At 50.1% G+C, this 115,343-nt stretch carries 110 protein-coding genes, 2 tRNA genes, 1 other RNA gene, 1 pseudogene and 1 other annotated feature (2 of these 115 only partly in view); of the genes and pseudogenes, 56 read left to right on the forward strand and 58 right to left on the reverse strand.

Features of this window, described 5'->3' with window-relative positions:
* Positions 1 to 192 carry the 5' portion of a type V toxin-antitoxin system endoribonuclease antitoxin GhoS gene (ghoS, locus tag KXD89_RS09955; protein ID WP_000146159.1) on the reverse strand. The gene continues 99 nt to the left of window position 1, outside the view, so 192 of the gene's 291 nt are visible here — the first part of the coding sequence; it begins with the start codon at positions 190 to 192; the stop codon falls past the left edge of the window.
* Between the two features lie 100 nt (positions 193 to 292).
* A complete protein-coding gene (pfkB, locus tag KXD89_RS09960) occupies positions 293 to 1,222 on the reverse strand; it encodes a 6-phosphofructokinase II (RefSeq protein ID WP_000251727.1) in 930 nt (309 codons plus the stop codon).
* A 286-nt stretch (positions 1,223 to 1,508) separates the two neighbouring features.
* On the opposite strand from pfkB, the gene KXD89_RS09965 reads away from it, so the two are divergent.
* Positions 1,509 to 2,267 carry a YdiY family protein gene (locus KXD89_RS09965; protein WP_000771391.1) on the forward strand — a complete coding sequence of 253 codons (759 nt, stop codon included), beginning with the start codon at positions 1,509 to 1,511 and terminating at the stop codon, positions 2,265 to 2,267.
* 52 nt (positions 2,268 to 2,319) lie between these two features.
* Here the strand turns inward: KXD89_RS09965 and yniD are convergent, their stop codons facing one another.
* Positions 2,320 to 2,427: a small membrane protein YniD gene (gene yniD, locus KXD89_RS09970; RefSeq protein WP_001142445.1), complete on the reverse strand. Its 108-nt coding sequence runs from the start codon at positions 2,425 to 2,427 to the stop codon at positions 2,320 to 2,322.
* A 171-nt stretch (positions 2,428 to 2,598) separates the two neighbouring features.
* Positions 2,599 to 4,498 (reverse strand): annotated as a pseudogene (gene espL1, locus KXD89_RS09975) (type III secretion system effector EspL1).
* A 523-nt stretch (positions 4,499 to 5,021) separates the two neighbouring features.
* Here espL1 and thrS point away from each other — a divergent pair.
* From thrS to selO, 14 genes are all read left to right on the forward strand, one after another.
* Entirely contained in the window at positions 5,022 to 6,950 is a 1,929-nt protein-coding gene (thrS, locus tag KXD89_RS09980) for a threonine--tRNA ligase (RefSeq protein ID WP_001144202.1), read from the forward strand.
* A gap of 3 nt (positions 6,951 to 6,953) precedes the next feature.
* Positions 6,954 to 7,496: a translation initiation factor IF-3 gene (gene infC, locus KXD89_RS09985; RefSeq protein ID WP_001700733.1), complete on the forward strand. Its 543-nt coding sequence runs from the start codon at positions 6,954 to 6,956 to the stop codon at positions 7,494 to 7,496.
* Between the two features lie 96 nt (positions 7,497 to 7,592).
* Complete coding sequence (rpmI, locus tag KXD89_RS09990) at positions 7,593 to 7,790, forward strand: 50S ribosomal protein L35 (protein ID WP_001124225.1); 198 nt, start codon at positions 7,593 to 7,595, stop codon at positions 7,788 to 7,790.
* Positions 7,791 to 7,842: 52 nt separating this feature from the next.
* Entirely contained in the window at positions 7,843 to 8,199 is a 357-nt protein-coding gene (gene rplT, locus KXD89_RS09995; RefSeq protein ID WP_000124850.1) for a 50S ribosomal protein L20, read from the forward strand.
* A 116-nt stretch (positions 8,200 to 8,315) separates the two neighbouring features.
* Positions 8,316 to 8,440: a sequence feature (Phe leader region), on the forward strand.
* A complete protein-coding gene (gene pheM, locus KXD89_RS10000; protein WP_001386830.1) occupies positions 8,322 to 8,366 on the forward strand; it encodes a pheST operon leader peptide PheM in 45 nt (14 codons plus the stop codon). Its footprint overlaps the feature before it by 45 nt.
* Before the next feature lie 209 nt (positions 8,441 to 8,649).
* On the forward strand, positions 8,650 to 9,633 hold the full coding sequence (pheS, locus tag KXD89_RS10005; protein WP_000018596.1) for a phenylalanine--tRNA ligase subunit alpha: 984 nt from the start codon (positions 8,650 to 8,652) through the stop codon (positions 9,631 to 9,633).
* 14 nt (positions 9,634 to 9,647) lie between these two features.
* Positions 9,648 to 12,035 (forward strand): phenylalanine--tRNA ligase subunit beta, encoded by a 2,388-nt coding sequence (gene pheT / locus KXD89_RS10010; protein WP_000672380.1) that lies wholly within the window; start codon positions 9,648 to 9,650, stop codon positions 12,033 to 12,035.
* Between the two features lie 4 nt (positions 12,036 to 12,039).
* On the forward strand, positions 12,040 to 12,339 hold the full coding sequence (gene ihfA, locus KXD89_RS10015) for an integration host factor subunit alpha (protein ID WP_001229265.1): 300 nt from the start codon (positions 12,040 to 12,042) through the stop codon (positions 12,337 to 12,339).
* Between the two features lie 100 nt (positions 12,340 to 12,439).
* On the forward strand, positions 12,440 to 13,420 hold the full coding sequence (gene btuC, locus KXD89_RS10020) for a vitamin B12 ABC transporter permease BtuC (protein WP_000956528.1): 981 nt from the start codon (positions 12,440 to 12,442) through the stop codon (positions 13,418 to 13,420).
* 62 nt (positions 13,421 to 13,482) lie between these two features.
* Positions 13,483 to 14,034, forward strand: a complete 552-nt coding sequence (gene btuE, locus KXD89_RS10025) for a bifunctional thioredoxin/glutathione peroxidase (RefSeq protein WP_072647312.1) — start codon at positions 13,483 to 13,485, stop codon at positions 14,032 to 14,034.
* Positions 14,034 to 14,783, forward strand: coding sequence for a vitamin B12 ABC transporter ATP-binding protein BtuD (gene btuD / locus KXD89_RS10030; RefSeq protein ID WP_072647311.1), 750 nt, complete (start codon positions 14,034 to 14,036; stop codon positions 14,781 to 14,783). Before btuE ends, btuD begins: the two co-directional genes overlap by 1 nt.
* Before the next feature lie 77 nt (positions 14,784 to 14,860).
* Positions 14,861 to 15,325 (forward strand): C40 family peptidase, encoded by a 465-nt coding sequence (locus tag KXD89_RS10035; RefSeq protein WP_001209795.1) that lies wholly within the window; start codon positions 14,861 to 14,863, stop codon positions 15,323 to 15,325.
* A gap of 246 nt (positions 15,326 to 15,571) precedes the next feature.
* The gene (gene ydiV / locus KXD89_RS10040; protein ID WP_001300634.1) at positions 15,572 to 16,285 is read left to right on the forward strand and encodes an anti-FlhDC factor; all 714 of its coding nucleotides are present in this window, start codon (positions 15,572 to 15,574) and stop codon (positions 16,283 to 16,285) included.
* A gap of 62 nt (positions 16,286 to 16,347) precedes the next feature.
* Positions 16,348 to 17,784 carry a protein adenylyltransferase SelO gene (gene selO, locus KXD89_RS10045; protein ID WP_000175703.1) on the forward strand — a complete coding sequence of 479 codons (1,437 nt, stop codon included), beginning with the start codon at positions 16,348 to 16,350 and terminating at the stop codon, positions 17,782 to 17,784.
* A gap of 3 nt (positions 17,785 to 17,787) precedes the next feature.
* Here selO and hemP read toward each other — a convergent pair whose 3' ends face one another.
* The 3 genes from hemP to ppsR all read right to left on the reverse strand — a co-directional run bounded on the left by hemP (position 17,788) and on the right by ppsR (position 20,147).
* Positions 17,788 to 17,979: a hemin uptake protein HemP gene (hemP, locus tag KXD89_RS10050; protein ID WP_001270809.1), complete on the reverse strand. Its 192-nt coding sequence runs from the start codon at positions 17,977 to 17,979 to the stop codon at positions 17,788 to 17,790.
* Positions 17,980 to 18,110: 131 nt separating this feature from the next.
* On the reverse strand, positions 18,111 to 19,157 hold the full coding sequence (gene aroH, locus KXD89_RS10055) for a 3-deoxy-7-phosphoheptulonate synthase AroH (protein WP_001082229.1): 1,047 nt from the start codon (positions 19,155 to 19,157) through the stop codon (positions 18,111 to 18,113).
* Between the two features lie 156 nt (positions 19,158 to 19,313).
* Positions 19,314 to 20,147: a posphoenolpyruvate synthetase regulatory kinase/phosphorylase PpsR gene (ppsR, locus tag KXD89_RS10060; RefSeq protein ID WP_000368046.1), complete on the reverse strand. Its 834-nt coding sequence runs from the start codon at positions 20,145 to 20,147 to the stop codon at positions 19,314 to 19,316.
* A gap of 332 nt (positions 20,148 to 20,479) precedes the next feature.
* Between ppsR and ppsA the strand changes: the two genes are divergently transcribed.
* Entirely contained in the window at positions 20,480 to 22,858 is a 2,379-nt protein-coding gene (ppsA, locus tag KXD89_RS10065; protein ID WP_000069375.1) for a phosphoenolpyruvate synthase, read from the forward strand.
* Positions 22,859 to 22,914: 56 nt separating this feature from the next.
* Here the strand turns inward: ppsA and fadK are convergent, their stop codons facing one another.
* Genes fadK through KXD89_RS10090 form a run of 5 tightly spaced genes read right to left on the reverse strand, consistent with a single transcriptional unit; the run spans position 22,915 to position 27,975 of the window.
* Entirely contained in the window at positions 22,915 to 24,561 is a 1,647-nt protein-coding gene (gene fadK, locus KXD89_RS10070) for a medium-chain fatty-acid--CoA ligase (RefSeq protein ID WP_001336282.1), read from the reverse strand.
* Positions 24,562 to 24,617: 56 nt separating this feature from the next.
* Positions 24,618 to 24,911: a ferredoxin family protein gene (locus KXD89_RS10075; protein ID WP_000081081.1), complete on the reverse strand. Its 294-nt coding sequence runs from the start codon at positions 24,909 to 24,911 to the stop codon at positions 24,618 to 24,620.
* Entirely contained in the window at positions 24,908 to 26,197 is a 1,290-nt protein-coding gene (locus KXD89_RS10080; protein ID WP_001278525.1) for an FAD-dependent oxidoreductase, read from the reverse strand. The genes KXD89_RS10075 and KXD89_RS10080 overlap by 4 nt, the downstream gene beginning before the upstream one ends.
* 55 nt (positions 26,198 to 26,252) lie before the next feature.
* A complete protein-coding gene (locus tag KXD89_RS10085) occupies positions 26,253 to 27,191 on the reverse strand; it encodes an electron transfer flavoprotein subunit alpha (RefSeq protein WP_000080722.1) in 939 nt (312 codons plus the stop codon).
* Between the two features lie 19 nt (positions 27,192 to 27,210).
* Complete coding sequence (locus tag KXD89_RS10090; RefSeq protein ID WP_000692135.1) at positions 27,211 to 27,975, reverse strand: electron transfer flavoprotein; 765 nt, start codon at positions 27,973 to 27,975, stop codon at positions 27,211 to 27,213.
* 315 nt (positions 27,976 to 28,290) lie between these two features.
* On the opposite strand from KXD89_RS10090, the gene KXD89_RS10095 reads away from it, so the two are divergent.
* Positions 28,291 to 29,202: an AraC family transcriptional regulator gene (locus KXD89_RS10095; protein WP_000284799.1), complete on the forward strand. Its 912-nt coding sequence runs from the start codon at positions 28,291 to 28,293 to the stop codon at positions 29,200 to 29,202.
* Between the two features lie 42 nt (positions 29,203 to 29,244).
* Here KXD89_RS10095 and KXD89_RS10100 read toward each other — a convergent pair whose 3' ends face one another.
* The 9 genes from KXD89_RS10100 to ydiK all read right to left on the reverse strand — a co-directional run bounded on the left by KXD89_RS10100 (position 29,245) and on the right by ydiK (position 38,518).
* On the reverse strand, positions 29,245 to 30,396 hold the full coding sequence (locus tag KXD89_RS10100) for an acyl-CoA dehydrogenase (RefSeq protein ID WP_000347850.1): 1,152 nt from the start codon (positions 30,394 to 30,396) through the stop codon (positions 29,245 to 29,247).
* Between the two features lie 13 nt (positions 30,397 to 30,409).
* Positions 30,410 to 32,005, reverse strand: coding sequence for an acyl CoA:acetate/3-ketoacid CoA transferase (locus KXD89_RS10105; RefSeq protein ID WP_000805700.1), 1,596 nt, complete (start codon positions 32,003 to 32,005; stop codon positions 30,410 to 30,412).
* Positions 32,006 to 32,147: 142 nt separating this feature from the next.
* Complete coding sequence (gene aroD, locus KXD89_RS10110) at positions 32,148 to 32,906, reverse strand: type I 3-dehydroquinate dehydratase (protein WP_000860201.1); 759 nt, start codon at positions 32,904 to 32,906, stop codon at positions 32,148 to 32,150.
* 30 nt (positions 32,907 to 32,936) lie between these two features.
* Complete coding sequence (ydiB, locus tag KXD89_RS10115) at positions 32,937 to 33,803, reverse strand: quinate/shikimate dehydrogenase (RefSeq protein ID WP_000383469.1); 867 nt, start codon at positions 33,801 to 33,803, stop codon at positions 32,937 to 32,939.
* Positions 33,804 to 33,814: 11 nt separating this feature from the next.
* Entirely contained in the window at positions 33,815 to 35,080 is a 1,266-nt protein-coding gene (locus KXD89_RS10120; protein WP_000081197.1) for an MFS transporter, read from the reverse strand.
* Between the two features lie 226 nt (positions 35,081 to 35,306).
* Entirely contained in the window at positions 35,307 to 36,521 is a 1,215-nt protein-coding gene (locus tag KXD89_RS10125; RefSeq protein ID WP_000795537.1) for an MFS transporter, read from the reverse strand.
* A 99-nt stretch (positions 36,522 to 36,620) separates the two neighbouring features.
* Positions 36,621 to 36,977, reverse strand: coding sequence for a YdiL family protein (locus tag KXD89_RS10130; RefSeq protein ID WP_001310864.1), 357 nt, complete (start codon positions 36,975 to 36,977; stop codon positions 36,621 to 36,623).
* A gap of 135 nt (positions 36,978 to 37,112) precedes the next feature.
* An RNA gene (gene rprA / locus KXD89_RS10135) (antisense sRNA RprA) lies at positions 37,113 to 37,220 on the reverse strand.
* Positions 37,221 to 37,405: 185 nt separating this feature from the next.
* Positions 37,406 to 38,518 carry an AI-2E family transporter YdiK gene (gene ydiK, locus KXD89_RS10140; RefSeq protein ID WP_000248636.1) on the reverse strand — a complete coding sequence of 371 codons (1,113 nt, stop codon included), beginning with the start codon at positions 38,516 to 38,518 and terminating at the stop codon, positions 37,406 to 37,408.
* A gap of 388 nt (positions 38,519 to 38,906) precedes the next feature.
* Between ydiK and KXD89_RS10145 the strand changes: the two genes are divergently transcribed.
* The 10 genes from KXD89_RS10145 to ldtE all read left to right on the forward strand — a co-directional run bounded on the left by KXD89_RS10145 (position 38,907) and on the right by ldtE (position 49,871).
* Positions 38,907 to 41,963 (forward strand): FAD-binding and (Fe-S)-binding domain-containing protein, encoded by a 3,057-nt coding sequence (locus KXD89_RS10145; RefSeq protein ID WP_000613008.1) that lies wholly within the window; start codon positions 38,907 to 38,909, stop codon positions 41,961 to 41,963.
* On the forward strand, positions 41,960 to 42,370 hold the full coding sequence (gene menI, locus KXD89_RS10150; RefSeq protein ID WP_000637982.1) for a 1,4-dihydroxy-2-naphthoyl-CoA hydrolase: 411 nt from the start codon (positions 41,960 to 41,962) through the stop codon (positions 42,368 to 42,370). Before KXD89_RS10145 ends, menI begins: the two co-directional genes overlap by 4 nt.
* 99 nt (positions 42,371 to 42,469) lie before the next feature.
* Complete coding sequence (locus KXD89_RS10155; RefSeq protein ID WP_001296104.1) at positions 42,470 to 42,658, forward strand: YdiH family protein; 189 nt, start codon at positions 42,470 to 42,472, stop codon at positions 42,656 to 42,658.
* A gap of 547 nt (positions 42,659 to 43,205) precedes the next feature.
* A complete protein-coding gene (sufA, locus tag KXD89_RS10160) occupies positions 43,206 to 43,574 on the forward strand; it encodes a Fe-S cluster assembly scaffold SufA (protein WP_000367160.1) in 369 nt (122 codons plus the stop codon).
* An 8-nt stretch (positions 43,575 to 43,582) separates the two neighbouring features.
* A complete protein-coding gene (gene sufB / locus KXD89_RS10165; protein WP_000089364.1) occupies positions 43,583 to 45,070 on the forward strand; it encodes a Fe-S cluster assembly protein SufB in 1,488 nt (495 codons plus the stop codon).
* A gap of 9 nt (positions 45,071 to 45,079) precedes the next feature.
* Entirely contained in the window at positions 45,080 to 45,826 is a 747-nt protein-coding gene (gene sufC / locus KXD89_RS10170; protein WP_000948863.1) for a Fe-S cluster assembly ATPase SufC, read from the forward strand.
* On the forward strand, positions 45,801 to 47,072 hold the full coding sequence (gene sufD, locus KXD89_RS10175) for a Fe-S cluster assembly protein SufD (RefSeq protein ID WP_000907979.1): 1,272 nt from the start codon (positions 45,801 to 45,803) through the stop codon (positions 47,070 to 47,072). The genes sufC and sufD overlap by 26 nt, the downstream gene beginning before the upstream one ends.
* Complete coding sequence (gene sufS / locus KXD89_RS10180; RefSeq protein WP_219319343.1) at positions 47,069 to 48,289, forward strand: cysteine desulfurase SufS; 1,221 nt, start codon at positions 47,069 to 47,071, stop codon at positions 48,287 to 48,289. Before sufD ends, sufS begins: the two co-directional genes overlap by 4 nt.
* Before the next feature lie 12 nt (positions 48,290 to 48,301).
* Entirely contained in the window at positions 48,302 to 48,718 is a 417-nt protein-coding gene (gene sufE / locus KXD89_RS10185; protein ID WP_001196530.1) for a cysteine desulfuration protein SufE, read from the forward strand.
* 148 nt (positions 48,719 to 48,866) lie between these two features.
* Positions 48,867 to 49,871 (forward strand): L,D-transpeptidase LdtE, encoded by a 1,005-nt coding sequence (gene ldtE / locus KXD89_RS10190; RefSeq protein ID WP_000817105.1) that lies wholly within the window; start codon positions 48,867 to 48,869, stop codon positions 49,869 to 49,871.
* 63 nt (positions 49,872 to 49,934) lie between these two features.
* Here the strand turns inward: ldtE and lpp are convergent, their stop codons facing one another.
* The 3 genes from lpp to KXD89_RS22300 all read right to left on the reverse strand — a co-directional run bounded on the left by lpp (position 49,935) and on the right by KXD89_RS22300 (position 52,096).
* Positions 49,935 to 50,171 carry a murein lipoprotein Lpp gene (lpp, locus tag KXD89_RS10195; protein WP_000648420.1) on the reverse strand — a complete coding sequence of 79 codons (237 nt, stop codon included), beginning with the start codon at positions 50,169 to 50,171 and terminating at the stop codon, positions 49,935 to 49,937.
* Between the two features lie 310 nt (positions 50,172 to 50,481).
* On the reverse strand, positions 50,482 to 51,894 hold the full coding sequence (gene pykF, locus KXD89_RS10200) for a pyruvate kinase PykF (protein ID WP_001295403.1): 1,413 nt from the start codon (positions 51,892 to 51,894) through the stop codon (positions 50,482 to 50,484).
* A gap of 7 nt (positions 51,895 to 51,901) precedes the next feature.
* Positions 51,902 to 52,096, reverse strand: coding sequence for a protein YnhH (locus KXD89_RS22300; protein WP_240806354.1), 195 nt, complete (start codon positions 52,094 to 52,096; stop codon positions 51,902 to 51,904).
* A 354-nt stretch (positions 52,097 to 52,450) separates the two neighbouring features.
* On the opposite strand from KXD89_RS22300, the gene fumD reads away from it, so the two are divergent.
* The 7 genes from fumD (at position 52,451) to ydhT (ending at position 58,845) form a co-directional block, all read left to right on the forward strand.
* The gene (fumD, locus tag KXD89_RS10205) at positions 52,451 to 52,660 is read left to right on the forward strand and encodes a fumarate hydratase FumD (RefSeq protein ID WP_000528342.1); all 210 of its coding nucleotides are present in this window, start codon (positions 52,451 to 52,453) and stop codon (positions 52,658 to 52,660) included.
* Positions 52,661 to 53,114: 454 nt separating this feature from the next.
* Positions 53,115 to 53,741, forward strand: a complete 627-nt coding sequence (locus KXD89_RS10210; RefSeq protein WP_001070230.1) for a ferredoxin-like protein — start codon at positions 53,115 to 53,117, stop codon at positions 53,739 to 53,741.
* Positions 53,742 to 53,761: 20 nt separating this feature from the next.
* Positions 53,762 to 55,864, forward strand: a complete 2,103-nt coding sequence (locus KXD89_RS10215; RefSeq protein WP_001273527.1) for an aldehyde ferredoxin oxidoreductase — start codon at positions 53,762 to 53,764, stop codon at positions 55,862 to 55,864.
* A 12-nt stretch (positions 55,865 to 55,876) separates the two neighbouring features.
* A complete protein-coding gene (locus tag KXD89_RS10220) occupies positions 55,877 to 56,515 on the forward strand; it encodes a YdhW family putative oxidoreductase system protein (protein ID WP_001301419.1) in 639 nt (212 codons plus the stop codon).
* Between the two features lie 63 nt (positions 56,516 to 56,578).
* Positions 56,579 to 57,247: a 4Fe-4S dicluster domain-containing protein gene (locus tag KXD89_RS10225; RefSeq protein WP_001310861.1), complete on the forward strand. Its 669-nt coding sequence runs from the start codon at positions 56,579 to 56,581 to the stop codon at positions 57,245 to 57,247.
* Complete coding sequence (gene phsC, locus KXD89_RS10230; protein WP_001069979.1) at positions 57,244 to 58,029, forward strand: thiosulfate reductase cytochrome B subunit; 786 nt, start codon at positions 57,244 to 57,246, stop codon at positions 58,027 to 58,029. Before KXD89_RS10225 ends, phsC begins: the two co-directional genes overlap by 4 nt.
* A gap of 3 nt (positions 58,030 to 58,032) precedes the next feature.
* Positions 58,033 to 58,845 (forward strand): protein YdhT, encoded by an 813-nt coding sequence (gene ydhT / locus KXD89_RS10235; protein WP_000587525.1) that lies wholly within the window; start codon positions 58,033 to 58,035, stop codon positions 58,843 to 58,845.
* An 11-nt stretch (positions 58,846 to 58,856) separates the two neighbouring features.
* Here ydhT and KXD89_RS10240 read toward each other — a convergent pair whose 3' ends face one another.
* The 4 genes from KXD89_RS10240 to KXD89_RS10255 form a co-directional block, all read right to left on the reverse strand.
* Complete coding sequence (locus KXD89_RS10240) at positions 58,857 to 60,461, reverse strand: FAD-NAD(P)-binding protein (RefSeq protein ID WP_000716950.1); 1,605 nt, start codon at positions 60,459 to 60,461, stop codon at positions 58,857 to 58,859.
* A 125-nt stretch (positions 60,462 to 60,586) separates the two neighbouring features.
* Positions 60,587 to 60,892, reverse strand: a complete 306-nt coding sequence (locus KXD89_RS10245) for a monooxygenase (protein ID WP_000212657.1) — start codon at positions 60,890 to 60,892, stop codon at positions 60,587 to 60,589.
* Between the two features lie 107 nt (positions 60,893 to 60,999).
* Positions 61,000 to 61,076: transfer RNA gene (locus KXD89_RS10250), tRNA-Val, on the reverse strand.
* Between the two features lie 4 nt (positions 61,077 to 61,080).
* A tRNA-Val gene (locus KXD89_RS10255) sits at positions 61,081 to 61,157 on the reverse strand.
* 307 nt (positions 61,158 to 61,464) lie between these two features.
* Here KXD89_RS10255 and KXD89_RS10260 point away from each other — a divergent pair.
* On the forward strand, positions 61,465 to 62,721 hold the full coding sequence (locus KXD89_RS10260; RefSeq protein ID WP_000534271.1) for an AIDA repeat-containing protein: 1,257 nt from the start codon (positions 61,465 to 61,467) through the stop codon (positions 62,719 to 62,721).
* A gap of 40 nt (positions 62,722 to 62,761) precedes the next feature.
* On the opposite strand, the gene mdtK is transcribed toward KXD89_RS10260, so the two are convergent.
* Positions 62,762 to 64,135 (reverse strand): multidrug efflux MATE transporter MdtK, encoded by a 1,374-nt coding sequence (gene mdtK / locus KXD89_RS10265; RefSeq protein WP_001174940.1) that lies wholly within the window; start codon positions 64,133 to 64,135, stop codon positions 62,762 to 62,764.
* A gap of 214 nt (positions 64,136 to 64,349) precedes the next feature.
* Between mdtK and ribE the strand changes: the two genes are divergently transcribed.
* Positions 64,350 to 64,991 (forward strand): riboflavin synthase, encoded by a 642-nt coding sequence (gene ribE, locus KXD89_RS10270; RefSeq protein WP_000493947.1) that lies wholly within the window; start codon positions 64,350 to 64,352, stop codon positions 64,989 to 64,991.
* Between the two features lie 39 nt (positions 64,992 to 65,030).
* Here ribE and cfa read toward each other — a convergent pair whose 3' ends face one another.
* Both cfa and punC read right to left on the reverse strand, forming a co-directional pair.
* Entirely contained in the window at positions 65,031 to 66,179 is a 1,149-nt protein-coding gene (gene cfa / locus KXD89_RS10275; RefSeq protein ID WP_000098896.1) for a cyclopropane fatty acyl phospholipid synthase, read from the reverse strand.
* A 290-nt stretch (positions 66,180 to 66,469) separates the two neighbouring features.
* A complete protein-coding gene (punC, locus tag KXD89_RS10280; protein ID WP_001182347.1) occupies positions 66,470 to 67,681 on the reverse strand; it encodes a purine nucleoside transporter PunC in 1,212 nt (403 codons plus the stop codon).
* Between the two features lie 112 nt (positions 67,682 to 67,793).
* On the opposite strand from punC, the gene punR reads away from it, so the two are divergent.
* Positions 67,794 to 68,726, forward strand: coding sequence for a DNA-binding transcriptional activator PunR (gene punR / locus KXD89_RS10285; protein WP_000269501.1), 933 nt, complete (start codon positions 67,794 to 67,796; stop codon positions 68,724 to 68,726).
* Here punR and purR read toward each other — a convergent pair.
* Positions 68,723 to 69,748, reverse strand: a complete 1,026-nt coding sequence (gene purR / locus KXD89_RS10290; RefSeq protein WP_000190982.1) for an HTH-type transcriptional repressor PurR — start codon at positions 69,746 to 69,748, stop codon at positions 68,723 to 68,725. The genes punR and purR overlap by 4 nt on opposite strands.
* A 298-nt stretch (positions 69,749 to 70,046) precedes the next feature.
* On the opposite strand from purR, the gene cydH reads away from it, so the two are divergent.
* Complete coding sequence (gene cydH / locus KXD89_RS10295; protein ID WP_000102278.1) at positions 70,047 to 70,136, forward strand: cytochrome bd-I accessory subunit CydH; 90 nt, start codon at positions 70,047 to 70,049, stop codon at positions 70,134 to 70,136.
* Between the two features lie 165 nt (positions 70,137 to 70,301).
* A complete protein-coding gene (locus tag KXD89_RS10300; RefSeq protein WP_000701040.1) occupies positions 70,302 to 71,471 on the forward strand; it encodes an MFS transporter in 1,170 nt (389 codons plus the stop codon).
* A 161-nt stretch (positions 71,472 to 71,632) separates the two neighbouring features.
* Here KXD89_RS10300 and sodB read toward each other — a convergent pair whose 3' ends face one another.
* On the reverse strand, positions 71,633 to 72,214 hold the full coding sequence (gene sodB, locus KXD89_RS10305) for a superoxide dismutase [Fe] (protein WP_000007283.1): 582 nt from the start codon (positions 72,212 to 72,214) through the stop codon (positions 71,633 to 71,635).
* Between the two features lie 127 nt (positions 72,215 to 72,341).
* Positions 72,342 to 73,157: a peptidoglycan DD-endopeptidase MepH gene (gene mepH / locus KXD89_RS10310; protein WP_000101193.1), complete on the reverse strand. Its 816-nt coding sequence runs from the start codon at positions 73,155 to 73,157 to the stop codon at positions 72,342 to 72,344.
* Positions 73,158 to 73,490: 333 nt separating this feature from the next.
* Here mepH and grxD point away from each other — a divergent pair, with 333 nt between their 5' ends.
* Entirely contained in the window at positions 73,491 to 73,838 is a 348-nt protein-coding gene (gene grxD / locus KXD89_RS10315) for a monothiol glutaredoxin 4 (RefSeq protein WP_000108172.1), read from the forward strand.
* 50 nt (positions 73,839 to 73,888) lie between these two features.
* Here grxD and KXD89_RS10320 read toward each other — a convergent pair whose 3' ends face one another.
* From KXD89_RS10320 to nemR, 5 genes are all read right to left on the reverse strand, one after another.
* Positions 73,889 to 78,505, reverse strand: coding sequence for an ATP-dependent helicase (locus tag KXD89_RS10320; RefSeq protein WP_001310858.1), 4,617 nt, complete (start codon positions 78,503 to 78,505; stop codon positions 73,889 to 73,891).
* A 92-nt stretch (positions 78,506 to 78,597) separates the two neighbouring features.
* On the reverse strand, positions 78,598 to 79,245 hold the full coding sequence (rnt, locus tag KXD89_RS10325) for a ribonuclease T (RefSeq protein WP_001282283.1): 648 nt from the start codon (positions 79,243 to 79,245) through the stop codon (positions 78,598 to 78,600).
* 102 nt (positions 79,246 to 79,347) lie between these two features.
* Complete coding sequence (gene gloA / locus KXD89_RS10330; RefSeq protein WP_001237796.1) at positions 79,348 to 79,755, reverse strand: lactoylglutathione lyase; 408 nt, start codon at positions 79,753 to 79,755, stop codon at positions 79,348 to 79,350.
* Between the two features lie 80 nt (positions 79,756 to 79,835).
* Positions 79,836 to 80,933, reverse strand: coding sequence for an N-ethylmaleimide reductase (gene nemA, locus KXD89_RS10335; protein ID WP_000093589.1), 1,098 nt, complete (start codon positions 80,931 to 80,933; stop codon positions 79,836 to 79,838).
* A gap of 36 nt (positions 80,934 to 80,969) precedes the next feature.
* A complete protein-coding gene (gene nemR, locus KXD89_RS10340; protein ID WP_001032936.1) occupies positions 80,970 to 81,569 on the reverse strand; it encodes a DNA-binding transcriptional regulator NemR in 600 nt (199 codons plus the stop codon).
* Positions 81,570 to 81,671: 102 nt separating this feature from the next.
* On the opposite strand from nemR, the gene KXD89_RS10345 reads away from it, so the two are divergent.
* From KXD89_RS10345 to sodC, 3 genes are all read left to right on the forward strand, one after another.
* A complete protein-coding gene (locus KXD89_RS10345) occupies positions 81,672 to 81,911 on the forward strand; it encodes a DUF1289 domain-containing protein (protein WP_000840481.1) in 240 nt (79 codons plus the stop codon).
* Positions 81,912 to 81,959: 48 nt separating this feature from the next.
* Positions 81,960 to 82,856 carry an aldo/keto reductase family oxidoreductase gene (locus KXD89_RS10350; RefSeq protein WP_000250656.1) on the forward strand — a complete coding sequence of 299 codons (897 nt, stop codon included), beginning with the start codon at positions 81,960 to 81,962 and terminating at the stop codon, positions 82,854 to 82,856.
* A gap of 80 nt (positions 82,857 to 82,936) precedes the next feature.
* Positions 82,937 to 83,458 (forward strand): superoxide dismutase [Cu-Zn] SodC, encoded by a 522-nt coding sequence (gene sodC, locus KXD89_RS10355; protein ID WP_001296937.1) that lies wholly within the window; start codon positions 82,937 to 82,939, stop codon positions 83,456 to 83,458.
* Here the strand turns inward: sodC and KXD89_RS10360 are convergent, their stop codons facing one another.
* From KXD89_RS10360 to KXD89_RS10370, 3 genes are read right to left on the reverse strand one after another with little or no spacing between them, the layout of a single operon-like run.
* Positions 83,459 to 85,471, reverse strand: a complete 2,013-nt coding sequence (locus tag KXD89_RS10360; RefSeq protein ID WP_000994333.1) for an FUSC family protein — start codon at positions 85,469 to 85,471, stop codon at positions 83,459 to 83,461. It lies immediately after the preceding gene.
* On the reverse strand, positions 85,471 to 86,328 hold the full coding sequence (locus KXD89_RS10365; RefSeq protein WP_001300356.1) for an HlyD family secretion protein: 858 nt from the start codon (positions 86,326 to 86,328) through the stop codon (positions 85,471 to 85,473). The genes KXD89_RS10360 and KXD89_RS10365 overlap by 1 nt, the downstream gene beginning before the upstream one ends.
* Positions 86,329 to 86,330: 2 nt before the next feature.
* A complete protein-coding gene (locus KXD89_RS10370; RefSeq protein WP_000670998.1) occupies positions 86,331 to 86,567 on the reverse strand; it encodes a DUF1656 domain-containing protein in 237 nt (78 codons plus the stop codon).
* A 200-nt stretch (positions 86,568 to 86,767) separates the two neighbouring features.
* Between KXD89_RS10370 and slyA the strand changes: the two genes are divergently transcribed.
* Positions 86,768 to 87,202 (forward strand): transcriptional regulator SlyA, encoded by a 435-nt coding sequence (gene slyA / locus KXD89_RS10375; RefSeq protein WP_001296943.1) that lies wholly within the window; start codon positions 86,768 to 86,770, stop codon positions 87,200 to 87,202.
* Positions 87,203 to 87,248: 46 nt separating this feature from the next.
* Here the strand turns inward: slyA and slyB are convergent, their stop codons facing one another.
* Positions 87,249 to 87,716, reverse strand: a complete 468-nt coding sequence (gene slyB, locus KXD89_RS10380) for an outer membrane lipoprotein SlyB (RefSeq protein ID WP_000597196.1) — start codon at positions 87,714 to 87,716, stop codon at positions 87,249 to 87,251.
* Between the two features lie 273 nt (positions 87,717 to 87,989).
* Between slyB and anmK the strand changes: the two genes are divergently transcribed.
* From anmK to pdxY, 5 genes are all read left to right on the forward strand, one after another.
* Positions 87,990 to 89,099 (forward strand): anhydro-N-acetylmuramic acid kinase, encoded by a 1,110-nt coding sequence (anmK, locus tag KXD89_RS10385; RefSeq protein ID WP_000835039.1) that lies wholly within the window; start codon positions 87,990 to 87,992, stop codon positions 89,097 to 89,099.
* A gap of 97 nt (positions 89,100 to 89,196) precedes the next feature.
* Entirely contained in the window at positions 89,197 to 89,526 is a 330-nt protein-coding gene (mliC, locus tag KXD89_RS10390) for a C-type lysozyme inhibitor (RefSeq protein ID WP_000178044.1), read from the forward strand.
* 58 nt (positions 89,527 to 89,584) lie between these two features.
* On the forward strand, positions 89,585 to 90,241 hold the full coding sequence (pdxH, locus tag KXD89_RS10395) for a pyridoxamine 5'-phosphate oxidase (RefSeq protein WP_001282319.1): 657 nt from the start codon (positions 89,585 to 89,587) through the stop codon (positions 90,239 to 90,241).
* 128 nt (positions 90,242 to 90,369) lie between these two features.
* The gene (gene tyrS, locus KXD89_RS10400) at positions 90,370 to 91,644 is read left to right on the forward strand and encodes a tyrosine--tRNA ligase (RefSeq protein ID WP_001295400.1); all 1,275 of its coding nucleotides are present in this window, start codon (positions 90,370 to 90,372) and stop codon (positions 91,642 to 91,644) included.
* 58 nt (positions 91,645 to 91,702) lie between these two features.
* Complete coding sequence (gene pdxY / locus KXD89_RS10405; protein ID WP_001307229.1) at positions 91,703 to 92,566, forward strand: pyridoxal kinase; 864 nt, start codon at positions 91,703 to 91,705, stop codon at positions 92,564 to 92,566.
* Positions 92,567 to 92,609: 43 nt separating this feature from the next.
* Here the strand turns inward: pdxY and gstA are convergent, their stop codons facing one another.
* The 12 genes from gstA to blr all read right to left on the reverse strand — a co-directional run bounded on the left by gstA (position 92,610) and on the right by blr (position 103,041).
* Positions 92,610 to 93,215, reverse strand: coding sequence for a glutathione transferase GstA (gstA, locus tag KXD89_RS10410; RefSeq protein WP_000765749.1), 606 nt, complete (start codon positions 93,213 to 93,215; stop codon positions 92,610 to 92,612).
* Positions 93,216 to 93,320: 105 nt separating this feature from the next.
* Positions 93,321 to 94,823, reverse strand: a complete 1,503-nt coding sequence (gene dtpA, locus KXD89_RS10415; protein ID WP_000100932.1) for a dipeptide/tripeptide permease DtpA — start codon at positions 94,821 to 94,823, stop codon at positions 93,321 to 93,323.
* A gap of 610 nt (positions 94,824 to 95,433) precedes the next feature.
* Entirely contained in the window at positions 95,434 to 96,069 is a 636-nt protein-coding gene (gene nth, locus KXD89_RS10420; protein ID WP_001030339.1) for an endonuclease III, read from the reverse strand.
* The gene (rsxE, locus tag KXD89_RS10425; protein WP_001289652.1) at positions 96,069 to 96,764 is read right to left on the reverse strand and encodes an electron transport complex subunit RsxE; all 696 of its coding nucleotides are present in this window, start codon (positions 96,762 to 96,764) and stop codon (positions 96,069 to 96,071) included. The genes nth and rsxE overlap by 1 nt, the downstream gene beginning before the upstream one ends.
* 3 nt (positions 96,765 to 96,767) lie before the next feature.
* Positions 96,768 to 97,388 carry an electron transport complex subunit RsxG gene (rsxG, locus tag KXD89_RS10430; protein ID WP_000920784.1) on the reverse strand — a complete coding sequence of 207 codons (621 nt, stop codon included), beginning with the start codon at positions 97,386 to 97,388 and terminating at the stop codon, positions 96,768 to 96,770.
* Between the two features lie 3 nt (positions 97,389 to 97,391).
* On the reverse strand, positions 97,392 to 98,450 hold the full coding sequence (gene rsxD / locus KXD89_RS10435) for an electron transport complex subunit RsxD (RefSeq protein WP_000231927.1): 1,059 nt from the start codon (positions 98,448 to 98,450) through the stop codon (positions 97,392 to 97,394).
* Positions 98,451 to 100,673 (reverse strand): electron transport complex subunit RsxC, encoded by a 2,223-nt coding sequence (gene rsxC, locus KXD89_RS10440; RefSeq protein ID WP_000915778.1) that lies wholly within the window; start codon positions 100,671 to 100,673, stop codon positions 98,451 to 98,453. It abuts the gene before it with no gap.
* Positions 100,666 to 101,244 (reverse strand): electron transport complex subunit RsxB, encoded by a 579-nt coding sequence (rsxB, locus tag KXD89_RS10445; protein WP_000991805.1) that lies wholly within the window; start codon positions 101,242 to 101,244, stop codon positions 100,666 to 100,668. The genes rsxC and rsxB overlap by 8 nt, the downstream gene beginning before the upstream one ends.
* On the reverse strand, positions 101,244 to 101,825 hold the full coding sequence (gene rsxA / locus KXD89_RS10450) for an electron transport complex subunit RsxA (protein ID WP_000133193.1): 582 nt from the start codon (positions 101,823 to 101,825) through the stop codon (positions 101,244 to 101,246). The genes rsxB and rsxA overlap by 1 nt, the downstream gene beginning before the upstream one ends.
* Positions 101,826 to 101,901: 76 nt before the next feature.
* On the reverse strand, positions 101,902 to 102,342 hold the full coding sequence (locus tag KXD89_RS10455) for a DUF2569 domain-containing protein (protein ID WP_001310854.1): 441 nt from the start codon (positions 102,340 to 102,342) through the stop codon (positions 101,902 to 101,904).
* Between the two features lie 85 nt (positions 102,343 to 102,427).
* On the reverse strand, positions 102,428 to 102,643 hold the full coding sequence (ydgT, locus tag KXD89_RS10460) for a transcription modulator YdgT (RefSeq protein WP_000217950.1): 216 nt from the start codon (positions 102,641 to 102,643) through the stop codon (positions 102,428 to 102,430).
* Positions 102,644 to 102,915: 272 nt separating this feature from the next.
* Positions 102,916 to 103,041 (reverse strand): division septum protein Blr, encoded by a 126-nt coding sequence (blr, locus tag KXD89_RS10465; protein ID WP_001300888.1) that lies wholly within the window; start codon positions 103,039 to 103,041, stop codon positions 102,916 to 102,918.
* Between the two features lie 242 nt (positions 103,042 to 103,283).
* On the opposite strand from blr, the gene KXD89_RS10470 reads away from it, so the two are divergent.
* The gene (locus tag KXD89_RS10470) at positions 103,284 to 104,324 is read left to right on the forward strand and encodes an oxidoreductase (RefSeq protein ID WP_001282550.1); all 1,041 of its coding nucleotides are present in this window, start codon (positions 103,284 to 103,286) and stop codon (positions 104,322 to 104,324) included.
* Positions 104,325 to 104,357: 33 nt separating this feature from the next.
* Here the strand turns inward: KXD89_RS10470 and add are convergent, their stop codons facing one another.
* The 3 genes from add to malX all read right to left on the reverse strand — a co-directional run bounded on the left by add (position 104,358) and on the right by malX (position 108,237).
* On the reverse strand, positions 104,358 to 105,359 hold the full coding sequence (add, locus tag KXD89_RS10475) for an adenosine deaminase (RefSeq protein WP_000567490.1): 1,002 nt from the start codon (positions 105,357 to 105,359) through the stop codon (positions 104,358 to 104,360).
* A gap of 103 nt (positions 105,360 to 105,462) precedes the next feature.
* A complete protein-coding gene (gene malY, locus KXD89_RS10480) occupies positions 105,463 to 106,635 on the reverse strand; it encodes a bifunctional maltose regulon transcriptional repressor/cystathionine beta-lyase MalY (RefSeq protein WP_000459379.1) in 1,173 nt (390 codons plus the stop codon).
* 9 nt (positions 106,636 to 106,644) lie between these two features.
* A complete protein-coding gene (gene malX / locus KXD89_RS10485; protein ID WP_000125583.1) occupies positions 106,645 to 108,237 on the reverse strand; it encodes a PTS maltose transporter subunit IICB in 1,593 nt (530 codons plus the stop codon).
* 174 nt (positions 108,238 to 108,411) lie between these two features.
* Here malX and malI point away from each other — a divergent pair, with 174 nt between their 5' ends.
* The 6 genes from malI to uidC all read left to right on the forward strand — a co-directional run.
* Positions 108,412 to 109,440 (forward strand): mal regulon transcriptional regulator MalI, encoded by a 1,029-nt coding sequence (gene malI, locus KXD89_RS10490; protein WP_000179510.1) that lies wholly within the window; start codon positions 108,412 to 108,414, stop codon positions 109,438 to 109,440.
* Between the two features lie 111 nt (positions 109,441 to 109,551).
* Positions 109,552 to 110,319, forward strand: coding sequence for a 7-alpha-hydroxysteroid dehydrogenase (gene hdhA, locus KXD89_RS10495; RefSeq protein WP_000483353.1), 768 nt, complete (start codon positions 109,552 to 109,554; stop codon positions 110,317 to 110,319).
* A 220-nt stretch (positions 110,320 to 110,539) separates the two neighbouring features.
* Positions 110,540 to 111,130: a DNA-binding transcriptional regulator UidR gene (gene uidR / locus KXD89_RS10500; RefSeq protein WP_000969092.1), complete on the forward strand. Its 591-nt coding sequence runs from the start codon at positions 110,540 to 110,542 to the stop codon at positions 111,128 to 111,130.
* Positions 111,131 to 111,520: 390 nt separating this feature from the next.
* Positions 111,521 to 113,332: a beta-glucuronidase gene (gene uidA / locus KXD89_RS10505; protein ID WP_000945878.1), complete on the forward strand. Its 1,812-nt coding sequence runs from the start codon at positions 111,521 to 111,523 to the stop codon at positions 113,330 to 113,332.
* Positions 113,329 to 114,702 (forward strand): glucuronide transporter, encoded by a 1,374-nt coding sequence (uidB, locus tag KXD89_RS10510; RefSeq protein WP_001075849.1) that lies wholly within the window; start codon positions 113,329 to 113,331, stop codon positions 114,700 to 114,702. The genes uidA and uidB overlap by 4 nt, the downstream gene beginning before the upstream one ends.
* 38 nt (positions 114,703 to 114,740) lie before the next feature.
* Positions 114,741 to 115,343 carry the start of a glucuronide uptake porin UidC gene (gene uidC, locus KXD89_RS10515; RefSeq protein WP_001227023.1) on the forward strand. Its footprint extends 663 nt past the window's final position, so only the first 603 of its 1,266 coding nucleotides appear in the window; it begins with the start codon at positions 114,741 to 114,743; its stop codon lies beyond the right edge, outside the window.

The following is a 115,343-nucleotide window of genomic DNA, read 5'->3' on the forward strand; positions in this document are numbered from 1 at the left end:
TTCTTCTTCACTTTGGGTACTGATAAGTCCAAAAGTGTTAGTTCCCAGCTCATGGATATTTCCCTCATCATCCGTCATAGTGAGCAAAAAACCGTCGCGAGTCAGGTAATTATTCAACTCGTTAATTTCAGTCAATGTATCCTCATGCAACATGACGGTTATGACATAACGGACAAGATCGCCACTGGCCATAGTTCACCCCTTTGTTATCACATGACTTTTGAGCATAGTCGGAGAAACGCGTTGCCGACAGGTTGGTGATGATTCCCCCAATGCTGGGGGAATGTTTTTGTTAGCGGGAAAGGTAAGCGTAAATTTTTTGCGTATCGTCATGGGAGCACAGACGTGTTCCCTGATTGAGTGTGGCTGCACTCCCCGCAGCTACGCCAAAACGAACCATCTCTTCAAGAGAGGCATTTTCTGCCAGTTTCAGTGTCATCGCGCCGACCATGCTGTCACCAGCGCCAACGGTACTCTGGCTTTTCACCGGTGGTGGCACCACCTGAATACAGTTTTCACTATCAACACCCAGCGCTCCTTGTGGACCCAGGGAAACGACAACCCGTTTGGCCTTGCCGCTATTAACGATTTCCTGCGCGGCTTTGCGGACATCGTCCGGCTGGGTGAGTTCGCGATTCACCAGCGCACTGAGTTCTTTTTGGTTAGGCTTAACCAACTCGATGTTACCAATTGCCAGTGCTGCACTTAACGCTTCGCCAGAACTGTCGACGATGCAGCGGATCCCTTGTTTTTGCGCAGCGGAAATCAGTTGGGTTAATTTTTCCAGCTTCACACCTGGCGGCAGGCTTCCGCTTATGACCAGGATGGCCCCGGATTCAATTTCCAGAACTTGCTCTTCAAGCTGGCGAAACTCATCTTCATTTAATGCCGCGCCTGGCATAACAAAACGATACTGCTCACCGCTTGCTTCCACATGTACGTGTAAATTCTGCCGGGTCCAGTCTTTGGCTTCTACAGTAGCGACGGGGACATTTTCATCCGCCAACAGTGAAACCAGGTGTTCGCCGGTCGCGCCACCCGCCGGGAAGATCGCTGTGGCACTGCCTCCAAGATGGGCAATGGCGCGGGCGACGTTGATGCCGCCGCCCCCGGGTTCGAACACCGGTGCGGTACAGCGCAGTTTTCCTTCGGGATAAATTTGCGGGGTAATTGTTGCGCTATCGAGAGAGGGCGCAAGTGTCAACGTATAGATACGTACCATCATTTCCTCCTATAGGCTGATTTCAGTCTGGCACCGAATCAGCGGAAAGTGAAGAAATTAACAATATGATTTATTGGAGCTTTATTTAAAATTTTGCAGATAAATATATATAAATAAAAATCTGTTTTCGCCACATGCTTATTCAAAAAATGAAATAAGAATACATTGCTAAGTTATTCGCGCCTTTTTATAATTCGTTACCTTTCCAGGGACGCTAATCTTTGATCCTTAAGAAAGTTTCCGGGACCGCGATGGTCTCTTTTTTTGTTGTACGGACTCTTGATAAATGAAGCTTTTGAAGACAGTTCCTGCCATCGTTATGTTGGCGGGGGGCATGTTTGCGTCACTGAATGCAGCTGCCGATGATTCCGTTTTTACTGTCATGGATGATCCTGCCAGCGCTAAAAAACCTTTCGAAGGTAATCTGAACGCAGGATATCTTGCACAATCAGGCAATACGAAAAGCTCCTCACTTACGGCTGACACCACCATGACCTGGTATGGACACACCACTGCCTGGTCGCTGTGGGGGAACGCCAGTAATACTTCTTCTAATGATGAGCGTTCTTCAGAAAAATATGCGGCGGGCGGGCGTAGCCGTTTTAATTTAACTGATTATGACTATTTATTTGGTCAGGCAAGCTGGCTGACAGACCGTTATAACGGCTATCGAGAGCGCGATGTGTTGACCGCGGGTTATGGTCGTCAGTTTTTGAATGGCCCGGTACACAGTTTCCGCTTTGAATTCGGTCCAGGTGTGCGTTACGACAAATATACCGACAATGCCAGTGAAACCCAGCCGCTGGGCTATGCCTCCGGGGCTTATGCATGGCAGTTGACTGACAACGCTAAATTTACGCAGGGTGTTTCGGTCTTTGGCGCGGAAGACACAACGCTGAACTCCGAAAGCGCATTAAATGTTGCTATTAATGAACATTTTGGACTGAAGGTGGCTTACAACGTCACATGGAACTCTGAACCTCCAGAGTCTGCACCGGAACATACCGACCGTCGGACAACCTTATCGCTGGGCTACAGCATGTAAAATTATCTGCCGGACCGTGTTATGCGGTCTGGCTGTCTTCGTTTGTCACTGCTCAGCCCCAAATCATTGCTGCCCAACGTAGCAACAACATAGCGCCACAGATTGCCAGTAGCACCACCACCATCTTCCAGTGTTTTTTATCAAAGCGTTTAGTCGGCATACCAGTGTCCTGCATATCTCTTGTGCGTGATAACGGAGTGTAACAAAAGGGACAGGCATCAAGGGATTTTTTGTTATTACAGCCGTCGGGTGGCGTTGTGCACATGGTCACTGTTTCTGCGTTTTATGAAAAAAATAAAATTATGTATCGATATATATCGTAAATAGCTGGTTATAAATACGTCTTTATTTCATCAGCACTAAAACTCAGGCTTTGGCTGATTGCATTAATAGCAGCATAATATGTTTCTACAGTTTTATAATGCTTATGATGAATGGCTATATGAACAGCTGACATGTTGTCATGATTTTTAGCGGCCAATAGTGTAAATAACTGATGTTGACTAAAAGAATGTTTTTTTGCAAAAGCACCCAGCGTCGATATATAAGATAACACGACGTCTTCATTACCCTTGCTCATGGCGATGTATAATGCAGGGGTTCCCTGTGCTGTAGCTCCTTTTAATAAATCCATGATGTTAGCTTTGCTCAACTTGTATTTAAAGGCGATGCCATTAATTTTAGAGAGGAACCGTGTGACACACAAAGGGTGATTATTTTCCATTGCGGCGTATAATCCTGGCTCACCATCATGTATTTTCATGGCTAAAATACTCATCACCAGTTTTTTGTTTAAAAGCTCTTGTGCTATTGGAGTGGTTAATGCATTCAGAAAGATATCGATTATTTCATCGAATCCATACAACATGGAGATATAAAGTCCAGGTGTTTCGTTAGCACTTTTAGTTTGCAGTAATTTAACCAGATTATCTTCATGAATGATGTGATTATCTACCAGTGACTGAATTTCTTGCATAAATATTTTCACGTTGTCAGTATGTCCGTTCATCATAGCCAAAAATAAAGCAGGTGTACCAACGCTATTCTGCGCAGTTATTATTTCAATGATTTCTTTTTCAGGGAGTATGGGCAACTGTTTGAATAATGTAATAAGCTGTTGAGACTGGCCTGTAGCCATTATTAACAACATTGCCGATGGATGTATAGGGGCAAATGGCATTCGTGATGCAATACCCGCGAAAATAGCCCCTGGAACTCCCACAGGTAATAGGGGCAGAATAGCAATTGCACAGTTGCGAACATATCTATCAGCCCAGGTCTGAGCATCGGGACCTGAACTGATGAACTTATCAAGCGAAAGAAAGCCCCGTGCTGTCCTGTGGGTGTCTCTGACGGCAACGTTGGTATCGTTCGGGTCGTAAACGGACACAACATAATTTAATTGTCCATACACTGACTGCTTTATTCGTAGCCTTACTGACAAAGTATGATTGTCTATATATAAAATCGCGGACATATGACTGACATTGTTTGCCATCATTCGACAAAAGAAAATATCTAAAGCGAAGCCAAAATCCTTACTCGCGATAACGCGACTCCCTGCAGGAGGATGGCGAAGTAATGCTCTGAACTCCGCGTCCCGGACTAAGGGGACATGCTGCTGTATGGATTCAACGGAGGAGTAATGTTTAATCAGGTTGACTTTGCCTTTTCCATTTCTCAATGAATCAAGGGCGTATTGCAATGACAGATGGCGACAAAAAATAGCGTCAGAAGGAGATTGCAAAAAACATGCACTACCATTGAGATTTACTGTTGGGTGTATAGTTTTTTTCTCTATGGATTTTTTTAGACAGTTTCATACAATGGTTACGATCTTCAGCAGTTAACTGTTCCTGTTCAATATAATCCAGTATGCTTCGCAAATGGTTAGCTTTAATAGGCGTGGTTTCCAGTAATAAGGAAATGATTTCTTTTTTATAGTGTAATGTAATGAGTATATTTTCTGTATGGATGGGTGAAGTGGCAAAGTTAATGGTAAAAAGGGCAGTGGAATAACAATTTTGTGATATTTTTCGACAGTTTGCGGTAAATTCCTGAGTAACACAGTATGACAGCATCGAACTTAAGTCAGAGGTATCAAGTAGGGTGATGAGCTGGCGCGCAAATTGATTAATAGGCTCTGATGAAGGTGTTGGTATGTCGCTATCGATGTGCAATCTATGAGGAGACTTATAATGAGTTCTGATAATGATATCGTTTTGACTCATAATCTGTTCGCCTTATATATATCTGGAGGTTTTGAGGATGATGATTAATTATTATCGCCAGAACGAAATGTGCACGAAAAATTGTTATAAGAATTGTGTCACTTTTATCATTGTGATATGACCACTTCGTCATTAATCTCATGAGCGTTTAAAATACTACCGCCAAATCACGCAACGAACTTTGCTGGATTCAGTTTATGCTGCTGTAAATCCGCTCGCAGTAAACCTTTCAGACGCACCGTGATGTTATCAGTTGTTCTTTAAGCGTTTTGCTGGTGTACTCACTACAAACGAATTGCGAATCGAATCAATGTGAAACGGAAAGGTACAATCTCCCTTTTTTTAGTGTTAACATCGCTCAACCGGGTGGAAGGTGAGAGGTTAATGTCTTTCATTTGTGTACCTGATTGCGAACCAATTTAGCATTTGTTGGCTAGATGGTTTCGCAATGAACTGTTAATAAACAAATTTTTCTTTGTATGTGATCTTTCGTGTGGGTCACCACTGCAAATAAGGATATAAAATGCCTGTTATAACTCTTCCTGATGGCAGCCAACGCCATTACGATCACGCTGTAAGCCCCATGGATGTTGCGCTGGACATTGGTCCAGGTCTGGCGAAAGCCTGTATCGCAGGGCGCGTTAATGGCGAACTGGTTGATGCTTGCGATCTGATTGAAAACGACGCACAACTGTCGATCATTACCGCCAAAGACGAAGAAGGTCTGGAGATCATTCGTCACTCCTGTGCGCACCTGTTAGGGCACGCGATTAAACAACTTTGGCCGCATACCAAAATGGCAATCGGCCCGGTTATTGACAACGGTTTTTATTACGACGTTGATCTTGACCGCACGTTAACCCAGGAAGATGTCGAAGCACTCGAGAAGCGGATGCATGAGCTTGCTGAGAAAAACTACGACGTCATTAAGAAGAAAGTCAGCTGGCACGAAGCGCGTGAAACTTTCGCCAACCGTGGGGAGAGCTACAAAGTCTCCATTCTTGACGAAAACATCGCCCATGATGACAAGCCAGGTCTGTACTTCCATGAAGAATATGTCGATATGTGCCGCGGTCCGCACGTACCGAACATGCGTTTCTGCCATCATTTCAAACTAATGAAAACGGCAGGGGCTTACTGGCGTGGCGACAGCAACAACAAAATGTTGCAACGTATTTACGGTACGGCGTGGGCAGACAAAAAAGCACTTAACGCTTACCTGCAGCGCCTGGAAGAAGCCGCGAAACGCGACCACCGTAAAATCGGTAAACAGCTCGACCTGTACCATATGCAGGAAGAAGCGCCGGGTATGGTATTCTGGCACAACGACGGCTGGACCATCTTCCGTGAACTGGAAGTGTTTGTTCGTTCTAAACTGAAAGAGTACCAGTATCAGGAAGTTAAAGGTCCGTTCATGATGGACCGTGTCCTGTGGGAAAAAACCGGTCACTGGGACAACTACAAAGATGCAATGTTCACCACATCTTCTGAGAACCGTGAATACTGCATTAAGCCGATGAACTGCCCGGGTCACGTACAAATTTTCAACCAGGGGCTGAAGTCTTATCGCGATCTGCCGCTGCGTATGGCCGAGTTTGGTAGCTGCCACCGTAACGAGCCGTCAGGTTCGCTGCATGGCCTGATGCGCGTGCGTGGATTTACCCAGGATGACGCGCATATCTTCTGTACTGAAGAACAAATTCGCGATGAAGTTAACGGATGTATCCGTTTAGTCTATGATATGTACAGCACTTTTGGCTTCGAGAAGATCGTCGTCAAACTCTCCACTCGTCCTGAAAAACGTATTGGCAGCGACGAAATGTGGGATCGTGCTGAGGCGGACCTGGCGGTTGCGCTGGAAGAAAACAACATCCCGTTTGAATATCAACTGGGTGAAGGCGCTTTCTACGGTCCGAAAATTGAATTTACCCTGTATGACTGCCTCGATCGTGCATGGCAGTGCGGTACAGTACAGCTGGACTTCTCTTTGCCGTCTCGTCTGAGCGCTTCTTATGTAGGCGAAGACAATGAACGTAAAGTACCGGTAATGATTCACCGCGCAATTCTGGGGTCGATGGAACGTTTCATCGGTATCCTGACCGAAGAGTTCGCTGGTTTCTTCCCGACCTGGCTTGCGCCGGTTCAGGTTGTTATCATGAATATTACCGATTCACAGTCTGAATACGTTAACGAATTGACGCAAAAACTATCAAATGCGGGCATTCGTGTTAAAGCAGACTTGAGAAATGAGAAGATTGGCTTTAAAATCCGCGAGCACACTTTGCGTCGCGTCCCATATATGCTGGTCTGTGGTGATAAAGAGGTGGAATCAGGCAAAGTTGCCGTTCGCACCCGCCGTGGTAAAGACCTGGGAAGCATGGACGTAAATGAAGTGATCGAGAAGCTGCAACAAGAGATTCGCAGCCGCAGTCTTAAACAATTGGAGGAATAAGGTATTAAAGGCGGAAAACGAGTTCAAACGGCGCGCCCTAACCGTATCAATGGCGAAATTCGCGCCCAGGAAGTTCGCTTAACAGGTCTGGAAGGCGAGCAGCTTGGTATTGTGAGTCTGAGAGAAGCTCTGGAGAAAGCAGAAGAAGCCGGAGTAGACTTAGTCGAGATCAGCCCTAACGCCGAGCCGCCGGTTTGTCGTATAATGGATTACGGCAAATTCCTCTATGAAAAGAGCAAGTCTTCTAAGGAACAGAAGAAAAAGCAAAAAGTTATCCAGGTTAAGGAAATTAAATTCCGTCCTGGTACAGATGAAGGCGACTATCAGGTAAAACTCCGCAGCCTGATTCGCTTTCTCGAAGAGGGTGATAAAGCCAAAATCACGCTGCGTTTCCGCGGTCGTGAGATGGCGCACCAGCAAATCGGTATGGAAGTGCTTAATCGCGTGAAAGACGATTTGCAAGAACTGGCAGTGGTCGAATCCTTCCCAACGAAGATCGAAGGCCGCCAGATGATCATGGTGCTCGCTCCTAAGAAGAAACAGTAAGGCCTTCAAGTAGCACTGTCTGTGGAGCCTTCGGGCTTCACAGGCTTTGTTCGCCTTTGTTTCGTTTATTAACAATGCGAAGTGGAAGTTATTAAAATGCCAAAAATTAAGACCGTACGCGGTGCTGCTAAGCGCTTCAAAAAAACCGGTAAAGGTGGTTTTAAGCACAAGCACGCTAACCTGCGTCACATTCTGACCAAAAAAGCGACCAAACGTAAACGTCACCTGCGTCCGAAAGCCATGGTTTCCAAAGGCGATCTGGGCCTGGTAATCGCGTGCCTGCCGTACGCATAAGCCGTTAACGTTTTTAACTTTTTAATTAGAATATAGATACAGGAGAGCACATATGGCTCGCGTAAAACGTGGTGTTATTGCACGTGCACGTCACAAGAAAATTTTGAAACAAGCTAAAGGCTACTACGGTGCGCGTTCTCGCGTATACCGCGTTGCCTTCCAGGCTGTTATCAAAGCTGGTCAGTATGCTTACCGTGACCGTCGTCAACGTAAGCGTCAGTTCCGTCAACTGTGGATTGCGCGTATCAACGCAGCAGCACGTCAGAACGGTATTTCTTACAGCAAATTCATCAATGGCCTGAAAAAAGCCTCTGTTGAAATCGACCGTAAGATCCTGGCTGATATCGCAGTATTCGACAAAGTAGCGTTCACCGCTCTGGTTGAAAAAGCGAAAGCAGCTCTGGCATAAGCCAGTTGAAAGAGGGAGCTAGTCTCCCTCTTTTCGTTTCAACGCCATCAAAACATTGACTTTTATCGCCGTAGCCTTTTCAATAAAGGTCTTTTGAAGAGTACCAAAAGGTAACGCAAGCAATGAATGCTGCTATTTTCCGCTTCTTTTTTTACTTTAGCACCTGAATCCAGGAGGCTAGCGCGTGAGAAGAGAAACGGAAAACAGCGCCTGAAAGCCTCCCAGTGGAGGCTTTTTTTGTATGCGCGTTTTGAAAAATAAAAAGCCTGTCTCATCAGGTGTAATTGTCGCAGCCAGACTGGACACGGCCAGCGCGGAGAAACCGGAGCGTATTTAAGTACGTGAGAATTTCGAGCACAGCCCGGGACCAAAATGGCAAGTAAAATAGCCTGATGGGATAGGCTCTAAGTCCAACGAACCAGTGTCACCACTGACACAATGAGGAAAACCATGTCACATCTCGCAGAACTGGTTGCCAGTGCGAAGGCGGCCATTAGCCAGGCGTCAGATGTTGCCGCGTTAGATAATGTGCGCGTCGAATATTTGGGTAAAAAAGGGCACTTAACCCTTCAGATGACGACCCTGCGTGAGCTGCCGCCAGAAGAGCGTCCGGCAGCTGGTGCGGTTATCAACGAAGCGAAAGAGCAGGTTCAGCAGGCGCTGAATGCGCGTAAAGCGGAACTGGAAAGCGCTGCACTGAATGCGCGTCTGGCGGCGGAAACGATTGATGTCTCTCTGCCAGGTCGTCGCATTGAAAACGGCGGTCTGCATCCGGTTACCCGTACCATCGACCGTATCGAAAGTTTCTTCGGTGAGCTTGGCTTTACCGTGGCAACCGGGCCGGAAATCGAAGACGATTATCATAACTTCGATGCTCTGAACATTCCTGGTCACCACCCGGCGCGCGCTGACCACGACACTTTCTGGTTTGACACTACCCGCCTGCTGCGTACCCAGACCTCTGGCGTACAGATCCGCACCATGAAAGCCCAGCAGCCACCGATTCGTATCATCGCGCCTGGCCGTGTTTATCGTAACGACTACGACCAGACTCACACGCCGATGTTCCATCAGATGGAAGGTCTGATTGTTGATACCAACATCAGCTTTACCAACCTGAAAGGCACGCTGCACGACTTCCTGCGTAACTTCTTTGAGGAAGATTTGCAGATTCGCTTCCGTCCTTCCTACTTCCCGTTTACCGAACCTTCTGCAGAAGTGGACGTCATGGGTAAAAACGGTAAATGGCTGGAAGTGCTGGGCTGCGGGATGGTGCATCCGAACGTGTTGCGTAACGTTGGCATCGACCCGGAAGTTTACTCTGGTTTCGCCTTCGGGATGGGGATGGAGCGTCTGACTATGTTGCGTTACGGCGTCACCGACCTGCGTTCATTCTTCGAAAACGATCTGCGTTTCCTCAAACAGTTTAAATAAGGCAGGAATAGATTATGAAATTCAGTGAACTGTGGTTACGCGAATGGGTGAACCCGGCGATTGATAGCGATGCGCTGGCAAATCAAATCACTATGGCGGGCCTGGAAGTTGACGGTGTAGAACCGGTTGCCGGCAGCTTCCACGGCGTGGTCGTTGGTGAAGTGGTTGAGTGTGCGCAGCATCCGAACGCTGACAAACTGCGTGTGACAAAAGTGAATGTCGGCGGCGATCGCCTGCTGGACATCGTCTGCGGTGCGCCAAACTGCCGTCAGGGCCTGCGTGTAGCGGTAGCGACCATTGGTGCTGTTCTGCCGGGTGATTTCAAAATTAAAGCGGCGAAACTGCGTGGCGAACCGTCTGAAGGGATGCTGTGCTCCTTCTCTGAACTGGGCATTTCTGACGATCACAGCGGCATTATCGAACTGCCTGCGGATGCGCCGATTGGCACCGATATCCGTGAATACCTGAAACTTGATGACAACACCATCGAAATCAGCGTGACGCCAAACCGTGCCGACTGCTTAGGCATCATTGGTGTTGCGCGTGACGTTGCCGTGCTGAACCAGCTGCCGCTGGTTCAACCGGAAATCGTTCCGGTTGGTGCGACCATCGACGACACGCTGCCGATTACAGTCGAAGCGCCGGAAGCCTGCCCGCGTTATCTTGGCCGTGTGGTAAAAGGCATTAACGTTAAAGCGCCAACTCCGCTGTGGATGAAAGAAAAACTGCGTCGTTGCGGGATCCGTTCTATCGATGCAGTTGTTGACGTCACCAACTATGTGCTGCTCGAACTGGGCCAGCCGATGCACGCTTTCGATAAAGATCGCATTGAAGGCGGCATTGTGGTGCGGATGGCGAAAGAGGGCGAAACGCTGGTGCTGCTCGACGGTACTGAAGCGAAGCTGAATGCTGACACTCTGGTCATCGCCGACCACAACAAGGCGCTGGCGATGGGCGGCATCTTCGGTGGCGAACACTCTGGCGTGAATGACGAAACACAAAACGTGCTGCTGGAATGCGCGTTCTTTAGCCCGCTGTCTATCACCGGTCGTGCTCGTCGTCATGGCCTGCATACCGATGCGTCTCACCGTTATGAGCGTGGCGTTGATCCGGCACTGCAGCACAAAGCGATGGAACGTGCGACCCGTCTGCTGATCGACATCTGCGGTGGTGAGGCTGGCCCGGTAATTGATATCACCAACGAAGCAACGCTGCCGAAGCGTGCAACCATCACTCTACGTCGTAGCAAACTGGATCGCCTGATCGGCCATCATATTGCGGATGAGCAGGTAACTGACATTCTGCGTCGTCTCGGCTGCGAAGTGACCGAAGGCAAAGACGAATGGCAGGCAGTTGCGCCGAGCTGGCGTTTCGATATGGAGATTGAAGAAGATCTGGTTGAAGAAGTCGCGCGTGTTTACGGCTACAACAACATCCCGGATGAGCCGGTACAGGCAAGCCTGATTATGGGTACTCACCGTGAAGCTGACCTGTCGCTCAAGCGCGTGAAAACGCTGCTCAACGACAAAGGCTATCAGGAAGTGATCACCTACAGCTTCGTTGATCCGAAAGTGCAGCAGATGATCCATCCAGGCGTTGAAGCCTTACTGCTGCCAAGCCCGATCTCTGTTGAAATGTCAGCAATGCGTCTTTCTCTGTGGACTGGCCTGCTGGCAACCGTGGTGTACAACCAGAACCGTCAGCAGAACCGTGTGCGCATTTTCGAAAGCGGTCTGCGTTTCGTACCAGATACTCAGGCACCGTTGGGCATTCGTCAGGATCTGATGTTAGCCGGTGTGATTTGCGGTAACCGTTACGAAGAGCACTGGAACCTGGCAAAAGAGACCGTTGATTTCTATGATTTGAAAGGCGATCTTGAATCCGTTCTCGACCTGACCGGTAAACTGAATGAGGTTGAGTTCCGTGCAGAAGCGAATCCGGCACTGCATCCGGGGCAATCCGCAGCGATTTATCTGAAAGGTGAACGTATTGGTTTTGTTGGGGTTGTTCATCCTGAACTGGAACGTAAACTGGATCTTAACGGTCGCACTCTGGTGTTCGAACTGGAGTGGAACAAGCTCGCAGACCGCGTGGTGCCTCAGGCGCGCGAGATTTCTCGCTTCCCGGCGAACCGTCGTGACATCGCGGTGGTGGTCGCAGAAAACGTTCCCGCAGCGGATATTTTATCCGAATGTAAGAAAGTTGGCGTAAATCAGGTAGTTGGCGTAAACTTATTTGACGTGTACCGCGGTAAGGGTGTTGCGGAGGGGTATAAGAGCCTCGCCATAAGCCTGATCCTGCAAGATACCAGCCGTACACTCGAAGAAGAGGAGATTGCCGCTACCGTCGCCAAATGTGTAGAGGCATTAAAAGAGCGATTCCAGGCATCATTGAGGGATTGAACCTATGGCGCTTACAAAAGCTGAAATGTCAGAATATCTGTTTGATAAGCTTGGGCTTAGCAAGCGGGATGCCAAAGAACTGGTTGAACTGTTTTTCGAAGAGATCCGTCGCGCTCTGGAAAACGGCGAACAGGTGAAACTCTCTGGTTTTGGTAACTTCGATCTGCGTGATAAGAATCAACGCCCGGGACGTAACCCGAAAACGGGCGAGGATATTCCCATTACAGCACGGCGCGTGGTGACCTTCAGACCCGGGCAGAAGTTAAAAAGCCGGGTCGAAAACGCTTCGCCCAAAGACGAGTAATCTGATCTAACTAAAAAGGCCGCTCTGCGGCCTTTTTTCTTTTCACTGTCGAAGAGTCACCGTAAAATCAACGCCATGACACTTCAGCAGAACGGATACCATGCTGACACTTGCCCGCCAACAACAGCGACAAAATATTCGCTGGTTATTATGCCTGTCAGTTTTGATGCTGCTGGCGCTTCTCTTAAGCCTTTGCGCCGGTGAACAATGGATCTCGCCAGGTGACTGGTTTACTCCTCGTGGCGAACTGTTCGTCTGGCAAATTCGCCTGCCACGTACGCTGGCTGTATTGCTGGTTGGTGCGGCGCTGGCTATATCCGGCGCTGTAATGCAGGCGTTGTTTGAAAATCCTCTGGCAGAACCTGGACTACTTGGCGTCTCTAACGGCGCAGGCGTGGGGCTTATCGCCGCGGTATTGCTTGGGCAAGGGCAACTCCCCAACTGGGCGCTAGGGCTGTGTGCGATTGCTGGCGCGCTTATCATCACTTTAATACTCTTACGTTTCGCCCGTCGTCATCTTTCGACCAGTCGGTTATTGCTGGCTGGCGTTGCATTAGGGATTATCTGTAGCGCACTAATGACGTGGGCTATCTACTTTTCCACCTCAGTTGATTTGCGTCAGCTGATGTACTGGATGATGGGCGGTTTTGGCGGCGTAGACTGGCGGCAAAGCTGGCTGATGCTGGCATTGATCCCCGTGTTGTTGTGGATCTGTTGTCAGTCCAGGCCGATGAATATGTTAGCACTTGGCGAGATCTCGGCGCGGCAACTGGGTTTACCCCTGTGGTTCTGGCGCAATGTGCTGGTGGCAGCGACCGGCTGGATGGTTGGCGTCAGTGTGGCGCTGGCGGGTGCTATCGGCTTTATTGGTCTGGTGATCCCCCATATTCTCCGGTTGTGTGGTTTAACCGATCATCGCGTATTACTTCCCGGCTGCGCGCTGGCAGGGGCGAGCGCATTGCTGCTGGCCGATATTGTAGCGCGCCTGGCATTAGCTGCCGCAGAGCTGCCTATTGGCGTGGTCACCGCAACGTTAGGTGCGCCGGTGTTTATCTGGTTATTGTTAAAAGCAGGACGTTAGCCGCAAAAAGACGGTCTATGATTAAAAGCTAAGATTTTTACTGACCACACCCAGGAGAAACGATGCAAGATTCCATTCTGACGACCGTAGTGAAAGATATCGACGGTGAAGTGACCACGCTGGAGAAGTTCGCCGGTAATGTGCTGTTGATTGTCAATGTCGCCTCAAAGTGTGGCTTAACGCCGCAATATGAGCAGTTGGAGAATATTCAGAAAGCCTGGGTCGATCGAGGTTTTATGGTGCTGGGATTCCCGTGCAACCAGTTTCTGGAACAAGAACCGGGCAGCGATGAAGAGATTAAAACTTACTGTACCACCACATGGGGGGTGACGTTCCCGATGTTCAGTAAGATTGAAGTTAATGGCGAAGGACGCCATCCGCTGTATCAAAAATTGATTGCCGCAGCGCCGACCGCAGTCGCGCCGGAAGAGAGCGGATTCTATGCCCGTATGGTCAGCAAAGGCCGTGCACCGCTGTACCCGGATGATATTTTATGGAATTTTGAAAAATTCCTGGTTGGCAAGGACGGAAAAGTCATCCAGCGTTTTTCCCCGGATATGACGCCGGAAGATCCCATTGTGATGGAAAGCATTAAACTGGCGTTGGCAAAATAATGTCTATTGTGATGCAGTTACAAGATGTTGCGGAATCTACCCGCCTGGGGCCGCTTTCTGGCAAGGTTCGGGCTGGGGAGATCCTGCACCTGGTGGGGCCGAATGGCGCGGGTAAGAGTACCTTACTGGCGCGAATGGCCGGAATGACCAGCGGTAAGGGAAGCATTCAGTTCGCGGGGCAACCACTGGAAGCATGGTCCGCAACAAAACTCGCGCTGCATCGCGCCTATCTTTCACAACAGCAGACGCCGCCGTTTGCAACGCCGGTCTGGCACTACCTGACACTGCATCAGCACGATAAAACGCGTACCGAACTACTGAATGATGTCGCAGGGGCGCTGGCTCTTGATGACAAACTCGGACGTAGCACCAATCAACTTTCCGGCGGTGAATGGCAACGCGTACGTCTTGCTGCGGTGGTGTTGCAAATCACACCACAAGCCAATCCCGCAGGCCAATTGCTGCTTCTTGATGAGCCGATGAACAGTCTTGATGTTGCGCAACAAAGTGCGTTAGACAAAATTCTGAGCGCGCTGTGTCAGCAAGGACTGGCGATTGTGATGAGCAGTCACGATCTCAACCACACATTGCGTCATGCGCATCGGGCGTGGTTGCTAAAAGGTGGAAAAATGCTGGCCAGTGGACGCAGGGAAGAGGTGCTCACGCCGCCAAATCTGGCGCAGGCCTATGGGATGAATTTTCGCCGTCTGGATATCGAAGGTCACAGAATGCTGATTTCGACCATCTGATTTCATTAGTATCTTGAAAATCGGGTAATTACGACGCTAAATTAATGCAAGAATAAAAAACAGAGGAACCGTACGGAATGCGTTTCTGCCTTATTTTGATCACAGCACTGCTTCTGGCCGGGTGTAGCCACCATAAAGCACCGCCGCCAAATGCCAGACTTTCTGATTCGATTACCGTTATTGCCGGTTTGAACGACCAGCTACAAAGCTGGCATGGCACGCCGTATCGTTATGGTGGCATGACGCGGCGCGGTGTGGACTGTTCGGGATTTGTGGTTGTGACGATGCGCGATCGTTTCGATTTGCAGCTGCCCCGTGAAACCAAACAACAAGCCTCTATTGGCACGCAAATTGATAAAGACGAGTTGCTGCCAGGTGACCTGGTCTTTTTCAAAACGGGGTCCGGACAAAATGGTTTGCATGTAGGTATTTACGATACCAACAACCAATTTATCCACGCCTCTACCAGCAAGGGAGTGATGCGTTCCTCACTTGATAATGTCTATTGGCAGAAAAATTTCTGGCAGGCGAGACGAATCTAGTATGTCGAAAAATGGACGGCGATGATACATCGCCGTCCATTTACTCCTGAATACAGTAGTATTTTGCAGACAAAAATTCCGTAAATGGATTATTCGTTTATAATCAGGATAATCTAAAAAAAGGACCCCTGAAAAAGTGGTTAACATGGAACAAATGAAAGTTACTCCTTCTGTAATTGTTATGTCTTATGGCCTCATCCCTTTTAGCCGGATACTGAAAAACATCCTTCGAGAGGGACGGTTACCATGAAGATTTTTTTGGAGAATCTTTATCATTCTGATTGCTATTTCCTGCCGATAAGAGACAACCAGCAAGTCCTTGTCGGCGTTGAGTTAATTACCCATTTCTCCAGTGAAGATGGTACGGTTCGTATCCCGACGAGTCGGGTTATAGCGCAACTTACCGAGGAGCAACATTGGCAATTATTTTCAGAGCAGTTGGAATTACTAAAATCATGCCAACATTTTTTTATTCAACATAAACTCTTTGCCTGGCTTAATTTAACGCCACAAGTGGCTACATTATTATTAGAGAGGGATAATTACGCAGGCGAACTATTAAAATATCCGTTTATTGAACTGTTGATTAATGAGAATTACCCGCATCTCAATGAAGGAAAAGATAATCGCGGTCTTTTATCCTTATCGCAAGTGTATCCCCTTGTGTTAGGTAATTTGGGAGCAGGCAATAGCACAATGAAAGCGGTTTTTGATGGTCTTTTCACCCGCGTCATGCTGGATAAAAGTTTTATTCAGCAACAAATCACGCACCGCTCCTTCGAACCGTTTATTCGTGCGATCCAGGCGCAAATTTCCCCTTGTTGCAATTGCATCATTGCGGGAGGCATTGATACGGCAGAAATATTGGCACAGATTACCCCCTTCGATTTCCATGCTCTCCAGGGATGCCTGTGGCCTGCCGTTCCCATAAATCAGATAACGACGTTGGTTCAGCGATAACCCTTCTGTTTGCTGGTGTTTAAGACGAGAGTAACCGTCTACACTATCAAACAGGAGGATCTATGACCCTGTCTTTTGTTACCCGCTGGCGCGATGAATTGCCAGAAACCTATACAGCACTTTCCCCTACGCCTTTAAATAATGCCCGGCTGATTTGGCATAATACCGAACTGGCTAACACGCTGAGTATTCCATCGTCGCTGTTTAAAAATGGCGCAGGTGTCTGGGGCGGCGAAGCCCTACTGCCTGGTATGTCACCACTGGCGCAGGTTTACAGTGGTCATCAGTTCGGCGTCTGGGCGGGCCAACTGGGTGATGGGCGCGGCATTTTACTCGGCGAACAACTGCTTGCTGATGGCACTACAATGGACTGGCATCTGAAAGGTGCTGGCCTGACGCCTTATTCGCGAATGGGTGATGGACGGGCGGTTTTACGTTCGACGATACGAGAAAGTCTCGCCAGTGAGGCGATGCATTATCTGGGCATTCCGACGACCCGCGCGTTAAGTATCGTCACCAGCGATTCGCCAGTGTATCGGGAAACGGCGGAGCCAGGCGCGATGCTGATGCGTGTGGCACCAAGTCATCTGCGCTTTGGTCATTTCGAACATTTTTACTACCGCCGCGAGTCGGAAAAGGTTCGTCAGTTAGCTGACTTTGCTATTCGTCATTACTGGTCACATCTTGCAGATGATGAGGACAAATACCGTCTCTGGTTTAGCGATGTTGTCGCACGTACCGCGTCGTTAATTGCCCAATGGCAGACGGTCGGCTTTGCTCATGGGGTGATGAATACCGACAACATGTCGCTGCTGGGGCTGACGCTTGATTACGGGCCGTTTGGTTTTCTTGATGATTACGAACCCGGTTTTATTTGTAATCACTCGGATCATCAAGGGCGTTACAGCTTTGATAATCAACCTGCCGTCGCGTTGTGGAATTTACAGCGTCTGGCGCAGACATTGTCGCCATTTGTTGCCGTAGATGCCCTGAATGAGGCCCTGGACAGCTATCAGCAGGTTTTGTTGACGCATTATGGAGAACGGATGCGGCAGAAACTGGGCTTCATGACGGAGCAAAAAGAGGATAACGCGCTACTGAATGAATTATTCAGTCTGATGGCGCGAGAGCGCAGCGATTATACCCGCACATTCCGCATGCTGAGTCTGACCGAGCAGCACAGCGCGGCGTCACCGCTACGTGATGAGTTTATTGATCGTGCGGCATTTGATGACTGGTTTGCCCGTTATCGGGGGCGTTTGCAACAAGACGAGGTTAGCGATAGTGAGCGTCAGCAACTGATGCAAAGCGTTAACCCCGCTCTGGTATTGCGCAACTGGTTGGCGCAACGGGCGATTGAAGCGGCAGAAAAGGGTGATATGACGGAATTGCACCGCCTGCATGAGGCGTTGCGAAATCCTTTCAGCGACAGAGATGATGACTATGTCAGTCGTCCACCTGACTGGGGTAAACGGCTGGAAGTCAGCTGCTCGAGTTAAAGGCTACTTGGTCAACAGCAGCTTGCCAGCCTGAGTTTTACGGAGCAGATATTCTTGCCCGTCATGATCGATAATCAGTTTGCCATCCGGACCTAACAGTGTCTGGCTGGAAATTCGCCGAATAGGCTGCGGGGAAGCGGTCTTGTGATTGGCATCCGTTTCAGGCGTGAGTTTTCTGCTATCCGTATAACGCATAAAAATTAATAATAATTGATATAACAATGATTCTTATTATCAATATTATGGCTGACCAGAGCAAGCAGTAATTTGTTGAGAAGACAACAAGTTGCGCAGAAATGCCCATTCCGTCAGGAATGGGCACGCATTCAGAAGCGGGTATCTACCGCAGAGGCGAGTTTTTCGACCAGGCGTTCGGTATCCTCCCAGCCCAGACACGGGTCGGTAATGGATTGACCGTAAGTGAGCGGCTGACTGCCGACGATTTTTTGCGTTCCTTCGCGCAGGAAACTTTCCGCCATAATTCCAGCAATCGCCGTAGAGCCATTGCGGATTTGCTGACAAATATCCTCACAAACTTCTAACTGGCGACGGTGCTGCTTCTGGCAGTTACCGTGGCTGAAATCCACCACCAGATGTTCAGGTAAATCAAACTCGTGCAGCGTATCGCAGGCTGCGGCGATATCATCGGCATGATAATTCGGTTTTTTGCCGCCACGCATAATAATGTGGCCATACGGGTTGCCGCTGGTCTGATAGATGGTCATCTGACCATTTTTGTCTGGCGAGAGGAACATATGGCTGGCGCGGGCTGCGCGGATAGCATCCACAGCAATCCGCGTATTGCCATCGGTACCATTTTTAAAACCTACCGGACAGGAGAGTGCCGAAGCCATTTCGCGGTGGATCTGACTTTCGGTAGTACGTGCGCCAATCGCGCCCCAACTGATTAAATCAGCAATAAACTGACCGGTCACCATATCGAGGAACTCGGTCGCGGTTGGGACGCCCAGCTCATTTACCTGTAAAAGTAATTTGCGCGCCAGCTCCAGACCGTGATTTACCCGATAGCTGCCGTTTAAATCTGGATCGGAGATTAGTCCTTTCCAGCCGACAACAGTTCGTGGTTTTTCAAAATAGGTGCGCATTACGATTTCCAGCCGTGACTGGTACTGGTTGCGCAGCGACTGCAGACGGGTGGCGTACTCCATTGCAGCGGTGAGATCGTGGATCGAGCAGGGGCCAATAATGACCAACAGTCGCTTATCTTCACCATTCAGTATTTTTTCAATTCTGCGGCGGGAGTCGGTGACATGGGTGGCGACGCCAGGCGTTACGGGATACCGTAGCGCGAGTTCGGCGGGCGTTACCAGGCTCTCAATACGCGCAGTACGGAGTTCGTCAGTTCTGTTCATTACAAGTCTCAGAAATTTGTTGCTTCTACGGCAGGACTGCCGGGAAGTGATGCGCATCACGATAAACCAATCGCTGCTGATTTCAAGTGCGAGGTGTGTCACACCTCGCCGGGTGGTTAGCATGATAACAAAAAAATAAGCTAATGCACTAGTTCTCTAGTACATTCGGCGACTAAGGCCCATGATATCGAGGATCTTGGTGGCAATCTCTTCTACCGAATAATTGGTACTGTTAATCCACGGGATCTGATTTTTACGGTACAAGGCTTCCACTTCCGCGACTTCCATCCTGCACTGACGAAGCGAGGCATAGCGACTGTTCTCCCGACGTTCCTCGCGAATCGCCGCCAGACGTTCCGGGTCGATAGTCAGGCCGAACAATTTATGCTGAAGCGGTTTGAGCGACGCGGGTAGCACCAGATTATCCATATCGTCGGCAATAAAGGGGTAGTTTGCCGCGCGGATACCAAACTGCATTGCCAGATACAGACTGGTGGGGGTTTTACCACAGCGAGAAACACCGAGCAGGATCACCTGAGCCTGGTCCAGATTGCGCAACGAAATGCCGTCATCGTGGGCGAGGGTGTAATCAATCGCCGCAATGCGCGCATCATATTTATTGAGATTATTAGGGTTAAGGCCATGGGTACGATGAGCAATCGGCGTTGGATCCAGTTTCATCTCTTGTTGTAGCGGGGCAACCAGCGCCTGAACGATATCCTGGCAAAAGCCTTCACTTTGCAAGATGATGGCGCGAATCTCCGGCAACACGATGGAGTAGAAGACCAGCGGGCGCACGCCTGTCTGGTGATAAATTGCGTCAATCTGATCCTTCACTGCCCGTGCACGGCTCTCATTTTCGACAAACGGCAGCGTGATGCTGCTGATAGTGACGGGAAATTGTGACATTACTGCGTGTCCTAATACCTCCGCAGTTATTGCCGTACCATCAGAAATATAAAAAACGTGGCGATCAACAGCATTATCCATTTTGTTCTTCCCGTGATGCAGACATAATTCTATGAAAGCATAAATTAAAAACGCACAGAAGCGTAGAACGTTATGTCTGGTTTATAAAATGAACCTTCAATTTTATTTTTTATGAAAACAGCATTTCATTTTTATGGTTTCGTTTATACCGATGGTTTATGTGGAAATTGTCGAAGAGAGCAGATTTGCGCAACGCTGGGATCAGTCTTAAAAAGTAAAAAAATATATTTGCTTGAACGATTCACCGTTTTTTTCATCCGGTTAAATATGCAAAGATAAATGCGCAGAAATGTGTTTCTCAAACCGTTCATTTATCACAAAAGGATTGTTCGATGTCCAACAATGGCTCGTCACCGCTGGTGCTTTGGTATAACCAACTCGGCATGAATGATGTAGACAGGGTTGGGGGCAAAAATGCCTCCCTGGGTGAAATGATTACTAATCTTTCCGGAATGGGTGTTTCCGTTCCGAATGGTTTCGCCACAACCGCCGACGCGTTTAACCAGTTTCTGGACCAAAGCGGCGTAAACCAGCGCATTTATGAACTGCTGGATAAAACGGATATTGACGATGTTACTCAGCTTGCGAAAGCGGGCGCGCAAATCCGCCAGTGGATTATCGACACTCCCTTCCAGCCTGAGCTGGAAAACGCCATCCGCGAAGCCTATGCACAGCTTTCCGCCGATGACGAAAACGCCTCTTTTGCGGTGCGCTCCTCCGCCACCGCAGAAGATATGCCGGACGCTTCTTTTGCCGGTCAGCAGGAAACCTTCCTCAACGTTCAGGGTTTTGACGCCGTTCTCGTGGCAGTGAAACATGTATTTGCTTCTCTGTTTAACGATCGCGCCATCTCTTATCGTGTGCACCAGGGTTACGATCACCGTGGTGTGGCGCTCTCCGCCGGTGTTCAACGGATGGTGCGCTCTGACCTCGCATCATCTGGCGTGATGTTCTCCATTGATACCGAATCCGGCTTTGACCAGGTGGTGTTTATCACTTCCGCATGGGGCCTTGGTGAGATGGTCGTGCAGGGTGCGGTTAACCCGGATGAGTTTTACGTGCATAAACCGACACTGGCGGCGAATCGCCCGGCTATCGTGCGCCGCACCATGGGGTCGAAAAAAATCCGCATGGTTTACGCGCCGACCCAGGAGCACGGCAAGCAGGTTAAAATCGAAGACGTACCGCAGGAACAGCGTGACATCTTCTCGCTGACCAACGAAGAAGTGCAGGAACTGGCAAAACAGGCCGTACAAATTGAGAAACACTACGGTCGCCCGATGGATATTGAGTGGGCGAAAGATGGCCACACCGGTAAACTGTTCATTGTGCAGGCGCGTCCGGAAACCGTGCGCTCACGCGGTCAGGTCATGGAGCGTTATACGCTGCATTCACAGGGTAAGATTATCGCCGAAGGCCGTGCTATCGGTCATCGCATCGGTGCGGGTCCGGTGAAAGTCATCCATGACATCAGCGAAATGAACCGCATCGAACCTGGCGACGTGCTGGTTACTGACATGACCGACCCGGACTGGGAACCGATCATGAAGAAAGCATCTGCCATCGTCACCAACCGTGGCGGTCGTACCTGTCACGCGGCGATCATCGCTCGTGAACTGGGCATTCCGGCGGTAGTGGGCTGTGGAGATGCAACAGAACGGATGAAAGACGGTGAGAACGTCACTGTTTCTTGTGCCGAAGGTGATACCGGTTACGTCTATGCGGAGTTGCTGGAATTTAGCGTGAAAAGCTCCAGCGTAGAAACGATGCCGGATCTGCCGTTGAAAGTGATGATGAACGTCGGTAACCCGGACCGTGCTTTCGACTTCGCCTGCCTACCGAACGAAGGCGTGGGCCTTGCGCGTCTGGAATTTATCATCAACCGTATGATTGGCGTCCACCCACGCGCACTGCTTGAGTTTGACGATCAGGAACCGCAGTTGCAAAACGAAATCCGCGAGATGATGAAAGGTTTTGATTCTCCGCGTGAATTTTACGTTGGTCGTCTGACTGAAGGGATCGCGACGCTGGGTGCCGCGTTTTATCCGAAGCGCGTCATTGTCCGTCTCTCTGATTTTAAATCGAACGAATATGCCAACCTGGTCGGTGGTGAGCGTTACGAGCCAGATGAAGAGAACCCGATGCTCGGCTTCCGTGGCGCGGGCCGCTATGTTTCCGACAGCTTCCGCGACTGTTTCGCGCTGGAGTGTGAAGCAGTGAAACGTGTGCGCAACGACATGGGACTGACCAACGTTGAGATCATGATCCCGTTCGTGCGTACCGTAGATCAGGCGAAAGCGGTGGTTGAAGAACTGGCGCGTCAGGGGCTGAAACGTGGCGAGAACGGGCTGAAAATCATCATGATGTGTGAAATCCCGTCCAACGCCTTGCTGGCCGAGCAGTTCCTCGAATATTTCGACGGCTTCTCAATTGGCTCAAACGATATGACGCAGCTGGCGCTCGGTCTGGACCGTGACTCCGGCGTGGTGTCTGAATTGTTCGATGAGCGCAACGATGCGGTGAAAGCACTGCTGTCGATGGCTATCCGTGCCGCGAAGAAACAGGGCAAATATGTCGGGATTTGCGGTCAGGGTCCGTCCGACCACGAAGACTTTGCCGCATGGTTGATGGAAGAGGGGATCGATAGCCTGTCTCTGAACCCGGACACCGTGGTGCAAACCTGGTTAAGCCTGGCTGAACTGAAGAAATAAAATAAATCCCCGGCGGCGTTTAGTCGCCGGGGTTATGTGATCCCCGAAGATGAAACTTATTCAATCTCTTCACAGACATCCTGCGTTAAACGCCGCATAATATCTTTTCTTAACAAAAACTTTTGTATTTTACCTGAGGTAGTTCGCGGTAGTTTTTCGATTACCACGATATGTTCAGGATATTTATATTTTGCGACCCGTTTACGGCTAAAAAAAGCCACTACCTCTTCCAGCGATAATGAATGATGCGGCGCTTTCAGCACGACATAAGCGCATGATCGTTCACCTAAACGTTCATCGGACATTGCAACCACACAGGCATCGTGAATTTTAGGATGCTGCAATAAAATATCTTCCACTTCACGGCTGCTAATATTTTCGCCGCCGCGGACAATAATATCTTTTTTGCGTCCGGTAATTTTTATATAGCCAGCCTCATCCATACGGCAGAGATCGCCGCTGTAATACCAGCCTTCTTCATCCAGGGCACGGGCGGTTAATTCAGGTTCATCAAAATACCCCATAAACACATTGGGGCCACGCGAGGCTTCTTCACCTTCGCAACCTGGCGGTAAGGTCTTGCGTGCGTCATCGACCACTTTAATCTCTACACCTGCGGCAGCGTAACCATCGGTGTGCATAAAGCGCGACAAAGGATCATCGAGATTCACCACCGCATGCGGCGAACTTTCTGTGGAACCATAAACACTTAATAATTTAATGCCGCGCTGCTGGCATTCACGCGCCACTTTTTTGGGGATTGTGGTTCCGCCGCAAAGAAAGAAACGCAGCGCTGAAAGGTCCGCGGGTTGTTTCTCTAGTACATTCAAAAGATCATAGACAAACGGCGTTGCGCCGAGCATACAGGTGCAACGCTGCTGCTCAAGCAGCGCGAGACACGCATCAGGAGTGAAAATATCTAACAACACGCTGCGAGCGCCAATTAAGAATGGTGCCGTTACGCCATGCAGAAAGCCCGTTGCGTGACCAAGTGGCGCAGGCATCATAAAGACATCCTGCCAGGTCAGATTCAGTCGCGCGCAATAAGCCCGCTCACTGGCGAGAATATTGTTATGCGTTAGCATCACGCCCTTTGGCAGACCCTCGGTTCCGGAGGTAAACAGCACCGCAGCTAATTCATCGCCGTGGGTCGTTATCGCCGTGGTCAGTGAGGTATTGTCGGCGATAATCTGACTTAATGAGAGGGAAGAGGTGGCGGGAGCCAGTTTGTCCACGCCGACAATTTGTTGTAGTTGTGGAAGCTGATTTTGCAGCGGCAGGATTAAATCTACCGGACGCGTTTGTTTAAACAACGTCGGTGCAAAGAACATTTTTGCCTGACACTTATTGAGCACCCACACCAGTTCTGCTTCCCGCCAGGAAGGCAACAGCGGCACGGAAACTGCACCGATTTTCAGGCAGGCAAGATAGATAACGGTAAATTCACACCAGCCAGGCAGTTGAAATGCGATGCGATCGCCTGATTCAATACCCTTCGCTAACATCCAGTTTGCCAGACAGCTCGCGGCGTGATCGAGCGCGCTATAGGTGTACGATGCACCATGATTATCGACCACGGCAATTTTGTCTGGCATCGCACGAGCGGTCTGCTGCCAGTAATCGGCCAGCGAAGCATCGCCCCATAACCCTTGCTGACGATACGCCGCACGACGTTGTTCGTTAAACGTTAATGTCACTTTCATGTTGGACTCTCGAAACAGAACATCAGGCCCGAGATGCGGGCCTGTGGGATGCATGATTAGCCGTAGCGAAAATCAATACCGAAGGTGCCTGCGGGATATTGCCACTGTTCGAGAATAGTGTTACCGCACAGCACCCGACAGGTGCCGCACTCCAGACAACCGGCGGAATCAAAATGAATGTTTCCTGCGTCATCCTGCTTATAAAGTCCGGCAGGGCAGGCTTTCATTAATTTATGGAATTCATTGATATCGGGATTTTCCGCCAGAATGATATGCGGGTGGCCCTCATCAACATGGAATTTATTGACGCCTAATTTGATGTCGACGTTAACCGTAGCGTTCTGGCTCATAGCGCGGTTGCTCCCTTAATGCCATCTTTCAGCAAGTTGATCAGCCCAATTTTCTTCGCATGTCCCATGATCATTTTTCGTACCGGCTGGTTTGGTTTGCCGTCGATGGTGAACATCTCGTTCATGATGTCGGCTACCATTCGTGGGTATTGGCTAAACAGGCGCGGGTTTTCCATCAGCGCCGGGATCTTGCGAAAATGCTGCATATCACGCATGACGCAGCTTTGTTCCAGCTCACGTTTGTATTGCGCCAGACTGCTGGCGGAGAAATCCGCGCGTTCTTTGGCGGCGATCACCGTTGTGGCGGCAGCCTGAGCCGATGCAATGGCTAAATCCATGCCGCGGACCGTAAAACCCAAATTCAGGCAGAAGCCTGCGGCGTCACCAACGATCATCACGCCCTCGTTAACCAGTTGCGGCACCATTGCCAGACCGCCTTCCGGCACCATATGCGCGGAATATTCAAGCAGTTTGCCGCCGCTAATCAGCGGGCGAATGGCGGGGTGTTGTTTAAAATCTTCCAGCATTTGCGGCACGCTTTTTTGCGCATGGGCGATATCACCCAATCCACAAACCAGCCCCAAGGATATGGAATCCTTGTTGGTATAGAGAAATCCCCCGCCCATCAGGCCGTCAGAAGGGGAACCGGCAAACAGCCAGGCGGCACCTTCCTCGCCCGTAATATTAAAGCGATCGTTGATCTGTTCTGGTGTGAGGCCAATAACCTCTTTAACACCAACAGCGTAATGATGCGGATCGGAAGCGGGAACCATTCCCAGCGAGCGGCCAAGCATCGAGTTAACGCCATCAGCCAGAATCACCACATTCGCTTCGAGAATATCATCCCCAGCCTGCACGCCAGTGACCTTGTTTCCTTCACGAACCAGCGCGTCGACGCGAACGCCTGGGATAAACTGCGCGCCCGCCTGCTCGGCTTGTTCCATCAACCACGGGTCCAGACGATTACGCAATACGGTATAAGATGCGTGTTGCGGAACATCTGGCTGCTCGCGGTGAAAATCGAGGGTAACGGCGCTTTCTTCGGTTAAGAAGGAGATTTTCTCGCGTGTGACCTTGCGTTCTACCGGCGCTGATACTGCAAAGCCTGGAATGATTGCTTCAAGTGTGTGGGCATAAAGACGCCCGCCGGTCATGTTTTTACATCCGGCACTGTCGCCGCGTTCTATCACCAGGACATCCAGCCCGGCTCGTGCCATGACCAGTGCGGCAACGCTACCAGCAACGCCCGCACCGACCACAATGGCATCAAATTTGTCATCCGACATGCGTTATGCTCCCTTCCCGCTGCGTTTACAGCGGGAGATGTGGTTGAAAGGGGAATTAGCGGCTCAACTGGCTAATCAGGGCAGGGACGACTTTGTAGATATCGCCCACCAGACCGTAGTCGGCATAGTTGAAGATTGGCGCATTTTTATCTTTATTGATGGCGACAATCACTTTTGCGCCGTTGCCGCCAACCATATGCTGGATCTGCCCGGAGATCCCCAGCGTCAGGTAGAGATCGGATTTCAGCAACACGCCGGAGACACCGATATAACGTTCACGCTCCATCCAGTTCTCGCCTTCGGCAATTGGACGTGAACAGCCGACTTCAGCATTCAGCACCGCCGCCAGTTCGTGGACCATTTTTAGGTCATCCTGCGCCGCCAGTCCACGACCGACGCCAACCACACGTTTTGCTTTGCTCAGGTCCACGCTGCTTGCGGCTTTCGCACGGCGTTCGCGACAGAGAATTTCATGACGCGGAGCAACATAAGGTACCGTTTCTGTCGGGCACTGATGAGAGGTATCACTGGTGCACGGTTCCTGAACACCGGGTGCAAGGGTAATGATCGCCAGCGGGCTGTTGATCTTTTCCTGAGCGAACGCTAACCCGCCATACATCCGGTGTTCGGCGCAAATGTGACCATCGACAATATCCACCGCCGTGGCATCGTTCACCAGCGCCGCATTCAGTTGCACACTTAACCGTGCTGCCAGCGCTTTACCACGTTTCGTCGCGGCCAACAGCAACATAGCGGGGTGTTTATCTTTCAGCAGGGCAGCAATGCTTTCGGCGTAATTTTCAGTGCGTTGCAGCGCGTCGTTTTGCGCAAGAACATAAAGACATTTTGGACCATAAGGCATAACTGCCTGCGCCTGGTCGGTATTTTGTACAATGGCATACACCTGTTGGCCCCATTGCTGAGCGCCGCCAAACAGTTCAGCATAACGTTCAGGATTATCGCTAAAGACCCAGACGCTGTTTAATTGACTCATCGTTTCTTCTCCGTAGGCTTCAGTTCAGGGCTTTCTTCAGATGTTCCGCCAGCTCGGCAATGGCCTCCGGCGAATCGTTATCGATAATGATGTGCTTACGTTCTGTTTGCGGCGGTACGCGAATGCCGACCAGTTCAGCAAGTGGCGCGCTCTGGCTCCAGTCAATATCACTTGCCTGCCACTGATTTACCGGTTTTTTACCCGCGCCGAGAATGGCTTTCATCGAAGGAATGCGTGGCACGTTAATATCGGAGGTGACGCAGAGCACGGCTGGAACAGAGAGTTCAATAACTTCAACATCATCTTCAAGCGTGCGTTCAATCACCAGTGTATTGCCCTGACGCTGAATAGCACTCACTGCATTAATCACCGGAAGTTGCAGAATTTCTCCGACCAGCAAGCCAACCTGCTGGGCATAAAGGTCGCCGGAACCTTCACCAAAGATCAGTAAATCGAAGCCGATCTTTTCAATTGCTGCCGCCAGCGCTTTTGCGGTATCGAGAGGCAGTGCATGTTCAAGTTGCGCATCCTGCACCAAATACAGGCTGTGCGGCCCGCGGGATAGCACGTCTTTGCGCACTTTCGAGTTCTGCAACAATGAGCCGCCAACGGTCAGCGCGGCTATCTCATCGTCATCTGTTGCGAGCTGGCTTGCAGCTTCAATGGCATTGAGATCGAACTGGCTGATTTTGGCGTCGGCATTGTCGAAATTCAGGGTGTATTCTGGAGTGACAACAATGTCCTGTTCTTCAGGCACCAGCTTAAAGCAGGTTATTATTTTCATGATTTCTCCTGTGAGTCGCATACGGAACCATCTCCGATGGAAGGTAAAAATGGCCTGAAAATAGTGTGCGATAGCGGTGCGGGGTTTTCGACGGAGCAAGCTGTTTTCCTTGCCAACAATCTTGCAAAAAAAATGCGATCGCTAAAACAAAAGTGCAATTTGCGGCAATATAGTTATTCCATGACCGTACAATCTTGCATTCAGTGTAAATAATCTTGTTTAGCTCTCGCTAAACGCGGTTGTATAACCGCAATACACGCCGTATTTTATCCGGCATATATTGTTTTTGCTTGCTCATGGAATAGGGAGGTTGTCATGTATCAACGCTGTTTTGATAACGCCAGTGAAACGCTGTTTGTCGCCGGTAAAACGCCACGGCTTTCACGTTTTGCATTTAGCGATGATCCAAAATGGGAGTCCGGACATCACGTTCATGACAATGAAACCGAGTTGATTTACGTCAAGAAAGGGGTTGCAAGGTTTACCATCGATTCTTCGTTATATGTCGCACATGCGGATGACATTGTGGTGATAGAACGCGGCAGGCTGCATGCGGTGGCCTCTGACGTTAACGATCCGGCAACGACGTGTACCTGTGCGCTGTACGGCTTTCAGTTTCAGGGGGCTGAGGAAAATCAGCTACTGCAACCGCATTCTTGTCCGGTAATTGCCGCGGGGCAGGGAAAAGAAGTCATAAAAACCTTATTTAATGAGCTAAGTGTGATTTTGCCGCAAAGTAAAAATAGCCAAACATCTTCGTTATGGGATGCATTTGCCTATACGTTAGCCATTCTTTACTACGAAAATTTTAAAAATGCTTATCGTTCGGAGCAGGGGTATATTAAAAAAGATGTTCTGATAAAAGATATTCTTTTCTATCTGAATAATAATTATCGCGAAAAAATCACTTTAGAACAGTTATCGAAAAAATTTCGTGCCAGCGTCAGTTATATTTGCCATGAATTTACCAAAGAGTATCGTATTTCCCCTATTAACTATGTTATTCAACGGCGTATGACGGAAGCAAAATGGTCACTCACTAATACTGAATTATCACAGGCAGAGATCTCCTGGCGTGTGGGTTATGAAAATGTCGATCACTTTGCCAAACTGTTTTTGCGCCATGTCGGTTGTTCGCCCAGCGATTACCGTAGACAATTTAAAAACTGTTTTGCGGAACAAGAAATCCTATCTGAATTTCCTCAACCGGTAAGTCTTGTTGGATAAATCTGGCGGCGCAGTTTGTTAAGAAGCTGCGCCGCCTGCAGATTATTTGTTCTGATAGTCTTTCAGGATCTGCCGACCTGCTACGTAAATCATAATTTCGTCTGTACCGCCGCCGATACGTTCACAACGGACATCACGCCAGAAGCGGGAGACGCGCGCCTCATCGGTATAGCCCAGACCGCCCATGATTTGAATCGCATCATCAATGACTTCCATTGCGGTACGTGCACAGTACAGTTTTGCCAGCGCCGCGCTGGTGCGCAGTGACTGATGCTGATCGGCTTGCCATGCCACTTTCAGCACCATGTTGCGCATGTTGTCGATCTTAATCGCCATCAGCGCCAGTTTTTCCTGGATCATCTGGTTATGACCAATGGGCTTACCAAAAGCGATACGTTGGTTGGCATAGCGGGCGGCATCTTCAAAGGCGCATTCGGCAAAGCCGGTGCTGCGCGCGGCGTTGATCAGGCGCTCCATCTCAAAGTTGTACATCACATTGAGGAAACCCATTCCTTCTTCGCCCACCATGTCGCTCTCTTCAACCTCCACGTTGTCGAGATAGACTTCGCAGGTGCTGAGCATATGCCAGCCGATTTTATGCAGCGGGTTAATCTTAATGCCGGGCTTACTGGAGTCGACCCACCACAGGGTGAAGGCTTTTTTGGGATCTTTCGGTTGCGGATCGCGCGCCAGCACCAGCATATACGGGTACTCTTTCGCACCGGTAATAAAGGTTTTTTGTCCGTTGATGTAGACCTTGCCGTTTTTACGCGTGTAAGTGGTAGTGGCACTGTTGTTATCTGAGCCAGCACCTGGTTCCGTCAACGCCAGGGCATAGGCGGGATCACCCGTTTCCAGGGTGCTCTCTGCCGTTTTACGTAGCTGCTCTGCAGAACCGAAACGGCGCATACTGTGAATACATTGACCGTTGGTAATTAAAAATGCCGGAGCACCGCATTTTGACACTTCCATCAGCGCCAGCATTTGGGTGACGTAATCCGCAGGGATACCACCAAATTCTTCCGGCACGCCAAGCATGGAAATACCGTTATCCGCCAGCGCCCGCATAAACTCACGCGGATATGTCCCGTTTTGATCGCAGGTGCGGAAATACTCTTCCGGAAAGTTAGTCGTAATCAGTTCGCGAATACTGGCCAGCAGCAGTTCTTGTTCTTCAGTTAAAGAAAAATCCATCATTATACTCCTGTTAATGAGCCGCTTCAGGCAGGACAAAACCCATCGCCGCATCGATAAATAATCTTTCGTCCATCAGTTTGAGTTCTGGCGAAATCACTGGGGTGAAATCCATTTTGTCGAGAATATCTTTTTGTAAATCGACGCCAGGGGCGATTTCGATTAAATGCAGGCCGTCTTCTTTCAGCGTGAATACTGCGCGCTCAGTGATATAACGAACATCCAGCCCTCGCTCGAGAGCGATTTTTCCGCTGAAAGTAATTTCCGGTAGTTCCCGAATAAATTTCTTCACCCGTCCTTCCTGGACGATATTTAATTTGCCGTCGGTAATTTCTGTTTTTAAACTGCCCGCAGTTAATGTGCCGCAGAAAATGATTTTCTTCGAAGTGGCACTGATATCAATAAATCCACCGGTGCCCATGATTTTACCATTGAATTTATGCACGCCGACGTTACCGTGCTGGTCGACTTCAGCAAAACTCAAATAACAAACATCCAGACCGCCACCGTGATAAAAATCAAACTGGGACGTCATATCCAGAATGGCACGGGTATTCACGTTCGCGCCAAAGGCGATCCCCTGTGAAGTAATTCCGCCAATCGGACCTGTTTCTACCGTCAGAATAAAGTCATCAGCACAACCTTCTTCTCGGGCGACCAGGCCAATGCCGTCAGCAATACCGACGCCGACATTCCCCACCGCGCCTTTACGCATTTCGAATAATGCGCGCCGCGCAACTAATTTACGTTGGTTTAGGGGCAGGCTAAGTTTGGTACTGTCATCAAGGGTGAAGTCACCAGAAATAAAGCGGTTAACCGGTGCACCGCCATACAGTTGGGTTTGATCCGGATCGACCACCACAATATCCACCAGATAACCCGGAATACGGACAGATTTAGGATGCAGCGTGGCTTTCTTAACCATTTTCTGCACCTGCATCATCACAATACCGCCGTTATTGTGCACCGCCTGGGCAATAACCAATGCGTCGAGATACATCACCTCATCTTCAAAAGTGGCGTAGCCTTCACTGTCGCAGGTGGTAGCGCGAATGAAGGCAATATCTGGCGCAATCGCTTTGTAATAGAGATATTCTTTGTTATCAAACTCGACCAGTTTAATCAGGTCTTCTTTAGTGACTTCATTCAGTTTGCCGCCTTGCTGGCGTGGATCGACAAATGTCCCGATGCCAATATCACTAATAATACCAGGCTGGTGGGCTGCGGCGGCGCGTAAGGTTTGTGTAAGTACACCTTGTGGGTAGTTATAAGCAATAATTTTATTTTGTTCTGCGAGTTCAGAAATACGCGGCGATTGTCCCCAGTGACCACATAATGCCCATTTCACCAGACCTTCTTGCGCCAGAGGACTAATACCACGGTCGGCGCGATCGCCAAGCCCTGTTGGACTAATAATCGATAAATTACGTGGTGTTTGAGTCTGTTTATATTTATCAGCAAGAGCAGTAATTAACGTGGTGGCTTCCAGAATACCGCCGCCAGCGCCTAACACACAAAGTGTTGCTTCGTCGGGAATATAATTCACCGCTTCCTGTGCCGACAGGACCGGCACTCGTCCATTAATACGAGGTGGTTTTACAGGTTTCATTGTTAATTCCTGATTCAGATGTGATTTTCCCTACGCCAAATGGAGAATTAGCGCACAGAGACTCACGAAATATTTTTATTAAATACGATTGAATATATTTTTTAGTTCGGCGGGGAGGGTGTTCCCGCCGAAATATTATTGCTTATGCCTGGTGTAAAATAGTTAATACCGTGCGCAAATCATTTACCGAGATTTGCCCTGGCGCAGACGCTTTTTTTACCGCACCAAAAGTTGCCGCCGAGCCAAATACTTCACCAGCCAGACGAGAAATTACGCCAGTTTTTGCCATCGACATCGTGATAATTGGACGATCGGCATACTGCTCCTGCATCTCCAGGGTCGCGGCAAGCAACGTCAGCACATCGCTGGTACTTTGCGGCATCAGCGCAATCTTAGGAATATCGGCGTCGAAGGATTGCATTTTGCGCAGACGGGCAATGATTTCTTCGGCTTCCGGCGTTTTATGGAAGTCATGGTTGGACATGACTACTTTCACATCATGCGCGTGGGCGTAGGCGACGGTTTCTTTAACCTGATCATCACCGGTAAATAACTCCAGATCGATCATATCAACCAGGCCGCTGTCGATGGCTGCACGATTGAGTGCAATATAAGCCTCGGTGGAAATCGCCTGCTCGCCGCCTTCTTTGGCACTGCGGAAGGTAAACAGCAGCGGTTTTTCTGGCATGGTCTCACGGAGAATTTTTGCTGCCGCCATGACAGACTCCACATTGGAGAGGTCGGCATAGTGGTCCACACGCCATTCCAGAATATCAAAGTCCGCTTCACGATAGGCGAGAGCTTCGGATTTCACGCTGGCGATATCTTTCGCCATCAGCGAGACGATGATTTTAGGTGCGCCCGTACCAATGACGAGATCTTTTACAGTTACGGTTTTCATTTTTTACCCTTTCTGCACGCGGTCAGCCTGTCAGGCACCGAACCCCATGACCTGTTTAACATATTCCAGAGGGAAATCTTTGCCAGTCCATAATGTGAACTGTTCAGCCCCTTGCCACAACAACATGCCGTATCCATCAATCGTTTTGCAACCAGCTTGTTGCGCCTGCTGCAATAACTTCGTCATATGCGGGTTATACACGCATTCAGTGACCAGAAGTCCCGGATGTAACAGACTGATATCATTAACCAATGATTCATTCTCAAGGGGTTTCATACCCACTTTTGTGCCATTGGTTAAAATGTCGGCGGAAGCCAGGGCTTCAGCAAAGGCTTGCTGATCGGCGAGATCGGTGACCGTGACGACACAATCGGTGTTTTCATTAACCCGCTGCGCGAAGGCGAGGGCTTTATCGAAGAACTCATCCCGACGGTTAAAGAGTTTAATTTCTTTTAAACCTTCAATTGCCCCCTGCGCGCCAATTGCCGTTGAGGCACCACCGGCCCCTAACAGCACCATCGTTTTGCCTTTGATATCAAAACCGCTCTCTTTAATGGCGCGAATATGGCCCGTGCCGTCGGTGTTATAGCCACGCAGATAGCCATCATCATTAACGATGGTGTTGATGGCCCCCACCAGTTTGGCAGCTGGTGTTAATTCATCAACATATTCACACGCCAGTTGTTTGTTCGGCATCGATACACCAGTTCCGCGCATTTTGAGGGCTTTTAATCCTTCAATTGCTCCAGGAAAGCTATCGTTATCCACTTCGAAGGCCATATAGGTAAATGGCAATCCCGCTTTTTCTAAGGCTTTATTCTGCATTTCGGGCGATAAACTGTGGCGGATAGGATAGGCCATCAACCCAATCAATTCGTATTTTGCGGTAACATCCATAATTAACTCCTTTAACCTCTATGCTTAATTGTGTTTAACCGGGTGCAAAATTTACGCTCGCCAAACCGCACATCATTTTCAGGAATAATGAAAACGCGGTAATAGCGGATAAAAACAATAATTGCGGTAATCAGGGCCAGCAGCGCGAAAGTAAAATCGAGAACAATGATATATTGCAGGCCGATGTTCGACAGATAACCGGTAATCAGTGGAATAACAAAGTTAGCCAGTCCACCCATCATCATATAAATACTGGTGACTTTGGCTTTGCTTTTGGGAAAAAACTCTGACATGACCGAAACGCCGAGCTGTAAAATGCCGCCAGCTGCTGAGAAACCGATAACAAAGGCTCCGGCATTGCACACCAGTGGAGAAGGGTACAGGTAGATAATGGCTGCTGTTATTGTTGCCAGTGCAGAGTTAAATACATTAGCCCAGATGGGCCGGACCATTTTTTTCAGTAGTGCGGCAAAAATAAAGACACAGACCAACGAGCCCATACTGTAATAAGAGATGGTTTTTAATGCCTCAGCTTCTGACATACCAGCAAAAGCCATCGCATATTTGGGCATCCACACCACAATCACATAAAAGGTCGAGAATGCGGCTACACCGAACAGTACCGATGAAACACCTTCCAGCCAGACTAACGGTTTGCTGTTCATTTGCGGTAATTCATTAGTTACGCTGGCGTCCACCAACTGGCTGGGGAATTTGCTTTTCAACAGCATCAGCGTGATCAGTACAAATAGAATACCCGGAATAATCAGCCCATAGCCGTACCAGATATTATTGAGCAACATATAGCTCACCAGCATTGGGTAGAACATTTGCCCAAATGACACCATCGCTTTAACCAGTATGACCGCCGAACCAGAGGCTTTCGGAAAGCATTCCATGAGCGCGGGGTAGCCACCCGTATCCAGCGCTGAGTTAGCGATACCTACGCACACTGCCAGACCGTAGGCGAGAGTTAAATTCGGGCAAGCGGGAATACCAAAGAAGAATAGCAGATACATTATTACTGCCATTAATATCACCGCCCGACGACCAAACTTATCGGAGATCACACCGAAGAATAAAATACTGATCAATCGCCCCAAACCGATACCGGAAATTAAGTAGGCAATGCCCGCGTTGTCAGTGGAAAACTTTTCCGCCAGAGATGACATATTTTGGGCAAGCGTAATAACACTAATGCCGTGCAGGAAGTAGCTGAAGTAAATACAAAGAACAGCCAGGATAAATGGCGTGCTGAAAGCCTTATTTTGAGACATTTTCACAGCTCCTTGCTGAAAGATAATTTCGTTACCGTACGTATTGTTCTCCGACGGTTTACATAATTACTATACTGAAGATGATTTTCCCTGGGTACATGGCATAAAGTTTATGTTTCCAGGAATATTGCATGTCATAGTTTGTTTTTGATCGCGATTTTCCTTAGTTAGCGCAGAAAGAGTTATTTATCCGTAAGATCTTGCATGACCTGAAAAGAATATTGCATTACCCACCCGGAGCGACATTTTCCTTTAGCGAGTGATGCCGCGTTTTTTTGCGGCTGCGTAAGCCGATAAACAGTGCCAGTAAAAAACCGATGGCAGCGATGGCGGTATCGAACCACATAATATCGGCAATACTTCTTTGGGACAGATGAGCCGTAATCAACGGAATAGTAAAGGTCGCAATACTGCCCGCACTGTAATAGATCCCTGTAGCTTTACCTTTAGCGTAAGGGAAACGTTCAGCCATTAACGTCAGGCCAATTTGCACAACACCTCCAGCAGAGGTAAAACCAATGACAAAAGCAAATATTATCACCACATAAAATGTGGGATGCAGGCAGACGGTAAACAGAGCAATAAATGAGATAAAGGTGTACAGCATCAGTAATGTTGTTGGGCGAACGGTATTACGAATGAGTGGAGCGGTAATAAATACACAAAGCAGCGAACCCACGGTGTAGATACTGAGTAGTTTGATCGACATAGTGTATGACATGCCTGCAACAAATTGTCCGTACTGTGCCAGCCACTGGCTAACCAGATAAAACGTTGCCATTGAGATATAGCCATATAAGGTATAACTGGCTAAATCGATAATTGAACAGCGATGTTCCGTAGAGCTGGTGGTTTTCTTTATGACAGGTAAGCGACGACCCGGATGGGGTGGGAACGTACAACGGTATAAAAACAGAGCGTTAATAAACATAATGCCTGCAGCAATCATAAAGGACCAACCGAACCACAGTTCAGCCCACACTAACAGGCTAATGATTAGCGGTAATAAAAATTGTCCGCTGGAAACAAATGCTTTAATTAAAATATTGGCTGTCCCAGGTGAGCGTGGAAAAGCTTCCATCAAACTGGGATAAGTGCCTGCATCGAGAAAACTGTTTGCCATTCCCGCCAGAAAGCCAAAAACATAAGCGATAATGATGTTATTGGTCTGCAGGATGCCAAAAAAGAAGGCCATATAGCAGCACATCCCGAGCATGATAAAAGGGCGGCGACCAAAGCGATCGGATAATAATCCTGCAAAAAGCAAGACACTTAATCGACCAATGCCCAGCGATGAGATAACTATCGAGACACCCGCGGCATTAGTCTGCCAAAGTGTCTCCAGCGAGGCCATATTCAGGCTCATCAAAAGGACGCCCATACCATGCACCAGGTAATTAAAATACAACCCAAGTGCGGTAGGGAAATAGGGATTTTTCATAGGTTCTACTTAGCAAAGGTGCTTTAAAAAGTGAAGCGATGTTGTGTCAGCATCCGTTCATTATTGTTGTAACAACGACAATTCCTTTCTGTGGAAAAATTAACAAAGCCGCTCCAGATCGTGTGCATATAATTCAGCAGCTACCGATTGATAGATCTTCCAGTCAATAAAATTGCCATCAGGGTAGACTCGTTGAAATGCGGTTAAGTCGGGGAAAAAACGCATGGTGTTGTTGCCGATGCGGTTATTTATTTTCTCTATGATGGCATGAAGATGTTTTTTTCTTTGCTGACGCATAGCCAACAGTTGCTCGACTACACGATCAGGAATGGCACACTTGCCATTTTCCCACTGACGCCAGCTTTCACTGTCACCGGTCTGGGCAATCCAGGTCGCGCATTCATCAATAGTCATGGCAAAAATATGGCGGAGTGCCTGGAGTTCATAAGCGTTCATCGTGTAATGGCTGCATGAAATAAACAATAAAATATAAATAACATTATCAGCCTGCTGACGGCTTGAAGAGAGTCACAGTATCTTGTGCAACATTATTGGAAAGAGTGAGGGGCGAGGTAGCGAAGCGGAAAAATGTTAAAAAAAAGCCCATCGTGGGAGATGGGCAAAGACTACACACAGCAATTCGTTGTTTCACTCAGGGGATTTCCATGCTTATAAATCAATATGTTGATTTATAACCGTGAGCTAATAGTAGGCATACGGACTTTTTGCGTCGATCAGATTCGTCTCATTAGTTTAAAAACTGTAAAGAATTTGCGACAGGTACTACCAGCTGAATGGCGGTAAGCAGGAAAATATGGGGAAGAGCAAGCAAATATCAATTAGCGGTGGTTAACAATCAGGCGGCAGAGCCGCCTGATGAGAAATTACTTATTCGGTTTCTCGATTTCGCCAAGTTCTTCGAGAATTTCTTCCGGTTGGTCCGTCGGCGGCGGGACTTCTTCCACCCACGCGGCAAACAGACGCCAGGAAACGGCTAACAGAACCGGACCAATAAACAGACCGATCATCCCGAAAGCAATCAAACCACCAATAACGCCAGAGAGAATCAGGATCAGCGGTAAATCGGCACCCATGCGAATTAACATTGGGCGGATGACGTTATCCAGCGTGCCAACCACACCGCTCCACACTAACAATACCGTTCCCCAGGTGGTATCGCCAGTCCAGTAGAGCCAGATAATCGCCGGAATCAGTACCGGCAACGGGCCAAGCTGGACAAGGCAGGAGAGGATCATTAACACCGTTAGCAACGTTGCATAAGGTACGCCGGATACGGCGAGGCCGATACCGCCAAGCACTGCCTGTACTAACGCCGTCACCACCACACCCAGCGCCACCGCGCGGATAGCCTGTGCCGCCAGCAGCACGGCGGCATCTCCGCGAACGCCTGCCAGACGGGTTGCAAAATGGCGAATGCCTTGTGCCACCTGTTCACCGCGCCAGTACAGCAGGGCACTGAAGAGAAGCATCAGCGCACAATGCACCATAAAGCGCCCGATATGCGCCGCCTGCCCAACGAACCAGGTGGTGGTGGTGCCAATATAAGGGCGGACTTTCGCCATGATCGCCGTCCCCCCCATATCCAGCAAGTTGTGCCAGCCTGCATACAGCTTCGCGCCAATCACCGGAATGGTATTAAGCCACGCCAGATCGGGTAACGTCATGTCACCGCTGGAAATGGCTTTAATTAGCGGGCCGCTGCCGTCGACGATACTGTTAACCAGCAAAGCAATAGGGATGATAAACACCATCACTAATAACAGCGTCATCACCAGAACGGCGAGAGAGCGGCGGCCAAACATGATCTTTTGCAAACGTAACAATACCGGCCAGGTGGCGATAACCACCGTACCGGCCCATGCAAAGCCGAGAATAAAGGGTTGAACAATCCACAGACATGCCACAATCATGATGGCTAAAAACAGCACCGAAAGCAGAATTTGTGCGACATCCCTGGGCTGACGAACATTTACCATAACTACTTTTCACCTTTTTTGTGCGTCAAATCGTCGACGCGACGTGAACACGCGAAACTCACCTGCATAATGATGAGCAATTTCAGCGGTTTTTAACAGGCCGATTCTGCCCTTAATTCTGATGGGCGTGTTAGAAAAAAATGTGGTACAACAACTCAGGCAACACGCAAACGATTTACTCGTCGTATTTCAAGTTGCATGTGCTGCGGCTACGTTCGTTCACCCCAGTCACTTACTATTGTAAGCTCCTGGAGTTCACTCGCTTGCCGCCTTCCTGCAACACGAAATCCATAGAGTAAACAAACATCACCTTTCAGTGCGCTATTGCAGCAGCCTGAAAGAATAGTGTATCGACCTACATCACAGACCGCAGGAAAGGGTCAATATAATGATTCCACAGATTTCCCAGGCACCCGGCGTCGTTCAACTGGTGCTTAATTTTTTGCAAGAGCTGGAGCAACAAGGTTTTACCGGCGATACGGCGACAAGTTATGCCGATCGTCTGACAATGTCGACCGACAACAGTATTTACCAACTTCTCCCCGATGCGGTGGTATTTCCGCGTTCAACCGCAGATGTGGCGCTGATCGCCCGTCTTGCCGCGCAGGAACGCTATTCATCGCTGATCTTTACCCCCCGCGGCGGCGGCACCGGCACTAACGGTCAGGCGCTCAACCAGGGGATTATTGTTGATATGTCCCGCCATATGAACCGCATCATCGAAATTAACCCTGAAGAGGGCTGGGTGCGCGTTGAGGCCGGGGTGATAAAAGATCAACTCAATCAGTACCTGAAACCGTTCGGCTACTTTTTTGCGCCGGAACTTTCGACCAGCAACCGGGCAACGCTCGGTGGGATGATCAATACCGATGCATCCGGTCAGGGATCGCTGGTCTATGGCAAAACGTCAGATCACGTACTTGGCGTACGCGCGGTGTTGTTGGGGGGCGATATTCTCGATACGCAACCTTTACCCGTCGAATTGGCGGAAACGCTGGGTAAATCCAATACCACAATCGGGCGAATTTATAACACGGTTTATCAACGTTGCCGTCAGCAACGCCAGTTAATTATCGACAACTTCCCCAAACTTAACCGCTTTCTTACCGGTTACGATCTGCGTCATGTCTTTAACGATGAGATGACCGAGTTCGACCTGACGCGCATTCTGACGGGTTCAGAAGGGACGCTGGCCTTTATTACCGAAGCGCGGCTGGATATTACACGCTTGCCTAAAGTGCGCCGTCTGGTGAACGTCAAATATGACTCTTTTGACTCTGCGCTGCGTAACGCGCCGTTTATGGTTGAGGCGCGGGCGCTTTCGGTAGAGACGGTGGACTCAAAAGTGCTGAATCTGGCGCGGGAAGATATTGTCTGGCATTCCGTCAGCGAGTTGATTACCGATGTGCCTGACCAAGAGATGCTCGGGCTGAACATTGTGGAATTTGCTGGTGATGATGAGGCGCTGATTGATGAGCGGGTAAATGCACTCTGTGCGCGGTTGGATGAGCTGATCGCCAGTCATCAAGCAGGTGTCATCGGCTGGCAGGTGTGCCGTGAGCTGGCGGGGGTTGAACGTATCTATGCAATGCGCAAAAAAGCCGTTGGTCTGCTTGGCAATGCCAAAGGTGCCGCTAAGCCAATTCCGTTTGCTGAGGATACCTGCGTACCGCCGGAACACCTGGCGGATTATATTGCTGAATTTCGCGCGCTGCTCGACAGCCACGGCTTAAGCTACGGTATGTTCGGTCACGTCGACGCAGGTGTCTTGCACGTCCGTCCAGCGCTGGATATGTGCGATCCTCAACAAGAGATTTTGATGAAGCAAATCTCTGATGACGTGGTGGCGCTGACTGCGAAATACGGTGGTTTGTTGTGGGGCGAGCACGGCAAAGGTTTTCGCGCTGAATACAGCCCGGCGTTTTTCGGTGAGGAACTTTTTGCAGAACTGCGCAAAGTGAAAGCGGCATTTGACCCGCATAACCGACTCAACCCAGGGAAGATTTGCCCGCCAGAAGGTCTCGATGCGCCGATGATGAAAGTGGACGCGGTGAAGCGCGGTACATTCGATCGGCAGATCCCCATTGCGGTACGCCAGCAGTGGCGCGGTGCGATGGAGTGTAACGGCAACGGTTTATGCTTCAACTTTGATGCCCGTAGTCCGATGTGTCCGTCGATGAAGATCACCCAGAACCGGATTCATTCACCGAAAGGGCGCGCAACGCTGGTGCGTGAATGGCTGCGTTTGTTGGCGGATCGCGGCGTTGATCCACTCAAACTGGAACAAGAACTGCCTGAATCCGGCGTCAGTTTGCGGACGTTAATTGCCCGCACGCGCAATAGCTGGCATGCGAATAAAGGCGAATATGACTTCTCACACGAAGTCAAAGAGGCGATGTCGGGCTGTCTGGCCTGTAAAGCGTGTTCGACCCAGTGCCCCATCAAAATTGATGTGCCGGAGTTTCGCTCTCGTTTTCTGCAGCTCTATCACACCCGTTATTTACGCCCGCTGCGCGACCACCTCGTCGCTACGGTCGAGAGCTACGCGCCGCTGATGGCACGCGCGCCGAAAACCTTTAACTTCTTCATTAACCAGCCGCTGGTGCGCAAACTCTCGGAAAAACATATCGGCATGGTTGATTTGCCGCTGCTGTCGGTCCCCTCGCTACAACAACAAATGGTGGGGCATCGCTCGGCAAACATGACGCTGGAACAGCTTGAATCTCTCAATGCAGAGCAGAAAGCGCGCACAGTGTTGGTGGTGCAGGACCCCTTTACCAGCTATTACGATGCGCAAGTGGTGGCGGATTTTGTCCGTCTGGTCGAAAAATTAGGTTTCCAGCCTGTGTTACTGCCATTTTCGCCAAATGGCAAAGCCCAGCATATTAAAGGTTTTCTTAATCGTTTTGCGAAGACGGCGAAAAAGACGGCGGATTTCCTCAACCGTATGGCGAAGCTGGGTATGCCAATGGTGGGCGTCGATCCGGCGCTGGTACTTTGTTATCGCGATGAATATAAACTGGCGCTGGGCGAGGAGCGTGGCGAGTTTAACGTCTTACTGGCGAATGAATGGCTGGCAAGCGCACTTGAGTCACAGCCAGTGGCTACAGTCAGCGGTGAATCATGGTATTTCTTTGGTCACTGTACCGAAGTTACCGCCTTGCCGGGTGCGCCAGCACAATGGGCCGCGATATTTGCCCGTTTTGGCGCGAAACTGGAAAATGTCAGCGTGGGTTGCTGCGGCATGGCAGGGACTTACGGACATGAAGCGAAAAACCATGAAAATTCGCTCGGGATCTATGAGTTATCCTGGCATCAGGCTATGCAGCGACTGCCGCGTAACCGCTGTCTGGCGACCGGATATTCCTGCCGTAGCCAGGTAAAACGGGTTGAAGGCACGGGGGTACGCCATCCTGTGCAGGCTTTACTGGAGATTATTAAATGATATGGAAACGGAAAATCACCCTGGAAGCACTGAATGCTATGGGTGAAGGAAACATGGTGGGGTTCCTGGATATTCGCTTTGAACATATTGGTGATGACACCCTTGAAGCGACAATGCCAGTAGACTCGCGGACAAAGCAGCCTTTCGGGTTGCTGCATGGAGGAGCATCCGTGGTACTGGCCGAAAGTATCGGTTCCGTTGCCGGTTATTTATGTACCGAAGGTGAGCAAAAAGTGGTTGGTCTGGAAATCAATGCTAACCACGTCCGCTCGGCACGAGAAGGGCGGGTGCGCGGCGTATGCAAACCGTTGCATCTCGGTTCGCGTCACCAGGTCTGGCAGATTGAAATCTTCGATGAGAAAGGGCGTTTGTGCTGTTCGTCACGATTGACGACCGCCATTTTGTGACGTTGTCACCAGAAAAGTGTGACGCATATTGCTTTTGGTCATTATCTGCACAGTAAACGGTGGTATACTGTGCAGGTCTTGTCTAAAAGCGAGGATGCTATGTCTACTCAACTTGATCCCACCCAGCTGGCCATTGAATTTTTACGCCGTGACCAGAGCAATCTTTCACCTGCCCAATATCTCAAACGTCTGAAACAACTAGAACTTGAATTTGCTGACCTGCTTACTCTCTCTTCTGCTGAATTAAAAGAAGAAATCTACTTTGCCTGGCGTCTGGGCGTGCATTGATCCTGACTTAATGCCGCAAGTTCGCCAAATCGACCTGGATTAACCTCCGTCCAGGTTCGATGACCTTCTTAATACTGCTTATCTACCGCCTGATATTGTTCAAAAATAATACTAATCGCAGTTTGTGTTAAAACGGCGGGTTAGCTTTATGAGATTATTCTTATCGCCCCTTCAAGAGCTAAGCCACTGAGAGTGCCGGAGATAAGCGCCGGATGGGGTAGAAACCCTTAAGCCTGTGTCGCACAGACTTAAGGGTTTTCTTATTTCTGAACGCTGCACTTTTTTACCTATCTCTTAAATAGTCATTTTCAATACAACTTTTTCTTTTTCATCACAGCCTTAATGCTCCTTAGATAATAACCATTATCTAACAATGAGATACCTAATTCTTAGCGTGCCTGTTAACCCACACATCAGGGTCTATGCTTATTAAAAGCAGGCAAAAAGCATGTTTTACGGTAAAGCCCCTGCGTTTGCTGGGTTGAACTGATAATCATTATCACTAACATGCTGTTATACGCTGAAAGCGATGAAGTGAGGTAAATCGATGGACATGCATTCAGGAACCTTTAACCCACAAGATTTCGCCTGGCAAGGCTTAACGCTGACACCCGCAGCGGCGATACACATCCGTGAGCTGGTGGCAAAGCAGCCGGGTATGGTCGGCGTGCGCTTAGGCGTGAAGCAAACGGGCTGCGCGGGCTTTGGCTATGTGCTCGACAGTGTTAGCGAGCCGGACAAAGACGATCTGCTGTTTGAACACGACGGCGCGAAGCTGTTTGTCCCGCTGCAAGCGATGCCGTTTATTGATGGCACGGAAGTCGATTTCGTTCGTGAAGGACTTAATCAGATATTCAAATTTCACAACCCTAAAGCCCAGAATGAATGTGGCTGTGGCGAAAGCTTTGGGGTATAGGCGGTACTATGTCTCGTAATACTGAAGCAACTGACGATGTCAAAACCTGGACCGGCGGCCCGCTGAATTATAAAGAAGGATTCTTCACCCAGTTAGCCACCGATGAGCTGGCAAAGGGGATAAACGAAGAGGTGGTGCGCGCAATTTCGGCGAAGCGTAATGAGCCGGAGTGGATGCTGGAGTTTCGTCTAAACGCCTATCGCGCATGGCTGGAGATGGAAGAACCGCACTGGTTGAAAGCGCACTACGACAAGCTGAATTATCAGGATTACAGCTACTACTCAGCACCATCGTGCGGTAATTGTGACGACACTTGCGCGTCTGAACCTGGCGCGGTGCAGCAAACTGGCGCGAACGCCTTTTTAAGTAAAGAGGTGGAGGCGGCGTTTGAGCAGTTGGGCGTTCCCGTGCGGGAAGGCAAAGAGGTGGCGGTGGATGCCATTTTCGACTCAGTTTCGGTTGCCACTACTTATCGCGAAAAACTGGCGGAGCAGGGAATTATTTTCTGTTCCTTTGGTGAGGCGATCCACGATCACCCGGAACTGGTGCGTAAATATCTCGGCACCGTGGTGCCGGGGAATGACAACTTCTTTGCCGCGCTTAATGCGGCGGTAGCCTCTGATGGTACGTTTATTTATGTGCCTAAAGGCGTGCGCTGCCCGATGGAACTTTCCACCTATTTTCGCATTAACGCAGAAAAAACCGGGCAGTTTGAGCGCACCATTCTGGTGGCCGACGAAGACAGCTACGTCAGCTACATTGAAGGCTGTTCCGCTCCGGTGCGTGACAGCTATCAGTTACACGCGGCAGTGGTGGAAGTCATCATCCATAAAAACGCCGAGGTGAAATATTCCACGGTACAAAACTGGTTTCCTGGCGATAACAACACCGGCGGTATTCTCAACTTCGTCACCAAGCGTGCTTTGTGCGAAGGCGAAAACAGCAAAATGTCATGGACGCAATCAGAAACCGGGTCAGCGATTACGTGGAAATATCCCAGCTGCATTTTGCGCGGCGATAACTCCATTGGTGAGTTTTACTCAGTGGCGCTGACCAGCGGTCATCAGCAAGCGGATACCGGCACCAAGATGATCCACATCGGTAAAAACACCAAATCGACCATTATCTCGAAAGGGATCTCTGCCGGACATAGTCAGAACAGTTATCGCGGCTTAGTGAAAATCATGCCGACGGCAACCAATGCGCGCAATTTCACTCAGTGCGACTCAATGCTGATTGGCGCTAATTGTGGGGCGCATACCTTCCCGTATGTTGAGTGTCGTAACAATAGTGCGCAACTGGAACACGAGGCAACGACATCACGTATTGGTGAAGATCAACTGTTTTACTGCCTGCAACGCGGGATCAGCGAAGAAGACGCCATCTCGATGATTGTTAACGGTTTCTGCAAAGACGTGTTCTCGGAGCTGCCGTTGGAATTTGCCGTTGAAGCACAAAAACTCCTCGCCATCAGTCTTGAACACAGCGTCGGATAAGGAATAAACATGTTAAGTATTAAAGATTTACACGTCAGCGTGGAAGATAAAGCTATCCTGCGCGGATTAAGCCTCGACGTTCATCCCGGCGAAGTTCACGCCATTATGGGGCCAAACGGTTCGGGCAAAAGTACCTTATCGGCAACGCTTGCCGGGCGAGAAGATTATGAAGTGACGGGCGGCACGGTTGAGTTCAAAGGCAAAGATTTGCTTGCGCTGTCGCCGGAAGATCGCGCGGGCGAAGGCATCTTTATGGCCTTCCAGTATCCGGTGGAGATTCCAGGTGTCAGTAACCAGTTTTTCCTGCAAACGGCACTTAATGCGGTGCGCAGCTATCGCGGCCAGGAAACGCTCGACCGCTTTGATTTTCAGGATTTGATGGAAGAGAAAATCGCTCTCCTGAAGATGCCGGAAGATTTATTAACCCGTTCGGTAAACGTTGGTTTTTCCGGCGGCGAGAAAAAGCGCAACGATATTTTGCAAATGGCGGTGCTGGAACCGGAGTTATGCATTCTTGATGAGTCGGACTCCGGGCTGGATATTGACGCATTAAAAGTGGTCGCCGATGGCGTGAACTCGCTGCGTGATGGCAAGCGCTCATTCATCATTGTTACGCACTACCAACGCATTCTCGACTACATCAAGCCTGATTACGTTCATGTGCTATATCAGGGACGAATTGTGAAATCCGGCGATTTCACGTTGGTCAAACAACTGGAGGAGCAGGGTTATGGCTGGCTTACCGAACAGCAGTAACGCGCTGCAACAGTGGCATCACTTGTTTGAAGCTGAAGGGACAAAACGCTCCCCGCAAGCACAGCAGCATTTACAACAATTGCTGCGTACCGGACTGCCGACACGTAAACATGAAAACTGGAAATATACGCCGCTGGAAGGGCTGATCAATAGCCAGTTTGTCAGCATTGCGGGAGAGATATCCCCACAGCAGCGTGATGCCTTAGCGTTAACGTTAGACTCCGTGCGGCTGGTGTTTGTCGATGGGCGTTACGTGCCCGCACTGAGCGATGCAACTGAAGGCAGCGGATATGAAGTGAGCATTAACGACGACCGTCAGGGTTTACCCGACGCTATTCAGGCGGAAGTGTTTCTGCATTTGACGGAAAGCCTGGCACAAAGCGTGACGCATATCGCCGTGAAGCGCGGTCAACGGCCGGCAAAGCCATTGCTGTTAATGCATATCACCCAGGGCGTGGCAGGTGAAGAGGTGAACACTGCCCATTACCGACATCATCTGGATCTGGCGGAAGGTGCCGAAGCAACGGTGATCGAACATTTTGTCAGCCTGAATGATGCTCGTCATTTTACCGGGGCACGGTTCACTATCAACGTCGCAGCGAATGCCCACTTGCAGCATATCAAGCTGGCGTTTGAAAACCCGCTCAGTCACCACTTTGCTCATAACGATTTGTTGCTGGCTGAGGATGCCACCGCATTTAGCCACAGTTTCCTGCTGGGTGGCGCAGTGTTACGACACAACACCAGTACGCAACTCAATGGCGAAAACAGCACGCTGCGGATCAATAGCCTGGCGATGCCGGTGAAAAACGAGGTGTGTGATACCCGTACCTGGCTGGAACACAATAAAGGTTTTTGTAACAGCCGACAGTTGCACAAAACTATCGTCAGCGACAAAGGCCGCGCGGTATTTAACGGTTTGATCAACGTCGCGCAGCACGCCATCAAAACGGATGGTCAGATGACCAACAACAATCTGCTGATGGGCAAACTGGCGGAAGTGGATACGAAACCGCAGCTGGAAATCTATGCAGATGATGTGAAATGCAGCCACGGCGCGACGGTGGGGCGTATTGATGATGAACAGATATTCTATCTGCGCTCGCGCGGGATCAATCAGCAGGATGCCCAGCAGATGATCATTTACGCCTTCGCTGCCGAACTGACGGAAGCACTGCGTGATGAGGGGCTTAAACAGCAGGTGCTGGCCCGAATCGGTCAACGGCTGCCAGGAGGTGCAAGATGATTTTTTCCGTCGACAAAGTGCGGGCCGACTTTCCGGTGCTTTCGCGTGAGGTAAACGGTTTGCCGCTGGCTTATCTCGACAGCGCCGCCAGTGCGCAGAAACCGAGACAGGTGATTGACGCCGAGGCCGAGTTTTATCGTCATGGCTACGCGGCGGTGCATCGTGGTATTCATACCTTAAGCGCCCAGGCGACCGAGAAAATGGAGAACGTGCGCAAGCGGGCATCGCTGTTTATTAATGCCCGTTCGGCGGAAGAGCTGGTGTTCGTCCGCGGCACGACGGAAGGGATCAATCTGGTCGCCAATAGCTGGGGCAACAGCAACGTGCGGGCGGGCGATAACATCATCATCAGTCAGATGGAGCACCACGCTAACATTGTTCCCTGGCAGATGCTTTGCGCACGCGTTGGCGCAGAGCTGCGTGTGATCCCGCTCAATCCCGATGGTACGTTGCAACTGGAGACGCTGCCTACGCTGTTTGATGAGAAAACTCGCCTGCTGGCAATTACTCATGTCTCCAACGTGCTTGGCACAGAAAATCCACTGGCGGAAATGATCACGCTTGCGCACCAGCATGGCGCAAAAGTGCTGGTGGATGGCGCTCAGGCGGTGATGCATCATCCGGTGGATGTTCAGGCGCTGGATTGCGACTTTTACGTGTTCTCCGGGCATAAACTGTATGGCCCCACCGGAATTGGCATTCTTTATGTGAAAGAAGCCTTGTTGCAGGAGATGCCGCCGTGGGAAGGGGGCGGTTCTATGATCGCCACCGTCAGCCTGAGTGAAGGCACTACCTGGACCAAAGCACCATGGCGGTTTGAAGCCGGTACACCCAATACCGGGGGCATCATTGGTCTTGGCGCGGCGCTGGAGTATGTTTCGGCGCTGGGGCTTAATAACATAGCCGAGTATGAACAGAATCTGATGCATTATGCGCTATCACAGCTGGAATCTGTACCGGATCTCACTCTCTATGGCCCACAAAACAGGCTTGGCGTTATTGCTTTTAATCTCGGTAAACACCACGCCTATGATGTTGGCAGTTTTCTCGATAATTACGGCATTGCTGTGCGTACCGGACATCACTGCGCAATGCCATTGATGGCCTATTACAACGTCCCTGCGATGTGTCGGGCGTCGCTGGCCATGTATAACACCCATGAAGAAGTGGATCGTCTGGTGACCGGCCTGCAACGTATTCACCGTTTGCTGGGATAACAGGGAGGCACTATGGCTTTATTGCCGGATAAAGAAAAGTTGCTGCGTAATTTTTTACGCTGCGCCAACTGGGAAGAGAAATATCTCTACATTATTGAGCTGGGCCAGCGTCTGCCAGAATTACGCGACGAAGACAGAAGTCCACAAAATAGCATTCAGGGCTGTCAGAGTCAGGTGTGGATTGTCATGCGCCAGAATGCCCAGGGAATTATTGAATTACAGGGCGACAGCGATGCGGCGATTGTGAAAGGGCTTATTGCGGTCGTCTTTATTCTCTACGATCAGATGACGCCGCAGGATATTGTCAATTTCGATGTGCGTCCGTGGTTTGAAAAAATGGCGCTCACCCAACATCTCACCCCATCTCGTTCACAAGGTCTGGAAGCGATGATTCGCGCAATTCGCGCCAAAGCCGCTGCACTTAGCTAAACTAAAAGGACAGCTTTCATCCGGTTGGCTCACATTGCCGGATGGTCAATGTTTACACTGACCTGCACAGGAGTGTTTTGGTTTCAGGTGAACATAAGCGCCATCCGACGTTTCAGCGTGAGTCTCCGGCAAATACAGGAGGTTTACAATGAAACGCGCGTCTTTGCTTACACTCACGCTTATCGGCGCTTTTAGCGCCATCCAGGCTGCCTGGGCGGTTGATTATCCGCTACCACCAACCGGAAGCCGACTGGTTGGGCAAAATCAAACGTATACGGTGCAAGAAGGGGATAAAAACCTTCAGGCTATTGCCCGACGTTTTGATACTGCGGCAATGTTGATCCTTGAAGCCAATAACACTATCGCCCCGGTGCCAAAACCTGGTACGACGATAACTATTCCTTCACAACTGTTATTACCTGATGCACCGCGTCAGGGGATTATCGTTAACCTTGCAGAGCTGCGCCTTTATTATTATCCGCCGGGAGAAAATATTGTGCAGGTTTATCCAATAGGTATTGGATTGCAGGGGCTGGAAACGCCGGTGATGGAAACGCGTGTTGGGCAGAAAATCCCTAACCCAACCTGGACGCCTACGGCAGGCATTCGTCAGCGTTCGCTGGAGCGTGGCATTAAATTACCGCCAGTCGTTCCTGCCGGACCAAATAACCCGCTAGGACGTTACGCACTGCGCCTCGCGCATGGTAATGGCGAATACCTCATTCATGGTACCAGTGCGCCGGACAGCGTCGGTTTGCGCGTCAGTTCAGGGTGTATTCGCATGAATGCACCGGATATTAAAGCCTTGTTCTCCAGCGTGCGGACGGGAACGCCGGTGAAAGTGATCAACGAACCGGTGAAATATTCCGTGGAGCCTAACGGGATGCGTTATGTTGAAGTACATCGACCACTATCGGCAGAAGAACAGCAGAACGTTCAGACAATGCCATACACACTGCCAGCAGGCTTTACGCAATTTAAAGACAATAAGGCTGTAGATCAGAAGTTAGTCGATAAAGCGTTGTATCGTCGGGCAGGGTATCCGGTTTCGGTGAGCAGTGGAGCAACTCCCGCAGCCAGCAATGCGCCTTCAGTAGAGTCAGCGCAGAATGGTGAACCAGAGCAAGGGAATATGTTACGCGTGACGCAGTAGCGGTAAACGGCAGACAAAAAAAATGGCGCACAATGTGCGCCATTTTTCACTTCACAGGTACTATTACTTGCGGTATTTAGTAGCCATGTTGTCCAGACGCTGGTTAGCACGAGCTGCGTCATCTTTAGCAGCCTGAACGTCGGAACGCATTGCGTTCACGTCGTTGCTCAGCTGGTCAACTTTAGCGTTCAGAGTCTGAACGTCAGAAGACAGCTGATCGATTTTAGCGTTGCTGGAGCAACCTGCCAGCAGAGTAGAACCCAGGATTACCGCGCCCAGTACCAGTTTAGTAGCTTTCATTATTAATACCCTCTAGATTGAGTTAATCTCCATGTAGCGTTACAAGTATTACACAAAGTTTTTTATGTTGAGAATATTTTTTTGATGGGAAGGCACTTATTTTTGATCGTTCGCTCAAAGAAGCATCGAACGCTGGGTTTTAGATAAAAAAATTGAGAGAAAACAGGATGCTTCCATCGGATTCATCTTAGATAAAGTGAGATTATATAGTGAAATCCGATTTGATTTTTTATTGCTTCTGGTTATCGATTAAATAAAAAAAGCGCCCATCAGGGCGCTTCGATATACAAATTAATTCACAAAAGCAATATTACAGGACGTGAACAGATGCGGTGTTAGTAGTGCCGCTCGGTACCAGTGCACCAGAAACCATAACTACAACGTCACCTTTGTGTGCCAGACCGCTCTGCAGAGCCAGTTCTTTACCCAGACGGTAGAAATCATCAGTAGAAGTGATCTCTTTAACAAGCTGCGGCACAACGCCTTTGCTCAGTACCAACTGATGAGCCGTTTTTTCGTTGGTGGTCAGTGCCAGGATGGTGGCATCCGGGAAGTATTTACGTACTGCGCGAGCAGATTTACCGCCCTGAGTAGCAACCACGATCAGCGGAGCATCCAGTTTTTCAGCAGTTTCAACGGCACCACGGCATACCGCTTCGGTAATGCGCAGTTTACGGTTGTCATTGTTGAACTCGAGACGGCTGTTCATCACGCGGTCGGTACGTTCGCAGATGGTCGCCATGATAGAAACCGCTTCCAGCGGGTATTTACCTTTTGCGGATTCACCAGACAGCATCACTGCGTCAGTACCGTCGAGGATGGCGTTTGCAACGTCACCGGCTTCTGCGCGAGTCGGGCGTGGGTTTTTGATCATGGAATCCAGCATCTGGGTCGCAGTGATAACGACTTTACGTGCACGGATACATTTTTCGATCATCATCTTCTGGGCGAAGATAACTTCTTCTACCGGGATTTCTACACCCAGGTCGCCACGCGCAACCATGATGCCGTCAGAGGCTTCGAGGATTTCGTCGAAGTTGTTGAGGCCTTCCTGGTTTTCGATTTTGGAGATGATGTGGATGTTTTCGCCGCCGTGCGCTTTCAGGTGCTCACGGATTTCGATAACGTCAGAACGCTTACGAATAAAGGAAGCAGCAACAAAGTCTACGCCTTGTTCGCAACCAAAGATCAGGTCCTGTTTGTCTTTTTCAGCCAGTGCTGGCAGAGCAATGGAAACGCCAGGCAGGTTCACACCTTTGTTTTCGCCCAGGTCACCGTTGTTCAGCACTTTACAGATAACTTTGTTACCTTCAATGGCGGTAACTTCCATACCGATCAGACCATCGTCAACCAGTACGGTGTTGCCAACAGACAGGTCAGTAGTGAAACCTTCATACGTTACCGCAACCATTTCGCTGTTGCCGATAACAGATTTATCAGTGGTGAAAGTAAAGGTCTGACCAGCTTTCAGAGAAACGTCGTTACCGCCTTCCAGTTTCATGGTGCGGATTTCCGGACCTTTGGTATCAAGCAGGATAGCGGCGGTTTTACCAGTTTTGCTCATCACGTTGCGCAGATTCTGAATGCGCTGACCGTGTTCTGCATAGTCACCATGAGAGAAGTTCAGACGCATAACGTTCATGCCAGCGTCCAGCATTTTAGCTAACATCTCTTCAGATTCGGTTTTCGGTCCGATGGTGCAAACAATTTTGGTCTTTTTCATGACAGTCTTAGTCTTTAAGTTGAGAAGGATGGGAGAAACTTGCTTTCTGGGCGCACTGCCGGAAAGCGAATCCGGTATTACGAAAGTGGTGGTGCCTCGCTCTAAGGATAGGTGACATCGAAAAAGCGTGCAGAGGAATGTGTGCTTGTGTCTCAGCCCAACGTGAGTGCCTGTTTTTGAGTCGTTGAGTTCTACAGTCCAAAGTGCTGAAACCATTCAAGAGTCAATTGGCGCGCATTATACGCTGAAATTAATCCAAAAGGAAAACAAAAACAGCGTTTCAAAAAATATACAACTTGTTAGACAATAAATTGTTATCAAAGATTTAACGTTCCAGGGAAAAGGTTACGCAAAAACTTCACTGTTTGCGCAACGTCTGGTGCCGAAGTTGTCAGTGTGAGGATAAGTGAAAGTTCATCCGGTGTATAAATATATCATCGCTCAATTGCTACAGTTAAAATAATTTATCGCGTTATTTGTCTGATTTTGTTTGATTTTTGTTTAATTGGTTAGATTGATATATGCTGATAGTTGGCATGATAAATAGGTATAAAGAATGGGAAATCGGACAAAAGAGGATGAACTGTACCGAGAAATGTGCAGAGTTGTCGGTAAAGTTGTGCTGGAAATGCGCGATCTGGGGCAGGAACCAAAGCATATTGTTATCGCAGGCGTATTACGTACAGCATTAGCCAATAAACGCATTCAGCGCAGTGAGCTGGAAAAGCAGGCGATGGAAACCGTCATTAACGCACTGGTAAAATGACCATTCAGGATGAGGCGGTAAGCTTCATCCTGATATTCTTGCTTCAGTTGCGGTCCAGTTAATCATTCTAAATAACAACTGCTGAAATTATACGAATTTCGGTATGTATTTTAATTTATAGCGATAATGTTATTTTTATTTTCTGCAATGAAAGTCACAAATAATTGTCGCTTAAGTTAAATTTATTTCAAATGATAATAAATATCAGTTCACTTATAATTTCTTGCTTTGTAATTTTAATTGATAACGATCAATGTTAAGGGCTCAGAATAATCACATTATTTTTTCTCCTAACCATAAAGGATTAGTTTATCGGCGTTAATCTTTTCTCATACACTATCGGGTTAGGGAAAATATCTGGTGTTGGGGACAGAGTCAGCAGCGTATTAGTTGAATGCTTAATATCAGGCTGCTGAATTGTCAGCACTGTGTTTGCGAAGAGGATGCGAAATAAATGAACCCGGTTGATCGTCCACTATTAGATATTGGCTTAACGCGATTAGAATTCTTGCGTATATCAGGAAAAGGCCTTGCTGGTCTAACAATTGCCCCTGCGTTACTGTCACTTTTGGGTTGCAAACAGGAAGATATTGATAGCGGCACAGTAGGGTTGATAAATACCCCCAAAGGGGTGCTGGTGACCCAGCGAGCGCGATGCACGGGTTGCCACCGCTGTGAAATCTCTTGTACCAACTTCAACGATGGCTCAGTAGGGACATTCTTCTCCCGTATCAAAATCCATCGCAATTATTTCTTTGGCGACAACGGGGTTGGCTCTGGCGGCGGCCTGTATGGCGATCTCAACTATACCGCGGACACCTGCCGTCAATGCAAAGAGCCGCAATGCATGAACGTCTGCCCGATTGGTGCGATTACCTGGCAGCAGAAAGAAGGCTGTATTACCGTCGATCATAAACGCTGTATTGGCTGTAGCGCCTGTACTACGGCATGCCCGTGGATGATGGCCACCGTAAATACCGAAAGTAAAAAATCCTCGAAATGTGTGTTATGCGGTGAATGCGCAAACGCCTGCCCAACAGGGGCGTTAAAAATTATCGAGTGGAAAGATATTACTGTGTGAATCTTGCAAAGGAAAAAATCATGGCTAACGGTTGGACAGGTAATATATTAAGAGTCAATCTCACGACAGGAAATATTACCCTCGAAGATTCCAGTAAGTTTAAAAGTTTTGTCGGTGGCATGGGCTTCGGCTACAAAATTATGTATGACGAAGTACCGCCAGGCACGAAACCTTTCGATGAAGCGAATAAATTAGTCTTTGCTACCGGCCCATTAACTGGATCTGGTGCCCCCTGTAGTTCTCGCGTAAATATCACCTCACTTTCTACTTTTACCAAAGGAAATTTAGTCGTCGATGCCCATATGGGTGGCTTTTTTGCAGCGCAAATGAAATTCGCTGGATACGACGTCATTATTATCGAAGGGAAGGCGAAATCACCGGTATGGCTGAAGATTAAAGATGACAAAGTTAGCCTGGAAAAAGCCGATTTCTTATGGGGAAAAGGGACGCGCGCAACGACGGAAGAAATTTGTCGATTGACCAGTCCGGAAACCTGTGTGGCGGCTATTGGTCAGGCTGGGGAAAACCTTGTTCCTCTCTCTGGCATGTTGAATAGCCGTAACCACAGCGGCGGTGCGGGAACTGGCGCAATAATGGGTTCGAAAAACCTGAAAGCGATTGCGGTTGAAGGGACGAAAGGGGTCAACATTGCCGATCGTCAGGAGATGAAGCGTCTCAATGATTACATGATGACTGAACTTATTGGTGCGAATAACAACCATGTCGTGCCAAGTACGCCACAATCGTGGGCAGAGTATTCAGATCCCAAGTCACGCTGGACAGCACGTAAAGGGCTGTTTTGGGGCGCGGCTGAAGGTGGTCCGATTGAAACGGGTGAAATTCCGCCAGGCAATCAGAATACGGTCGGCTTTCGTACCTATAAATCCGTTTTTGACTTAGGACCGGCGGCAGAGAAATACACAGTAAAAATGAGCGGCTGCCACTCTTGCCCGATCCGTTGTATGACCCAAATGAATATTCCTCGGGTGAAAGAGTTTGGCGTGCCCAGCACAGGTGGTAACACTTGTGTAGCAAACTTTGTCCATACCACCATCTTCCCGAACGGGCCGAAAGATTTTGAAGATAAAGACGATGGTCGTGTGATTGGTAACCTGGTGGGTCTGAATTTGTTCGATGACTACGGCCTATGGTGTAACTACGGGCAGTTGCATCGCGACTTTACTTATTGTTACAGCAAAGGTGTGTTCAAGCGTGTTCTGCCAGCTGAAGAGTATGCAGAAATTCGCTGGGATCAACTGGAAGCGGGTGACGTTAACTTCATTAAAGATTTTTACTACCGTCTGGCGCATCGTGTGGGTGAGCTGAGTCACCTGGCTGATGGTTCATATGCCATCGCAGAACGCTGGAATTTGGGTGAAGAGTACTGGGGCTACGCGAAAAATAAACTCTGGTCGCCGTTTGGCTATCCGGTTCACCATGCCAATGAAGCGTCAGCGCAGGTCGGTTCCATTGTTAACTGTATGTTCAACCGTGACTGCATGACGCATACCCATATCAACTTTATTGGTTCCGGCTTGCCATTGAAACTGCAACGTGAAGTGGCGAAAGAACTTTTTGGTTCTGAAGATGCTTACGATGAAACCAAAAACTACACGCCAATCAATGACGCAAAAATTAAATATGCAAAGTGGTCGCTGTTGCGGGTCTGTTTGCATAACGCCGTCACCCTGTGCAACTGGGTCTGGCCAATGACCGTTTCGCCGCTGAAAAGCCGTAATTACCGGGGCGATCTGGCGCTTGAAGCCAAATTCTTCAAAGCGATCACCGGCGAAGAGATGACTCAGGAAAAATTAGATTTAGCTGCAGAGCGTATTTTTACGTTGCATCGTGCCTACACGGTAAAACTGATGCAAACCAAAGATATGCGTAATGAACACGATCTTATCTGTTCCTGGGTATTCGACAAGGATCCGCAGATCCCGGTCTTTACTGAAGGTACTGACAAAATGGATCGTGACGATATGCATGCTTCGCTCACGATGTTCTACAAAGAAATGGGCTGGGACCCACAGCTTGGTTGTCCAACCCGCGAAACATTGCAGCGTCTGGGGCTGGAAGATATTGCCGCCGATCTGGCAGCACACAATCTACTGCCTGCGTAAGGAATGGGTAAGATGAACCATCAGGATGAATTGCCGTTAGCGAAAGTCAGCGAAGTTGACGAGGCGAAGCGGCAATGGTTGCAGGGGATGCGTCACCCCGTTGATACGGTAACCGAACCAGAACCTGCTGAAATCCTGGCTGAGTTCATTCGCCAGCATTCTGCGGCTGGGCAGCTGGTGGCGCGCGCCGTGTTTCTCTCGCCACCCTATTTGGTTGCAGAAGAGGAACTGTCAGTTTTGCTGGAAAGCATTAAGCAGAACGGAGACTACGCGGATATCGCTTGTTTGACGGGAAGCAAGGATGATTACTATTACTCAACGCAGGCCATGAGTGAAAACTACGCGGCGATGTCTTTGCAAGTTGTGGAGCAGGACATTTGTCGCGCCATTGCACACGCCGTTCGTTTTGAGTGCCAGACGTATCCTCGTCCTTACAAAGTCGCCATGCTGATGCAAGCGCCATATTACTTCCAGGAAGCGCAGATTGAAGCCGCGATCGCCGCGATGGATGTTGCACCTGAATATGCCGATATACGGCAGGTGGAGTCATCGACGGCGGTGTTGTACTTGTTTAGCGAGCGATTTATGACCTATGGCAAGGCTTATGGCTTATGCGAATGGTTCGAGGTAGAGCAGTTTCAGAACCCCTGAAATTTCAGGGAGATGTCATGGATAGGGTGGACAGTTGCAGCCACTGCATTAGGGGATAATCAGATGTCCTTCACTCGACGCAAATTTGTTCTGGGGATGGGAACAGTAATCTTTTTTACTGGTTCTGCGTCTTCTCTGTTAGCGAACACGAGGCAAGAAAAGGAAGTTCGGTATGCCATGATTCATGACGAGTCACGGTGCAATGGCTGTAATATTTGCGCCCGCGCATGCCGTAAAACTAACCACGTCCCCGCTCAGGGAAGCCGTTTATCGATAGCACACATTCCAGTCACCGATAACGACAACGAAACGCAGTATCACTTTTTTCGCCAGTCATGTCAGCACTGCGAAGATGCTCCGTGCATCGACGTTTGCCCGACGGGGGCGTCGTGGCGTGATGAGCAGGGGATCGTGCGGGTAGAAAAATCGCAGTGCATCGGCTGCAGTTATTGCATTGGCGCTTGTCCGTACCAGGTTCGCTACCTTAACCCTGTCACTAAAGTGGCAGATAAATGTGATTTCTGCGCTGAGTCCCGACTGGCAAAAGGCTTTCCGCCCATTTGCGTCAGCGCCTGCCCGGAACACGCATTGATCTTTGGTCGCGAAGATAGCCCAGAAATTCAGGCGTGGTTGCAGCAAAATAAATACTATCAATATCAGCTACCTGGTGCCGGGAAACCGCATCTGTATCGCCGGTTCGGTCAACATTTGATTAAAAAGGAAAATGTATGAACCCGTCGCAACATGCTGAACAGTTTCAGAGCCAGTTAGCGAACTATGTGCCACAGTTCACTCCCGAATTTTGGCCGGTGTGGTTGATCATTGCCGGAGTATTGCTGGTTGGGATGTGGTTGGTGCTGGGGCTGCATGCCTTGCTTCGTGCTCGTGGCGTGAAGAAATCAGCCACCGATCATGGTGAGAAGATTTATCTTTACAGCAAAGCGGTCAGATTATGGCACTGGTCGAATGCGTTACTCTTTGTATTGTTGCTGGCCAGTGGGCTGATAAATCACTTTGCGATGGTGGGCGCAACTGCGGTTAAAAGTCTGGTTGCGGTGCATGAAGTTTGCGGATTTTTGTTACTGGCATGCTGGCTCGGCTTTGTGCTGATCAATGCCGTTGGGGATAATGGTCACCACTATCGCATTCGTCGTCAGGGGTGGCTGGAACGAGCGGCAAAACAAACGCGATTTTATTTGTTTGGCATTATGCAGGGGGAAGAACATCCTTTCCCGGCAACAACCCAGTCTAAATTTAATCCCTTACAGCAGGTCGCCTATGTTGGTGTCATGTATGGATTGCTGCCGTTGTTACTATTGACGGGGCTGCTGTGTCTCTATCCGCAAGCCGTGGGAGATGTGTTTCCTGGCGTAAGATACTGGTTATTGCAGACACATTTTGCTCTGGCATTTATAAGCCTCTTTTTTATCTTCGGTCATCTTTATCTTTGCACCACGGGGCGTACGCCACACGAAACCTTTAAAAGCATGGTCGATGGCTATCACCGGCACTAACGAATGATCATTACACAAGCAGACCTGCGAGAATGGCGTATCGGAGCGGTGATGTATCGCTGGTTCCTGCGCCATTTCCCACGCGGCGGTAGTTATGCCGATATTCATCATGCACTGATTGAGGAAGGATATACGGACTGGGCGGAGAGTCTGGTTGAGTATGCGTGGAAAAAATGGCTGGCGGATGAAAACTTCGCGCATCAGGAAGTTTCCTCTATGCAAAAACTGGCCACAGACCCCGGAGAGAGACCATTTTGCAGTCAGTTTGCCCGCAGCGACGATCATGCTCGCATCGGCTGTTGTGAGGATAACGCCAGAATCGCAACCGCTGGGTATGCCGCGCAAATTGCCAGTATGGGTTATAGCGTGCGGATTGGAAGTGTCGGCTTTAACAGTCACATTGGCAGCTCCGGTGAACGCGCACGGGTTGCTGTAACCGGTAATTCTTCGCGGATAAGCAGCGCTGGAGATAGCAGTCGGATTGCGAATACCGGAATGCGAGTACGCGTTTGTACATTGGGTGAACGGTGTCATGTCGCCAGTAATGGTGACCTGGTGCAAATCGCCAGCTTTGGCGCAAACGCCAGAATTGCCAACAGCGGCGACAATGTACACATCATTGCCAGCGGTGAAAATTCAACGGTAGTGAGCACGGGCGTGGTCGACTCAATTATTCTCGGGCCAGGAGGAAGCGCCGCACTGGCATATCATGACGGCGAAAGAGTTCGCTTCGCCGTCGCCATTGAAGGTGAAAACAATATTCGAGCCGGAGTCCGCTATCGTCTTAATGAACAGCATCAGTTTGTTGAGTGCTGATAGCTTTACCTTTAATCAAACGAAAGACGCCGACGAGCACGGGATGCAGGCTTTACGACCGCCCGAGCCATCGCCTCACCAATTTCTGCACATGCCGTAAGTCCCTGAACGAAAGGCTGGTCGTGCATCAACCAGGGCAACGCGCCGAACGCTACGCGCCCACGAATATCTTCGGGTTGCTGTAACGTATAATCTTCGCCAACATCAGGGATTTCATCCCCTGTTTTCTGTAATTGCTCGCGTAGCCCAGGGAAAGGGATATCTTTCACTTTAAGCGGACGTTGTCCGCGGGCATCAATAAAAACGTCAAACGAGTAGCTGTTGTCTTCCGTTTTCAGGACGGTGCGCGACTCATTAATTTCCATTTTGTAGTCTTCACCGAGGGCGAGAATATGAATGATTCCCGCTTCACGTAAGGCAAGTAGGCGACGAATAGACTCTGAAGGGATTGCCGCATAATTATCGATGAAAACCCGGGCAAGGCCTTTACTGAACCGTTTATGGTCGTGTTCATTCAGATGTGGAACAATTTCCTGTACGGCTTCATGCAGGCGCAGAATGACATAACGCCAGGGAACAGTATGTTTTTCTCGTTTATTGCGTTCGACTTCCTGGAGATTTTTTTCTGCCCAGTCAAATGGGTCGCGTTGTTTGCGCTCGGCAAACCAGGCTTGAGCAAAGGAATCGACATTCAGGCTCTCTAAGGCTATGCGTTGACTCCAGTCTGGATCAGCAAACTTGATTTCCTCTACTATCAATCTAAATACCCGATCCAAAAGGCCCTCTTCGCCTTTTTGAATCTCAGCATTTAATGCCTGATCGGTGACGATGTGTAAGGGCTCGTAGGGAATAGGGCAATAGAAATCGGCTTCGGGTAAAATACCCGTGCGCGACAACAACGTGATATTTAGCTTTTCACTTGCGTTATCGCGGTGAAAAACGACGTGTTGTTTATCATCTTCAATGAACGAACCATGCTGAATAGCCACTGCCATTGCCGCATCCAGTCCGCTCAAGGATGTTCCCATAATACCCACGTTACACGCATCGACCTTTGCTTCCATCAGGCCTGACCACGGGCTGGGAAAATACGTTCGGGTTGCTTCTTCTTCATCAGGCCAGACGTGACCCGTGGCGATCACCGCTAAATCAAACGTCTCGCTGGGTAAATCCTGATTTGTAGCGAGCATGACGCCAGCATTTGTAATTTGCAGATCGGTAACCTGGCATGATTCATAAACAGCCACTGCAAATTTTTGCTGTCGTGCCTGGTCTACTAGTCGTAAAAATTGATCGCGGAAATATTCGCCCAGCAGAATTCGCGGTAAAAACTGACGATCGTGCAAGGTTTCTTTTTTAACGCCATAACGCTGGAGATGGCTGTCTTCTTGCTTTTGTAGCCATTCGAGATACGTACAATAAATCGGCGGTATTTCAATACTGGCAATATTTGCCAGCATCATTTTTGAGTTTTCCTCATCACTGTATGGCATCCCGACACCGGCCTCGTCAGCCTGCTCGAAGATAGAAATAGAAAGTGGAGTTTGTTGCTGTAGAAGCGAGAATAAGGTGTAGATCCCCGTAGGCCCGGCACCCACAATAGCAATTTTTTTCATTGTTACTTACCTGTACGCATTCTTTCGAATTTAGTGTTATCAGATAAGTTTGGTTGAGATTTTTAGAATTTGAGAAATTTCAGACAGGGATGAAAAGGGCGCTAACCGCCCTTGATTAAATTCTGTCAGGCGAGTTTTGCCTGATTGATTTGACTAAGTGGCTCATTGACATCGAAAACTTTGGCGACAACTTCCTCAACGCCAAGATTTTTCAGTCGGGCAGTATGTTTTTCCAGATAGGCAAGGGCGCTTTTTTCATCAGTGAAAAGGTAGATCCCACCGGCTTCGTGGTTCTTTTCACTTTCTGTCCATACCTTCCACAGAAAACCAGGTTCCTGATTAATCGACTCAGCAAGTGGTTTAAGCTGCTCAGCCATTGCGTCGCCAAATGGGCCATTAAAAGCAAAATGAAGTTGTAACAAAGTTGCCATAGCGATTCTCCTTCTGATAACGCATACGAAGACAGTGTAAATCTTTTAACGTATTGGATACAGAGAAGAAACAGAGGGAAAAAGGAGAAGACCAGATTAAGAAAATCTGGTGCGTCCGAGTGGACTCGAACCACCGACCCCCACCATGTCAAGGTGGTGCTCTAACCAACTGAGCTACGGACGCAGGATGGTGCGTTCAATTGGACTCGAACCAACGACCCCCACCATGTCAAGGTGGTGCTCTAACCAACTGAGCTATGAACGCAACGTTGTAGGTGACAACGGGGACGAATATTAGCGGCAGAGTGGGAAGGTGGCAAGAGGCAAAACGTAATTTTCTGCGCTATTTCGACCGTTTGCAGAGCTTTTAAGCAAATTGGCTATATTTTGTTGATTTGCAAGGGTGATTTTTATTCAGGATCGCATTTACATCTGATACAACCCAATAATTCGTGTATCAGAGTTTAAACAGAGTTGTTTTCCACCATCTCAAATCTGTCGTGGATAAATCCTCCGTAGCCTTTACACTTAGGTAGCAATAAAGGCACACAGATGCAGCAAAGGAATAAATCATGGGATCTGATGCGAAAAACTTGATGAGCGACGGGAACGTGCAAATTGTTAAGACCGGCGAGGTCATTGGCGCGACGCAACTTACTGAAGGCGAGTTGATTGTTGAAGCTGGCGGAAGAGCCGAAAATACCGTGGTCACGGGGGCTGGCTGGTTGAAAGTGGCAACCGGTGGGATCGCCAAATGCACACAGTACGGTAACAATGGCACGCTATCGGTCAGCGATGGTGCCATTGCCACAGATATTGTTCAGTCCGAGGGAGGCGCAATTAGTCTCTCTACGCTCGCTACGGTTAATGGCCGCCATCCCGAAGGTGAATTCAGCGTTGATAAAGGTTATGCCTGCGGTTTGTTGCTGGAAAATGGCGGTAACCTGCGTGTACTGGAAGGACATCGCGCGGAAAAAATCATTCTCGATCAAGAGGGCGGCCTGTTGGTTAATGGGACAACCTCAGCGGTCGTGGTAGATGAAGGTGGTGAATTGTTGGTGTATCCAGGTGGGGAAGCCAGCAATTGTGAGATTAATCAGGGCGGCGTTTTTATGCTGGCCGGGAAAGCCAGTGATACGTTGCTTGCTGGTGGCACCATGAATAATCTCGGTGGTGAAGACTCTGACACTATTGTTGAGAATGGATCCATTTATCGTCTGGGGACGGATGGCCTTCAGCTCTACAGTTCCGGTAAGACGCAAAACCTGTCCGTGAATGTGGGTGGTCGGGCTGAAGTGCATGCCGGTACGCTGGAAAACGCGGTAATACAAGGTGGGACAGTGATCCTGTTGTCACCCACCAGCGCGGACGAAAATTTTGTCGTAGAGGAAGATCGCGCACCGGTTGAACTGACCGGGAGTGTTGCATTACTGGACGGCGCTTCAATGATTATTGGTTATGGCGCAGAGCTGCAACAATCAACGATTACTGTACAGCAGGGCGGTGTGTTGATTCTAGACGGCAGTACGGTAAAAGGTGACAGTGTCACTTTCATTGTTGGTAACATCAATCTGAATGGTGGAAAACTGTGGCTGATCACTGATGCGGCAACGCATGTGCAACTGAAAGTGAAACGCCTGCGCGGAGAGGGAGCGATTTGCCTGCAAACCAGTGCAAAAGAAATTTCACCTGACTTCATCAATGTGAAAGGGGAAGTTACCGGGGATATACACGTTGAGATAACAGATGCCAGTCGGCAAACTCTGTGTAACGCTCTGAAATTACAGCCAGACGAAGACGGGATTGGCGCAACGCTCCAGCCTGCGTAAAAATACAGGCGCAACCCGTGAAGGTTGCGCCTTGTCTTTATTAGCGGGATGCTCGTTGCAGAATGATGGCTGACGGCAGACGTTGCAGGAACCGCATACGCAACATCATCATAATGGCTGCCGACGTCAGGCCAATAATAAAGCCTATCCAGAAGCCTGCTGGCCCCATAGGTTCAACGACCAGATCGGTCAGTGCCAGAATATAGCCGCTTGGCAAGCCCAGCACCCAGTAAGCCGTAAAGGTAATATAGAAAATGGAACGCGTATCTTTATAACCACGCAAAATCCCACTGCCAATCACCTGGATTGAGTCAGAAATCTGATATACCGCCGCCAGCAACATCAAATGCGCAGCCAGCGTTACAACCTCGGGATTGTCGTTGTACAACAGGGCGATTTGCTCCCGCAGTGAAACCGTGAAAATGGCCGTCAGGGTTGCCATACAGACACCCACCATAAGCCCGGTCCGCGCAGCGGTTTGCGCATCCAGCGTTGAGCCCTGACCCAGACGATAACCTACGCGGATAGTTACCGCTGCCGCCAGCGACATTGGAAGCACGAACATTAGTGAACTAAAGTTCAGGGCAATCTGGTGTCCTGCGACATCAACAATACCGAGCGGAGACACTAACAGAGCCACGACGGCAAACAGTGTCACTTCAAAGAACAGTGCCAGCGCAATCGGCAAACCGAGTTGAATCAGTCGTTTCATAACCGCAGGATCGGGTTTTGCGGTGCCTTTTTCGTTACGAATATCGCGCATGGAGCGGGCGCGTTTAATGTAAGAAACCATGGCAAGGAACATGACCCAATACACCGCCGCAGTAGCCACGCCACAACCAACGCCACCGAGCTCAGGCATACCGAAATGACCATAAATAAAGATATAGTTCACCGGGATGTTCACCAGCAGGCCGATAAAGCCCATTACCATACCCGGCTTGGTTTTTGCCAGACCTTCACACTGGTTACGGGCAACCTGGAAGAACAGATATCCCGGCGCGCCCCACAACAACGCACGCAGATAACCCACGGCTTTGTCCGCCAGAGCCGGATCGATGTTTTCCATGGAGCGGATAATGTAACCTGCATTCCACAGCACCAGCATAATGAGAACGGAAACAAAACCTGCCAGCCAGAAACCTTGTCGCACCTGATGCGCAATGCGCTCACGTCGACCGGAACCATTTAATTGCGCGATAACCGGCGTTAATGCCAGCAGCAGTCCGTGACCAAAGAGGATCGCCGGAAGCCAGATAGAAGTACCGATAGCGACCGCCGCCATGTCGGTGGCACTATAGCCGCCCGCCATCACGGTATCGACAAAACCCATCGCAGTTTGGGCGATTTGCGCGAGAATCACCGGGATTGCTAATGCTAATAACAGACGCGCTTCACTGATATACTTCTGCACGTGAACACCTTTTATTTGTAGTTATATGAGAGACTAAAAAGCCGCCTGAATGGGCAGCAAAAAGAAGAAGCAGGGGAAATTCAGTCTATTGTAGCGAGGATTTATTAATTCTCCAGTGAAAAAATAGCCATTCTTACCCCTTCACTGGTAAGGGCGTTTTCCACCTGCTATTGTGCTGAACAGAATGTCTTAACTGATTTCAGGAGTTGTAAGTATGTTTACGGGGATTGTACAGGGCACCGCAAAACTGGTGTCGATTGACGAGAAACCAAATTTTCGTACGCATGTGGTGGAGTTACCCGACCACATGCTGGACGGCCTGGAAACCGGTGCTTCCGTGGCGCATAACGGTTGCTGCCTGACCGTGACGGAAATTAACGGCAACCATGTCAGTTTTGACCTGATGAAAGAAACGTTACGCATTACCAATCTTGGCGATTTAAAAGTGGGGGATTGGGTAAACGTTGAGCGTGCGGCGAAATTCAGTGATGAAATTGGCGGACACTTAATGTCAGGTCATATTATGACCACTGCTGAAGTGGCGAAAATATTAACCTCAGAAAATAATCGCCAGATCTGGTTTAAAGTCCAGGATAGTCAGTTGATGAAATATATTCTGTACAAAGGATTTATTGGCATCGACGGTATTAGCCTGACCGTCGGCGAAGTCACGCCAACGCGTTTTTGCGTCCATTTAATTCCGGAAACACTGGAACGCACGACTCTTGGGAAGAAAAAACTTGGCGCACGCGTCAACATTGAAATCGATCCACAAACTCAGGCAGTGGTAGATACGGTAGAACGTGTGCTGGCGGCACGAGAAAATGCCATGAATCAACCAGGCACAGAAGCCTGATCTGAAATCGCCCCCGGAGAGGGGGCGATAGAATAGCCTTTAGCGAGCCACTCGAAGGCCGTTTTCAACACCGCGTGAGAACACGACCTGCCAGAGCTGAATATCACGGGCGCGGAAAGCACCTGCACAGGCATTCAGATAATAGGTAAACATTCGTTTAAAGCGTTCACTATAGTTATCCGCAATTTCTGGCCATGCGGCGAGGAATCGTTCATACCACGCCATCAACGTAGTATCGTAATCAGCACCGAAGTTATGCCAGTCTTCCATCACAAAGTGGGGTTCGCTGGACTGAGCAATCTGGCGTACAGAGGGCAGGCAACCGTTCGGAAAAATATATTTATTAATCCAGGGATCAACATTCAGATCGGTTTTTTTCGAACCGATAGTATGGAGCAGGAATATGCCTTCCGGTTTCAAATTACGATCCACCACCGCAAAATAGGTATCGTAATTTTTCGGTCCGACGTGCTCGAACATCCCCACAGAAACAATACGATCAAACTGGTCGTTCAGGTCACGATAATCTTGCAGCAAAATGGTGACATCCAGGCCTTCACAGCGTTCCTGAGCCATTTTTTGCTGTTCGGCAGAAATGGTGACGCCCACCACGCTTACGTCATAATTAGATGCCATGTAGTGTGCCAGTCCGCCCCAGCCGCAGCCAATATCCAGTACGCGCATCCCTGGTTTTAACTGCAATTTTTCACAAATCATTTTGAGCTTCGCCTGCTGGGCAGATTCCAGATTATCGGCATCTTTCCAGTAAGCGCAGGAATATTGCATGAAGGGATCAAGCATGCGGCTGAACAAGTCATTACCCAAATCGTAATGCTCTTTGCCGACTATCCAGGCACGTTTTTTACTCTGCAGATTGAAGAGACGAGCGCCGGCAATACGCAGCGTGTCTTTGAAATGATGGGGGAGTTGGTTCTCGAGACCTGCGCGTAAGACTTTGCTAAAAAACATATCCAGTCGGTCACATTCCCACCAGCCATCCATATAACTTTCGCCTAACCCCAAAGAGCCTTCTTGCAGAACGCGTTTAAAAAAATCGGGGTTTTTCACACGAATATCCGCCGGGGCAGAACCGTTAATGGCTATACCGGCACGGCTAAGTAATTCGTTGGCGATACGGTACCAGTTGTCATCCGGTACACTGACTTCTTCTATACACGATGAACTCATAGTTTCTCCATCACTGGTCGGTGATCAGAACCTTAAAACAGCGTAGACGCTTTTTGGGCTTTGTGAGAAATCTCGCAGAAAAAACCGCGAGTCTATAATCCGACGTAGAACAGAGGGAAAGGAGGAACCCTTGCCGAAATGACTATCCATAGTGAGTCGGGAACGATCCTGTCCCCGTAAAAACATAATATTTATCGTAGCTTTAACAACTCGAAATTAGTATAGGCCGCTAATTTCAATCATACAACAAAATTTTGTTAGCAGCCTAAGTATAAGTATATCGATATAGATCAGTGTGATTCGCTATGAGCGACTTCGGCATTGCCATGATTCTGGCAGCCAACTTCTTCACAACGTTGCATCATGTAACCCAGCGCGACCAGCACTACTGTTGATAACATCACGCTGGTGGTGGTGAGCAATGGCGTGCTGATACTGATCAGCCAGGAAACTACCAGACTTGCGAGGAAGCACAGACCCAGTTGAAGAGTGTTCTGCAACGCTGCGGCGCGACCAGTTGCGTGTGGGAAGGGACGCAGCGCCTGGGCGACAACAATAGGGTAGATCGCGCCATTGGCAATCGCCATCACACAGAATGGGATCAGGATTTCGACCAGCGACACATGGCTAATGAAGCCCGCAGCCCAGGTCGCAATGACGCTGACAGCAAACAGCACCAGCAACCACGGTAATAACTGCTTGCCTTGCCATTTCTGCAGCGCGGCGCGACAGCCATAACCACCAATCAGAAACGCGATAGTTTGCGGGACATAACTTAAACCAATAACTGCCGGGCTGTAGCCCATTTCACTAAGGATGAACGGTGAACCGGTCAGCCATGCAAAAAAACTGGCTGAACAGGCTGCGTATATCAGCACGTTGCCGCGATAGGTTTTAGAACGTAGCAGGTCGGTAAAGGTCAGACCATCCTGACTATTGTTACGGGCCTTCGTCGTGGGTTTGAGCCAGAAAATAGGCAGAATCAGCACCACGGTAATGGCAAACAGGGTGGCGAAAATCGCCTGCCAGGAAAAATGGACCAGCAGCCAGCTTCCTAACAGAGGAGCCAGTGCCGGAGATAGACCCACCAGCGGCATGATGGCCGCAAAAATACGGTTAACTTTCTGTGAAGGATAATAATCTGTCACTAATGCTTGCCAGATAACCGCCGCGGCGCAGACACCCACAGCCTGTACAAAACGCAATACCAGCAGCGTAGCGGCGTTTTCTACCCACAGCATCCCCAGACTACCTAACGCAAAAATTGTCAGGCCGATTAATAATACCGGTTTACGACCATAACGGTCGGAGAGCGGCCCCCACAGAAGCTGGGCTGCGGCAAAACCGGCAAGGAACAGACTAAGGCTGGCACTGACAGCAGACGCAGGCGTTTGCAGGTCGGCCTGTATGGCGGCGAAAGCAGGCAGATACATATCGGTTGCCAGAAAACCGAGTACGCTCAAACCCGCCAGCCAGACTAAAAATCTTTTCCCAGGTTGCATGTATATTCTCTAAATCTCTCAATTAAACACCGCCGCAAAGTGTAGGGAGTGAAATTAGTGTTGTGAAACGGTAATATTTGATGACTGGTTTCAAAAATTTTGCAGGCAGACTATGTGGTCAGAATATTCACTCGAAGTTGTTGATGCGGTAGCGCGTAATGGTAGTTTTAGCGCTGCGGCACAGGAGCTGCATCGCGTTCCTTCTGCGGTCAGCTATACCGTGCGTCAGCTGGAAGAGTGGCTGGCGGTGCCGCTCTTTGAACGACGGCACCGTGATGTGGAGCTGACCGCTGCTGGAGCGTGGTTTCTCAAAGAAGGGCGCTCTGTTGTCAAAAAAATGCAGATCACCCGCCAGCAATGTCAGCAGATAGCGAACGGCTGGCGCGGTCAGTTAGCTATCGCAGTGGATAATATTGTCAGGCCAGAACGTACACGGCAGATGATCGTTGATTTTTATCGCCATTTTGATGATGTCGAACTTCTTGTCTTTCAGGAAGTGTTCAACGGTGTCTGGGATGCGCTTTCCGACGGGCGCGTGGAACTGGCGATTGGCGCAACACGCGCGATTCCGGTAGGCGGTCGTTATGCCTTCCGGGATATGGGGATGCTAAGCTGGAGTTGCGTTGTTGCCAGTCACCACCCGCTGGCGTTGATGGATGGCCCGTTCAGCGATGATACGTTGCGCAACTGGCCGTCGTTGGTGCGCGAAGACACCTCGCGAACGCTACCTAAACGTATTACCTGGTTGCTGGATAACCAAAAAAGAGTTGTCGTGCCTGACTGGGAATCATCGGCAACCTGTATCTCGGCAGGATTATGCATAGGGATGGTGCCAACACATTTCGCCAAACCGTGGCTTAATGAGGGGAAGTGGGTAGCATTAGAACTGGAAAACCCCTTTCCGGATTCGGCATGTTGTCTGACATGGCAGCAAAATGATATGTCGCCTGCGTTAACCTGGTTGCTTGAGTATCTCGGCGATAGTGAGACGCTGAATAAGGAGTGGCTGCGGGAGCCGGAAGAGACTCCCGCAACGGGTGATTAACGACGATAGTCGCGGAACGGGCCGTCAGCCACGGAGCGGCGTTCAATCAAGCGCGGATGCACTTCAATAGACTGCGGTTCTTCACGTTTGTTGACGATACGATCCAACAGCATGTTGAACGCTGTTTCACCCAGCGAATCTTTTGGCTGATGGATCGTGGTCAGCGCCGGCGTAAAATAGCGCGCGTTGCGCACGTTATCATAACCGATCAGCGAAACATCCTGCGGGACGCGCAGGCCCATTTCATCAGCAGCACAAAGTGCGCCCATTGCCATGATATCGCCACCACAGAAGACGGCAGTAGGGCGATGCGGCTGCGACAGGATTTGCTGCATGGCGCGATAACCGGATTCAGGTTCAAAGTCACCCTGCACAATCCAGCTTTCCGGCACCTTGATCATCGCTTCTTCCATCGCCTTCATAAAACCGGCAAGGCGGCCTGCGCCGGTGTTACGTTCCAGCGGGCCGGGGATGACGCCGATTTCGCGGTGACCGCGTTCAATCAGATAACGCCCGGCCATGTAGCCGCCTTCGAACGCGTTATCAATGACCGCATCGGTGAAGTCAGCTTTTGCTTCACCCCAGTCCATGACCACCATTGGGATATGGCGATACTCTTCCAGCATCGCCAGCAACGGCTCTGGGTACTCAGAACACATCACCAGCAGACCATCGACGCGTTTTTGCGCCATCATCGACAGATAAGCCCGCTGTTTCTCAAGATTGTTCCACGCATTGCCCAGAATCAGGGTGTAACCTTTCTGGAAGCAATTTTTTTCAACTGCTTCAATGATCTCGGCAAAATAGGCCGCTTCGCTGCTGGTCGCCAGCAAACCGATAGACTTGGTGTGGTTAACCTTCAGGCTACGCGCCACCGCGCTAGGGGAGTAGTGTAATTCTTTAATCGCTGCCCACACGGCGTTGCGCGTTTCTTCAGCGACGAAACGTGTTTTGTTGATCACGTGTGACACAGTTGTAGTGGAAACGTTTGCTCGTTTCGCTACATCTTTTATTGTTGCCATTCCATTTCACTCCAGACCCTAACTTCAGCTCCTGCAAAATCGCAAGGTAAACGTTTGCCTTTACACACCTTACGCACAACAAAAGTGTTGCGGTACGCCGGAAAAACGACACGGAGCGTCAGGAAGGGGTCAATGGCCAGTACGCAAATAGTGTAAGCGTGGAATTTTGGCCGATCTTGACGAAAAGGGGAAGTGGTAAAAACACTTATCATTATAAATGACGGGAGATTTTTTCATCACAGTGTGTAAAAATGCGTAATATCACTTTTTGTGTGGTAATAAAAAAGGAGAAAACTTGATGAGCACCGACCTTAAATTTTCACTGGTAACAACGATTATCGTCCTCGGTTTGATCGTAGCCGTGGGTTTGACTGCCGCGCTGCACTGATTTCCTCTCGAGGGAGCGCGTTCTCCCTCGCATCTCCTTCCTGTTTGTTAGCAAAATGGCAAAAGTGTTTTCTCTTTTTGTTATTTTCATTTTTTTGTGATTGCTGTCATGCTTTCGCCACTTTAATGAATATCGCGTAATGACGCGAAGAGGTGGAGATAAGGCATGAAAATTAACTATCCGTTGCTGGCGCTGGCGATTGGCGCGTTTGGTATCGGGACAACGGAGTTCTCGCCAATGGGCTTGTTGCCCGTCATTGCGCGCGGTGTGGATGTCTCGATTCCCGCTGCCGGAATGTTAATCAGTGCCTATGCAGTTGGCGTAATGGTTGGCGCGCCGCTGATGACGCTTCTACTTTCTCATCGTGCCCGCCGCAGTGCGTTGATTTTCCTGATGGCAATTTTCACGCTCGGCAACGTACTTTCCGCCATCGCGCCGGATTATATGACCCTGATGCTTTCACGCATTTTGACCAGCCTGAATCACGGAGCATTTTTTGGTTTGGGTTCAGTCGTGGCCGCAAGCGTGGTGCCAAAACATAAACAGGCCAGCGCAGTTGCCACTATGTTTATGGGGTTAACCCTGGCAAATATCGGTGGCGTGCCGGCGGCGACCTGGTTGGGTGAAACCATCGGCTGGCGGATGTCATTTCTGGCAACGGCGGGGCTGGGAGTGATTTCAATGGTAAGTCTGTTCTTCTCATTACCTAAAGGTGGTGCAGGGGCACGACCTGAAGTGAAAAAAGAGCTGGCGGTATTAATGCGTCCGCAGGTGCTGTCTGCATTGCTGACGACGGTACTGGGAGCTGGTGCAATGTTTACTCTCTACACCTATATCTCTCCGGTACTGCAAAGTATTACCCACGCAACACCGGTGTTCGTCACGGCAATGCTGGTGCTGATTGGTGTCGGATTCTCTATCGGTAACTATCTCGGCGGCAAACTGGCAGATCGTTCAGTTAACGGCACGTTGAAAGGCTTTTTGTTGTTGTTGATGGTGATTATGCTGGCAATCCCGTTCCTGGCCCGCAATGAGTTCGGCGCAGCTATTAGCATGGTGGTGTGGGGCGCAGCAACCTTTGCGGTCGTACCGCCGTTACAGATGCGCGTGATGCGTGTCGCCAGTGAAGCGCCAGGTCTGTCTTCATCAGTCAATATTGGTGCCTTTAATCTTGGAAATGCGCTGGGAGCAGCTGCTGGTGGTGCGGTAATTTCCGCTGGGCTGGGATACAGCTTTGTGCCGGTGATGGGAGCGATTGTCGCGGGACTGGCATTATTGCTGGTGTTTATGTCAGCCAGAAAACAACCTGAAACAGTTTGCGTTGCTAACAGCTAATTAAACAAAAACGCAGAAGGATAACCTTCTGCGTTACAGTTGCTGACAACGTGCGATTTATCTTGCCGGATGCGGCGAGTGCCTTATCCGACCTACATCGATGATCCGCGTAGGCCTGATAAGCGTAGCGCTTCAGGCAATGCTGCATTTGCCATCAGTTATTATGCAGCGAGATTTTTCGCTACGAATTCCCAGTTCACCAGCGCCCAGAAGTGCTCCAGATAGCCAGGACGTGCATTGCGATAGTCGATGTAATAAGCGTGTTCCCAGACATCAACGGTCAGCAGCGGAGTCGCATCGGTGGTCAGCGGAGTACCCGCGTTAGAGGTTGAAACGATAGCCAGTTTGCCATCGCTGTTTTTCACCAGCCAGGTCCAGCCAGAACCAAAGTTTTTGATCGCTGCATCAGTAAACTGCGCTTTGAAATCGGCAAAGCTGCCAAAAGATGCGGCGATAGCTTCAGCGACTTTTCCAGTCGGTTCGCCACCGGCGTTCGGTGCCAGGCAGTTCCAGTAGAAAGTATGGTTCCAGACCTGAGCTGCGTTGTTGAATACGCCACCTTCAGAGCTGCGAATAATCTCTTCCAGTGATTTACCTTCAAACGCGGTACCTTTAATCAGGTTGTTCAGGTTAGTGACATAAGTCTGATGGTGCTTGCCGTAGTGATACTCGATGGTTTCCGCAGAAATGTGCGGTGCCAGAGCATCTTTAGCATATGGTAGTGCAGGTAATTCGAATGACATTGCTACTCTCCTTTATTATTAATTTGCATACGTACAATAGCCTTATTGTGCGTATGGATAGGGTAGCAAATTAAAAGGTGAGACAAAAGATGAACTTACCCTGTTGCCGTAACAACAGGGTAAAGTTTTAGCGAAGTGTTTTTGGGGTCATTACCCGACGAGCGCCAACATAGTGGCGCTGCCAGTAGTCTTCACTGAGAGAAGTGATTTGAATTTCCTGACCTGTGCGCGGTGACTGAATAAATTTGCCGTTGCCGACATACACGCCGACATGATCGGCTGTGCCGCGTCCCTGAGTACGGAAAAAGACCAGGTCGCCGTTTTTCAGTTCACTACGTTCGATTGGCGCTGCATCACGCAGGTGATACATTTCATTCGCCGTACGCGGAATACGAATTTTCACCAAATCTTTATAAGCGTAATAAACCAGGCCGCTGCAATCAAAACCGGTACGCGGTGAGCTGCCACCCCAACGATATGGCTTACCAATTTGCTGCATCAGTTTATTCATTGCCACTTTCGTAGCTTTTTGCACCTTCGCTTTGTGCGCGTCGGCAAGAGTTCCTGACGCGGCATTTTTGACTTTCACACAATGCGATTTATAGCCCTTACGTTTGGTACACTTTTCGGTAAAGCTGGCTGAGGCCGTTTTATTGACGGCGTGTTTGCTGCGAGTTTTGGCGTTTTTAGAAGCGGTAATGGAAGATTTTTTAACGGAAGAAGCGGTTTTGCTTTTGGTCGTACTTTTACTGGCGGCTTTTTTCGCTGTTTTCTGGGTCTTTTTGGTGGTTGCCGTGCTTTTCTTTTTATCTGCTTTTTTGGTGATATGAGTGGTAGCAGAACTCTCCCTGGCTTGCTTTGAAGCATGGGCCATAGGCGTTAAAGGCAGGGTGGTAAAAAGTAAAGCACAGAGCGTGATCGAAATACGGTTTATCCGCGCCACTGAGCGTCCCTCTGTAAAGGCAGGTCTATCATGCCTGCGTCTGATTTACAAAACTTGATGATTCTAATGCATAGAAGAAGAGAAAGTTAATAGCTTTTATTGTTAAAAAATACGTTTCGTTGGCGAGCGCAAAAAAATGCAGCAGTGAAAGCTAAAAATGGTTATAAATACGCCAGTTTGCCGGCATCAGAGAAGAAACGAATATTTGAAATGCAACAAATAGAGCAAAGGGATAAAATAGCAAAAGCGTGATGAAAATGTTATTTTCCGATGCCGCACTGACCCGCTACAATGTCAGATTACTGCCGTAAAGAAGTTTGAGGAAGCAAGACAATGAGCACCACTATCGAAAAAATCCAACGCCAGATTGCTGAAAACCCGATCCTGCTGTACATGAAAGGTTCACCGAAACTGCCGAGCTGCGGTTTCTCTGCCCAGGCAGTCCAGGCGCTTGCCGCATGTGGCGAACGTTTTGCCTATGTTGATATTCTGCAGAATCCGGACATTCGTGCGGAACTGCCGAAATATGCTAACTGGCCGACCTTCCCGCAACTGTGGGTTGACGGCGAGCTGGTCGGCGGTTGTGATATCGTGATCGAAATGTATCAGCGTGGCGAACTGCAGCAGCTGATCAAAGAAACTGCCGCTAAATACAAGTCTGAAGAGCCGGACGCGGAATAATCCGTCCTGCAATACTGACGGATGCGAACGGGCATCCGTCAGTCCTTTCTCTATCCCCAATCCAGCCCTTGTGGCGAACTTGAAAATCCCGCCTCACGCAGCAGCGTAAACATCGGCGTTTGCCGGACCGGTAGATCATTCACTTCTGTTAGCGTAAAGCGCAGCCGTGGTTCGCGACGCAGTGCGGTAGTCAGCGCGTGGAAAACCTCTGGGGCGAGTAATTCCTCTTTTTCCTGCCAGACCAGCATTTTTTTGCCACCTTGCGCCAGATAGAGTAACAATTTGCCGCCAGAAACGACCACCAGCGCACCCGCCCGACGCGTTGGAACCAGCGTTGCCGGATGTGCAGGCCAGGGCAGAAGATTTCCCCACACATTAGCCGGATCGTTGGCAGAGAGCGCCACTGGTGTATAGTGGCGCGTTTGCGTGGCTTGTGTCGCCAGATCGCGCAATCGGTCAATAGTCAGACGTTCAGCGAATTGCGCGCCACCCAGACCTTCTACAAAACGACCTCGCATAATTCGCCCGGAGTCTTCCATACTTCGACAAAGCGTTTGCATCGATGGAAACCCGCCAGGGATATTTTCGGCTATCACCGCCTGACGACTGATGATGCCGTAGCGGTCGAGCATATTTTCCGCCAGCGCCAGCATCCTTTCGGTATCGTTTAGTGGCTCCACCTGCAATAACGACCAGCGTCCAGCCAGATTTGGTGTGTTGTAAGATACCCGCGGCGAGACGGGTTGCGCATAGACAGGACGTCCACGACGAGCCCGGTGACTGCGGCGAGTTGAGGTGCGTGCGTTGGAACTGCTGCGGGTGAGGGCGCGTAACGGTGCCCAAATGTCGCTGGTGATGACGCCTTGCCAGACCAGCGCCCATAACGCCTCTTGCAGGGCAGAGAGATCAACCGATTCGCCGATTTTGTCGCGTATCCGTTGGCTGATTTGTTGTGCAAACCAGGCTCCTCCGTCAGCCAGAACAGCGACTATCGCTTGTTGCAGCGCCGAACGATTCGCCTGATCCGCTTCGGCGGGAGTGAACGATTCTGCAGCATATTCCTGTAGATGCAGTGCCACCAGGCCGTCATCTTCACCCAGTTTTTTTTGCCCCGACCAGATAACCGCACCGGTTGCCAGTAATTCATCGAGCATTTCTGACGAATAGTCGCGTACGCGGGCAGGCAGGATCTGGCTTTCCCAGAGTGAGGCGGGTAAACCGACTCCGGCAAGCTGTTCGATCACCCGCATCACGCCATCTACGCCCTCATAAACGCCTGGCGATGTTGAGGCAAAGAGCGCCGGGCTACCATCGGTGGCGGGTAATACGCCCTGACGTTCCAGCAGCAATCGCGCATAGGTCGTGGCTGCAACGGGACGCGTCGCTTCTCTGGCGGCTTGCAGCGAGCGCAAACGCAGACGACGAAATACTTCATCGCTCACCCAGATGTCTTGTTGCAGATTCATCACCAGACCCTGTTCACGCAGTTGCTGAAGCTGCTCTTCGACAATGGCAATACCGAGACTAAACTCATGAGCCAGTTGTTCAGCCGTGACCAGAGCATGAGCCCGGAGATAGCGCAGAAAGAGGTCGCGAAGCGGGTAACTGACTCTATGTAAATAAATCTCTGGCAATGACTCTGGTAGTCGTACGCCGAGGGCATCACGCAGCCTGGCGGCATCATCCATACAGGCAAGACGCTCCTGTCCGCTAATCATCGCTGGGAAGATTCGTTTTACTGCAAGAAGATTTTCCAGATACGACGCAACCTCTTCACTGCTGCCTGTATGCCGTTGCGCCAGGTCTTCAACGGTCATTGGCCCCAGTTCGCGCAGCAGGTCGAACAATCCTTCTTCACCTTTCGCTCTTCTGCCAGGAGCCAGTCGTTGCAACTCTTCTTCCACCTGGCGAATGACCTGCGGGTCGAGTAATTCCCCCGGATCGACCTGTCCGAGTAGATTGCGCAGTAACTCGCTGTCCAGCGACAGTACGGATGCCCGGCGCTCTGCCAGCGGGGCGTCGCTCTGGTACATAAATTCCGCGACATAGCCGAACAATAAACTTGTGGCGAAAGGCGAGGGCGTAGTGGTCGTTACATCGGATATTTGAATTTCGCCACCGTTCAGGCGACGCATCAAACGTTCCAGTGCGGGAAGATCATAAACATCTTGCAGACATTCGCGTAGGGTTTCGAGAATGACCGGAAAATCCGGATATCCCTGAGCGATTTCCAGCAACTGACTGGCGCGCAGCCGTTGTTGCCAAAGCGGGGTGCGATGGCCCGGAGTGCGCCCCGGCATTAATAATGCCCGCGCGGCGCATTCGCGAAAACGGGCGGCGAAAAGTGCCGAGCTGCCTACCGCCTCGCGGACAATTTGCAGCAACTTTTCTGGTTCAAACAAAAAAATCGCGGCATCGGGCAATTTACCATCGGTGTCAGGAATACGTGCAACAATGCCGTCATCACTGGCGACCACCGACGCGTCAGCGCCCCATAGCGCATGTATTCGCCCGGCAATCGCCACCGCCCAGGGTTCATGCACCCGTCTTCCATAGGGAGAGTGCAAAATAATACGCCAGTCACCAATTTCATCACGGCACCGTTCGAGGACCAGATGGCGACTCCCCGGAACGATGCCCGTCGCGTTGCGCTGCTCCTCAATCAACCCCTGAATATTGGCGATCGTATTTTCTTCTGCCAGCCACGGGGGAATAGTCCCGGAAAAGAACGCGCCATCCGCCAGCAAATGAAGAAAATCGCCGATCATCTCGCCTAATTCAGCCGGACGTCCGTTACCTTCACCACGCCAGAAGGGGAGCCGGGCAGAACGACCCGGAGCAGGAGTCACAATCACCTGATCGCGGGTGATTTGCTGGATCCGCCATGAGGTAGCGCCGAGAGTGATAATGTCGTTCACCCGCGACTCATATACCATCTCCTCATCCAGTTCACCCACCCGCCGCGAACCGGCCTTTTCTTCACCTTCGGGTAATAACACGCTATACATGCCACGATCCGGAATGGTGCCGCCGCTGGTAACCGCCAACAATTGAGCGCCAGGTCGGGCGGTCAATATCCCGGTCTCCCTGTTCCAGACCAGTTTGGGGCGAAAAGCAGAAAAATCGCCAGAGGGATAGCGCCCGGAAAGCATATCCAGCGTGGCGTCAAAAACACGTCTTGGCAGATCTTTCCACGGTGCGGCACGGCGTACGCGGGAGTACCATTCGTCTACCTGTAATGCATCCATCGCCGCGGCGGCAACGGTTTGCTGCGCAAGGACGTCGAGAGGATTATGCGGTGGTGTCAGGTTTTCCAGCCTGCCTGCGAACATACACTCTACAATGACTGCGGAATCGACTAAATCACGCCGGGTACGGGGGAAAAACAGCCCTTTAGATACACCGCCAACCTGATGTCCGGCGCGACCAATGCGTTGTAACCCACTGGCAACAGAAAGCGGCGTTGCCACCTGAATCACCAGATCCACCGCGCCCATATCAATCCCCAGTTCAAGACTGGAGGTTGCGACCACGCAGCGTAATTCACCCGATTTCAGCGCCTGTTCGGTGATTGCTCGTTGTTCTTTAGAGACGGAGCCGTGGTGTGAGCGGGCAATAAAAACGTCGCTACTTTGTACACGGTTAGAGGTTGCGCCGGAGGTCGACTCGAAATGGGCCGCATCAACGGCGATAGACGGGGAACGCTGTAAGCGTGCGGCGTAAAGCTCATTTAATCGTGCCGTCAGTTTTTCCGCCAGCCCCCGCGAATTAGTAAAGACAATGGTCGAGCGATGGCGCAACACTTCATCAAGGATACCCGTTTCAATATATGGCCAGATGGAGCCTTCCCGGCCGGCATGGCTGTCTTCGCCGGTGCCGCTGGCGACCGATGAGACATCATCCATATTGGCGACCGGTACGACAATTCGTATCTGCGGATGGCGCATTGCGGGCGGGTTGACTACCGTAACCGGGCGATCGCCACCAAGAAATGCTGCCACATCGCTGGCTGAGCGCACAGTGGCAGAAAGGCCAATTCGCTGTGCTGAGGTGTGGAGCAGCGCATCGAGCCGCTCCAGACTTAACGCCAGATGCGCACCACGTTTACTGCCCGCTACCGCGTGGACTTCATCAATAATTACCGTTTCGACGCCGCGTAGCGTTTCGCGCGCGCGGGAGGTCAGCATCAGATAGAGTGATTCGGGTGTGGTGATCAGAATATCCGGCGGATTACGGGTGAGTTTGCTGCGTTCCTGTGCAGGCGTATCGCCAGTACGGATCCCTACGCGAAGATTGACTTCCGTTTCGCCGCGCCGCCGCCGTTCATCGGCAATACCCTTCAACGGGATCTGCAAGTTGCGCTGAACGTCGGTGCCCAGGGCTTTTATCGGTGAAATATAGAGGATGCGTGAGGTTTTACGCTTATGCGCCTCGCGGGTATCTTCGCCGCCTTCGCGGAAGAGCCGATCGAGGGCGTAGAGAAATGCTGCCAGCGTTTTCCCGGAGCCGGTCGGTGCAATCACCAGCGCATGTTCGCTTCGCGCCGCCACATGCCAGGTTTGCGGCTGGACAGCGGTCGGCTGTTTAAAGGCGCGAAGAAACCAGTCGCGGGTCGCCGGTGAAAACACGTCCGGCAGGAGCGATGAAGGGTCTGGATTATCTGCCATTAACGCTATTCCCCGTGAATATCATGCAGGATGCGTGGAATAGCCTCACTATAGATGCCTGAATCATTGCATGTCATCAGGCATCGACTCGATTACACCTCTTCGGCGGCAGATAGCGGCCAGCCTCCCAGACGTTTCCAGCGGTTGACGATTTCACAAAACAGCACAGCAGTGCGTTCGGTGTCGTACAGCGCGGAGTGCGCCTGGGTGCTGTCGAAGTCCATGCCAGCGGTCTGGCAAGCCTTTGACAATACGGTTTGTCCGAGTGCCAGCCCGGCCAGTGCAGCAGTGTCAAAAGTGGCGAAAGGGTGGAACGGGTTACGTTTCAGTGAGGCGCGTTCTGCGGCGGCCATCATAAAGCTGTGATCAAAATTGGCATTGTGCGCCACCATAATGGCGCGGTTACAGCCGCTCGCTTTAATACCTTTACGTACAACTTTAAAAATTTCGTGCAGCGCCTCGTATTCGCTGACCGCGCCGCGATCGGGATCGTTCGGGTCAATGCCGTTGAAGGCGAGGGCTTCTGGTTGCAAATTTGCGCCGACAAATGGTTCGACGTGGAAATGTAATGTGGTGTCCGGCATCAGCCAGCCTTGTTCATCCATTTTCAGGGTGATGGCGGCAATCTCAAGCAGCGCATCGGTTTTGGCGTTAAATCCGGCTGTTTCAACATCGATCACAACAGGATAAAAACCACGAAAACGGTCGCACAGACCGGTAAGTTGAGCGTTATCGGACATCTGATTCTCTTAATACGGATAAATTGCAGCGCGCATTATGACAAATATTACTTGTCGATGCAGTAAAGATGCGGGCGCGATGAGTTCACGCCCGGCAGGAGATTAGTTGCCCAGACCGCGACCGGCGTCTTTCTCTTCGATTAACTCAATTTTGTAACCGTCCGGATCTTCCACAAACGCGATAACCGTAGTACCGCCTTTTACCGGACCCGCTTCACGGGTCACGTTACCCCCGTTTTGACGGATTTTTTCGCACGCTTCAGCGGCGTTATCTACGCTAAGCGCGATGTGACCATAAGCAGTGCCGAGTTCGTATTTATCCACGCCCCAGTTGTAGGTCAGTTCAATCACCGCTTCTTCGGTTTCCGGGCCGTAGCCAACAAACGCCAGTGAGTATTTGTATTCCGGGTTTTCGCTGGTACGCAGCAGTTTCATGCCCAGCACTTTGGTATAAAAATCGATGGAGCGTTGCAAATCGCCAACGCGCAGCATGGTATGAAGAAGACGCATCTTTTTATCCTCAAAATGGCTAACAGATTCAAAATGTTGTTTTAGTATAGCGGCGGCTTTACGCCGCTCGCAATGTTGGATTACAACGTCGGGTAATCGGTATAGCCTTCCGCGCCGCCACCGTAGAAACTTTCGGCACGCTGTGGGTTAAGCTCAGCTTTGCGCTGCAAGCGGGCGACCAGATCCGGGTTCGCAATCCAGTCACGACCAAATGCCACCGCATCAATTAACCCTTTGCCGATCAGCGTTTCAGCTTTTTCTACTGTGTATGCACCTGCGCCGATAATCGGACCGTGGAAACGGGCGCGTACTTTTTCGCGGAACGCATCAGTATACGGTTCACCCCCCGCCCAATCTGGTTCTGACATATGCAGATAAGCAATGCCGCGTTTACCCAGTTGTTCAATCAGATACAGTGCATCGGCTTCTTCATTCGGGCCGTTATCTGTGTTCTGGAAAGTACCGATTGGTGAAACGCGAATGCCAATGCGATCGGCACCCCATTCTTCAATCCCGGCATCGACCACTTCCAGTACCAAACGTGCGCGATTTTCCACGCTGCCGCCGTACTGATCGGTACGATGGTTTGAAGAAGGAGAAAGGAACTGATGCAGCAAATAACCGTGAGCAGAGTGGAGCTCTACCAGATCAAAACCGGCTTCACGCGCGTTAGCAATGGCCTGACGGAAATCATTGACGATACCTGGAATCTCTTCCAGTTCAAGCGCACGCGGCATGGATGTTTCAACACGGATCGCCTGACCATTTTCATCGCGCAGAGAAGTACGTGTTCCCGCGCTAAGTGCTGAAGGCGCTACCGGTGCCTGACCGCCAGGTTGCAGGCTGGCGTGAGAAATGCGTCCGGTGTGCCACAGCTGCACGGCCATATGACCATTTTCAGCATGAACGCCAGCGGTGATTTTTTTCCATGCGGCAATTTGCTCCGGACTATGGATGCCAGGCGCACCTGCATATCCTTTTGCCTGGGCAGAAATTTGCGTGGCTTCACTAATAATCAAACCGGCACTGGCACGTTGGCGATAGTATTCCGCCATCAACGGGGTAGGAATGTCACCCGGTTCAATACTGCGCAGACGCGTCAGCGGTGCCATAAAAATACGGTTTGCCGCCGTGATCGCGCCCACTTTCAGTGGGGAATACAGTTTTTCAGATGACATAAAGGCTCCCGGTCGTCTGGTGATAAAAAATGCCTGCTAAACGGCAGGCGTCGCAATAATGTTTTTTACATGGGCCAGCGCGTTTTCCAGTGGCTCGAAACTGCGCGAAATTTTGGCCTGCAGATTCGCGCCAAGCCACAGTGCGTAAAGCACTTGTGCCTGTTGCAGCGGTTCGCCACAAAAGGTTAAACAATGGTTCTCACGGCCATTTTCCAGCGCCTGAGAGAGCAGGGCGATCACGCCGCGAGCACCTTTATCCATCGCGCTGCGCATATCTTCTGACAGATCGCACACTTCGGCAGAGAGTTTTACTGTCAGGCAACCACTGATGGTTCCATGTTGGCAAAACTGGTTCAGTGTTTGCTGGTAATAAGCCAGTATGCGGTCGCGGTAGTTACCTTCGCCGGATTGCAGCAACTCAGTCAGTCGCTGGTGATATGCGGCGTAATGACGCTCAAGCATGGCAACGCCAAACGCTTCTTTAGAGCGAAAGTAGTGATAGAAGGACCCTTTCGGCACTTCAGCGGTTTTTAGTAATTCGCTTAGCCCCATCCCGGTGAATCCACGTTGCAGGCAAAGTTGCTCGCCCGTCGCCAGGAGATGTTCGCGAGTATCATGTTCGGTGTGTTTGTTCATGCGTTGGAGTGTAGTAGACCAGTCGGTCTAGTGCAAGCAAAGTTGCTACTTTGGACATTAACAGCTTCAATAATGGTAATAATCTTATCTGAGGAGGGCGAAGTGGCGGAGCAATTAGAGTTCTTTCCCGTCCAGAGCCCGTGCCGGGGAATTTGCCAGTCTGACGAACGCGGGTTTTGTCGCGGCTGTTTTCGTAGTCGTGATGAGCGTTTTAACTGGAATAAAATGAGCGATGGCGAAAAACAAGAGGTGCTGCGCCTTTGTCGGCAGCGATTAATGCGCAAATTACGCGCAAATAAGCCAGCGTCATCAGACGAACCGGAGCAACCATCACTCTTTTGAACCTAATCTTGCGTATACTCCTCTCATATCTGATAAGAGGAAGCGATTATGGTTCAGCGTATTACTATTGCGCCGCAAGGCCCGGAGTTTTCCCGTTTTGTGATGGGCTACTGGCGATTGATGGACTGGAATATGTCCGCCCGCCAGCTGGTCAGTTTTATTGAAGAGCATCTGGATCTCGGCGTGACCACCGTGGACCATGCTGATATTTATGGTGGCTATCAGTGCGAAGCGGCGTTTGGCGAGGCACTGAAACTGGCACCTCACCTGCGTGAACGGATGGAAATCGTCAGTAAATGCGGTATCGCGACGACCGCGCGTGAAGAAAACGTCATTGGTCATTACATCACTGACCGCGATCACATCATTAAGAGCGCCGAACAGTCGCTAATTAATCTCGCGACCGATCATCTGGATTTGCTGTTAATCCACCGACCAGACCCGTTAATGGATGCCGATGAAGTGGCGGACGCGTTCAAACATCTGCATCAGAGCGGCAAAGTGCGTCATTTTGGCGTATCGAACTTTACGCCTGCGCAATTTGCCCTGTTGCAATCACGTCTGCCGTTTACCCTTGCCACTAATCAGGTGGAAATATCCCCGGTGCATCAGCCGTTACTGCTGGATGGCACGCTCGACCAACTACAACAACTGCGTGTTCGTCCGATGGCGTGGTCCTGCCTTGGTGGTGGTCGTCTGTTTAATGATGATTATTTCCAGCCGCTGCGTGATGAACTGGCTGTGGTGGCAGAGGAGTTAAACGCGGGCTCGATTGAACAGGTGGTTTACGCCTGGGTATTACGTTTACCATCGCAGCCGCTGCCAATTATCGGTTCAGGTAAAATTGAGCGCGTACGGGCAGCTGTCGAAGCAGAAACACTGAAAATGACCCGTCAACAATGGTTTCGTATCCGTAAAGCGGCACTGGGGTACGACGTACCGTAAGCACTTTTAGGAATAGCCGCCGTTCAAAAATGTGTCACTGGTTTACACTTATTCAGGAATGCACAATGAACGGAGGTCCTATGAAACGTTTTAGTCTGGCTATTCTGGCGCTGGTTGTTGCAACCGGCGCACAAGCTGCCAGTGAAAAAGTCGAGATGAACCTCGTCACGTCGCAAGGGGTAGGGCAGTCAATTGGTAGCGTCACCATTACTGAAACCGATAAAGGTCTGGAGTTTTCGCCCGATCTGAAAGCATTACCCCCCGGTGAACATGGCTTCCATATTCATGCCAAAGGAAGCTGCCAGCCAGCCACCAAAGATGGCAAAGCCAGCGCCGCGGAATCCGCAGGCGGGCATCTTGATCCACAAAATACCGGTAAACATGAAGGGCCAGAAGGTGCCGGGCATTTAGGCGATCTGCCTGCACTGGTCGTCAATAATGACGGCAAAGCTACCGATGCCGTCATCGCGCCTCGTCTGAAATCACTGGATGAAATCAAAGACAAAGCGCTGATGGTCCACGTTGGCGGCGATAATATGTCCGATCAACCTAAACCGCTGGGCGGTGGCGGTGAACGCTATGCCTGTGGTGTAATTAAGTAATTAAGAGGCCAGCGTACCTTGCGGTGGTGCTTGCTCAAGTTGCGAAAGCGAGCAGTACAGCCGCCAGACAATTGCCGCCAGCTCACGGGCGGCAGGTTGATGATGACGGGCAAGGCTGTCGCAAATCCGCTGTAATTCTTCAAGTGTGGCCGCCAGTGATTTTTGCTGAACGCCACGCTCACTCATCACTCCCCGCAACAGTGAAATACAGTTATCCCGTACTCGCGATAACGGATCGGAACGCGATTCCCAGTCGCGCAATTGCCAGACAACATGAGAACAGTTCAGCAGCACTACACCCCAGCGTAATAACCAACGGCGAGCCAGCGCATCCTGGCTGTTACTCAACTGACTGACGTGATGATAAGTGAGCGATTCAAATTCGCTTTCACTCAGTGTTGGATGGCGGCTTAGCTGATCGACAAAATCCCGGCGCAGCGCGCGAATATGGCGGCGGCTTTTACGAGCATCCGATCCTGGACGCAGAATGGCGAACGCTAACCACGCCAACGCGACGCCAACGATTTTTGCCAGATTATCGTTAAGAAAATCAGCAAAATCATACACCGGGGGATTAGTGACAGCGATAAAAGAACCCATAAAAACAATCAGTTGCCCCCACAATGCGGCAAATTTTGGCATCTGCAATTTAAGAAGCTGCATTGTCGCCAGCAGTGGAAAGAGAAACAGTAAAAATTGCCACAGATCGCTAATCTGGACCATCAGACCAAATTTGACCACAAAGCTGAATAGCGAAAGTAACACCAGCGTGCGCATCAGAAGTGACAACGACTTAAACGGTGCTGCGACGGCGGAGTAGAGTACGCAGCTAATTGCTGCCAGCGTTAATGCATTGGCACCGGCATCCCATTGCGAAGCAATACTCCATGCGCCAATCATCATCAACGTACAAAATGTACGCAGCCCGCTCCACATAGCTTCGGCGTTATCGGTATGACGAGCCAGGCCGGATGTCCGTGGGAGTCTGGTATGATCATCTACACCGCTTTGCAGACGATGTAATTCCTGACTACTTTGCAGATAAAGGCGGCAAAAATAACGTAGTCGCTGCCAGAAGGCGACGTGCCGATAGTCGGCGACGTTGGTCGGGCGTAGCGGGGCGATAATACGTGCGACGGTGTAAACATCTGTTTGCGAACTGGCGAGCGCCGTCAGCAACTGTTCGAGAATTTCTCGTGTGGCACCTGGCGGTGAGGGCCAGTTGAGCAACATACGTCGCAGGCTGGAGATGACACTGGTCATACGTAATTGCTGGTGGAGCAGCGCATTAAGGCGCGCGTTTTGCTGGCGAAAACGATAGTGGCTCCAGAAAGCCTGGATACGCAGCAAATTCATGGTCAGTATCTGCCCAATCACCCCTTCATGTGCTGCACGAATGGCATCGGTTGTTTCAGGCTGCCAGAGTAAACTGGCATGTTCCAGTAATCGGGCGTGCATGTTTTTCAATGCGGTTAAAAGGGCAGTAGCATCGGAACTGCTCGGCAGGATCATCATCATCATGCCGCCGCACAAAATACCGACTATTACCTCGCAAACGCGCGCCTGAGCGATATCCCACAGCTGGCTGGCCTCAGTAATATTAACCATCGGAAAGGCGATGATGGCAGCCGTGTAGCCCGCCAGTTGAAATGCATACGCGACGTTATTCGTGAAGTGCGCACAGGCCCAGGTACAAAAGCCAAGCCACGCCGACATGCTCAATAGAAAAAACCACGGCTCATTGAGCGTATGCCCGGCAAGAAGCAGTGCCGCAATGGCTCCGAGCAAACTGCCAGCGATGCGTCCGAGGCTTTTGCTGATAACACCGCCAACGGTGGGAAAGCTAACCACTGCAGCCGAGGTCATCGCCCAATAGGGTTCATCCAGATTTAAATAATAGGCAACCGTCAGCGCCAGACACATGGCAATGGTATTGCGTAACGCATAACGCCATTGCGCCAGCGTGGCCCTGAACCAGGGCAAATTGCGCAAGGACCATGACGATGCGTTCATTATTGACCTACGGCAATGCTACAGGTGGTGCCCGACACCAACGTGACATCGCCTGGGACTTTATCCAGCGCAAAGCGGACGGGAACGCGTTGGGCGAGTCGAACCCAGGGGACGTTAGGTTTAACATCCGGAATAAGGCTTGAGTCACTTTCAACGCTCTGATCATAAATCGCCCGACCGATACTGGAAACGTGACCCTGTAACGTTTTGTTATCACTATAGAGGGTAATTTGTGCTGGTGCACCTTCGCGGATATGGCGCAACTTGGTTTCTTCAAAATAACCAATGACGTAAAACGAGTGGCTGTCGACAAGGGCAAACAGCGGTTTCCCGGTATCAGCGTAATCGCCGATGCGGGTAGTAAGGTTAGTCACCCATCCACTCACCGGGGCGCGAATTTCCGTTTGCGCCAGTTGCCATTGTGCCTGTTTCAGCGTCGCCTGTGCGGCATCAACACTGGCCTGCATCGCTTTAACATTGAGGTTAGCGGTATCGAGTTCTTCGGCAGAAATAAAATTTTGTGAGAGATGACGACGACGATTCGCTTCGTTATTGGCTTTTGCGAGGTCAGATTGCGCTTTCGCCAGCTGAGCCTGTGCGTTCAGCTCGGCGATCTGAAAGGGCGTTTTATCGATCGTGAGCAGAAGATCCCCCGCGTTAACCAGCTGGTTGTCTTTTATATTCAGCTCAACAATACGTCCCGACACCTGTGGGGTGATAGAAACCTGTTCTGCGCGTATTTTCCCGTCGCGTGTCCACGGAGATTGCATGTAATAATTCCACAGCCACCATCCGGCAAGAACCGCAACTACCGCTACAATGATTGTTGAGAAATACTTAATTGTTTTAATTGACATAGTTACCACGCAATCAGTATTGCCAGAGCAAGGCAAACGCAAATCGCAAACAGCGATAAATCCATTAACAAGGGATGCCAGATGTCACCGGCGTAGATCCAGCCACGAAGCAGGCGGTGTACGACAAGCCAGATGACGAATCCAAACGCGAATGCTTTGAAAAACGGAGGAAAGTAGACGGACGCACCGAACACCAGATCTTGTAAGGGCAATCCTGTTGCATTGAGCATAAACTTCACAAAGTAGATTCCTTTACGACCGAATATATTGCGTTAGATTAATAAATATTCTTTAAGTGCGAAAAATTTACGCGCAATTTCTGAAAAATATGTCTGACGGTAACCAAATGCAGCAATACATTTGTTTTAGCAATACAATTGCTGCACACTATTCTAAAAGCCGCATAATATCTTAGCAAGCTAATTATAAGGAGATGAAATTGGAATCGCCACTAGGTTCTGATCTGGCACGGTTGGTGCGCATATGGCGTGCTCTGATAGACCATCGCCTGAAACCGCTGGAGTTAACACAAACCCATTGGGTTACGTTACACAATATCCATCAGTTACCTCCAGACCAGTCGCAAATTCAACTGGCAAAAGCGATTGGCATCGAGCAGCCATCACTGGTCCGTACTCTGGACCAACTGGAAGAAAAAGGGTTAATTTCGCGTCAAACTTGTGCCAGCGATCGTCGGGCTAAACGTATTAAACTGACGGAAAAGGCAGAGCCGCTGATCAGCGAAATGGAAGCTGTTATTAACAAAACCCGCGCGGAAATATTACATGGCATCTCCGCAGAGGAACTGGAGCAACTGATTACGCTCATCGCAAAACTTGAGCATAATATCATTGAGTTACAGGCCAAAGGGTGAAATGAAGGGGGCGTGTGGTCAGTAACCTGACCACACGCAAACTTATTTAGCGCGGAGAAACGGTCACCTGACTGCCATTGCTGGCCAGTACGACACGTTGGCCCGGAGAGAAACGAGTGTTGCCTTGTTTCTGTACCACCATGATGGTATTACCATCGTCTTTACGAATTTCCAGCTCGACACCCTGCGTTTTGTTCATTGCACTCTGTACGCCCTGACCAGCTACGCCACCTGCAACAGCGCCTGCTGCAGTAGCCAGAGAACGCCCGGTTCCGCCACCAACAGTATTCCCCAGGAAACCACCAAGAACAGCACCGCCAATTGCACCGATAACGTTGGAATCATCACCGCCCTGAATCTGTACCGGACGTACGTTAACGATGGTGCCATAGCTGACATTCTGTACTTGTTTCGCTTCAGAAGCGGTATAAACATCCCCTGACAGGGTGTCGTTATTAACACAACCGACAAGAGACAGACCTACCATTGAAACAACCAATACGCGTTTAATCATTGAAAAATCTCCTGTTCACCATGAAACGCCACGCAAGCATCCCTCATGGTCAAAGTATATGGCATATGTGAATCCATGGTTACATGTTCTACCAAATATGAGCAAATCATAATGAAAGTAGGATCAACCAATTATAAACAAAACATTCATGATGATTATTGATTTGAAGATAATGTTTTACTACCAACGGTAAAAATCGGTCATTCCGCATGGTATTCACGAAAAGTTTATGTTTGAGTGGTGCGCAAACGTCAGATTGAAAAAGGATGAACTATGAAATCGGGCCGCTTTATTGGCGTTATGTCAGGCACCAGCCTTGATGGTGTTGATGTTGTGTTGGCGACAATTGATGAACACCGGGTCGCACAGCTGGCAAGTTTGAGTTGGCCGATCCCGGTATCTCTGAAACAGGCTGTACTGGATATTTGCCAGGGCCAGCAGCTTACACTTTCGCAGTTTGGACAGCTTGATACTCAACTCGGGCAACTTTTTGCTGATGCGGTCAATGCCTTGCTTAAGGAACAAAATCTGCAGGCAAGAGATATAGTTGCGATCGGTTGTCACGGTCAAACCGTCTGGCATGAACCGACGGGCGTGGCACCACACACTTTACAGATTGGCGATAACAATCAAATTGTGGCACGCACCGGAATTACGGTTGTCGGTGATTTTCGCCGTCGCGATATTGCCTTGGGAGGACAAGGCGCACCGCTGGTACCTGCGTTCCATCATGCGCTGCTGGCTCACCCAACCGAGCGACGAATGGTGCTCAATATTGGCGGCATCGCCAATCTGTCACTGCTCATTCCTGGGCAGCCGGTTGGGGGCTACGATACCGGTCCTGGTAACATGCTGATGGATGCCTGGATCTGGCGTCAGGCCGGTAAACCTTACGATAAAGATGCCGAGTGGGCACGGGCGGGTAAAGTTATTCTCCCACTGCTGCAAAATATGCTCAGCGACCCGTATTTCTCGCAACCTGCACCGAAAAGCACCGGACGCGAATACTTTAACTATGGTTGGCTGGAGCGCCATTTGCGCCATTTTCCGGGTGTTGATCCCCGAGATGTGCAGGCGACACTGGCAGAACTCACCGCCGTGACCATTTCTGAACAAGTTTTGTTGAGCGGTGGCTGCGAACGATTGATGGTATGTGGTGGAGGTAGTCGTAATCCGCTACTCATGGCGCGTCTGGCGGCATTACTGCCAGGCACAGAAGTCACCACCACCGATGCCGTTGGCATTAGTGGCGATGACATGGAAGCATTGGCTTTCGCCTGGCTTGCCTGGCGGACGCTGGCGGGATTACCAGGAAATCTGCCTTCCGTCACTGGCGCAAGCCAGGAGACGGTACTGGGGGCTATTTTCCCCGCTAACCCGTGATATCAGAGTTAACTGAATTTTTCTTACCGCGTCTGCCGTTACACTTGGAACGTTAGGGAGGGCGTATTGCCCTCCAGACCAGGAAAGTCTTCGGGATATGACTATGAAAAAACTGTTAATTATCATTTTGCCGGTCCTTCTCTCCGGCTGTAGCGCCTTTAATCAGCTGGTTGAGCGCATGCAAACCGATACGCTGGAATACCAGTGTGATGAAAAACCGTTGACGGTCAAACTGAATAATCCGCGCCAGGAGGTCAGTTTTGTTTACGATAATCAACTACTGCATCTCAAACAGGGCATTTCAGCCTCTGGCGCGCGTTACACTGACGGAATCTATGTTTTCTGGTCGAAAGGCGATGAAGCGACTGTCTATAAACGCGACCGCATCGTCTTGAATAACTGTCAGTTACAAAATCCACAGCGTTGAGATTTTTCCAGGGGCGGCGCACAATAGCGTCACCCACTGACAATCCGTAAAGAAAACCATGTCTGATAACGACGAATTGCAGCAAATCGCGCATCTGCGCCGTGAATACACCAAAGGCGGGTTACGCCGCCGCGATCTTCCCGCCGATCCATTAACCCTTTTTGAACGTTGGCTCTCTCAGGCTTGTGAAGCCAAACTGGCGGACCCTACCGCGATGGTGGTCGCTACCGTGGATGAACATGGTCAGCCTTATCAGCGCATCGTTTTACTCAAACATTACGACGAAAAAGGCATGGTGTTTTACACCAACCTCGGCAGCCGTAAAGCACATCAAATCGAAAATAATCCGCGCGTTAGCCTGCTGTTCCCGTGGCATACCCTTGAGCGCCAGGTGATGGTGATCGGTAAAGCAGAACGACTTTCGACTCTCGAAGTGATGAAATATTTTCATAGCCGCCCGCGTGATAGCCAGATTGGTGCATGGGTTTCGAAGCAGTCCAGTCGCATTTCTGCCCGCGGTATCCTTGAAAGTAAATTCCTGGAGCTGAAGCAGAAGTTTCAACAGGGCGAAGTGCCATTGCCGAGCTTTTGGGGCGGTTTTCGCGTCAGCCTTGAACAGATTGAGTTCTGGCAGGGTGGTGAGCATCGCCTGCATGACCGCTTTTTGTACCAGCGTGAAAATGATGCGTGGAAGATTGATCGTCTTGCACCCTGAAAAGATGCAAAAATCTTGCTTTAATCGCTGGTACTCCTGATTCTGGCACTTTATTCTATGTCTCTTTCGCATCTGGCGAAAAGTCGTGTACCGGCAAAGGTGCAGTCGTTATATACATGGAGATTTTGATGGCAAGCAGTAACTTGATTAAACAATTGCAAGAGCGGGGGCTGGTAGCCCAGGTGACGGACGAGGAAGCGTTAGCAGAGCGACTGGCGCAAGGCCCGATCGCGCTCTATTGCGGCTTCGATCCTACCGCTGACAGCTTGCATTTGGGGCATCTTGTTCCATTGTTATGCCTGAAACGCTTCCAGCAGGCGGGCCACAAGCCGGTTGCGCTGGTAGGCGGCGCGACGGGTCTGATTGGCGACCCGAGCTTCAAAGCTGCCGAGCGTAAGCTGAACACCGAAGAAACTGTTCAGGAGTGGGTGGACAAAATCCGTAAGCAGGTTGCCCCGTTCCTCGATTTCGACTGTGGAGAAAACTCTGCTATCGCGGCGAACAACTATGACTGGTTCGGCAATATGAATGTGCTGACCTTCCTGCGCGATATTGGCAAACACTTCTCCGTTAACCAGATGATCAACAAAGAAGCGGTTAAGCAGCGTCTCAACCGTGAAGATCAGGGGATTTCGTTCACTGAGTTTTCCTACAACCTGTTGCAGGGTTATGACTTCGCCTGTCTGAACAAACAGTACGGTGTGGTGCTGCAAATTGGTGGTTCTGACCAGTGGGGTAACATCACTTCTGGTATCGACCTGACCCGTCGTCTGCATCAGAATCAGGTGTTTGGCCTGACCGTTCCGCTGATCACTAAAGCAGATGGCACCAAATTTGGTAAAACTGAAGGCGGCGCAGTCTGGTTGGATCCGAAGAAAACCAGCCCGTACAAATTCTACCAGTTCTGGATCAACACTGCGGATGCCGACGTTTACCGCTTCCTGAAGTTCTTCACCTTTATGAGCATTGAAGAGATCAACGCCCTGGAAGAAGAAGATAAAAACAGCGGTAAAGCACCGCGCGCCCAGTATGTACTGGCGGAGCAGGTGACTCGTCTGGTTCACGGTGAAGAAGGTTTACAGGCGGCAAAACGTATTACCGAATGCCTGTTCAGCGGTTCTTTGAGTGCGCTGAGTGAAGCGGACTTCGAACAGCTGGCGCAGGACGGCGTACCGATGGTTGAGATGGAAAAGGGCGCAGACCTGATGCAGGCACTGGTCGATTCTGAACTGCAACCTTCCCGTGGTCAGGCACGTAAAACTATCGCCTCCAATGCCATCACCATTAACGGTGAAAAACAGTCCGATCCTGAATACTTCTTTAAAGAAGAAGATCGTCTGTTTGGTCGTTTTACCTTACTGCGTCGCGGTAAAAAGAATTACTGTCTGATTTGCTGGAAATAATGCATTAAGTGGAAAGGGGGAGTGAGAAATCACTCCCCCTGGTTTTTATACAGGGAACATGATGAAAAATATTCTCGCTATCCAGTCTCACGTTGTTTATGGTCATGCGGGTAACAGTGCGGCAGAGTTTCCGATGCGCCGCCTGGGCGCGAACGTCTGGCCGCTGAACACCGTTCAATTTTCTAATCACACCCAATACGGCAAATGGACTGGCTGCGTGATGCCGCCCAGCCATTTAACCGAAATTGTGCAAGGCATTGCCGCCATTGATAAATTACACACCTGTGATGCCGTATTAAGTGGCTATCTGGGATCGGCGGAGCAGGGTGAACATATCCTCGGTATCGTCCGTCAGGTGAAAGCCGCGAATCCGCAGGCGAAATATTTTTGCGATCCGGTAATGGGTCATCCGGAAAAAGGCTGTATCGTTGCACCGGGTGTCGCAGAGTTTCATGTGCGGCACGGTTTGCCTGCCAGCGATATCATTGCGCCAAATCTGGTTGAGCTGGAAATACTCTGTGAGCATGCGGTAAATAACGTCGAAGAAGCGGTTCTGGCAGCGCGCGAACTCATTGCGCAAGGGCCACAAATTGTGTTGGTTAAACACCTGGCGCGAGCTGGCTACAGCCGTGACCGTTTTGAAATGCTGCTGGTCACCGCCGATGAAGCCTGGCATATCAGCCGTCCGCTGGTGGATTTTGGTATGCGCCAGCCGGTAGGTGTTGGTGATGTGACGAGCGGTTTACTGCTGGTGAAACTGCTTCAGGGGGCAACGCTGCAGGAGGCGCTGGAACATGTGACCGCTGCAGTCTACGAAATCATGGTGACCACCAAAGCAATGCAGGAATATGAGCTGCAAGTGGTGGCTGCTCAGGATCGTATTGCCAAACCAGAACATTACTTCAGCGCAACAAAGCTCTGAAATATCTCATTTCGGCCCACAACGACCTGTGGGCCGATGGCTATTACTTTAAGCCTTCCGCTGACAGCGCGTCTTGTACTTCCGGACGTTCAGCCATACGTTGCATAAATGCTGCAATGTGCTCTAACCCTTCCAGATTCAGTTTCACCGCGTATGCCCAGCGCAGAACCGTAAACAGATAGGCATCAGCAATTGTAAATCTTTGCCCGCAGATCCAGTGCTCATCCTTCAGTGCCTCGTTCACATATTGCAGCTTCTTCTCCAGCTGCGCGCGAACTGTCGGTTTGTACTCTTCCGGTGTATCAGGGCGAAACAGAGGTGTGAAACCTTTATGCAGCTCGGTGGCGATGTAATTCAGCCATTCGATGGTTTTATAGCGGGAAATACTGTTTACCGGTGCCAGCAACTGGCGGTCGGGGACGCTGTCGGCAAGATACTGCATAATCGCTACGCCTTCCGTCAGCAAAGTACCGTCATCCAGCAGCAATGCAGGCACCTGCCCCTTAGGGTTAACGGCAAAGTAATCGTCACCGTTTTCGAGACGTTTTTTCATTAAATCCACACTGACGAGGGTAAAATCCTTTCCGCTCTCACGCAGGGTGATATGGGAAGCGAGAGAGCAGGCACCCGGTTTGTAGAACAATTTCATCGGTAACTCCTTTTGTCTGTGGTTTAAAGTATGGTAGTGCGTTGCTGAACAAAAAAAAAGCCGCTAACGAAAAGTTAGCGGCTTGTAAAAGAGTTTCCCTGAATTTTACGCTACGGCTGCTTTCGCCGCTTTGTCTGCAGCGTCATCCTGCGTCATGCGGTGCAGTTTCGGCGCGGTCAGCAGCATCAGTACTGCAATAACGGCAGTAGCGACACCAATCTGCAAGAATACGCGACCATAGACTTCCAGTGACATCAGCGGATCGGTAACGTTATCCGGCACAGCCATCATACCCGCAACATAACCACCAATCAGGTTTGCACCGGCAGTGGTCAGGAACCAGCTACCCATAATGAAGCCCATCAGACGCTGCGGAACGAGTTGAGCAACCATTGCCAGACCCAGACCAGAGATCATCAGTTCCCCGATGCTCTGCAGGCCATAGCTTGCGACCAGCCAGCTTACAGACACGATACCAGCGTCAGACGCGAATTTCGCACCCAGCGGCAGAATCAGGAACGCACCAGAACACATCACCATGCCGATTGCAAACTTGGTTGGCATCGGCAGGGTATCGCCCATCTTGTTATAGATAGCGGCCAGAATCGGACTACCGATGATGATCCAGAACGGGTTCAGTGCCTGATACTGCTCAGGTTCTACGGCCAGACCCAGAATGGAGTGCTCAACGTTACGAATCGCAAAGAAGTTCAGTGACGTTGGCATCTGGCTGTACAGCACGAAGAAGATAATGGCTTCGAGCATCAGGATGAAGGCAACGATCATTTTACGACGCGCAGCACCTTTCATCGCGAAGGCTTCTTTACCGAAGATAACCACGATACCGAAGGCAACAACGCCCAGCGCCATACGCGCAACTTCCTGATTGTGCAGCAGCCAGGTGGCGATAGCGATCAGTGCCACAACACCAATAATGGTCAGCAGCAGGTTACGGTAGTTGATAGGCTCGAAGTCTGGTTTTGAACCGTACTGTTTAACCCAGCGTTGGCAGAAGGCGAAGTTAACGATAGTGATCAGCAGGCCTACAACGCTCAACGCAAACGCAACACTCCAGCCGTATTTCGCGGCCAGCCACGGCGTAGCAATCATAGAGAAGAAAGAGCCGATGTTGACGGACATGTAGTACATGGTGAATGCACCGTCCAGACGCGGGTCGTTTTTCTCATAGCATGTAGAAAGCAGAGAAGACGGGTTAGCTTTAAACAGGCCGTTACCGACCGCAATAGCCGCCATACCCATATAAACGATACCGGCGTCGTGACCAGACCAGGCAACCAGAGCATAACCAATCGCCAGCACAATAGCGCCGAGCATAATTACGCGTTTAGTACCCAGTACCTTGTCACCTAACCAGCCGCCGATAGCGACCAGACCATAAACCAGGGCACTAAAGGAAGAGAAAAGGGTGATTGAATCCGCTTCAGACATACCCAGTTGTTTAACCAGGTAAACAGCCATAATTCCTTGTAGGCCGTAATAACCAAAACGTTCCCATAACTCAATCGAGAAGATGAGATAGAACGCCTTCGGTTGTTTGAAAGCGTTCAAACTGACGCTTTCAGTTGGTTTTTGGTTTGCAGTGGACACTTTTACCTCTTTTTTTACATCCCATATTAACGGGGGTGCTTTCTCGCGTTATGTATAAAAAACATACGCGCAATTGTTATAGTGGGAGGGGAAACGGCAGGTAATGTTCACTATCTTGCACTTTCAGACAAGTCCTTTGTAATAATCTGTTACATATAACTGAGGCGGGGAATTCAACCATTCCGGGAAATGTTATCCAGCGTTAAATTTTTCAAAAAACGTAACGGCAGATTTTTTCACTGCACTGAGAGGGGGGTGATGGCTTAACGGCGATATGTTCTGCTATTTAGCGTTTTTACTAGTGAGATAGTCCAGTTTCTGAAAAATAGCCAGTGTAATGTTTTGTAGGTCAATATTTGTTGCGTGTGTAAATTTAAATGATTTTAACCTGATTCTTGCAATGTTTTTACATTGCGACAGCATCGTGATCTTGATCACGAATGAATAGAAAATTTCGCTATTAAAAAAACAATTAACCTGCATTTTTGGTTATCCGCAAACGGATTACCTGATGATAACGCTAAGCAATGGCATCATTGACGTTAAAAAGATGTTTTAAAAGAGGATAAAGAAAGGTTATCAATGGGGTAATCGGTGTTACCCCTTTTCTTCAGATGTCAACTTTCTCTTTGTATTCACAAAGATCTTCAATAATACAAGAGCCACAGCGGGGCTTGCGGGCAATGCAGGTATAACGCCCGTGCAGGATCAACCAATGGTGGCAGTCGACTTTAAACTCTGCTGGAACCACTTTCAGTAGCTTTTCTTCTACCTGTTCGACGTTTTTCCCCGGCGCAAATTGAGTACGATTACAAACGCGGAAAATGTGCGTGTCGACAGCAATAGTCGGCCAGCCGAATGCAGTGTTTAATACGACGTTGGCTGTTTTACGACCTACGCCGGGCAGGGCTTCAAGCGCAGCACGATCTTCCGGAACCTCGCCATTATGCTGCTCCAGCAAGATACGGCAGGTTTTGATGATATTTTCTGCTTTGCTGTTATAAAGCCCAATCGTTTTGATATAGGTTTTCACCCCTTCAACGCCCAGTTCAAGCATCGCTGCAGGCGTATTCGCCACCGGGTAGAGTTTCGCCGTCGCCTTATTAACACTGACATCGGTCGCCTGAGCGGAAAGCAGTACGGCAATCAGCAATTCAAAAGGCGAACTGAAATTAAGCTCGGTGGTGGGATGAGGATTGTTCTCACGCAGGCGAGTGAGGATCTCCAGGCGTTTTGCTTTATTCATCAGACATTCCCTGTTTCACCGTTTGGCAATGCACGTTCTGCAGCTGCTTCAGCACGGCGCTTTTTCATTCTTTCATCAATCAGGTATTTTCCTGCCAGCATCAGTCCCAGGCCAATAAATGCACCTGGTGGCAGCATCGCCAGCAGGAAAGGGGAGTCGGTGTGGAAAATCTCCACGCGTAATACTTTTGCCCAGCTACCTAACAGCGCATCTGCACCGTCAAACAATGTGCCATTGCCGATAATTTCGCGTAGTGAACCCAGCACGAACATGGCGCAGGTTGCGCCCATACCAATTGAAAAGCCGTCCAGTGCCGAAAGCGCCGGACCTTTTTTGGCGGCGAAGGCTTCAGCGCGGCCCACAACGATACAGTTAGTGACAATCAGCGGAATAAAAATCCCTAATGATTGATACAGGCCAAAGGCGTAGGCGTTGATCAGCATCTGTACAGCGCTGACCACCGAGGCGATGATCATCACGTAAATGGGAATGCGGATCTCGGCTGGCGTCCAGTGACGCAGCGTCGAAATGGTCAGGTTGGTCAGCGTCAGTACCAGCGTAGTCGCAAGTCCTAAACCCAGAGCGTTAGTGGCAGTGGACGTGACCGCCAACAGAGGACAAAGGCCGAGCAACTGGACCAGCGCAGAGTTGTTTTTCCACAACCCCTGAACAATAACGTCTTTAATTTCGCTCACGCTTTATTCTCCACAGGCAGGAAGTTGAGAAAGTTGTGCCGGTAACGTCTGAGCGTACAATCCGGCGCGTTTTACCGCATTAACCACCGCGCGGGGAGTAATCGTCGCGCCGGTGAACTGGTCGAAATCACCACCATCTTTCTTCACCGCCCAGTGCGCATCATCTGCACCACTGATTTTTTTACCCGCAAAATGGGTGATCCAGTCAGAAAGGCGCAGTTCGATTTTATCGCCAAGCCCTGGCGTTTCGTGGTGCTCTGTCACGCGCGTGCCAAGTACCGTGCCGTTAAAATCGGCTCCCACCAGCAGCTGAATCGCACCGGAATAGCCATCTGGCGCGGTTGCTTCCAGAACGGCGGCTACCGGTTTGTCATCCTGTTTGGCGATGTAAACCCGATGCTCACCTTTACCTAACTCTGGCGCAGTTACCAGATAGCAACTCTGTGCCAGCGCATTGTTATAGCGTTCGGCTGGCAGCACCTGATCAAATAACGCCTTTTGTTGCAGACTGGCCTGTTCAGCAATCGTCGTTTTGGTCATCTGGTTGATGGCCGCAGTTAACCCTGTTGAACCCGCTGCAAATAGCGCCAACGTAATGCCGTGTTTTCGGATAGTTTTCAGCATGGTTTACCCTTTGCGATGGCCGTAGACGCGCGGACGCGTGTAGTAATCGATCAGAGGAACCGTGATGTTCGCCAGCAGGACGGCAAAAGCCACGCCGTCAGGATAGCCGCCGAAACTGCGGATCAACCAGACTAATAAGCCCGCAAGCGCGCCGAAAATAAGACGACCACGATTGGTCGTAGAAGCGGTAACCGGGTCAGTCAAAATAAAGAATGCGCCGAGCATGGTCGCTCCAGACAGCAGATGAATTTGCGGTGCTGCCAGTGTTTCTGGTGAGAACAACCAGCCCAACATTGCGCATAACGCCAGCGTTACTAAGAAGCTGAGGGGAATATGCCAGCGAATCGCTTTCTGCCATAGCAACCATACGCCGCCAGCCAGCCAGGCGAGATTTACCCATTGCCAACCAGCGCCCGCCAGAATACCGCTGTAGATCGGATATTGCATAATCTGTTCAACCGAATGACCGGCACGGACAGAGGTTTTAAATGTATCCAGCGGTGTCGCCTGACTAATGCCATCAATACCTAAGCGTAGTGTGTTCATATCACCACCACTGGCGGTATGACCGCTAAAAATAACCTGGATGGCGTCGATAAAACCAGGGATGTTGACCGCAATTTCATGTGGCGGTAACCAGCTGGTCATCTGCACGGGGAAGGAGATCAGTAAGACCACATAACCAATCATTGCCGGATTAAACGGGTTTTGTCCCAGACCGCCATACAACTGTTTAGCGATGATCACCGCAAACACCGTACCCAGCACGACCATCCACCATGGCGCGAGGGGGGGAATACTTACCGCCAGCAATAAGCCTGTCAGCAATGCTGAGTTATCTTTCAACGTTGCGGCTACCGACTGCTTGCGTAGTTTGAGTACGAGAGCTTCGGCTAACAGAGCACTAACCGATGCCAACAGGATCTGAACGAGAGTACCCCAACCAAAAAACCACAGTTGCGCTGCGATTCCTGGCACGGCTGCGAGCAACACCAACAGCATAATGCGCGATGTCTGGCGCTGGTTATGGGTATAAGGGGAGCTAGCTATTCTGAATACCATTTAGTCCTCGTTTACAACCTTCTGCTGGGCGGCTTTTTTGGCCTGAGCGCGGGCAATAGCCGCGGCAACTGCCGCTTTGCGCGGATCAACCTGTTCTTCTGGTACCGCATTAGCCTGTTGCTGTTCCAGCTTGCGTGCTTTGGCGCGTGCAATAGCCGCTTCGACGGCAGCTTTGCGCGGATCAACCTGTTCTTCTGGCTCCGCATTAGCCGGTTGCTGTTCCCGTTTGCGCGCTTTGGCTCGGGCAATAGCGGCTTCGACGGCGGCTTTGCGCGGATCGACCTGTTGTTCTGGCTCGGCATTAGCCTGTTGCTGTTCCAGCTTGCGTGCTTTGGCACGGGCAATAGCGGCTTCGACGGCGGCTTTGCGCGGATCGACCTGTTCTTCTGGTTCCGCATTAGCCTGTTGCTGTTCCAGCTTGCGCGCTTTGGCACGGGCAATAGCGGCTTCGACGGCGGCTTTGCGCGGATCGACCTGTTGTTCTGGTTCCGCATTAGCCTGTTGCTGTTCCAGCTTGCGCGCTTTGGCGCGGGCGATAGCTGCTTCAACGGCAGTTTTACGTGGATCAGCAACGGTTGCTGCGTCGTTAGTTTGCTGCAGTTCTGCCTGTTTCGCTCTGGCTTGCGCTTTACGGGCTTCCCGTGCTGCAATAATTGCACTGTTATCCGGGCGTTCGCCCGCTTTAATCACAATAGGCTGTGTAGCCTGGGCCTGTTTCTCTTTCACCCGCGCCAGAGCGGCAGCAATCGCATCTTTATCTTTGGCTGCAGGTTGAACGGCTGCGCTCTTATGTCGTTCAAGGCGAGCCGCTTTTTCGCGCTCCAGACGAGCCTGGCGCGCTTCGAAACGCGCTTTGGCTTCTGCGGCGCGCTTTTCTTCCTGACGAATAGCCGCAATTTCAGCTTTTTCCTGACGGAAATATTGCACCAGGGGAATATTGCTCGGGCAAACCCACGCGCAAGCCCCACATTCAATGCAATCAGCAATGTTATGCGTGGTAGCTTTATCGTGTTGCTGACCTTTGCTGAACCAGTACAACTGTTGCGGCAAAAGATCCGCAGGGCAGGCGTCAGCACAGGCGCTACACCGGATGCAGCTTTGTTCTTCCTGTGGTTCGCCAAGTTCATTGGCAGAGGGAGCCAACAGACAGTTGGTAATCTTTACGACCGGGACATCCAGCCATGGCAAGGTAAAGCCCATTAGCGGGCCACCCATAATCACCATTTGATCGGCAGAGGGGCAGAATCCGGCATCATTCAATAAATGACGCACTGGCGTCCCCAGCCGTGCCCAGACGTTGCCCGGGCGAGCGATTGCTTCGCCAGTCAGGGTTACAACACGCTCGGTAATCGGCTCGCCATCAATAACGGCACGTTTCACTGCATAAGCAGTGCCGACGTTTTGCATTAATACGCCGATATCGGATGAACGCCCGCCATGTGGAACCTGCTTCCCGGTCAGAATGTAGGTTAATTGTTTAGCACCGCCAGAAGGATATTTGGTTGGAATCACCCGCAGAGAAATATCGTTAGAGTCCGCCAGCACCGCGCGCAGCATGGAAATCGCCTGCGGTTTGTTATCTTCAATGCCGATAAGAATTTCGCGTGGCTGCAGAATATGCGCAAGAATGCGAATACCCTCTACGACCTGAGCCGCGCAATCCTGCATCAAACGGTCATCGGCGGTAATGTACGGCTCGCACTCAGCCGCGTTGATAATCAACGTTTCAATCTTATCTCCGCCACCCTGCAATTTAACGCCTGTCGGGAATCCTGCACCGCCCAGCCCGGCAACACCAAACTGATGTATGCGCTCGATTAACTCTTCGCGACTGCGAGTGCGATAATCGGCCCAGCCGTCGCGCGGGATCCAGCAGTCTTCACCATCGGCATCAATAATCACGCTTAATTCAGCTAAAGCTGAAGGATGAGCCGTAGAGTGGGGCGCAATAGCCGTAACGGTACCCGAGGTGGGCGCGTGAACAGGCAGCATTTTGCCGCGACCACGGGTAAGCGGCTGGCCGCGCAATACTTTATCGCCGACGCTAACGCACAACTCACCTTCAGCGCCAATATGCTGTTTCAGTGGAATAACAAAACGCTGCGCCAGGGGTACCTGGCGCAGGGGTGTACCGTTGGACTGGGTTTTCATCTCCGGTGGATGGATGCCGCCGTTGAAATCCCAGATTTTATTTTTTCTGAATGCAGAGAATAACTTAAGCATGGTGTTCCACGGGAATGATACGCACGGGAATGGTGTTCAGATCCCATTTCCAGGAGTCAGGTGTTTCTGCGACCGGTTGCAACGAGATGCAGTGCGTCGGGCACGGATCAACACATAAATTGCAGCCCGTACAGAGATCACTCATTACCGTATGCATGGCACGGGTAGCGCCAACGATGGCGTCTACCGGACACGCCTGAATACATTTAGTGCAGCCAATACAGTTATTTTCATCAATAACCGCCACCATCCGCGCAGGCGTTATCTCTTGCGCTTCGCCATCCAGCGGCTGCGGCTCGACATTAAGCAACTCGGCAATTTTTAGCATCACAGCTTCGCCACCTGGGGCGCAACGGTTGATTTTTTCACCGTTACAGCTGATGGCTTCCGCGTAGGGGCGACAGCCGGGATAACCGCACTGACCACACTGGCTCTGCGGTAAGATTTCGTCAATTTTCTCAACGACCGGATCGTCTTCCACCGCAAAACGGCGGGAGGCATAACCCAGAATGGCGCCAAACGCCAGGCCCAGCAGGCTCACGGCGGCAACGGCAATCCAGATAGCATTCATTACAACTTCACCAAACCACTAAAGCCCATAAAGGCCAGAGACATAAGACCTGCGGTAATTAACGCAATGGCATTACCGCGAAAAGGTGCCGGGACATCAGCCACAGCAAGGCGTTCGCGGATGGCGGCGAAGAGCACCATCACCAGCGAGAAACCGACAGCGGCGGAAAAACCGTACAGCGCCGACTGCAAGAAATTGTGCCCGAGATTGATATTCAGCAACGCCACGCCGAGCACTGCACAGTTGGTGGTGATAAGCGGCAAAAAAATCCCCAGCAGACGGTAAAGCACCGGGCTGGTTTTGCGCACCACCATCTCGGTGAACTGCACGACCACAGCAATCACCAGAATAAATGCCAGGGTGCGCAGGTAAATCAGATTAAGTGGGATCAAAATCCACGTATCGATAAGCCAGGCGCAAATAGACGCCAGCGTCATCACAAACGTTGTTGCCAGCCCCATGCCCATCGCGGTTTCCAGTTTTTTGGAAACCCCCATAAACGGACAGAGACCGAGAAACTTGACCAGTACAAAGTTATTGACCAGTACAGTTCCGACAAACAGTAACAGGTAGTCAGTCATTTTTCGGCCTGAAATAAAAAAGCCGCCTATTATCCGTTAATCCAGAGCAGGCGACAACAGGTTAACTGTAAGGTTATTACGGATTCACAAACGTCGCTTTTACCCGCGACGAGCGTTTGAAATAGGGGACGATCAATGCGGTTGCCAACAAAGTAAACAGCAACTGGCGAACGGCTATGCCATCTTCCACGGGTGAAAAAGCGAATGCTTTTACTGCCAGCAATACGGAAATAAGCAGCCAGATAATATAGTGTTTAGGAACACAACGCCGACGTTTAAAGAAAGCGATGGTCAACCACAGTGTGTAATACCACAAGGCGATAGCGGTAATAAAAGAAACGCCCCATAAGATTTGTGTCGTCAGTGCTTGTCCGCCGAGCGTTTGAAATGTTTGCGGAGAAGATAACGCAGCGGTATACAGCAACAACGCCAGCGTCGTACTCAACAGAGCGACTAAAAGCCAGGCCAACGGGCCAAGCAACCAGCCTCCAATACGTTGTGGCGTTGTGGTGGTCATAGGTTCTCCAGAATAGCGACGCAAACAGGCAAATCTAATTTTAGGGGCGTTATTATAAGGCTTTTATAACCGATCGCTACTTTCTTTATTGGACATAGTGCCAGACGGACTTCGGTACCTGGCCGAGGTCAAACAAACGCCCGCCAGAAACCAGCTCTGCGCGACGGTGATCGGCAGCACGATACATATTGATCAGTTCCTGATCGTCCGTCAGGGTGTAATTAAGATGGTCGTAGAGTTTTTCCAGACTTTCGAGTGAACTGATTTTGCGAAATTTTAATAAGTAGTCCTGAACAGTCATAAAAGGTCCATAAAATAATTAATACCAAAGGGGTAGGTATTATTAGTGATGATAAAATTTCACCAAAAGTGAACGCTTGTGTTATTACAATAATAAGAATGCGCTGATGGCAAATATTCAGGGATGAAAAACTGCTCTGAAAAGAGTAACGCGCTTTACTATCCCTGACAATCACCAACAACATCGAACAAGATAATAAATTCCTGGTTTAATATCCGACAAGTGAAAACATGCACCCGGACGGGCAGCATGTCGCTCCACAAGTGCAGAGCTTACTTGTGTTGTACCGAAGCACTCTGTTCAGGTGGCTGATAGTTGTCAATGTGACTCGCCACGCCAAGAAGAATGACTGAAACGACAAGAACGATCCAACCTGTTAATTCAATAAGACGATTCATTACAGCCCACATCTCTCTTGATTGATCCATTAACTTCAGGGGGTAAATGTTACTTAGCAATAATAGCTCCAGCAAGATTTTTACTGAGGTTTTTGCGATATTTAGCTTTTGTCGTTGGAAAATTCGCTATTTTTTTGACTTAAGTTAAACAACATCCCTTATTGCTGGCAGGTTATTAAACTGTTGAGCGTGGGTAAAGGATAGTGTCAAATAGCCATCATACTTCAATGAGAGGCAATGACATGAGCGACAACATCCGTGTTGGGTTGATTGGGTATGGTTATGCGAGCAAAACCTTCCATGCGCCCCTGATTGCGGGCACGCCCGGGCAGGAACTGGCGGTAATCTCCAGCAGTGATGAAACAAAAGTAAAAGCCGACTGGCCAACGGTTACGGTTGTCTCTGAGCCGAAGCATCTGTTTAACGATCCCAACATAGACCTGATTGTCATTCCTACACCCAACGATACCCATTTCCCGTTAGCCAAAGCGGCGCTTGAGGCGGGTAAACATGTGGTCGTTGATAAACCCTTTACCGTGACACTGTCACAAGCGCGAGAGCTGGATGCGCTGGCAAAAAGCCTGGGGCGTGTGCTGTCTGTATTCCATAACCGTCGCTGGGATAGCGATTTCTTGACGCTAAAAGGTTTACTCGCGGAAGGCGTGCTGGGTGAAGTTGCTTACTTTGAGTCTCATTTTGACCGCTTCCGTCCGCAGGTGCGCGATCGTTGGCGTGAACAGGGCGGCCCAGGCAGCGGTATCTGGTACGATTTAGCACCACATCTTCTTGATCAGGCCATTACGCTTTTTGGTTTACCGGTCAGCATGACGGTAGATTTGGCACAGTTACGGCCCGGAGCGCAGTCGACCGATTATTTCCACGCCATCTTGTCCTATCCACAGCGGCGAGTCATTTTACACGGTACCATGCTGGCAGCCGCTGAGTCAGCACGGTATATCGTGCATGGATCCCGAGGCAGTTATGTGAAATATGGCCTCGATCCACAGGAAGAACGTCTGAAAAATGGCGAGCGTCTACCGCAGGAAGACTGGGGCTACGATATGCGTGATGGCGTACTTACCCGCGTGGAAGGTGAGGAACGTGTCGAAGAAACGCTGTTGACGGTGCCTGGGAATTATCCGGCTTACTATGCGGCTATTCGTGATGCGTTAAATGGCGATGGTGAAAATCCGGTTCCGGCAAGCCAGGCAATCCAGGTAATGGAGTTGATTGAGCTGGGCATCGAATCCGCCAAACATCGCGCGACTTTGTGCCTTGCATGAAAAATGGATGGTGCATTTGCACCATCCATTTTGTTACTTCGCGGCGACTTTTTCTCGCAGTGCGCGTTTTTCCTCAGCGCTGAGGAAAGCCATTTCCAGACCATTAATCTGTGCCTGGCGGATTTGCTCGCGGGATAACCCAGCAGCTGGCGCGGCAACGGTATATTCGTGAATGATATCCACTCCCTGTACGCCGGGATCGTCAGTGTTAATGCTGGCACGAATGCCATGCTCAAGGAACGTTTTCAGCGGATGTGCAGCCAGCTCTGCTACGGTGCTGGTCTGAATATTGGAGGTCAGACAGGATTCAATACCAATTTGTTGCTCGGCGAGAAAATCCATCAGCGCCCGATCTTCAATGGCTTTTACGCCATGTCCAATACGCTCCGCACCCAGTTCACGAATCGCCTGCCAGATGCTTTCCGGCCCGGCAGCTTCGCCTGCATGGACGGTAATATGCCAGCCCGCATCACGCGCGCGGTTGAAGTGAGAAAGGAACAGACTTCCCGGGAAACCAAGTTCATCACCGGCTAAATCAAGTGCGGTAATCTGGTCACGGTGGGCTAAAAAGGCCTCCAGCTCTTGCTGACAGGCGGCTTCGCCGAAGGTCCGGCTCATAATGCCGATAAGCTTCGCCTGCACACCAAAGGTGCGGCAACCTTCACGTACGCCATCGATCACCGCTTCGACAACACCCGCTACAGGCAGCTGATGTGCCATTGCCATGTAGCCTGGTGAAAAACGCAGCTCGACATAGTGCAGGCCGTGACGGGCTGCATCTTCAATGTTTTCAAATGCCACGCGGCGACAGGCATCAAGAGAGGCGAGAACTTTAACGCCCCAGTCAAGTTTGGTCAGAAAGCTCACCAGATCGGGTTCGTTGGCAATGACCTGAACGTGGGGAATCAGTGTTTCCAGGGATTGTGCAGGAAGCGAGATATTATACTGGCGGCCAAGTTCAAGAATGGTCTGGGGACGAATGTTGCCATCAAGGTGGCGATGGATATCAGTTAATGGCAGGGTGGTATCAATCATGGTCGCACTCTTTTTCTGGATATAAAAGTGCGCACCATTATAAAAACAAAGCAGGGTAAAAATCCACGATTGCGCAACGATTTTTTACGTTGCGCAATTGGGGTTAACGAACAGCGCGGATGGCGTTAATTAATCCAGCCACACCTTTTTCCAGTTTCGAACGTGGGCAGCCGGCATTGAGACGGACAAAACCACGACCTTCTTCACCGTAGGTATACCCCGGCATGATCGCGACTTTTTCTTGTTCGATAAGTGCTTTTTGCAACGCGTTGTCGTCAATATTCAACGGACGTAAATCAAGCCATGCCAGATAAGTGGATTGTGGGATCTGCCAGTTGAGTTCAGGAAACGCGGCGTTCATTTTATCTGCGATATACGTCAGGTTATCTTTCAGATAGATGCGTAAGGCATCCAGCCACGGCGCGCCTTGCTGATAGGCGGCGATATGGGCAGTTAACGCCAGTACCGAAGGGGAAGAAAGCCCATCACGGCCTTTCAGTGCCGATAAATAGGCATCGCGGCTACTGCTATTTTCTATAATCCCGTAAGCACCGGTCAGGGCGGGAATATTGAAACTTTTCGAGCCCGACGTTAGCAACGCCCAGTCTCCGCGAGCCACATTACTCCAGGGAATATGCGGCTGCTCGCCCCAAACCATATCCATATGGATTTCATCGGAAATAACCCGCACACCATGACGCTCGCACAGGTCAGCCATGATCTCCAGCTCATCGCACGTCCACACTTTCCCGGTAGGATTCTGTGGGCTACACAGGAGCATAATTTTACATTCTGGTTTCGCCAACACGGCTTCCAACTTGCCCATATCGCAAAACCAACCATCAGCCTGCTTCTCTAAAGCAACGGGCATTACTGTGCGCTGGTTACCTTCAATGGCCTTGTAAAATGCGTCATAGGCGGGTGTGTGGATCACCACGCCTTCACCTGTTTCAGACCACTGACGAATCAGTTCTGAAACCATATAGATGACAGAAGGGCCATACACCACCGTCTGAGAATCGATGGCGGTGTAATGCTGGGTGGAAAACCAGTGGGCAATAGCCGCGAGAAACTCATCGTTTTTCCAGCGGCTGTAGCCAAATACGCCGTGCATCAGGCGCTGATTCAGCGCCTCGATAATGCAGGGGGCAGTGGCAAAATCCATGTCTGAAATCGTGAACGGTAACAGGTCAGCAGTGCCGAAACGGTCAGCGACATAATCCCACTGTGTACACCATGTGCCATGACGATCCACGACCTTTGAAAAATCGAACATATCTTATCCTTATGCCTGGACAGTATGCATCAGACCGGCCATTTCATCTTTTACTGACTGAACTTGTGGCCCGATAACAACCTGCAGGTTATGTTGATTAAGTTGTACTACGCCAATTGCCCGATTGTCCTTCAGTGCCTGCACATTAACAAGCGACATATCTTTCACAGACAAACGCAGACGGGTAATGCAGTTATCGAGGCTGACAATATTGTCGGCACCGCCTAATGCTTCGAGGATTGCAGGAACGTTGTAACCTGATTTACCCGGCGCACCGGCAACGGCTTTTTCGATTGAGCTGGCAACTTCGCTATCGCGCCCCGGGGTTTTCAGATTGAAGCGGGTGATAGCGAAACGGAAGATGACGTAGTAAACGACAAACCAGATTGCCGCCACCACTGGCACCATGTACCACTTGGTTGACAGACCATGCAAAATACCGAACACCACGAAGTCGATGATATTGCCGTCGGTATTACCGATGGTGACGCCGAGCACAGACATGACGGTGAAGCCGAGGCCGGTTAACAGCGCGTGGATGACATACAGAACTGGCGCTACGAACAGGAACAGGAATTCCAGCGGTTCGGTAGTGCCGCCAACGACGCAGGCGATCAGGCCAGAAATCAGCAGACCTTTAATTTTATGGCGATTTTCCGGGCGCGCGCAGTGATACATAGCTAACGCTGCACCTGGCAGACCGCCGAGAAACGCAGGCATTTTACCTTGCGAAAGGAAACGCGTGGCGCTTTCAGAAAAACCGTGAGTGGTCGGGCAACTCAATTGCGCCTGGAAGATGGTCAGTGCGCCGCTGACGGTTTGACCGCAGACTTCCTGCGTGCCGCCTGCGTCGGTAAAGCGAATTAATGCCACCAGAATGTGATGCAGACCAAACGGCAACAGCAGACGTTCACCGGTACCAAACAGCATCGGTCCGAAATCACCCGCGCTGTTTATCATATGGCCCAAGCCGCTAATACCCATGGCGAAAATCGGCCAGACTAATGGAATCACCAGGCCGACAAGGCCCATCACCAGCGAGGAGATAATTGGTACGAAGCGCGTACCGCCGAAGAATGCCAGCGCATCCGGCAGGCGGATATTATGGAAACGCTCATGCAGCATCCAGACGATAATACCGGCGATCACCGCACCGAGGATCCCGGTATCGATCGACTGGATCCCAAGAATGCTCTGGATGTTATTGGCTTTCAGAACCGCGGCATCCGTGGTTGGCAGAATGCCTTTATTGGTCAACCAGAAGTTTACCGCGAGGTTCATTACCGCATAACCGATGAAGCCAGCGAATGCCGCTACGCCTTTATTTTCGCGTGCCAGGCCCAGCGGGATGGCGATACAGAACATGACAGGCAGGAAACTAAAAGCAAACGAGCCAATCTTACTCATCCAGGTAAAGATAGCCTGCAACACGGGGTTGCCCAGGACCGGGATCAGGGTTATGACATCATGGCTGCTAAGAGAACTACCAATGCCGAGCATAATGCCGCAGAACGACAATAATGCCACGGGTAACATGAAGGTTTTGCCTAACTGCTGGAAGAACTCCCACAGCGTGACTTTCGGTGCTGTTTTCGCCGTCATAAAACGACTCCTCGTAGAGAACAATCTGGATTCAGTAAATTGCGCGAGAAGATAAAACGTTTTATCAAATTTTAGTGAGGCATAAATCACATTACGCAACGATAATAGCGGGTATAAGATAAATAAAAGGTAAAACGTTTTATCTGTCACATAATCAGGGAGTAGGTCATCTGCATGGCTACCGCCAAAAAAATAACCATTCATGATGTTGCGCTGGCTGCGGGCGTGTCGGTAAGTACCGTTTCGCTGGTGCTTAGTGGCAAAGGGCGAATCTCTACCGCCACAGGAGAACGCGTTAACGCCGCCATTGAAGAGCTGGGATTTGTGCGCAATCGCCAGGCGTCGGCGCTGCGCGGCGGGCAAAGCGGCGTCATTGGTTTGATCGTCCGTGATTTATCTGCGCCGTTTTACGCCGAATTGACGGCCGGATTGACGGAAGCTCTGGAAGCGCAGGGACGGATGGTTTTTTTGCTTCACGGCGGTAAAGACGGTGAGCAGCTGGCACAGCGGTTTTCACTGTTACTGAATCAGGGTGTCGATGGTGTGGTAATTGCCGGAGCTGCAGGAAGTAGCGATGACCTGCGACGGATGGCAGAAGAAAAAGCTATCCCGGTGATTTTCGCTTCCCGTGCCAGTTATCTTGATGATGTTGATACGGTTCGCCCGGACAACATGCAGGCTGCACAGTTGTTGACGGAGCATCTCATTCGCAATGGGCATCAGCGGATCGCCTGGCTGGGAGGGCAAAGTTCCTCATTAACCCGTGCAGAACGGGTTGGGGGCTATTGTGCAACTCTACTAAAATTTGGCCTGCCGTTTCATAGCGATTGGGTGTTGGAGTGCACTTCCAGCCAGAAGCAAGCCGCGGAAGCTATCACGGCGCTTTTACGTCATAACCCGACCATCAGTGCCGTGGTTTGCTATAACGAAACTATTGCGATGGGGGCATGGTTTGGTTTGCTCAAAGCAGGGCGGCAAAGCGGGGAAAGCGGAGTCGATCGTTACTTTGAGCAACAGGTTTCGCTGGCGGCATTTACCGATGCGACACCAACCACACTTGATGATATACCTGTTACCTGGGCCAGCACGCCAGCGCGGGAACTTGGTATCACACTTGCGGATCGCATGATGCAAAAAATCACCCATGAAGAGACGCATTCACGCAATCTTATTATTCCCGCCCGGCTCATTGCAGCGAAATAATCCTCTCTTTATCTGCTATACCTGGTAGTGTCCTTTCCTCAAGGTTAATGATAAAAAATGTGGCACACAGGCGGTGCCTTTTATTTTTACTGAAGTTCACAGGAGGTTTATGTGTTTAATTCTGACAACCTGAGACTCGACGGAAAATGCGCCATCATCACAGGTGCGGGTGCAGGTATTGGTAAAGAAATCGCCATTACATTCGCGACAGCTGGCGCATCTGTGGTGGTCAGTGATATTAACGCCGACGCAGCTAACCATGTTGTAGACGAAATTCAACAACTGGGTGGTCAGGCATTTGCCTGCCGTTGTGATATTACTTCCGAACAGGAACTCTCTGCACTGGCAGACTTTGCTATCAGTAAGCTGGGTAAAGTTGATATTCTGGTTAACAACGCCGGTGGCGGTGGACCTAAACCGTTTGATATGCCAATGGCGGATTTTCGCCGTGCTTATGAACTGAATGTGTTTTCTTTTTTCCATCTGTCACAACTTGTTGCGCCAGAAATGGAAAAAAATGGCGGTGGCGTTATTCTGACCATCACTTCTATGGCGGCAGAAAATAAAAATATAAACATGACTTCCTATGCATCATCTAAAGCTGCGGCCAGTCATCTGGTCAGAAATATGGCGTTTGACCTGGGTGAAAAAAATATTCGGGTAAATGGCATTGCGCCGGGGGCAATATTAACCGATGCCCTGAAATCCGTTATTACACCAGAAATTGAACAAAAAATGTTACAGCACACGCCGATCAGACGTCTGGGCCAACCGCAAGATATTGCTAACGCAGCGCTGTTCCTTTGCTCGCCTGCTGCGAGCTGGGTAAGCGGACAAATTCTCACCGTCTCCGGTGGTGGGGTACAGGAGCTCAATTAATACACTAACGGACCGGTAAACAACCGTGCGTGTTGTTTACCGGGATAAACTCATCAACGTCTCTGCTAAATAACTGGCAGCCAAATCACGGCTATTGGTTAACCAATTTCAGAGTGAAAAGTATACGAATAGAGTGTGCCTTCGCACTATTCAACAGCAATGATAGGCGCTCACCTGACAACGCGGTAAACTAGTTATTCACGCTAACTATAATGGTTTAATGATGGATAACATGCAGACTGAAGCACAACCGACACGGACCCGGATCCTCAATGCTGCCAGAGAGATTTTTTCAGAAAATGGATTTCACAGTGCCTCGATGAAAGCCATCTGTAAATCTTGCGCCATTAGTCCCGGGACGCTCTATCACCATTTCATCTCCAAAGAAGCCTTGATTCAGGCGATTATCTTACAGGACCAGGAGAGGGCGCTGGCCCGTTTCCGGGAACCGATTGAAGGGATTCATTTCGTTGACTATATGGTCGAGTCCATTGTCTCTCTCACCCATGAAGCCTTTGGACAACGGGCGCTGGTGGTTGAAATTATGGCGGAAGGGATGCGTAACCCACAGGTCGCCGCCATGCTTAAAAATAAGCATATGACGATCACGGAATTTGTTGCCCAGCGGATGCGTGATGCCCAGCAAAAAGGCGAGATAAGCCCAGACATCAACACGGCAATGACTTCACGTTTACTGCTGGATCTGACCTACGGTGTACTGGCCGATATCGAAGCGGAAGACCTGGCGCGTGAAGCGTCGTTTGCTCAGGGATTACGCGCGATGATTGGCGGTATCTTAACCGCATCCTGATTCTCTCTCTTTTTCGGCGGGCTGGTGATAACTGTGCCCGCGTTTCATATCGTAATTTCTCTGTGCAAAAATTATCCTTCCCGGCTTCGGAGAATTCCCCCCAAAATATTCACTGTAGCCATATGTCATGAGAGTTTATCGTTCCCAATACGCTCGAACGAACGTTCGGTTGCTTATTTTATGGCTTCTGTCAACGCTGTTTTAAAGATTAATGCGATCTATATCACGCTGTGGGTATTGCAGTTTTTGGTTTTTTGATCGCGGTGTCAGTTCTTTTTATTTCCATTTCTCTTCCATGGGTTTCTCACAGATAACTGTGTGCAACACAGAATTGGTTAACTAATCAGATTAAAGGTTGACCAGTATTATTATCTTAATGAGGAGTCCCTTATGTTACGTCCTGTAGAAACCCCAACCCGTGAAATCAAAAAACTCGACGGCCTGTGGGCATTCAGTCTGGATCGCGAAAACTGTGGAATTGATCAGCGTTGGTGGGAAAGCGCGTTACAAGAAAGCCGGGCAATTGCTGTGCCAGGCAGTTTTAACGATCAGTTCGCCGATGCAGATATTCGTAATTATGCGGGCAACGTCTGGTATCAGCGCGAAGTCTTTATACCGAAAGGTTGGGCAGGCCAGCGTATCGTGCTGCGTTTCGATGCGGTCACTCATTACGGCAAAGTGTGGGTCAATAATCAGGAAGTGATGGAGCATCAGGGCGGCTATACGCCATTTGAAGCCGATGTCACGCCGTATGTTATTGCCGGGAAAAGTGTACGTATCACCGTTTGTGTGAACAACGAACTGAACTGGCAGACTATCCCGCCGGGAATGGTGATTACCGACGAAAACGGCAAGAAAAAGCAGTCTTACTTCCATGATTTCTTTAACTATGCCGGGATCCATCGCAGCGTAATGCTCTACACCACGCCGAACACCTGGGTGGACGATATCACCGTGGTGACGCATGTCGCGCAAGACTGTAACCACGCGTCTGTTGACTGGCAGGTGGTGGCCAATGGTGATGTCAGCGTTGAACTGCGTGATGCGGATCAACAGGTGGTTGCAACTGGACAAGGCACTAGCGGGACTTTGCAAGTGGTGAATCCGCACCTCTGGCAACCGGGTGAAGGTTATCTCTATGAACTGTGCGTCACAGCCAAAAGCCAGACAGAGTGTGATATCTACCCGCTTCGCGTCGGCATCCGGTCAGTGGCAGTGAAGGGCGAACAGTTCCTGATTAACCACAAACCGTTCTACTTTACTGGCTTTGGTCGTCATGAAGATGCGGACTTGCGTGGCAAAGGATTCGATAACGTGCTGATGGTGCACGACCACGCATTAATGGACTGGATTGGGGCCAACTCCTACCGTACCTCGCATTACCCTTACGCTGAAGAGATGCTCGACTGGGCAGATGAACATGGCATCGTGGTGATTGATGAAACTGCTGCTGTCGGCTTTAACCTCTCTTTAGGCATTGGTTTCGAAGCGGGCAACAAGCCGAAAGAACTGTACAGCGAAGAGGCAGTCAACGGGGAAACTCAGCAAGCGCACTTACAGGCGATTAAAGAGCTGATAGCGCGTGACAAAAACCACCCAAGCGTGGTGATGTGGAGTATTGCCAACGAACCGGATACCCGTCCGCAAGGTGCACGGGAATATTTCGCGCCACTGGCGGAAGCAACGCGTAAACTCGACCCGACGCGTCCGATCACCTGCGTCAATGTAATGTTCTGCGACGCTCACACCGATACCATCAGCGATCTCTTTGATGTGCTGTGCCTGAACCGTTATTACGGATGGTATGTCCAAAGCGGCGATTTGGAAACGGCAGAGAAGGTACTGGAAAAAGAACTTCTGGCCTGGCAGGAGAAACTGCATCAGCCGATTATCATCACCGAATACGGCGTGGATACGTTAGCCGGGCTGCACTCAATGTACACCGACATGTGGAGTGAAGAGTATCAGTGTGCATGGCTGGATATGTATCACCGCGTCTTTGATCGCGTCAGCGCCGTCGTCGGTGAACAGGTATGGAATTTCGCCGATTTTGCGACCTCGCAAGGCATATTGCGCGTTGGCGGTAACAAGAAAGGGATCTTCACTCGCGACCGCAAACCGAAGTCGGCGGCTTTTCTGCTGCAAAAACGCTGGACTGGCATGAACTTCGGTGAAAAACCGCAGCAGGGAGGCAAACAATGAATCAACAACTCTCCTGGCGCACCATCGTCGGCTACAGCCTCGGTGACGTCGCCAATAACTTCGCCTTCGCAATGGGGGCGCTCTTCCTGTTGAGTTACTACACCGACGTCGCTGGCGTCGGTGCCGCTGCGGCGGGCACCATGCTGTTACTGGTGCGGGTATTCGATGCCTTCGCCGACGTCTTTGCCGGACGAGTGGTGGACAGTGTGAATACCCGCTGGGGAAAATTCCGCCCGTTTTTACTCTTCGGTACTGCGCCGTTAATGATCTTCAGCGTGCTGGTATTCTGGGTGCTGACCGACTGGAGCCATGGTAGCAAAGTGGTGTATGCATATTTGACCTACATGGGCCTCGGGCTTTGCTACAGCCTGGTGAATATTCCTTATGGTTCACTTGCTACCGCGATGACCCAACAACCACAATCCCGCGCCCGTCTGGGCGCGGCTCGTGGGATTGCCGCTTCATTGACCTTTGTCTGCCTGGCATTTCTGATAGGACCGAGCATTAAGAACTCCAGCCCGGAAGAGATGGTGTCGGTATACCATTTCTGGACAATTGTGCTGGCGATTGCCGGAATGGTGCTTTACTTCATCTGCTTCAAATCGACGCGTGAGAATGTGGTACGTATCGTTGCGCAGCCGTCATTGAATATCAGTCTGCAAACCCTGAAACGGAATCGCCCGCTGTTTATGTTGTGCATCGGTGCGCTGTGTGTGCTGATTTCGACCTTTGCGGTCAGCGCCTCGTCGTTGTTCTACGTGCGCTATGTGTTAAATGATACCGGGCTGTTCACTGTGCTGGTACTGGTGCAAAACCTGGTTGGTACTGTGGCATCGGCACCGCTGGTGCCGGGGATGGTCGCGAGGATCGGTAAAAAGAATACCTTCCTGATTGGCGCTTTGCTGGGAACCTGCGGTTATCTGCTGTTCTTCTGGGTTTCCGTCTGGTCACTGCCGGTGGCGTTGGTTGCGTTGGCCATCGCTTCAATTGGTCAGGGCGTTACCATGACCGTGATGTGGGCGCTGGAAGCTGATACCGTAGAATACGGTGAATACCTGACCGGCGTGCGAATTGAAGGGCTCACCTATTCACTATTCTCATTTACCCGTAAATGCGGTCAGGCAATCGGAGGTTCAATTCCTGCCTTTATTTTGGGGTTAAGCGGATATATCGCCAATCAGGTGCAAACGCCGGAAGTTATTATGGGCATCCGCACATCAATTGCCTTAGTACCTTGCGGATTTATGCTACTGGCATTCGTTATTATCTGGTTTTATCCGCTCACGGATAAAAAATTCAAAGAAATCGTGGTTGAAATTGATAATCGTAAAAAAGTGCAGCAGCAATTAATCAGCGATATCACTAATTAATATTCAATAAAAATAATCAGAACATCAAAGGTGCAACTATGAGAAAAATAGTGGCCATGGCCGTTATTTGCCTGACGGCTGCCTCTGGCCTTACCTCTGCTTATGCGGCGCAACTGGCTGACGATGAAGCGGGACTACGCATCAGACTGAAAAACGAATTGCGCAGGGCGGATAAGCCCAGTGCTGGCGCGGGAAGAGATATTTACGCATGGGTACAGGGAGGATTGCTCGATTTCAATAGTGGTTATTATTCCAATATTATTGGCGTTGAAGGCGGGGCGTATTATGTTTATAAATTAGGTGCTCGTGCTGATATGAGTACCCGGTGGTATCTTGATGGTGATAAAAGTTTTGGCTTTGCCCTGGGGGCAGTAAAAATAAAACCCAGTGAAAATAGCCTGCTTAAATTAGGTCGCTTCGGGACGGATTATAGTTATGGTAGCTTACCTTATCGTATTCCGTTAATGGCTGGCAGTTCGCAACGTACATTACCGACAGTTTCTGAAGGAGCATTAGGTTATTGGGCTTTAACACCAAATATTGATCTGTGGGGAATGTGGCGTTCACGAGTATTTTTATGGACTGATTCAACAACCGGTATTCGTGATGAAGGGGTGTATAACAGCCAGACGGGAAAATAC

The organism is Escherichia sp. TC-EC600-tetX4 (genome assembly GCF_019356055.1).
In the GTDB taxonomy this organism is placed as follows: Bacteria; Pseudomonadota; Gammaproteobacteria; order Enterobacterales; family Enterobacteriaceae.

Excerpts from the sequence above, each read along its gene's own strand:
- KXD89_RS10360 (WP_000994333.1), bottom strand. The coding sequence starts at position 85,471 with ATGAACGCATCGTCATGGTCCTTGCGCAATTTGCCCTGGTTCAGGGCC.
- yniD (WP_001142445.1), bottom strand. The coding sequence starts at position 2,427 with ATGCCGACTAAACGCTTTGATAAAAAACACTGGAAGATGGTGGTGGTG.
- KXD89_RS10240 (WP_000716950.1), bottom strand. The coding sequence starts at position 60,461 with ATGAAAAAAATTGCTATTGTGGGTGCCGGGCCTACGGGGATCTACACC.
- KXD89_RS10095 (WP_000284799.1), top strand. The coding sequence starts at position 28,291 with ATGTATCAACGCTGTTTTGATAACGCCAGTGAAACGCTGTTTGTCGCC.
- rsxA (WP_000133193.1), bottom strand. The coding sequence starts at position 101,825 with ATGACTGACTACCTGTTACTGTTTGTCGGAACTGTACTGGTCAATAAC.
- rsxC (WP_000915778.1), bottom strand. The coding sequence starts at position 100,673 with ATGCTTAAGTTATTCTCTGCATTCAGAAAAAATAAAATCTGGGATTTC.
- phsC (WP_001069979.1), top strand. The coding sequence starts at position 57,244 with ATGAACCCGTCGCAACATGCTGAACAGTTTCAGAGCCAGTTAGCGAAC.
- sufA (WP_000367160.1), top strand. The coding sequence starts at position 43,206 with ATGGACATGCATTCAGGAACCTTTAACCCACAAGATTTCGCCTGGCAA.
- ydhT (WP_000587525.1), top strand. The coding sequence starts at position 58,033 with ATGATCATTACACAAGCAGACCTGCGAGAATGGCGTATCGGAGCGGTG.
- ppsA (WP_000069375.1), top strand. The coding sequence starts at position 20,480 with ATGTCCAACAATGGCTCGTCACCGCTGGTGCTTTGGTATAACCAACTC.
- grxD (WP_000108172.1), top strand. The coding sequence starts at position 73,491 with ATGAGCACCACTATCGAAAAAATCCAACGCCAGATTGCTGAAAACCCG.
- rpmI (WP_001124225.1), top strand. The coding sequence starts at position 7,593 with ATGCCAAAAATTAAGACCGTACGCGGTGCTGCTAAGCGCTTCAAAAAA.
- punR (WP_000269501.1), top strand. The coding sequence starts at position 67,794 with ATGTGGTCAGAATATTCACTCGAAGTTGTTGATGCGGTAGCGCGTAAT.
- pdxH (WP_001282319.1), top strand. The coding sequence starts at position 89,585 with ATGTCTGATAACGACGAATTGCAGCAAATCGCGCATCTGCGCCGTGAA.
- rsxD (WP_000231927.1), bottom strand. The coding sequence starts at position 98,450 with ATGGTATTCAGAATAGCTAGCTCCCCTTATACCCATAACCAGCGCCAG.
- gloA (WP_001237796.1), bottom strand. The coding sequence starts at position 79,755 with ATGCGTCTTCTTCATACCATGCTGCGCGTTGGCGATTTGCAACGCTCC.
- nemR (WP_001032936.1), bottom strand. The coding sequence starts at position 81,569 with ATGAACAAACACACCGAACATGATACTCGCGAACATCTCCTGGCGACG.
- thrS (WP_001144202.1), top strand. The coding sequence starts at position 5,022 with ATGCCTGTTATAACTCTTCCTGATGGCAGCCAACGCCATTACGATCAC.
- KXD89_RS10075 (WP_000081081.1), bottom strand. The coding sequence starts at position 24,911 with ATGAGCCAGAACGCTACGGTTAACGTCGACATCAAATTAGGCGTCAAT.
- pykF (WP_001295403.1), bottom strand. The coding sequence starts at position 51,894 with ATGAAAAAGACCAAAATTGTTTGCACCATCGGACCGAAAACCGAATCT.
- btuE (WP_072647312.1), top strand. The coding sequence starts at position 13,483 with ATGCAAGATTCCATTCTGACGACCGTAGTGAAAGATATCGACGGTGAA.
- rsxG (WP_000920784.1), bottom strand. The coding sequence starts at position 97,388 with ATGCTGAAAACTATCCGAAAACACGGCATTACGTTGGCGCTATTTGCA.
- hemP (WP_001270809.1), bottom strand. The coding sequence starts at position 17,979 with ATGCGTTATACGGATAGCAGAAAACTCACGCCTGAAACGGATGCCAAT.
- ldtE (WP_000817105.1), top strand. The coding sequence starts at position 48,867 with ATGAAACGCGCGTCTTTGCTTACACTCACGCTTATCGGCGCTTTTAGC.
- selO (WP_000175703.1), top strand. The coding sequence starts at position 16,348 with ATGACCCTGTCTTTTGTTACCCGCTGGCGCGATGAATTGCCAGAAACC.
- pheS (WP_000018596.1), top strand. The coding sequence starts at position 8,650 with ATGTCACATCTCGCAGAACTGGTTGCCAGTGCGAAGGCGGCCATTAGC.
- add (WP_000567490.1), bottom strand. The coding sequence starts at position 105,359 with ATGATTGATACCACCCTGCCATTAACTGATATCCATCGCCACCTTGAT.
- KXD89_RS10245 (WP_000212657.1), bottom strand. The coding sequence starts at position 60,892 with ATGGCAACTTTGTTACAACTTCATTTTGCTTTTAATGGCCCATTTGGC.
- KXD89_RS10320 (WP_001310858.1), bottom strand. The coding sequence starts at position 78,505 with ATGGCAGATAATCCAGACCCTTCATCGCTCCTGCCGGACGTGTTTTCA.
- rnt (WP_001282283.1), bottom strand. The coding sequence starts at position 79,245 with ATGTCCGATAACGCTCAACTTACCGGTCTGTGCGACCGTTTTCGTGGT.
- KXD89_RS10215 (WP_001273527.1), top strand. The coding sequence starts at position 53,762 with ATGGCTAACGGTTGGACAGGTAATATATTAAGAGTCAATCTCACGACA.
- aroH (WP_001082229.1), bottom strand. The coding sequence starts at position 19,157 with ATGAACAGAACTGACGAACTCCGTACTGCGCGTATTGAGAGCCTGGTA.
- tyrS (WP_001295400.1), top strand. The coding sequence starts at position 90,370 with ATGGCAAGCAGTAACTTGATTAAACAATTGCAAGAGCGGGGGCTGGTA.
- ihfA (WP_001229265.1), top strand. The coding sequence starts at position 12,040 with ATGGCGCTTACAAAAGCTGAAATGTCAGAATATCTGTTTGATAAGCTT.
- rsxB (WP_000991805.1), bottom strand. The coding sequence starts at position 101,244 with ATGAATGCTATCTGGATTGCCGTTGCCGCCGTGAGCCTGCTGGGCCTG.
- KXD89_RS10350 (WP_000250656.1), top strand. The coding sequence starts at position 81,960 with ATGGTTCAGCGTATTACTATTGCGCCGCAAGGCCCGGAGTTTTCCCGT.
- rplT (WP_000124850.1), top strand. The coding sequence starts at position 7,843 with ATGGCTCGCGTAAAACGTGGTGTTATTGCACGTGCACGTCACAAGAAA.
- KXD89_RS10365 (WP_001300356.1), bottom strand. The coding sequence starts at position 86,328 with ATGTCAATTAAAACAATTAAGTATTTCTCAACAATCATTGTAGCGGTA.
- ydiB (WP_000383469.1), bottom strand. The coding sequence starts at position 33,803 with ATGGATGTTACCGCAAAATACGAATTGATTGGGTTGATGGCCTATCCT.
- ribE (WP_000493947.1), top strand. The coding sequence starts at position 64,350 with ATGTTTACGGGGATTGTACAGGGCACCGCAAAACTGGTGTCGATTGAC.
- KXD89_RS10220 (WP_001301419.1), top strand. The coding sequence starts at position 55,877 with ATGAACCATCAGGATGAATTGCCGTTAGCGAAAGTCAGCGAAGTTGAC.
- pfkB (WP_000251727.1), bottom strand. The coding sequence starts at position 1,222 with ATGGTACGTATCTATACGTTGACACTTGCGCCCTCTCTCGATAGCGCA.
- btuC (WP_000956528.1), top strand. The coding sequence starts at position 12,440 with ATGCTGACACTTGCCCGCCAACAACAGCGACAAAATATTCGCTGGTTA.
- KXD89_RS09965 (WP_000771391.1), top strand. The coding sequence starts at position 1,509 with ATGAAGCTTTTGAAGACAGTTCCTGCCATCGTTATGTTGGCGGGGGGC.
- pheT (WP_000672380.1), top strand. The coding sequence starts at position 9,648 with ATGAAATTCAGTGAACTGTGGTTACGCGAATGGGTGAACCCGGCGATT.
- KXD89_RS10080 (WP_001278525.1), bottom strand. The coding sequence starts at position 26,197 with ATGTCGGATGACAAATTTGATGCCATTGTGGTCGGTGCGGGCGTTGCT.
- ppsR (WP_000368046.1), bottom strand. The coding sequence starts at position 20,147 with ATGGATAATGCTGTTGATCGCCACGTTTTTTATATTTCTGATGGTACG.
- sufD (WP_000907979.1), top strand. The coding sequence starts at position 45,801 with ATGGCTGGCTTACCGAACAGCAGTAACGCGCTGCAACAGTGGCATCAC.
- KXD89_RS10130 (WP_001310864.1), bottom strand. The coding sequence starts at position 36,977 with ATGAACGCTTATGAACTCCAGGCACTCCGCCATATTTTTGCCATGACT.
- fadK (WP_001336282.1), bottom strand. The coding sequence starts at position 24,561 with ATGAAAGTGACATTAACGTTTAACGAACAACGTCGTGCGGCGTATCGT.
- cfa (WP_000098896.1), bottom strand. The coding sequence starts at position 66,179 with ATGAGTTCATCGTGTATAGAAGAAGTCAGTGTACCGGATGACAACTGG.
- ydiV (WP_001300634.1), top strand. The coding sequence starts at position 15,572 with ATGAAGATTTTTTTGGAGAATCTTTATCATTCTGATTGCTATTTCCTG.
- sufC (WP_000948863.1), top strand. The coding sequence starts at position 45,080 with ATGTTAAGTATTAAAGATTTACACGTCAGCGTGGAAGATAAAGCTATC.
- KXD89_RS10125 (WP_000795537.1), bottom strand. The coding sequence starts at position 36,521 with ATGAAAAATCCCTATTTCCCTACCGCACTTGGGTTGTATTTTAATTAC.
- KXD89_RS10100 (WP_000347850.1), bottom strand. The coding sequence starts at position 30,396 with ATGGATTTTTCTTTAACTGAAGAACAAGAACTGCTGCTGGCCAGTATT.
- KXD89_RS10260 (WP_000534271.1), top strand. The coding sequence starts at position 61,465 with ATGGGATCTGATGCGAAAAACTTGATGAGCGACGGGAACGTGCAAATT.
- blr (WP_001300888.1), bottom strand. The coding sequence starts at position 103,041 with ATGAATCGTCTTATTGAATTAACAGGTTGGATCGTTCTTGTCGTTTCA.
- nth (WP_001030339.1), bottom strand. The coding sequence starts at position 96,069 with ATGAATAAAGCAAAACGCCTGGAGATCCTCACTCGCCTGCGTGAGAAC.
- ydgT (WP_000217950.1), bottom strand. The coding sequence starts at position 102,643 with ATGACTGTTCAGGACTACTTATTAAAATTTCGCAAAATCAGTTCACTC.
- KXD89_RS10155 (WP_001296104.1), top strand. The coding sequence starts at position 42,470 with ATGTCTACTCAACTTGATCCCACCCAGCTGGCCATTGAATTTTTACGC.
- KXD89_RS10225 (WP_001310861.1), top strand. The coding sequence starts at position 56,579 with ATGTCCTTCACTCGACGCAAATTTGTTCTGGGGATGGGAACAGTAATC.
- ydiK (WP_000248636.1), bottom strand. The coding sequence starts at position 38,518 with ATGGTAAATGTTCGTCAGCCCAGGGATGTCGCACAAATTCTGCTTTCG.
- gstA (WP_000765749.1), bottom strand. The coding sequence starts at position 93,215 with ATGAAATTGTTCTACAAACCGGGTGCCTGCTCTCTCGCTTCCCATATC.
- KXD89_RS10120 (WP_000081197.1), bottom strand. The coding sequence starts at position 35,080 with ATGTCTCAAAATAAGGCTTTCAGCACGCCATTTATCCTGGCTGTTCTT.
- uidR (WP_000969092.1), top strand. The coding sequence starts at position 110,540 with ATGATGGATAACATGCAGACTGAAGCACAACCGACACGGACCCGGATC.
- sodB (WP_000007283.1), bottom strand. The coding sequence starts at position 72,214 with ATGTCATTCGAATTACCTGCACTACCATATGCTAAAGATGCTCTGGCA.
- slyB (WP_000597196.1), bottom strand. The coding sequence starts at position 87,716 with ATGATTAAACGCGTATTGGTTGTTTCAATGGTAGGTCTGTCTCTTGTC.
- nemA (WP_000093589.1), bottom strand. The coding sequence starts at position 80,933 with ATGTCATCTGAAAAACTGTATTCCCCACTGAAAGTGGGCGCGATCACG.
- btuD (WP_072647311.1), top strand. The coding sequence starts at position 14,034 with ATGTCTATTGTGATGCAGTTACAAGATGTTGCGGAATCTACCCGCCTG.
- mliC (WP_000178044.1), top strand. The coding sequence starts at position 89,197 with ATGACTATGAAAAAACTGTTAATTATCATTTTGCCGGTCCTTCTCTCC.
- purR (WP_000190982.1), bottom strand. The coding sequence starts at position 69,748 with ATGGCAACAATAAAAGATGTAGCGAAACGAGCAAACGTTTCCACTACA.
- KXD89_RS10105 (WP_000805700.1), bottom strand. The coding sequence starts at position 32,005 with ATGAAACCTGTAAAACCACCTCGTATTAATGGACGAGTGCCGGTCCTG.
- aroD (WP_000860201.1), bottom strand. The coding sequence starts at position 32,906 with ATGAAAACCGTAACTGTAAAAGATCTCGTCATTGGTACGGGCGCACCT.
- fumD (WP_000528342.1), top strand. The coding sequence starts at position 52,451 with ATGGGAAATCGGACAAAAGAGGATGAACTGTACCGAGAAATGTGCAGA.
- malX (WP_000125583.1), bottom strand. The coding sequence starts at position 108,237 with ATGACGGCGAAAACAGCACCGAAAGTCACGCTGTGGGAGTTCTTCCAG.
- KXD89_RS10300 (WP_000701040.1), top strand. The coding sequence starts at position 70,302 with ATGAAAATTAACTATCCGTTGCTGGCGCTGGCGATTGGCGCGTTTGGT.
- malI (WP_000179510.1), top strand. The coding sequence starts at position 108,412 with ATGGCTACCGCCAAAAAAATAACCATTCATGATGTTGCGCTGGCTGCG.
- menI (WP_000637982.1), top strand. The coding sequence starts at position 41,960 with ATGATATGGAAACGGAAAATCACCCTGGAAGCACTGAATGCTATGGGT.
- uidA (WP_000945878.1), top strand. The coding sequence starts at position 111,521 with ATGTTACGTCCTGTAGAAACCCCAACCCGTGAAATCAAAAAACTCGAC.
- KXD89_RS10145 (WP_000613008.1), top strand. The coding sequence starts at position 38,907 with ATGATTCCACAGATTTCCCAGGCACCCGGCGTCGTTCAACTGGTGCTT.
- lpp (WP_000648420.1), bottom strand. The coding sequence starts at position 50,171 with ATGAAAGCTACTAAACTGGTACTGGGCGCGGTAATCCTGGGTTCTACT.
- sufS (WP_219319343.1), top strand. The coding sequence starts at position 47,069 with ATGATTTTTTCCGTCGACAAAGTGCGGGCCGACTTTCCGGTGCTTTCG.
- punC (WP_001182347.1), bottom strand. The coding sequence starts at position 67,681 with ATGCAACCTGGGAAAAGATTTTTAGTCTGGCTGGCGGGTTTGAGCGTA.
- KXD89_RS10455 (WP_001310854.1), bottom strand. The coding sequence starts at position 102,342 with ATGACCACCACAACGCCACAACGTATTGGAGGCTGGTTGCTTGGCCCG.
- uidB (WP_001075849.1), top strand. The coding sequence starts at position 113,329 with ATGAATCAACAACTCTCCTGGCGCACCATCGTCGGCTACAGCCTCGGT.
- sufE (WP_001196530.1), top strand. The coding sequence starts at position 48,302 with ATGGCTTTATTGCCGGATAAAGAAAAGTTGCTGCGTAATTTTTTACGC.
- cydH (WP_000102278.1), top strand. The coding sequence starts at position 70,047 with ATGAGCACCGACCTTAAATTTTCACTGGTAACAACGATTATCGTCCTC.
- KXD89_RS10085 (WP_000080722.1), bottom strand. The coding sequence starts at position 27,191 with ATGAGTCAATTAAACAGCGTCTGGGTCTTTAGCGATAATCCTGAACGT.
- KXD89_RS10210 (WP_001070230.1), top strand. The coding sequence starts at position 53,115 with ATGAACCCGGTTGATCGTCCACTATTAGATATTGGCTTAACGCGATTA.
- malY (WP_000459379.1), bottom strand. The coding sequence starts at position 106,635 with ATGTTCGATTTTTCAAAGGTCGTGGATCGTCATGGCACATGGTGTACA.
- KXD89_RS10035 (WP_001209795.1), top strand. The coding sequence starts at position 14,861 with ATGCGTTTCTGCCTTATTTTGATCACAGCACTGCTTCTGGCCGGGTGT.
- KXD89_RS10470 (WP_001282550.1), top strand. The coding sequence starts at position 103,284 with ATGAGCGACAACATCCGTGTTGGGTTGATTGGGTATGGTTATGCGAGC.
- sodC (WP_001296937.1), top strand. The coding sequence starts at position 82,937 with ATGAAACGTTTTAGTCTGGCTATTCTGGCGCTGGTTGTTGCAACCGGC.
- KXD89_RS10090 (WP_000692135.1), bottom strand. The coding sequence starts at position 27,975 with ATGAAAATAATAACCTGCTTTAAGCTGGTGCCTGAAGAACAGGACATT.
- pdxY (WP_001307229.1), top strand. The coding sequence starts at position 91,703 with ATGATGAAAAATATTCTCGCTATCCAGTCTCACGTTGTTTATGGTCAT.
- anmK (WP_000835039.1), top strand. The coding sequence starts at position 87,990 with ATGAAATCGGGCCGCTTTATTGGCGTTATGTCAGGCACCAGCCTTGAT.
- sufB (WP_000089364.1), top strand. The coding sequence starts at position 43,583 with ATGTCTCGTAATACTGAAGCAACTGACGATGTCAAAACCTGGACCGGC.